This is a genomic window from Roseomonas aerilata DSM 19363 (genome assembly GCF_000711725.1).
Classification (GTDB): domain Bacteria; phylum Pseudomonadota; class Alphaproteobacteria; order Acetobacterales; family Acetobacteraceae; genus Roseomonas; species Roseomonas aerilata.
In genome coordinates, this window is sequence record NZ_JONP01000004.1 from 1 (window position 1) to 113,020 (window position 113,020).

Genomic DNA, 113,020 nt, shown 5'->3' on the forward strand with positions numbered 1-113,020 from the left:
CTGTGCGCCGCGCTCCCCCAGTTCCCCTGAAGGGTGACAATGTCCGACTGGCCGAGCGCGTGGCTCGCATGAGCGGTCATGGTGCCGCCGACCTGCACGCCGTCCACCTTGACCGTGTACTGCGCGTCACCCTGGTAGGCATCCTGGCTGATCTTCAGCACCAGCGTGTCCGTGCCCGTGCCGATCGTCGTGTTCACGGCGGCGGCCATGGCAGCCGGCACAACCAGCACCTCCGAAGCAACGGCATCGTCGTTCCCGATGACGCCGCTTGCTGCCGCACCCTCAATTACCGTGCCGTAACTCGTTTCGTGCCAGCCGAGGGTGAAGCCCTCATCTACCTCGACGAGGGTATCGCCAGCGACCTTGATGGCGATCGTCTTGGTTGTCTCGCCGGGGCTGAAGATCACGGTGCCATGGGGCATCAAACCAGTGGCGAAGTCGGAGGCCGACGCCGGGTTGGCTCCGCTGCCCTCAATAAACCAGTCTGCAGTGCTAGTGCCGAATGTATGTCCCGTCCGTGTCACCAGGAAGGTGAACGTGGTCGTTCCAGCCTGTCCCTCGGCCACGTTCGCATCCAGGGCAACTGTCTGGAGGCCTGCACTGCGGAACACCCCCGTCGTGAGATCCAGCACACCGTTGGTGAACTGCACGTACTCCACGCTCTTCAGGACGCCCACGCCTGCCACCGTCCAGCTTCCATCGGGCTCCCGCCGCCAGGCTGGTGACAGGGCGGCAAACGCAGAGACGGCGGTGTCGGTCCCCGCGCCGCCATCGAGCGTATCATTCCCCGGTCCGTCGTACAGGGTGTCATCCCCCGCACCGCCACTCAGGTAGTCGTCGCCGTCGCCGCCCAGCAGCGTATCGTCCCCGAACTCGCCATAGAGGAAGTCCCCCTCGGCGGCGCCGTCGATCACATCGTTGCCCGAGCCGCCGTACAGCGTGTCGGACCCGCCGAGACCGGAAATGGTGTCGTTCGCCATGGTGGCGGGGCCACCCTGGACCTCCGCAGACGTACCAATCGCCGTCACCATGTCGCCGAAGGGCGTGCCTGTGATGGTCGACATGCATCACTCCATAAGGACGGAATGATACGTAATTGGAGTGAACGGCCACGTCTGCTCAACTTCTCGTTAAGTCTTTTCTTCGAGTTTCTCGTCTGGGTTGTGAGCGGGCGGGCCTCTTCTGCCTCTTACACGGGTTGCTTCAGCCGGCGAGGAGGCGTCTGCCCGCGGCAACCACACCTTTCGGCCTATTTTGGGCACGATAACATCTGTACAGCGTGCTTACCGCACCTGCTTCAGCGCTAACCTATTGTTCCCCCTATTCCTTCTTGCCCGACCTACGGTCCCGTACCGTTTGCTCGCGCTGGCGACTCCATTCCGTCCGCTAATCCCCCTTTTAGGACGGAAGGGCTTGCAGCCGTGCGCGAAGGATATACATTCCTGATCGTATATCTACAGGAGACCGGCATGCAGGTCAGCCGTTGGGGCAACAGCCTGGCCGTCCGTCTCCCCGCCGCCTTGGTGGAGACGCTCGGTCTGCGCGAGGGCGACGAGGTCGCCGTGGAAGTGGCGGATCCTCGCACCTTCCGCATCAACCGCGATCCTCGCCGTGACGAGGCGCTGGAGGTGCTGCGCGGCCTCGGCTGGCACCTGCCTGAGGCCTTCCGCTTCTCGCGGGACGAGGCCAACGCGCGCGGCAAATGACTCCGCCCTTCCTCGACACCGACATCCTGCTCTACGCCGCCCTGCAGCCCGACGCCCGCTCCGAGACGGCGAGAGCCCTGCTGGCCCGCGGCGGCCTCATCAGCGTGCAGGTACTCAACGAGTTCACTGCCGTCGCCCGTCGCAAACTGCACCGGCCCTGGCCCGAGGTGACACAGGCCCTCGGCGCCCTTCGTACCCTCCTCCCTGCGCCGCGTCCCCTCACCCTCGCCGTGCACGAAGCCGCCCTCCGCCTCGCGGAAGCGCTGGGTTACACCATCTATGACGCGCTCATCCTGGCCTCGGCGTTGGAGGCCGGCTGTGACACGCTCCTCTCGGAGGACCTGCAGCACGGACGGGTGGTTGACGGGCGCTTGACGATCCGGAACCCCTTCCTGGCCCCGTGAGCGACGTCAGCCCCGCTCCCCTCCCCGCCGGCGCGCTCCGCCTCTCCACCACCCTCTTCAGCGACCTCGTGCTGCCGGACGGAGCCGCCCGCGGCCAGGGCACCCGTCATGCCTATCGCTCGGCCTGGAGTGCCTACGAGACCTGCTGCGCCTCGCTCGGCCGCGAGCCGCTGGCGGGCGGCCCCGAGACGCTCGCCCTATACGCAGTCCGCTGCGCCGACCGCGGCCTCGCCGTGTCCAGCCCGCGCGTTCACCTCACCGCCATCGGGGCCGCTCATCGCCTCGCCGGCGTGGCGCTGGACCTCCGCCACCCGCGCCTCGTCATGGTTCTCGAGGGCATCGCCCGCGACAAGGGAACCCGCCCGCGCGGGAAGGCCGCCGCCGCCGGACCGGACGTGCTCCGGCTGATGCTCGCCACCTGCCCCTCCCCCACCACCCCGCTCGGTGCGCGCAACCGGGCGCTCTTGTTGGTCGGCTTTGGCGCGGCGCTGCGCCGGGGTGAGCTCACCGGCCTCGCGTTAGGCGACGTCGCGCCTTTTGGTTTGCACTGAAAGCTGACCCGGGAAGGGTCGGAGTCCTCGCTGAGGAATGACCCGTGTCTGTTCACCTCCGCGGCCGGATGGTCGGGGTTACCGGAGTGATCGATCTGGAGTTGTTGAGCGTGATCCGCCGGTGGCATCACCAGGATCGCGTCCCGATCCGCGAGATCGAGCGACGGACGAGCCTTTCGCGGAACACGATCCGGAAGTACCTGCGGTCGGACACCGTGGGGGTCGAGAAAAACGTCCAGGACGTCCGGCGGCAGATCTGGCAGGTCATTGCTGCCCTTCGGCGACCTGCCCGCTCCCAACGCCTGGCTGGAGACCCGCTGCATTGAGCACTGGAGCGAACTGCCCCACGGGGTCCTGCCCGGCAGCGTTGCCGAGGTCTACGCATGGGAGAGGGCGAGCCTGATGCCGGGGCGAGCGTTCGACGGTTTCGTCGAGCATGCCAAGCGGAGATGAGCCTCACCTGAGTGCCCAGGCGAGATCGTGGGTGATCCATGTCCGGCAGCAGCGACGCGGCGGCGGCAATGATGCCTAGCGGGCTGAACGTGGCTCCGGTCAGCGAGGCGGCGGCGATGTAGAAGGCTGCGCCGTATGGAACGTGGGATCAATGGATCAAGGCCCCTCCTGTCGCGAGGTCGCGATGTCGAGGCAGGTGCGACCGGCATGCGGAAATTAAGAGACAGGGCTGTCGATTATGATGCGACCTGCGCGGTGATGGGTGAGCGTGTCGGTCTTGCCGAGCGCTTAGGAGGTTAGTGGCCTATGCCACTCGACATCTAGCCCAGTTGCAGCAGAGGGGCGGAGCGGACAAGGTGGCTATTCACCAAGGAGGCTAGGGTCAGGACCCGTTAATTGGGGCTGGCGGTTGATCTGGATGGCTGATTCCACAGCAGCCGGAGGTGCTGCCATGGCTGACCTTTTCTGGCTGACGAGGGCGCAGGTCCGACGGATCGTGCCCTATTTCCCACTCCCGCACGGGGTGCCTCGCGTCGACGATCAGCGGGTGGTCAGCGGCATTCTCCATGTCATCCACAATGGGCTGCGCTGGCGCGACGCCCCGGCGGCCTACGGTCCCCACAAGACCCTGTACAATCGCTTCGTGCGATGGAGCCGCCTCGGGAGGTTCAACCGCATCTTCGCCGGGCTTGCGTGCCGAGCAGGTGAGCCGGAGCGCCTGATGATCGATGCCACCCACCTCAAGGCGCACCGCACAGCCGCAAGCCTGCTCAAAAAGGGGCCCTTCCCGCCGTATCGGGCGGACCAAAGGCGGCCTGAACTCCAAGCTGCACGCCGTCTGCGACGGCAAGGGCCGCCCTGTGGTCCTGCTCCTGTCCGAAGGCCAGATGAGCGACCACACAGGTGCAGCCCTGATGCTGCTCAGCCTGCCGCGCGCCAAGGAACCTCTCGGCGACAAGGGCTACGACAGCAACCGCTTCCGTGAGGCGCTCGTCGAGCGCGGCATCACACCCTGCATACCCTCACGCAAGATTCGGAAGGTGCCAATCCCCTACGACAGACCGCTCTATCGGCAGCGCCACCGCATCGAGGACCCGTTCGGTCGCCTCAAGGACTGGCGCCGCATCGCCATGCGCTACGACCGCTGCGCCCACACCTTCATGTCCGCCATCCTCCTCGCCGCCACCGTCCTCTTCTGGATCAATGAGTCCTGACCCTAGTATGCTGAACCAGAAGTTCGCTCTTGTATTCAGCTGTTGGAAGGTAGGAGAGTTTCCGGCCGGTTCAGGAGGTCGGGATGGGACGGCGCGCAGTTGCTCTGGAGCTGAGTGAGGGGGAGCGAGCTGAGCTTTCGGCACTGGCGAGCCGTGGCCGCCCGGCTCAGGCGCTGGCTGCGCGCGCCCGCATCGTGCTGGCCTGCGCCGAGGGCGAGCAGAACAAGCTGGTGGCAACCCGGCTGGGCGTGGATGCAGTAACCGTTGCCAAATGGCGCCGCCGCTTTGCCGAGCAGCGCCTGGACGGTCTGCGGGACGAGCCCCGGTCGGGTGCGCCGCGGACGGTGGAGGTTGAGCGGATTGAGGCGGTGATCGTGCGCACGCTGGAGAGCCAACCGCCGGACGCGACACACTGGAGCTCACGCGGCATGGCACGTGCCTCCGGCCTGTCCGTCTCCACCGTCCAGCGCATCTGGCGCGCCTTCGGCCTGCAGCCGCACCGGCTGGAGACCTTCAAGCTCTCGACTGATCCGGACTTCGTGGCCAAGGTGCGCGACGTTGTCGGCCTCTACGTCTCGCCGCCCGCGCATGCCCTGGTGCTGTGCGTCGAACCAAGAGGTTCGCCGGACGTGGATGAGAAGAGCCAGATCCAGGCGCTCGACCGCAGCCAGCCGATGCTGCCGCTGCGTCCTGGACAGCCCGCACGACGCAGCCACGACTACACCCGCCATGGCACGACGTCGCTGTTCGCCGCCCTCGACATCGCCACCGGCCACGTGATCGGCAAGTGCTACCCGCGCCATCGCGCGAGCGAGTTCCGCCGCTTCCTCGACGAGATCGAGGCCGCCGTGCCCTCCGATCTCGACGTGCACCTCGTCATGGACAACTACGCCACCCACAAGACACCACTCGTCCGGAACTGGCTGGCCAAGCGGCCGCGCTGGCACGTCCACCTGACGCCCACCAGCTCATCCTGGTTGAACCAGGTTGAGCGCTTCCTCGGGCTCCTCACCGAGCGTCAGATCAGGCGTGGCATCCACCGCAGCGTCGCCGCCCTGCAGGACGCCATCACTCGCTTCATCGATCACCACAACGCCGACCCGAAGCCCTTCCGCTGGACCAAGTCCGCCGACCACATCCTTGCCAGCATCGACCGCTTCTGCGTCCGAAACACCCCACTAATCGCAGAAACACCGCGAACTTCAGTTTCGGGACACTAGCGGGAGAGGGACATGGAGGGCCTTGTCTCCGCGGGGCGACGCGCGCTGGCTTCGGGGGTGTCAAACGGCTTCCAGCGCGAGCGCGATGCCCTGCCCGCCGCCGATGCAGAGCGTGACGAGGCCGCGCCGCAGGCCGTCGCGCCGAATCGAGTGGATGAGGCGCGTGGCCAGCACCGCGCCCGTCGCGCCGATGGGATGGCCGTGGGCGATAGCCCCACCCTCCACGTTCACGATGTCCGCGGGCAGGCCGAGTTCCGCCATCACGGCAAGCGGCACCGCCGCGAAGGCCTCGTTGATCTCGACGCGATCGAGGTCCGCGAGCTTCCATCCGGCCCGCTCCAGCGCCTGGCGGACCGCCGGCACGGGGCCGAGGCCAAACATCCCCGGCTCCACGGCGGCGATGCCGTAGGCGACCAGCCTCGCCATCGGGGCAATGCCCTGCTCCTCCGCGAAGCGGCTGCTCGCCACGATCATCGCCGCGGCGCCGCTGTTGAGCCCTGGCGCATTACCGGCGGTGATGCTGCCCTCCGGGCGAAAGGCGGGCTTGAGCTTCGCCAGGATCTCGGGCGTCGTCTCCGGCCGCGGGGCCTCGTCCGCCGCGAAGCTCGCCGTGCCCTTCCCCCCCTTGAGGGGCACCGCCACGATCTCCTCCGCAAAGAGGCCCGCGCTCTGGGCCGCCGCGAAGCGCCTCTGCGAGCGCGCGGCCCAGTCGTCCTGCGCCTCGCGGGTCAGTTGCACCCTGCTCACGAGGTCCTCGGTGTGCCAGCCGGAATGCTTGCCGGAGAAGGCGTCCTCGAGGCCGTCGCGCAGCATGCTGTCGTGGATCTCGGCGGGTCCCATGCGATAGCCCCAGCGGCCGCCATCCATCAGGTAGGGCGCGCGATCCATGTTCTCCATCCCGCCGGCGACCGCCACCTGCTGGTGGCCGAGCCAGATGTCGAGCGCCGCCGTCACGACCGCCTGGGCGCCGGAGCCGCAGACGCGGTTCACCGTCATCGCCGGCACGGATACCGGAAGGCCGCCGTTGATCGAGGCCTGGCGGGCCGGGTTCATGCGGTTCCCGGCCTGGATGACGTTTCCCATCACGACGCTGCCCACCCGGTCGGGCGGCAGGCCCGCGCGCCTGACCGTCTCGGCCACGACCGCGGCGCCGAGATCCGTTGCCGGGGTTCCCTTCAGCGCGCCGTTATAGGCGCCGATGGCGGTGCGGACGGGATGGCAGAGAAGAACCGAGGTTTGTGGCATGGAACGGGTTCCCGATGGCTCAGGCGTTGCTGCTTCGCCAGGTGTCGCGCTGGACGAGGACGATCGAGCTGATGACGGCGTAGGCGAGCAGCGAGGCGGCGAGGATCCAGGACAGCGCGGGCATCCCCGCACCCCAGCTGCCCACAAACAGCGCGCCGAGCCCGGCCCCGATCACCAGCCGCGCCGCGACGCCGGTGACGGGCCAGAAGACCCTGCCCGCGCCCTGCCCGGCGAAGGACAGCACGAAGCCGAAGCCGAAGACGCCGTAGGCCGGACCGATGTGCTGCAGATAGGTCGCGCCCGTCGCCAGCACCGCCGGATCCTCCGTGAAGAGCCGTAGCCAGAGTTCGGGATGAAGGGCGACCACCAGGCCGATCAGCTGCGTCACGCCGAAGCCCACCAGCCCGCCCGCGCCGGCCGCGTGCCTGGCCCGTAGCCCCTGCCCGGCCGCGAGGTTGATGCCCACCATGGTGAGCACGGCCGAAGCCAGCCCGAAGAGGAGCGGCACGAGCACGTAGGCGAGCCGCGACGCGGCGCCATAGCCGGCCAGCGCGTCGGTGCCGAAATGCCCGAAGGCGCCGGTGACGAGGATCACCGTCAGGTTGGTCATGACGGTGCTGAAGGCGGTGGGCAGGCCGACCTTCAGGATGTCGCGGAACAGCCCGGCCCGCAGCCGGCTCAGGCGCAGCATCAGCCCGGCGCGGCCGCTGGTCATGGTCCACAGCAGGACGGCGGCCGCGCCGAGATAGTAGAGCGCGAAGGCAATGCCGGCCCCCGCGATGCCCAGACCGGGCACGGGACCGAAGCCGAAGATGAGCAGCGGCGAGAACGGGATCAGGATCACCGCGCCCGACAGTGTCACCAGCGCTGGCAGCCGGACGTTTCCGGAGCCGCGAAGCGCCGCCGCGAGGAGGTTGACGACCCAGACCGGGATGGCGCCGGCAAAGAGCCAGTTGGAGTACAGCAAGGCCGCGTCGAGTGCTCCACTCTCGCCACCCAGCGCACCGTAGAGGGCGGGGCCAAAGGCGACCGTGCCGAGAGTGAACAGGGCTCCCACGACGACGGCGAGGACCACCGCGTGCAGCACCAGCGCGTCGGCGTCGTGCTGGCGCCCCGCGCCGATCGCGCGCGCGACGGCCGAGGCGACGCCGCTGCCGAGGCCGCCGCCCGACATCATCATCAGCATGAAGACCGGGAACACCAGCGCGACACCGGCCAGCGCGTCGGTGCCGAGCAGACCGACATAGTAGGCCTCGGCGATGTTCACGCCGGTCTGCGCCACCAGCACCGTGACGGTCGGCAGGACTAAGCGCAGCAGGGTGGGCAGGACCGGCCCGCCCAGCATGGCGGCGCGCGCCAAGGCCTTGCGGCGATCGGCCTCCTGCTCCACCGCGGTGAGCGGCCGGGCAGGCCCGGTCAGGGGTGGCGCCCCCGTTTCCGTCGACGCGTGGGTGTCGGGCATGATCAGAAGCGCTCGACCCAGGGGCGCAGTTCGACTTCCAGCGACCAGGCGCTGCGAGGCTGGCGCAGCAGGTCGAGATAGGTCTGCGCAATTCCATCAGGGCTGAGCAGGCTGTCGGGCCGGTCCAGCGGCTCCGGCCGTCGCTCGCTCCGCACGCCGCCGTCGATCACGACATGCGCCACGTGGATGCCCTGGGGCCCGAGTTCCCGCGCCGCGCTCTGGGCCAAGCCGCGCAGGGCGAACTTGCCCATGGCGAAGGCCGCAGAACCGGTGAAGCCCTTAACGCTGGCGGTCGCGCCGGTGAGCAGGATGGCCCCGTGGCCCTTCGGCACCATCCGCCGCGCCGCCTGCTGCACCGCCAGGAAGCCGCCGAAGGCAGTGGTCTCGACCGCCCGGCGCACCGCCTCCGGGTCCAGTTCCGCCAGTGGCCCCTGCGCGCGGGCGCTCGCGTTGTAGATGACGACGTCCGGCTCCCCGATGCGGGCGTCCACCGCCCGGAACAGGGCGTCGACCGCCGCGGGGTCGGCGGCATCGGCGGCGAAGGGCACGGCGCCCGTTTCGGCGGCCAGCGGTGCCAGCTTGCCGGCATCACGCGCCGCAAGGGCGACGGCCAACCCCGCCCCGGTCAGGCGGCGCGCGAGCGAGGCACTGATGCCGGCGCCGGCGCCGATGATCAGAGCCGTGTGGAAGGGGATGGCAGGCATGCGCTGTCCTCAGTCGGTGCCGCCGAAGGCCTTGCGCCCGGCGGCCAGGATCTCCTCGGAGAAGGCGGGGTCGTCGGCGGCGCGGGCCAGCACCAGCGTGCCGACGAGGCCGGCAAAGGTGGCGATCGCCTTCTCCCGCCGCGCCGCCGCGCCCCGCCCGGGCACGACACGCGTCAAGCGCTCGATGGCGGCCTTCAGTCCCTGGCTGAAAGTCTTGCGAACGGGCCCGTCGCGCCGGCCCGCCTCCACGGCGAGGGCGGCAAAGGCGCATCCCTCGCCCGGCGCGTCGCGATGGCGGGGTGAAAGGTAGCGCTGGGCAATCGCCGCGAGCGCGTCGGGCCCGGCATCCTCGATGAGGCGTGACCAGTGCTCGGCCGACGCCTGCAGCGTCCCGGCGCAGGCCTCCGCCGCCAGCGCCTCCTTGGATCCGAAGGCGCGGTAGAAGCCGCCATGCGTGAGGCCCGCCTCCTGCATGAGGGAATCGACGCCGACGCCATCGAAGCCGCGCTCGCGGAAGAGGCGGCTCGCTACCTCAACCACGCGCGCCCGGTTCTCGGCGGCCTGAGCCCTTGTGACCCTCATTGACGACGTCCCACGCTCATGGCGGTCCTTATTAGATGACGTTCGTCATGATAATCAATAGTGAAGACCGTCATATATCGAGAGGCGAGATCCGGCGAGCGGGCCGAACGCAGAGGGTTGTGGGTTGTGATGCTCCTATAATGGTCAAGGCGCCGCTGGCGGTGGGAGTTGAGGGCTAAGCGGGCGGGAGAGATAGCCAAGGATCTCACGGGCCACGCAGCGCTTGAGGCAGCGGATGATCTCGGACTTGCTCTTCCCCTCGGCGGATCGTCGCTTGACCTAGGCAAGGGTCGGCGGGTGAGCCCGCATGCGGACGAGGACCACGCGGTTGAGGGCAGCGTTGGCCTGACGGTTGGCGCCTCGGCTGAGCCGATGCCGGTTGGTCTTGCCGCTGGACGCCAGGACCGGGCAGGCGCCGCATAGCTTGGCCAGGGCCGCTTCGGAGCGGATGCGCTCGGGGTTGTCGCCGACAAGAATGAGCATCGCTGCCGCGGTCCCTGTACCCATGCCACGTGCCTGGGCCGGCTCGGGCGCGAGCTGCTGGGTCAGCTGCCCGAGACTGACGTCATGATCTTTCACCTCCGCGTCGAGGTCCAGCCAGCGCCGGGCGATCGCCCGCAGGCTGCATTTGGCTGAGGCCGCCGTCGAGGTGAGTGGGCCCGGACGCAGAGCAGCAAGGTGCCGAAGCAGCGTCATCTTGCCGGCCAGGCGGTCGAGCTGCTCGCGAAGAGTGGTGGGGGCGATGACGATGATGGCTCTGAGCGCCAGCATAGCCTGACTCCGCGCCTTGACGCCGGTGTCGCGGCCGACCTTGAGATGGCGGGTCTGACCTTCCCCTGTTTGAGTGGACACGGGTTACGGCCCAGGCGGCCCCGGCGAGTTGTTCCATTTCAGTTGGCGCCTTGTAGCCGATCGCTGAGCGGAGGCGCTGTCGGTTGTAGAAGCCTTCGATGAAGGCGAAGAGGGGCAACCAGAGCCCGACCGGCATCAGATCCGAGCCGACCTCGCCAGTTGCGCAGCACCGAAGGCTGGATCCCCAGCTCCTTTGCCACCCGCATCAGCAGGCGGCCGCTGCTCTCCAGCAGCCCTACCGCCTCCCGCTTGAACTCCTCCGTGAACTCACGCCGCGCCGTCATGATCAGGGCACCTCGCTCCCTCAGGAGCTTATCCGAGGTGGCCACCATCACAGGGCAGGGTCATGCTGTCGCGGCTCACCGCGATGGACGGGTCATCGAGCAGCCGAAGAGCTGGCAGGACGCCGTGGACGGCTATCTCGTCCACCAGGAGGCTCGGGTCCGGGCGGGCGAACTCTCCACTGGGGCAGCTAAGCGCTACTCGTGCAGCCTCGTGCAGGTCACTCTCGCACTCGGATGGGAGCCGAGCGACAGCGCGGACGCCGGCATCTCGACGACTATACCCATCGCTGACGTGGGCAAGGCGACTATAACCGAGTTTATCGAGGCGCGCCGAGATGAAGAGCGGGCGACCAGTACGATCCTAAACGACCTGACGGCCTGGAGCCTTGTGATGGGCTATGCCGCATCGAAGGACTGGATCGACTCGAACCCGGTCAAGCTCATCGAGCGCCGGGTGCTTGTCGGGAACCGTCGCCAGCAGCTCCGGCCCCCGACGGACCCTGAGGTTGCTACACTCATAGAAGAGGTGGCGAACTGGTCGATCGAGATGTCACGTCTGTTCCGCTGGCTGCGGGAAACTGGCATGCGCCTCGCGGAGGCGCTGAACATCAGGGCTGATGACACGCACTATCGGCCTCGGTGCCGCGGCCAATATGCTCGCCGACTTGCCAAAGCGGGGCCGTCTGTTCGCCGCGCTGCCGTTGGACAGCGCCGTGGTGTCCATCCGCTACGGCCAATGGCGACGCCAGCGCCAAGCCCGGGAGAACCGGGCTGCCGACGCCCACGGACGGCCGCCCATCGCCCTTCCGGAATTCAGGCTTCACGATCTCCGTCACGCCTTCGCCTGCGCCTCGGTCGTCGACGACGACACCTGCATCTTCCGGCTGTCCGAGCATCTCGGCCACACCTTGGTGACGACGACTGAGATCTATGTCGAGCACCTCCGGAAAAACGGTGCCATGTGGCGCTACAGCCGCGACCCGACCCTGTTTGGGTCCATGCCTCGTGCAGAAGGCAGCGCGCCCAAGCAGGCCGCATAGGAGGACATAACGAAGAGGGGGTGTCCCACAAGGTGTCCCAGTCGCCTCAAAAACCGTTGTGAGGCACGCGGGACAGCAGACGCTAAGTGATTGAAATGGCGGAGGGGATGGGATTCGAACCCACGATAGGACTTGACATCCTATAACGGTTTAGCAAACCGCCGCCTTCGGCCACTCGGCCACCCCTCCGCAGGAGTGGAAGTCACACGGCGTTGCAGAAGGCGCTTCTAGCGACCCCCTCGCGCCGCGTCAAATCCTCCCCGCAGGCTTTCCGGGCGTCCGCCTCAGGAAAGCGCTACCTCGAAGCCGCGCTGCACGGCGGGCCGCGCCATCATCCGCTCGTACCAGGCGCCAACATTCGGCAGGTCGTCGAAGGGCACCATGTGCCGCTCGTGCCGCCACGCCCAGCCGAGGATGGCGAAATCGGCGATGCTGGGCTCCCCCTCGGTCGCGACGTAGTCGCGGCCGGCCATGCGCTTGTCCAGCACGCCGTAGAGGCGCCGCGTCTCCTTGCCGTAGCGGGCCAGCCCGTAGTCCCGCGCGGGCCCCTCGGGCTGCATGAGGAAGTGGTGCACCTGGCCCGGCATCGGCCCGAAGCCGCCCATCTGCCACATCAGCCACTCCAACACGGGCACCCTCGCGCGGAGGTCACGGGGCATGAAGCGCCCTGTCTTCTCCGCGAGGTAGAGAAGGATCGCCCCGGATTCAAAGATGCTGATCGGCTGCCCGCCCGGTCCCTCGTCGTCCACGATGGCCGGGATGCGGTTGTTCGGGCTGATCGCCAGGAACTCGGGCCGGAACTGCTCGTCCTGGCCGATGTTCACGGTCTTCACCGTATAGGGCAGCCCCATCTCCTCCAGCGCCACGCTGATCTTGCGGCCATTGGGCGTGTTCCAGCTGTGCAGGGTGATCATCGGTCTCTCCTCTGCCGGGAGCATCGCCTCCCCTGGCCCGCCTGGAAAGGGACCCCACCCAGGCCTGGAAGCACCGCGGCCGGAGGACGATATCCGGATCCCATGCCCGCCGCCCCCGAGCCACCCGCCGGCCTCGCACGCCCCCGCCCGCCCGAGGCACCGCTGGTCGGCCTTGCCTATCTGCGGGCCATCATCCGCAACCCGCTGGACGCCATCCCGCAGGCCGCTTTCGAGCAGCCCATGCTCCGCCGCCGCGTGCTCGGGCGGGAACGCCTCCTCGTGATGACGCCGGATCTGATCGAGAGGGTCCTCCTCACCGAGGCGGCTGCCTTCACGAAGTCGGACACCATGCGCCGCGCGCTCAGCCCTGCGCTCGGCGAGGCAATTCTCACCGCCGACGGGGAGCGCTGGCGCCGGCAGCGCCGGGCCGTTGCGCCGATCTTCCGGCCGGACCGGGCGCGCGCCTTCCTGACCCCAATGCTGGAGGCCGCCGCCCGCACCCGCGACCGCTGGCTGGCCCTGCCCCCCGGCACCGAGCTGGAACTCGGCCACGAGATGATGCGAACGACCTTCGACATCATTGTGGAGACGATGCTCTCCGGCCAGGGCGCCATCGACGTGGCGCGGGTTGAGGCGGGCATCACCGAGTACCTGGCGAGCACCGGCTGGGCCATCGCCCTGGCCATCCTCGGCGCCCCCGCCTGGACGCCCCATCCCGGCCGCCGCCGCGCCGCCCGCGCGCGGGATCACCTCCGCGCCGAATTGCTGCGGCTGGTCGCGGAGCGCCGGCGCCTCGGCTCCGGCCGCGACGACCTCATCGCCCACCTCCTGGCCGCGCGCGATCCGGAGAGCGGGGCGGCGATGGACGACCGCGACATCGCCGACAACCTCCTCACCTTCATCACCGCCGGGCACGAGACCACGGCCCTCGCCCTCACCTGGGCCTTCCACCTCCTGGCCCACCATCCGGCGGAGGAAGCGCGCCTGCTGGACGAAATCGCGGCCGTGACGCGCGGCGCCCCGCTGCAACCGGCAGATATCCCCGCCCTCACCCGCACGCGACAGGCCATCCAGGAGGTGCTGCGCCTCTACCCGCCCGCCCCGATCATCGCCCGCACGGCGCAACGGGCGACGGAACTTGGCGGAACGGCGTTGGAGGCGGGCACGACCGTGCTCATCCCCGTCATAGCCACTCATCGCCACCGGGCACTTTGGGAGGAACCGGATCGCTTCGATCCCGGCCGCTTCGCGCCCGGGGCCGTGAAGGCCCGCCACCGCCACGCCTGGATCCCCTTCGGCGCGGGGCCGCGTACCTGCATCGGCGCCGGCTTCGCCCTGGACGAGGCGACCGCCATCCTCGCCACGCTCCTGCCCGCCGTCACGCTACGGCCGGAGCCGGGCTTTGATCCCGGCCTTTCCATGCGCATCACCCTGCGCCCCACGCGCGGCATGCCGATGCGCGTCCATCCCCGTCAGATGGCGGCTCTCGGCGAAGCCCTGGCCGCATCCAGCGTCACGCCTCATCATGCCGATGACCGCCGAGGATTCGCCTGACGCCATGCCAGTCCCCATCACCGGGCCCGGGCCGAGCCGCCCCGCCGGGCTCGACGACGCGACCGCCCTCATGCGCTACGACGCCAACAAGCGATCGGCGCTGGTGGCCTATCTTCTCTGGTTCTTCCTCGGCTCCTTCGGCGCCCACCGCTTCTACGCGGGCCGCACGGGCAGCGGCATCGCACAGCTCGTCATCACGCTGCTCTCGATGCTCATGACCTTCGTGCTGATCGGCTATGCGGGCCTCTTCGTGGTTGCCCTCTGGGTCCTCGTGGATGCCTTCCTCATCCCCGGGATGATCCGGGGCTACAACAACCAGCTCATCGCCTCCCTGGGGCGCTAGGGCGGCGGGCATTCTATCTGCCCGAATGAAACGGCGACGATCCTCGTGCGTCCTCCTCTCAGACAGAGGGGTAGCAGCAACATGGCCGATGACGGCGTCGTCGATTGCCTGATCATCGGGGGCGGCCCCGCCGGGCTGACCGCGGCCCTCTACCTCGCCCGCTTCAACCGCCGCATTGCCCTGGTGGACGGCGGCGCCAGCCGTGCGGCATGGATCCCCAACACCCACAACTTCCCCCTCTTCGCGGAGGGGATCGCGGGCCCTGCCCTGCTCGACCGCCAGCGTCGGAACCTCGCGCAGTACGGCGTCGAGCCCCAACCCGCCCGGGTTGCGGCGCTGGAGAAGCGGGAGGGCCACTTTGTCGCCGCGCTCGAGGACGGCGGCCCCCCGATCCTCGCCCGCCGCGTGCTGCTCGCCACCGGTGCCGTGGACGTCGAACCCGCCCTGCCCGACCACCCCGATGCCCTGCAGCGCGGCCTCATCCGCTACTGCCCGATCTGCGACGGCTACGAGGCGCGCGACCGCCGCGTCGCCGTGCTCGGCCACGGCGCCCGCGGCCTGGGCGAGGCCGTCTTCGTCGCGCGCAGCTACACCAAGGATGTGACGCTGCTCACCCTCGGCCAACCTCTCTCGGCCGAGGACGAGGGCCGCGCCCGCGAGCACGACATTGCCGTCATCACCGCATCCATCGAGGCCCTGGACGTAGAGGGTGACCGCATCGCCGCGCTTCGCGCCGGCGGCGACGAGTACCGCTTCGATACCCTCTACTCCGCGCTCGGCCTGAAGGTCCGCTCCGACCTTGCCCTGGCGCTGGGCGCCGAGCACGACGAGGCCGGCGCGCTGATCGTGGACGAGCACAACCGCACCAGCATCCCCGGCCTCTACGCCGCCGGGGACGTGGTGCGGGGCCTCAACCAGATCGTCGTGGCCATGGGCCACGCCGCGGTCGCCGCAACCGACATCCACAACCGCTGCGAGTTGCCGACGGAGGACGAGCCCGGCGGCAGCTAACGCCATGGCCCCGCCCGAAGGCTGTTCTTCGAACCTGCGCACGGAGGGCTCCCGGGAGCCGGGCCGGCCGATGACGCATCCGGCATCAACGGATCGCCGCCCCTTCAACCTATGTGGGAGAGCGCGCACCTGCGCCCCGGTAGTTCCCGCAGCACGAACAGCCCCTTCGGGTGAGCGTCAGGCGCCAGGCGGACGAGGCCCATCGCGCCGCGTGCTCGGCAAATCCCCTTCCCAGGCTTCGCGCCAGGAGCATCAATGCTTCATATCCATTTTGGCGCAGGCCGTCTCGGCCTGGGCCTGATCGTTCCGTTCTTCCAGACGGCGGCCGCGGCATCCTTCATCCTCAATCGGGCCGTATCCGGCACGAACCCCACGGGCACAACAGCCCTCCCGCCGCGCCGGCGCAACGACCTTCTCCGCGACAACCCAGATAAGCTCTACGTCGTCCAGCAGCCCGCCAACCAGGGCGGCCGCCGCGAGGTCGTCCATTACGATGGCTTCCTCGAGTACGGTGAAGCCGGCCGGGACATTGCCTCGATCGTCCGCTCCATCCTGTCCGGAAGCGCGCGCGCCGAGGACGGTGTCGTGGTCACGGCCTCCCTGATCAGCGCCGCGAATTACCAGCCCGTGCTGGAGGCGCTGGAGATCCTGTCGGAGGTGCGGGAGCGCGGCGGCCTCGGCGCCATCTTCCTCGTTACCTGCGAGAACACCCTCAACGCCCCCGAGATCTTCGAGGATCCCGATCTGGCACGCTTCATCTCCGACAGGATGCGCCGCCACGTCGTCCCCGTGCCCGCACTGGTGGACCGCGTCTGCATCGGGCTGGAGGAAGGCCAGGAAGGAGGGCACCCCTCCGTCGTGGTCAGCACCGAGGAATACGGCTCCCTCAAGCTCGAGCTCTCGCCGGCGACCGAGGATCTCGGACGGCGCCTTCAAGGCGGCCGGGTGGAGTTCACGCGCTACGTCGCGATCGAGAAGCGGATCAAGAACTGGCTCCTGAACGGCAGCCACTGGCTGTTGGCTCTGGCAGCCTTCGAGAGCAGCCACGGCGACTCCGAGCTGCGCCTGAACGAGTTCCTCAAGCGCAACACCGAGAACCGCGCCTTCGCCGACGAGATCATGCGAGAGATGCACGAGGGCATCGCGGTGATCCTGCGCCGCGAGCCTGAATTCGCCGGTTTCGTGCGCGATGTCGATCCCGACGACTATCTCACCGGCGCATCGGTCGCGATCCTCTCGCGCTTCCTGAGCAACGACGACCCAATGAGCCGGATCCTCGCCCGCTTCCAGGCCCCGACGCCTGAGAAGCCGAGCACGGTGGAAGCGTTCAAGAAGCGCTTCTTCGATCGCGTGGACGCTCCTATCGCGGCCTATACGGAGAAGACGGGTTGCCCGCCCCCCGCCGCCACGCATTCACTCCGCAGCCTGGACCACCTGATCGCCTCCGGAACCTATATCAATGCCGCATGACGCCCTGCCATCCACCCTCCAGCGCCCGCAGCAGGCCGACCTCCGCGGGGACCGGCCCTGGCCGGCCCTCGTCATCTTCGACTGCGACGGCGTCCTGATCGACAGCGAGATCGTGGTCTGCCGCCTGACTGGCGAGATCCTTACCGACCTCGGCTACCCCATCAGCACCGAGGAGGTGATCCGCCGCTTCGCCGGCCGTCCCGAGCGCGGGATGATCGACGACATCGAGGCCGACTGGGGCCAGCCCGTCCCGCCCGAATTCTTCACGCGCGTCCGCCAGGGGATCGAGCACGCCTACGCGACCGAGCTGAGGATCATGCCCGGGATCACCGACCTCCTGGACCGCCTCCGGGCCAGGACATGCGTCGCCTCCAGCGCCTATCCCGCCAAGCTCAAGCTCGGCCTGGAAGCGGTCGGGCTCCATGACCGCTTCGCCCCCAACATCATCAGCGCGTCCTGGGTCGCTAAGGGCAAGCCAGCGCCGGACGTCTTCATCTATGCCGCCGGCTGGATGAAGACGCCGCCCGCGGATTGCCTGGTGATCGAGGACAGCACCGCCGGCGTGCGCGCCGCCATCGCTGCGGGCATGCGCGTCTTCGGCTTTGTCGGCGGGCGCCACTGCGACGCAGGCCACAGGGAGCATCTCCTGGCAGCCGGCGCGGAGCAGGTGATCGGGTCCTTCGAGGAACTAGAAGCCCTGCTTCCCGCCGCCTTCTGAGCGCCGGCCAGAACAGCGTCCAGTGAGGAAAGCGTGGCGCCGGAGGGGGTTCCCTCCTGCCCACCGCCTCACCCTTCCAGCTTCGCCTTCAGCACCTCGTTCACAAGGGCCGGGTTCCCCTGACCCTTCATCGCCTTCATCACCTGGCCGACGAACCAGCCGAACAGCGTCGGCTTCTCCCGGTATTGCGCGATCTTGTCCGGGTTGGCGGCCAGGATCGCGTCCACCGCGGCCTCAATGGCGCCGGTATCCGTCACCTGCCGCAGCCCGCGCTCCTCCACGATGGTGCCGGGCGGCTTGCCCGTCTCGCCCATCGCCTCCAGCACCTCCTTGGCCATCTTGCCCGAGAGGGTGCGGTCCGCGATCAGGTCCAGCAGCGCCCCGAGGTGCTTGGCTGAAACCGGGCTATCCTCGATCCCCTTGCCCATGCGGTTCAGCATGGCGAAGAAGTCGCCCATCACCCAGTTCGCCGCCACCTTCGGGTCACGCCCCGCGGCCACTTCCTCGTAGAAGGCCGCCGTCTCCCGCTCGGCCACCAGAACCGAGGCGTCGTAAGCCGAGAGGCCGAACTCGTTCACGTAGCGCGCCCGCCGCGCGTCCGGCAGCTCCGGCAGGCCCTCGCGCAGCTGCTCGATCCAGGCAGGATCGATCACCAGCGGCGGCAGGTCCGGGTCGGGGAAGTAGCGGTAGTCGTGCGCGTCCTCCTTGCTCCGCATGGAGCGCGTCTCGCCGCGGGTGGTGTCGAAGAGCCGCGTCTCCTGCTCGACGGTGCCGCCGGATTCCCACACCTCGATCTGCCGCCGCGCCTCGGCCTCTACCGCCTGCATGACGAAGCGGATGGAGTTGACGTTCTTCACCTCGCAGCGCGTGCGGAACTCCTCGCCCGCCTTGCGGACGGAGACGTTCACGTCCGCCCGCAGCGAGCCCTCCTCCATGTTTCCATCGCAGGTGCCGAGATAGCGCAGGATCTGCCGCAGCTTCGTGACATAGGCCCCCGCCTCCTCCGGCGAGCGCATGTCGGGCTCCGACACGATCTCCATCAGCGCGACGCCGGAGCGGTTGAGGTCGATATAGGACTTCGTCGGGTGCTGGTCGTGCAGCGACTTGCCCGCGTCCTGCTCCAGGTGCAGGCGCGTGATGCCGATCTCCTTCACGCTGCCATCCGACAGCTCCACCGTGATCACGCCCTTGCCCACGATCGGATGGGCGAACTGGCTGATCTGGTAGCCCTGCGGCAGGTCCGCGTAGAAGTAGTTCTTCCGGTCGAAGCGCGACCAGGGATGCACCTCGGCGTTCAGCCCGAGCCCCGTGCGCACGGCCTGGGCCACGCACTCGCGGTTGATCACCGGCAGCATGCCCGGGAAGCCCGCGTCCACGAAGCTCACCTGGCTGTTCGGCGCGGCGCCGAAGGCCGTAGCGGCCCCGCTGAACAGCTTCGCGTTGCTGGTCACCTGGGCATGCACCTCAAGCCCGATCACCAGCTCCCAGGGGCCGGTCTCGCCCTCGATCGTATAGGTCATCCGCATCTCTCCGAAGGCGCGCCAGCAAGCCTAAGACCCAGCCGGCGTCAAGCCACCGGCGGGGATCAACCTTCCTGATCAATAGGGAGGAGGTAAGCCGGTACGCTGATCCAGGTCCAGCGATTGCGCTCACGCCCCAGCAGCGAGACGCTTACAACGCGCGAGGTGTCGCGGTGCAACTCGTAGCTCAGCGGGCGAGACGGCTGCCAGAAGGCTGCTTCCGAGCCTTGTGCGGACGTAGCGAGAAGGAGTGAAACACCCGAAGTTGAGAGACGACGGAGCGGCATCCGCTCCAGTTCGACCGGCTGCGTCGAGAAAACCGCGAGACGGATCACCGAGGCGAGTTCCACAGCCAGCGGTCGGGCCTGCTCTCCCATCAGCCGGCCTCCATCAGCGGCCCAGCGGGCAATCGCTTCCTCCTCAGACGCCGCATCGACCGGGTCCGAAAAGACGGCAATATGGCGCACAACGTTGCGCTGGTTCGCGCCATCGATGACCGTGTGGATGGTCGTCGCCCGGGCGACGAGAAACCGCCCATCTGTGGTCAGCACAACGTCCCTATAGACCCGCAGACCGGTCCCGCTTCCCGACTGTACCTGCGCCCCGCGCGGCGCCTGATCGAACCGCTCCACATGAAGCGTCGGCACTCCGGCCAGCTGCTGTTGAAGCTCGGCGTTGAACTGCCGGGCAAAATCAGAAGAGACTGAGCCAGTTTGCCCCAGGCGTGCCGCCAACTCGTCGCGGCGGGCGGTCCGATTGCTTTCGGTGATGCTGTTCACCACTGCATCACCAGCCGTCACGGCTGCCGCAATGATGAGCCCTGCGGGCGAGAGCGGGATTGCGGCAACGCGGCTCAGGTCCAAGTTGACATCTACAGGCACATTAGCCCGGGGTTCATCGACGAGGACACGGTGAGGGGCCGCGAGTTGCGCTGCCGTCGGCGGTTCTGGCGGCTTGGCTGCACACCCCACGAGAAAGGTAAAAGCCACAAAGGGGAGGAGATTTTTGAACACTGACACCACCTGAACCATGGTCAGAATAATCACGGTTCCGTGATGTCAGGTCAGTGCAGTCCCTTGGTGAGGTCAGGACGAAGCCCGCAACTGTGGCAGATTCGTCAGGCTTGCGGCATGCTCGATCGCCGTCCCCACCGCAAAGACGGTCTCCTCGTCGAAGTTCCGCCCCAGAACCTGCAGGCCCAGCGGCAGGCCCTGGCGGTCGAAGCCCGCCGGCACCGCCAGGCCCGGGTTGCCCGCCAGGTTCGCCGTCACGGTGAAGACGTCGTTCAGGTACATCGCCACCGGATCGTCCTGCTTCTCGCCGGCCGCGAAGGCGGCGGACGGCGTGGCGGGCGTCACGATGGCGTCCACCTTCGTAAAGGCCTCATCGAAGTCGCGCTTGATCAGCGCCCGCACCCGCTGTGCGCGGACGTAATAGGCATCGTAGTAGCCGGCGCTCAGCACATAGGTGCCAATCATGATCCGCCGCTTCACCTCGTCCCCGAAGCCTGCCGCGCGCGTGCGCTCGTAGAGGTCCTTCAGGTCCGCACCCTCCTGACGCATCCCGTACCGCACGCCGTCATAGCGCGCGAGGTTGGACGAGGCCTCGGCCGGCGCCACGATGTAGTAGGTGGGCAGCGCGTATTTCGTGTGCGGCAGGGAGATGTCCACGATCTCCGCCCCCTCCGCACGCAGCCAGTCCAGGCCCTGCTGCCAGAGCGCCTCGATCTCGTCCGGCATCCCCTCCAGCCGGTACTCCCGCGGCACGCCGATCCGGAGGCCCTTCACGCCCCGCGCGCAGGCGGCGGCGAAGTCCGGCACGGGCACGTTCGCGCTCGTCGCGTCGCGCGGATCATGGCCCGCCATGCTCTCGAGTAGGAGGGCGCAGTCCTCCACCGTGCGGGCGACCGGGCCGGGCGTGTCCAGGGAGGAGGCGAAGGCCACCACGCCCCAGCGCGAGCAGCGCCCATAGGTCGGCTTGATCCCCGCGATGCCGCAGAAGGCTGCCGGCTGGCGGATGGAACCGCCCGTGTCTGTCGCCGTCGCCCCCATGGCCAGCCGCGCCGCCACCGCCGCCGCCGAGCCGCCGGAGGAGCCGCCGGGCACCAGCGTCGTGCCGTCGTCGTTGCCGCGCTTCCACGGGTTCTCCACGCCCCCGAAGGCCGAGGTCGCGTTGGAAGATCCCATCGCGAACTCGTCGAGATTCGCCTTGCCGAGGAACACCGCCCCGTCCCGCAGCAGGTGGGAGGTCACGGTGCTCTCATAGGGCGGCACGAATTCGCCGAGGATCCGGCTCGCGGCCGTGGTCCGTACGCCCTGCGTGCAGAAGAGATCCTTGATGGCCAACGGGATGCCCTCCAGCTTCCCCGCCACCCCATTGGCCCGCCGCGCATCGGAAGCACGGGCGGCCTCCATCGCGCGCTCGGCCGTCACGGTGATGAAGGCGTTCAGGCGCGGGTTCAGCGCCCCGATCGCCTCGAGATGCGCCGCCGTCAGCGCCTCCGAGGTGACGATCCCCTCCGCCAGGGCTTCGAGGGCGCCGCGGATCGTGAAATCGGTGGGGTGCATCACTCGACAACCTTCGGAACGGAGAAGAATTCGCCGGCACGGTCCGGCGCATTGGCGAGCACCGCCTCCGCCTGGCCGCCATCGGTCACCACGTCGTCGCGCATCGGCATGGCCGTGCCGCCACCGCCCGAGAGCGGCTCCACGCCCGTGACATCCACCGCCTGCAGCTGCTCGATCCAGCCAAGGATGCCGTTCAGCTCCGTCTGCAGGCGCTGGTCCTCCCCCTCCTCCAGGTGCAGGCGGGCGAGCGAGGCCACGCGCCTCACGGTCTTCAGGTCGAGCGACATGGTCGGGCAGGTTTCCCAGGTTTGGCCGAATTGGGGTGAGGAAGCCGCCGCGCCCTCGCAAGTCAAGGGCCACGATCCCGCCAGGGGGCAGCGCGCCGCCGCCCGCGCTACAATCAGCCCATGCCCATCACCCCCCTTCCCGCCCTGCGCGCCGCCCTCCCCCGCCACGCGCGCCTCATCGGCCTCGACCCCGGCAGCAAGACCATCGGCATCGCGCTCTCGGATGTTCTCCTGATGCTCGCCTCCCCCTATGCCGGGCTGGCCCGCGGCAAGCTCGCCGCCAATGCCGCCGAGATCCGCCGCATCGCGGAGAAGGAGGGGGCTGCCGGGCTCGTCTGCGGCCTGCCGCTGGGCATGGACGGCTCCTTCGGTCCGGCCGCCCAGGCCGCGAAGGACTGGGCCATGGCCGTCTCGGACGCGTCGGGCCTGCCCGTCGCGCTCTGGGACGAGCGCCTTTCCTCCTCGGCGGTGAACCGGATGATGATCGAGGCGGACCTCACCCGCGCGAAGCGGGCCCGGGCGGTGGACGCCGCGGCCGCCGCCTACATGCTCCAGGCGGCGCTGGACGCGACGCGCCCATGACGCGCCGTTCCCGGCTGGGTTCGGCGCTGCTGGCGTAAGTACCGGTGCCGCCTGGCAGGGGACGGCGATCGAACCTCTTTGCGCCATCCGGCGGAGGGTGAAGAAGGGCGGCCTCGGCGGTTCAACACCGAAGGATTTCCACGCCCGGCTTCTCGACAGAGGGCCGCGGCCGGGCGCCCCCGTCAGGCGGAGCTGTTCCACTGGCCAGAGCGGCCCACCGCTTCCCCGGCCGGCTGGAGCGCGCCAAGCTCGCCCTGCTCACCGCGGACACGCCAGAGGCCTCCGCGGCCCTGGACCGGCTCGCCGATGCCGCGGAGGCCCACCGGCCCGCAGCCCGATCCGTTCGCCCCCACCCAAGCCGCCGTTCGGCGGCATCTTCCCCACCATCCCGCCCTCCCCTAAACAGCCACGGACGTCCCGCCCGCCGAGGCACCAGCTCCGCAGCCCAGAGGTTCCATGCCCCTCTACCCGCACCGGCACCTCCTCGCGCTGCAGGGCCTCGAACCTCCCTACATCGCCGAGCTTCTCGACCTCGCCGAATCCTACGCCCTGCTGAACCGCGGCGGGAAAGCCCAACGGGACCTGCTGCGCGGCCGCACCCTCATCAACCTCTTCTTCGAGGACAGCACGCGCACCCGCACGAGCTTCGAGCTGGCGGGCAAGCGCCTGGGCGCCGACGTCATCAACATGTCCGTCAGCACGAGCAGCGTGAACAAGGGCGAGACGCTTCTCGACACCGCCGCAACGCTGAACGCCATGCAGACCGACCTGCTGGTAATCCGCCACTCCCAGTCCGGCGCGCCCGCCCTCCTCTCCCAGAAGGTGGATGCCGGCGTCATCAACGCGGGCGACGGCACGCACGAGCACCCGACCCAGGCCCTGCTGGACGCGCTGACCATCCGCCGCCGCAAGGGAAGGCTGGAGAACCTCACCGTCGCCATCTGCGGCGACGTGCTGCACAGCCGCGTCGCGCGCAGCAACATCCACCTCCTGCTAGCCATGAACTGCCGCGTCCGCATCGTCGGCCCACCCACCCTCATCCCGGCGGAGGCGGAGGCGCTGGGCGTTGAGGTCTTCCACGACATGCGTGCCGGCCTGAAGGATGCGGACGTTGTCATGATGCTGCGGCTCCAGAAGGAACGGATGCAGGGCGGCCTCGTCCCCTCCGCGCGCGAATTCTTCCGCTTCTACGGGCTCGATGCCGCGAAGCTCCGCCTCGCGAAGCCGGACGCCATCGTCATGCATCCCGGCCCCATGAACCGCGGCGTCGAGATCGACAGCGCCATCGCCGACGACCCCGCCCGCAGCGTGATCGGGGAGCAGGTGGAGATGGGCGTCGCCGTCCGCATGGCCGTGCTCGACATCCTCTCCCAGAACCAGCGGCGGAACGCCCGATGAGCTCCCGCCCCAGGACGGTCCTCCGCAACGCCCGCCTGCTCTGCCCCGCCACCGGCCGCGACGCCCCCGGCAGCCTGCTGATCGAGGGCGGACGCATCGCCTCCCTCGACGGCAGCGGCGCTCCAGAGGGCGCCGAGGTCATGGACTGCGGCGGTGCCATCCTCGCCCCCGGCCTCATCGATCTCCGCGCCTCCCTCGGCGAGCCCGGCCACGAGCACCGCGAGACGATCGAGAGCGCGGCGGGAGCGGCGGCGGCCGGCGGCATCACCACCCTCTGCGCCCTGCCCGACAGCACCCCCGCGCTCGACGACCCCGCCCTCGTCGGCTTCATCCTCCGCCGCGGGGAGTCCACCGGCAGCCTCACCATCCTTCCCTACGGCGCCGCCACGCGCGGCTGCCTGGGCGCGGAGCTGACGGAGTTCGGCCTGCTGCGCGAGGCCGGCGCCATCGCCTTCACCGACGGCGCGCGCGCCATCGAGAGCGCCCGCACCATGCGCCTCGCCCTCTCCTACGCCCGCGCCTTCGGCGCCTTCATCGTCCAGCACCCGGAGGAGCCCTCCCTCTCCCGCAACGCCGCCGCCACCGAGGGCGAGATGGCGACGCGGATGGGCCTTCCCTCCGCCCCCGCCGCCGCCGAGGCCATGATGGTCGCGCGCGACATCGCTCTCGCCCGCCTCACCCGCGGCCATGTCCACTTCGCCCATGTCTCCACCGCCGCCGCGCTGGACCTCATCCGCGCCGCGAAGGGCGATGGCCTGCGCGTCACTTGCGATACGGCGCCCCCCTATTTCGACCTCAACGAGACCGCGATCGGCGACTTCCGCACCTACGCGAAGCTCTCCCCGCCGCTCCGCCGCGAGGAGGACCGCCGCGCCGTCGTGACGGCCCTGGCCGACGGCACGATCGACACCATCGCCTCCGACCACCAGCCGCGCGACGCTGACGACAAGCGCGTGCCCTTCGCCCAGGCCGAGCCCGGTGGCGCGGGGCTGGCCACCCTTCTCGGCGTCACCCTCGCCCGCCACCACGCCGGCGACCTGCCGCTGATGCGCGCCCTCGAACTTCTGACCGCCGCCCCCGCGAAGCTCCTCGGCCTCGAATCCGGCCGCCTCGCCCCCGGCGCTCCGGCGGACCTCGTCCTCATCGACCTCGAGCGCGCCTGGAAGGTCGAGGCCGGCCGCCTGCCGGGCAAGGCGCAGAACTCCCCCTTCGACGGCCGCGCGCTGGAAGGCCGGGTGTTGGGCACTTGGAAGGCCGGAAAGCGGGTTTTCGGATGAACCAGCTCCTCGCCGCCCTCCTCGGCCTCCTTCTCGGCTCCATCCCCTTCGGCCTCATCCTCACCCGCGCCGCGGGGTTGGGCGATATCCGCGCGATCGGCTCCGGCAATATCGGCGCCACCAACGTCCTCCGCACTGGCAACAAGAAACTAGCCGCCGGCACCCTCGCCCTCGACTTCCTGAAGGGTGCGGCCGCCGTCTTGCTCGCGGCCGCCCTGCTCGGACCGGAGACAGCCGGGATCGCCGCAGTCGCCGCCGTGCTGGGCCACTGCCATCCGCCCTGGCTTGCCTTCCGCGGCGGCAAGGGCGTCGCTACGGCCCTCGGCGTCTTTCTCGCGCTCGCCTGGCCGGTCTTCCTGGCAGCCGCCCTCACTTGGCTCGCCATGGCGAAGCTCGTGAAGATTTCCTCGGCCAGTGCCCTGACGGGCCTTGCGGTCGCGGTGGTCGTCGCGGCCCTCTGGGGCGGCTGGCCCCTCTTCTGGCCGGTGGCCCTCATCACCGCCTATGTCTACGCGCGTCACCACGCGAATATTCGCCGGCTTATCGCCGGCACGGAGCCCCGGATCGGCCAGGGGAAGTGACCTTCGGACGTGACGCCCCTTCCATGACCCCGGCCGAGTCCCTCGCCCGCCTGGGTCTCGCCCGCACCGAGGGAATCGGCCCGCAGAACTTCCGGCGCCTCCTCGCCCAGCACGGCGGCGCGGCGGCCGCCCTGCGCGCCCTCGCCGCCGATCCCGCCCGCCGCTTTGCGCCGCCCAGCCCCGGCGCGGTCGAGCGCGAGCACGACGCCGTCCTCGAGATTGGCGGCGCCTGGCTGCACCTGGGCACCCCGCCCTACCCGCCCCTCCTCGCACAGTTGGAGGACGCACCGCCGGTCCTCGCGGCCCTCGGCAACCTCGCCCTCCTCCCTACCCGGCAGGTGGCGCTCGTCGGCGCCCGCAACGCCTCCGCCGCCGGGCGGCGCATCGCGGAGGACATGGCCGAGGCCCTGGCGGAGGCCGGCGTGACCGTTACCTCCGGCCTCGCCCGCGGCATCGACGCCGCCGCGCACGAGGGCGCGCTGCGCTATGGCCGCACCATCGCCGCCGTCGCCGGCGGGCTCGACATCGCCTACCCGCCCGAGAATCGCGACCTGCAGGACCGCATCGCCGAGGGCGGCCTCCTTCTCGCCGAGGCCCCGCTCGGCACCGCCCCGCTGGCCCGCCACTTTCCCCGGCGCAACCGAATCGTCGCGGGCCTCTCGCTCGGCGTGGTGGTGGTGGAGGCGGCGCCGCGCTCGGGCACGCTGATCACCGCCCGGATGGGCTCGGAGGCAGGGCGGGAGATCTACGCGGTCCCCGGCTCCCCGCTCGATCCCCGCTGCAGGGGCTCGAACGACCTCCTCCGCCACGGCGCCCATTTCTGCGAGACGGCTGCCGACATCCTGGAGACCCTGCCCGCGACCGCCGAGGCAGTGCCGGTCTTCACCCCGCCCCGCGACCGGGAAGCTCCGCGCGCCCCCTCGCGCGCGCGCGCGCCACGCGAGGATGGCGCTCCCTCCGACCTCCTCTCGCTGATCGGCCAAACACCCGTCACGGTTGACGAGGTGCTTCGCCGCTGCCACCTAACCGCGTCAACCGCCCGCGCCGCGCTTCTCGAACTGGAGCTGGAGGGCCTGATCGAAGCGCTTCCCGGAAACCGCGTCGTGCGTTCCGGCATTCAGCGCGCAGATGAACCGGAGGCCTGAGCGCCCCAAATGACTGACGCCCAATGACCGATGTCGTCGTCGTCGAATCGCCCGCCAAGGCGAAGACCATCAACAAGTACCTGGGCGACGGCTACACCGTCCTGGCCTCCTTCGGCCATGTCCGCGACCTCCCCCCCAAGGACGGATCCGTCCGTCCGGAGGAGGACTTCGCGATGGACTGGTCCTCGGAGGAGCGGGGCGAGAAGCAGGTCCGCGAGATCGCCCAGGCCCTGAAGGCCGGCCAGTCCAAGCGCCTCTACCTCGCCACCGACCCCGACCGGGAGGGCGAGGCCATCTCCTGGCACGTGCGCCAGATGCTCGAGGGCCGCCGCGCCCTCAAGGGCATCGAGGTCCACCGCATCACCTTCAACGAGATCACCAAGCGCGCCATCCAGCACGCCATCGAGCACCCGCGCGACCTCGACGTCCCGCTCATCGACGCCTACCTGGCCCGCCGCGCGCTCGACTACCTCGTCGGCTTCACCCTCTCGCCCGTGCTCTGGCGCAAGCTGCCGGGCAGCCGCTCCGCCGGCCGCGTCCAGTCGGTCGCGCTCCGCCTCATCACCGACCGCGAGGCGGAGATCGAGGTCTTCAAGCCGCGCGAGTACTGGTCGATCGAGGCCGCCTTCCGCACCCCGACCGGCGCGCCCTTCACCGCCCGCCTGACACATCTCGACGGCAAGCGCCTCGACCAGTTCGACCTTCCGGACGAAGCGACGGCCACCCGCGCGAAGGAGGCTGTCGAGGCGGGCAGCTTCACCGTCTCGGCGGTCGAGAAGAAGCGCACCCGCCGCAACCCGCCACCGCCCTTCACCACCTCCACCCTGCAGCAGGAAAGCAGCCGCAAGCTCGGCTTCGGCGCCCAGGCCACGATGCGCCTGGCCCAGCAGCTCTACGAGGGCGTGGATATCGGCGGCGAGACCGTCGGCCTCATTACTTATATGCGAACCGACGGCGTGCAGATGTCGCGCGAGGCCATCGGCGAGATCCGCGAGCACGTGAAGTCCGCCTTCGGTGACCCGTACCTTCCCTCCGCCGCCCGGGAATACGCGACGAAGGCGAAGAACGCGCAGGAGGCCCACGAGGCCATCCGCCCCACGGACGTGCGGCGCACGCCCCAGGACGTCGCGCGCTACCTCAACCCCGAGCAGCGCCGCCTCTACGACCTCGTCTGGAAGCGCGCCGTCGCCTCTCAGATGCAGTCGGCCGAGATGGACCAGACGGCAGTGGACATCGACGACAAGGCCGGCAAGGCACGCCTGCGCGCCACCGGCCAGGTCATTGCCTTCGACGGCTACCTCAAGCTCTACCGCGAGGACATCGACGACCCCAAGCAGGCCGCCGACGACGAGAACCGCACCCTTCCGCCCATCGCCCAGGGCGAGGAGCCGAAGCGCGACACCGTCGCCGCCTCCCAGCACTTCACCCAGCCCCCGCCCCGGTACTCCGAGGCCTCGCTCGTGAAGAAGATGGAGGAGCTTGGCATCGGCCGTCCCTCCACCTACGCCTCCATCCTGCAGACCCTGCAGGACCGCGAATACGTCCGCCTCGACGCCCGTCGTTTCATCCCCGAGGACCGCGGCCGCCTCGTCACCGCCTTCCTCGTCTCCTTTTTCGAGCGCTACGTCGACACGAACTTCACCGCCGCGCTCGAGGAGAAGCTCGACGACATCTCCGGTGGCCGCGCGGACTGGCGCCAAGTAATGCACGACTTCTGGGACCAGTTCCGCGCCGCCGTAGACGCCACGAAGGATCTCAAGATCAGCGACGTCATCGACGCGCTGGACGAGGATCTCGGCCCCCACTTCTTCCCGGCGAAGGAGGGCGGCACCGACCCCCGCGCCTGCCCGAACTGCATCAACGAGCACCGCATGGGCGGCCGCCTGGGCCTGCGCCTCGGCCGCACCGGCGCCTTCATCGGCTGCTCGAACTACCCGGAATGCCGCTACACCCGTCCCCTGGTCGTCCCCAACGGCGACGGCGAGGACAGCGGCAACGAGGGCCCGCGCGCCATCGGCACCGACCCCGATTCGGGCCAGGAGATCTCGCTGCGCCGCGGCCCCTATGGCCTCTACGTCCAGCTCGGCGAGCCCGGCACGGACGCCAAGGGCAAGCCGACGAAACCAAGGCGCGCCTCACTCCCTCGCGGCATGGACCCGGAGACGCTGACGCTCGACCGCGCCATCACCCTCCTGAACATGCCCCGCATCATCGGCCTGCACCCGGAGACGGGCGAGGAGATCACCGCCAATCTCGGCCGCTTCGGCCCCTACCTGAAGATGGGCGCCCTCTCGCAGAGCGTGCAGGCGGACGACGACATCCTCTCGCTCGGCATGAACCGCGCGATGGAGCTGCTGGCCAACGCCAAGCCCCGCGGCATCCTCCTCGGCAATCACCCGAAGGACGGCGCGCCCGTGGAGGTGAAGCGCGGCCGCTTCGGCCCCTATGCCCAGCATGGCACCACCGTCGCCTCCCTGCCGCGCGGCGTGCAGATGGAGGACTTCACCCTCGATCAGGCCGTCGCCCTGCTTGCGGAGAAGGGCAAGCCCCTTCCCCCGAAGAAGGGCGCGGGCGGCCGCAAGGCTCCGGCGAAGAAGGCCGCCAAGCCCAAGGAGGCGACGGCCGAGGTAGCCCCCACCGTGAAGGCTCCGGCCAAGACCGCGCCGAAGCCCGCCGCGAAGAAGGCGCCCACGAAGGCGGCGGCCAAGAATCCGGTGGCCGGCAAGGCCGCGCCCGCGCCGAAGAAGGCCGCGGCCAAGGGCGGCGCCTGACATGGCGGCGCCCCCCGACAAACCGGAGCCGGAGGGCGCCCCGAACCCCCTCCCGAGCCGCGAGGCCCTTCTCGCCTACCTCCGCGCCGCCCCCGGGCGCGTGGGCAAGACCGAGATCAGCCGCCATTTCGGCCTCACCAGCGACCAGCGCCCGGCGCTGCGGGACCTGATGGCGAGCCTGAAGGACGAGGGCCGCGTCGCCCCCGTCGGCCGCCGCACCGTCCGCCACAGCGCCACCCTGCCCGACATGGCCGCGCTGGAGGTCATCGGCACCGACCCCGACGGCGACCCCATCGCCCGTCCCATCACCTGGGAGGGCTCGGAGAAGCCGGTCGTCTACATGCGGCCCGAGCGCGCCGGCCAGCCCGCCCTGGCGCCCGGGGACCGGGTGCTGGCCCGCATCACCCGCATCGGCGGCAACAAATACGAGGGCCGGACCTTCAAGCGCATCGGCACCGGCACGCCCTCGCGCGTGCTGGGCATCTACACGAACGGCATGGTCGAGCCGGTGGACCGCCGCTCCCGGGCCAACTGGATCATCCCCGCCGGCGAGGCCAATGGCGCGCAGGAGGGGGAGCTGGTGCAGGCCGAGCCCATCCCCGGCGCCGGGCGCGAGCGCCTGATGGGCCCGCGCCCTGCCCGCATCGTCGAGCGCCTGGGCTCCATGGACGACCCGCGCGGCGTCTCCCGCCTCTGCATCGCCGCCCACGGCATCCCCGACGAGTTCCCGGACGAGGTCATCCAGGCTGCCGCCCGCGCGGAGGCGATCCCGCTCGGCCGCCGCGACGACCTCCGCGACACCCCCCTCGTCACCATCGATGGCGAGGACGCCCGCGACTTCGACGACGCTGTCTTCGCGGAGCCCCACGAAGGCGGCTGGCGCATCCTCGTCGCCATCGCCGATGTTGCCCATTACGTCCGCCCCAACGCCCCCCTCGACCGGGAGGCGAAGCACCGCGGCAACTCCGTCTACTTCCCCGACCACGTCGTGCCGATGCTGCCCGAGGCCCTCTCCAACGGCTGGTGCAGCCTCAAGCCAGATGAGGACCGCGGCTGCCTCTACGTCGAGATGCTCTTCGACTCCGGCGGCACGAAAACGTCGCACCGCTTCGGCCGCGCCCTCATGCGCTCCGCCGCGCGCCTCACCTACGAGAAGGTGCAGGCCGCCCGTGACGCCGGCGAGGATGCCGGCCTGGCCGAGGGCCACATCGCCCGGCTCTACGGCGCCTACCAGGCCCTGCTATCCGCCCGCTTGCGCCGCGGCACGCTCGATCTCGACTTGCCGGAGCGCCGCGTCATCCTCGACGCCAACGGCAAGGTCCTCTCCATCGCCCCACGCGCCCGCCTCGACAGCCACCGGCTGATCGAGGAGTTCATGATCGCCGCTAACGTCTGCGCGGCGGAGGAGCTGGAGCGCCTCCACCTCCCGCCCATGTACCGCATCCACGACCGCCCCTCGGACGAGAAGATGGAGACGCTGCGCTCCTTCCTCTCCGGCCTCGGCATCTCGCTGCCGGCCTCGAACGCGGTGAAGCCCCGCGACTTCGCCCATATCCTGGAGACGGTGCAGGACCGCCCCGAATCCCGCCTGGTGAGCGAGACGATCCTCCGCGGCCAGTCGCAGGCCGAGTACAACCCGGAGAACATCGGCCATTTCGGCCTCGCCCTGCCGCGCTACGCCCATTTCACCAGCCCGATCCGCCGCTACGCCGACCTGCTGGTCCACCGCGCCCTCATCCGCGGCCTGCACCTCGGGGAGGACGGCCTGACCGACGCCGAGATCGGCACCATGGCCGAGACCGGCGAGCACATCACCAAGACCGAGCGCCGCGCGGCCCTGGCCGAGCGCGACGCCGTGGACCGCTACCTCGCGGCCTACATGGCCGATCGCGTCGGCGCGGACTTCGCCGCGCGAGTTTCAGGGGTGACACGCTTCGGCCTCTTCGTGACACTGGAGGAGAACGGCGCCAGCGGAATCGTCCCGATGGCGGCCCTGCCGGACGACCAATGGTTCCACGAGGAAGCGGCGATGCGCCTGATCGGCCGCCGCACGGGTCTGACCTTCACCCTGGGCCAGGAGGTCGAGGTGCGGCTGTCCGAGGCCGTGCCCCGCACCGGCAGCCTCACCTTCCAGCTTCTCCAGGGCACGCCCCAGGCGGCGCCGCGCAAGGCGGGCGGCACCCCACCGCGCGGGCGCCAGAAGATCACCGCCCGCAAGGGGAAGCAGGGCCGCGGCGCCGTCCCGCGGGCGCGCTGACCCGCCGGCTCTTCCTCGCCGCGCTCCTTGCCTGCGGCCTGTTCCGCCCCGCGCCGGCTCTCGCTCAGGACTACGCCCCGGTCCTGCGCGCCGCCTTCGCCGCCATCGCCGAGCGCCACCTCGAGGCCACCGACCCGCCGCTCCTTGGCCTCTGGGCGCTGCGCGGGCTGGAGGCGATCGACGCCACGCTTTCCTCCGCCCGCCGCGGCCCCGCGCTCGTCCTCGGCTTCTCCGAATCCCTGGCCGCTGACCGGCTCGCCGGCACCACGCCCACCTCCGTGGCGGATGCCGTCGCGGCCCTGCTGAACGAGGCGGAACGGCAGTCCCCTGCGCTCCGCCGCGCCGGACGGCAGGCGGTCCTGCAAGCGGTGTTCGAGGAGATCTTCAACCACCTCGATCCCTACAGCCGCTACACGACGCCCGACGAGACCCGCCAGGGCCGGGAACGGCGGCTCGGCATCACCGATCTCGGCCTCGTCCTCTCCCCCGGGGCACGGCGCAGCGTGGCGGTTGCCCAGGTCGTCCCGGACACCGCCGCCGCGCGCGCCGGCCTCCGCCCGGGCGACCGCATACTGGAGGCCGACGGCATCGCCCTTTCCGGCGCCGACCTGCCGGAGGCGCTGGACGTGCTGGAGGGACCTGCCGGTAGCAGCATTGTCCTCAAGGTTCAGCGGGGCCGGCAGCACCTCACACTTGTGATGACCCGCAGCCCCGCCCCCTCGATCTCCGTCTCCTCGGAGGTGCGGGACGGTATCCTCTGGCTGCGAGTGCCCTTCTTCGCGGCCGCGACCCCTTCCCAGCTCGACACCGCCCTCGCCCGCGTTCCGGCCACCGCCGCCCCGCTCGGCGTCGTGCTCGACCTCCGCGGCAACCGCGGCGGCCTGCTGCAACAGGCGTTGCAGGTGACGGATTCCTTCCTGCCGCCCGGCATGGTCATCGCCACCACTGAGGGCCGGCACATCGATGCCCGCCGCCGCCTCGTCGCGAGCGGACCAGACCTGGCCACCGGCCGCCGCGTGATCGTGCTTGTGGACGGCCGCACCGCCTCAGCCGCCGAGGTGGTCGCCGCCGCCATCGGCGATCTCGGCCGCGGCCTCGTCATCGGCAGCACGACCCTTGGAAAGGGCCTCATTCAGATCCTCGTGCCGCTACCCGGCGGCGGGGAGCTGGCGCTCTCCTGGTCGCGCATCCTCGCGCCGCGCGGCTGGCCGCTGCAGATGCTGGGCGTCCTGCCCGCCCTTTGCACCAGCCTCGGCGCGGAGGAGACGGCGCGGGGCCTCGCTACGCTCGGGACCGCAGAGAACCCCATGCTCATCCCGCTCGCCCGCGCCCGCGCCGCCCGCGCGCCCGTCCCGGCGAGCGAGATCGCGGCCCTGCGCAACGCCTGCCCGCCCGCCGAGGGCCGCGACGCCGATCTCGCCGCCGCCCGCGCCGTGCTGGAACGTCCCGAGCTCTATGAGGCCGCACTGGGCGGCTGAACCGCGCGAACACCCACAGAAAGCTTGACGTGGGCGCTCCGGGCGCTAGGTTCCGGCCCCTTCGCGACCCGGCCCTAGCCGGCACCCGCCCACCTGGAATCGAGTCCCGAGCCCGAACATGGCCAAGTCCAACACCATCCAGATCCGCCTCGTCAGCTCCGCCGAGACCGGCTACTTCTACGTGACGAAGAAGAACACGCGGAATGCCACCGGCAAGATGGAGAAGAAGAAGTACGACCCCGTCGCCCGCAAGCACGTCGTCTTCCGCGAGGCCAAGATCAAGTAATTATCCCCGGGCGCGAAGCCCGGCAGGATTGATCGGCAGGCGCCCGGGAACCATCGGTTCCGCGGGCGTTTTGCCGTGGGCGGTGCCTCTCAGGCCGCCTCCGCCCGCAGCACCACCCGGCCCGTCACCTTGCCGTCCCGCAGGCGTTCCAGCACGGCCCCGGCCTGCTCCATCGGCGCGGTCGAGACCGGCAGCGGCGCCAGCTTCCCCGCCTTGGCCAGCGCCATGACATCCCGCAGGTCCGCCGGCGAGCCGACATAGGACCCCTGCACGGTCAGCGCGCGGATCGCCATGATCGGCAGGGGCACGGTCATCTCCCCGCCGAACAGCCCCACCTGCACGAGCACGCCGCCCTTGCCGAGCGCGTCGAAGGCGAAGCGCGCCGTCGCGCTGCCGTTCACGAGATCGATCACCGCCAGCGCCGGCCCGCCGCAGGCCGCCACGATCGCGGCGGTCACGTCGCCCTCCGCGAGCACCGTCTCCGTCGCGCCCGCCTCCCGCGCCGCTGCCAGCTTCTCGGCGGAGACATCGACCGAGACGATCCGCCGGTGCCCGATGGCCTTCAGCATCTGGATGGCATTGAGGCCAAGCCCCCCCGCGCCCACCAGCACCACCGGCCGCTCGGGCGGCAGGCTGCCGAGCTTGCGAATGGCGGAATAGACGGTAATCCCCGAGCAGGCGTAGGTCGCCGCCACCGCCGGGTTCACGTCATCGACCGGCACGAGGTACTTCGCGTCCGGCACCAGCACATGCGTCGCGTAGCCGCCGTTGCGATAGATGCCGAGGGTGCGCGCCTGGTTCGGGCACATGTTATCCTCGCCCGCCGCGCAGCGCTCGCATTTCCCGCAGCCGATCCAGGGGAAGACCACCTTCGCCTCGCCGACCGACACGCCCTTTGCCTCCGGCCCCATGGCCGCCACGCGCCCGGCGATCTCATGGCCCATGGCCAGTGGCAGCACCACGCCGCGATCCTTCAGCGAGAGCCGCCCGCGGCTGCCGAGGTCGTAGCCGCCTTCCCAGATGTGGAGGTCCGAGTGGCAGACGCCGCAATGCGTCACCTCGATGAGAACCTCCGCGCCCTTCGGCTCCGGCGTCGGCCAGTCCATCGCCTGCAAGGGCTCGCCCGTCTCCACTACCGCCCAGGCGCGCATAGCATCCTCCCGCTCGTTCTGCGCCGATGGCACACCGCTCCCGTCGCGCGGTCAAGCAGGCCCCCTGGAAAGAGGGGGCGGATCGCAGTAGTCCGTGAGGCAACACGGAGGAAACCGCCATGGATCGCCGCGCCCTTCTCGGCCGCGCCAGCACCGCCGCCACGCTGGCCGCGACAGCCACCGCACCCGCCCTTGCCCAGCCCGCCGTCACGCAATCGGCGCAGCCAACGCTCCGCTGGCGCCTGACGTCGTCCTACCCGCGCTCGCTCGATTGCATCTACGGCGCGGGCGAGGTCTTCGCCCGCGTGGTCTCCGAACTGACGGACGACCGCTTCCAGATCCGCGTCTTCTCCGCCGGGGAGATCACGCCTCCGCTCCAGGCGCTAGACGCCGTGCAGTCCGGCAGCATCGAGTGCTGCCACACCACCAGCTTCCTCTACACCGGCAAGAACGAGGCTTTCGCCTTCGCCACCGGCCTGCCCTTCGGCCTCAACACGCGCCAGCAGAACGCCTGGATGTACGAGGGCGGCGGCATCGACCTGATGAACGAGGTCCACCGCAAGTTCAACGTGCTCGGCATGCCGCTCGGCGCCACCGGTGCGCAGATGGGCGGCTGGTTCCGCAAGGCCCTCGGCCCGGCGACCGACCTCAACGGCCTGAAGATGCGCATCGGCGGCCTCGCCGGCCAGGTGCTCTCAAAGCTCGGCGGCGTGCCCCAGCAGCTCGGGGCCGGCGACCTCTACCCCTCGCTCGAGCGCGGGACGATCGACGCCGCCGAATGGCTCGGCCCCTACGACGACGAGAAGCTCGGCTTCGTCCGCGTCGCGCCCTTCTACCACTACCCCGCCTGGTGGGAGGGCGGCGCCTCCACCTACTTCTACGTCAACCTCGACCAGTGGAACGCCCTGCCGAAGTCCTACCAGGCCGCCATTCGCGCCGGCTGCGCGGAGGCGACGCACTGGATGGTCGCGCGCTATGACATCCGCAACCCGGACAGCCTCCGCCGCCTCGTGGCCCAGGGCGCGAAGCTCACGCCCTTCTCGCGCGACATGATGGATGGCTGCCTTCGCACCTGGCTCGACATCGAGAAGGATCTGGTGGCGAAGAACCCTGACTTCGCGAAGATCCACGAAAGCTGGTCGAAGCACCGCGACGACATGCGCATCTGGCACCGCGTGTCGGAGCTCAGCTTCGACAACTACGTCGCGCAGGCTTCCGCGCGCCGGTAAGAGAAAGGCCGGGGGAGGCATCCCTCCCCCGGCCCGTCCATCCCGCGGAAGCGGCGCTCAGCCCCGCTTCGGTGGCGTCGCTCGCGCGGCGGTCAGCGCGCGTCGGATCTCCGCTTCCGCCTCGCCCAGCGCCTTCGTCGCGGCAATCCGACGCTCGCGGCCCTCCTGCGCGATGCGGAGCGAGTCCTCGATCGTCGAGACGAGGGCCACGTTCGCCTTCTGCACCGCGTCCAGGTCCACGACTCCTCGCTCGATCTCCGTCCGCACCTCGACATTGGCGCGGCGGAGCCCCTCGGCATTCGCGGTCAGCAGCTCGTTTGTCAGGTCGGTCGCGGCCTTCACCGCCGCCCCGGCCTCGCGCATCCGCTGCAACGCCAGTGCCTGGGCAAGCTGCGTGCGCCACAGCGGCACCGTATTGGCCAGCACCGAGTGGATGCGTCCAGCCAGCGCCTTGTCGTTCTCCTGGATCAGCCGGATCGAGGGCAGCGCCTGCATCGCCACCTGCCGCGTCAGCCGCAGGTCGTGCACGCGGCGGTCGAGGTCCTCCCGCGCCGCCCGCAGATCTCGCAGCCGCTGCGGCGCGATGGGATCGGCGGGATCCATCGCGGCCTTTTCCGCCGCTGGGATGGCCTCCTGATCCGTGCGCGCCAGCACGGCCTCGCCGGCCGCCACATGGTCGGCCAGGGCATGGAACCAGGTCAGCGTCGCCTCATAGAGGCGCTCAAGCCGCTCCACATCCTCCATCAGCCGGGTGCGATGGGTGTCGAGCTTGTCGCCGATCGCCTCCACCTGCCCGCGCACGCTCTCGTAGCGCTGCAGGATGGCCGTCGTCTCACTGCCGGCCCGGCCGATCAGCCGCGCGAGCAGGCCCGGCTTGGTGTCCAGCTTCGTGACGTCGAAGCCGCGCAGCGTGCCGAGCAGGCGGGAGAGCGAATCGCCGGCTTCACCGACCGCGTCGCTACGCGCGGCACCCAGCATGGCGTCCGCCGCCGCGGCCGCGCGCCCCTGCGCCTCCTGCCCGAAGCGGGTGATGCTGCCGGGGTCGTTGAGGTTGATCCGCGCCGCAAGTTCCTGGACGCCGGGCGCGGCGGGCTCCACCGAGTTGTCGCTCACGAGATGCCCTCCTGGTGCAGACGGTCCTGCAACACCTTCACCTGGATCGCCAGCGCCTCCGTCTCGGCACCGCGCAGGTCGGCGGCGGATTGCCGCGCCGCCCGCGTGAGGTCGTCCAGCAGCTTCGGAAGCGTCTCCGGCGGTGTCGCGCCCTGCTCCAGCCGCTCCCCGATCCGCTCCAGCCCGTCAAGGCCCACCACCAGCACGCGCCGCGCCTGCCCGGCCGCGTCGGGACGCTGGGCCAGCTCCTCCAACAGCCCGCCCAGCTCCTGCGCCGGCGGAAGCAGCCGCGGATCGCTTGCGCGCAGCTTGGCCAACCGCGCCCGCATGGGGTCCAGCGCGTCCGGCGGCGGGGCGGGCCTCGGCGGCGGTGGCGGCGCGACCTCGGTCACTCCGTCGAACAGCAGGCGCGCCCCGGCCCAGGCCATCAGCGCGAGCGCCACCGCGCCGATCGGCGCCGTATCGCCAGCAAAGCGCGCGGCGAGCCCGATTCCCACGGCCAGGATCACGCCCGCCCGGCGGGCATCGCCCCGCCGCGCCCGGGCGAGGCGGGACATCGCGAGCCCGACACCGGCCAGCCCCGCGATGCAGCCGCCGATAAGCCGCCCTTCCCCGCCGATCAGCGCGAGGAAGAAGGCGGGCACGAAGGGGATGGCGAAGAGGGCGATCGGAACGCCGCGCAGCCCCGTCCACCACCCGGGCAGCCGGTCATGCCCCCGATAGGGGCCGGCGGGCCTCTCGAAAGGGGGCAGGCTCAATCGAAAAGCTCCACCAGCACGTGGATGAAGGAGAGCAGCCCCGTGAAGCCGACGCCGGCCGCGAGGAGCGCGAAGCCGGCCAGGCGCCGCATCGGCGCCGGAAGGGTGGCGAGGGGGCCAGCAGGGCGTGGGGATGGGATCATGTCGGGCCGAAGATCGTCCCGCGATGCCCCTGCTTCAAGCGCCTCCCGCGCGCGCCGTTCCCGCCGCCTGCGGCCCATGGTGCCCCGCTAGAGCTTCACCCGCAGCCACTTCGCCAGCTCCCCCACGATCCCCGCCCGGAAGGCGAGGACGCAGGCGACGAAGATGATGCCCTGGCTGATGGTCACCCAGGCGCCGAAGGGGGCGAGGTAGGTCTCCATCGCCATGACCACGCCCGCGCCGACGACGGGCCCGAAGAGGGTGCCCAGGCCGCCCAGGAGGGTCATCAGCACCACCTCGCCCGACATCGGCCAGTTCACGTCGATGAGGGTGGCGATATGCACGGTCAGCGCCTTCGTCCCGCCCGCGACCCCCGCAAGCCCCGCCGAGAGCACGAAGGCGAGGAGCTTGTAGTCATCGACCCGGTAGCCGAGCGAGACGGCCCGCGGCTCGTTCTCCCGGATGGCTGTCAGCACCTGGCCAAAGGGGGAATGGATGACGCGGTGGATCAGCAGGAAGCCGATAAGGAAGACGCCGGCCACGAACCAGTACATCCGCATATCCGGGCCGAGATCGATCATCCCCAGCAGGGCGTGGCGCGGGATACCCTGGATCCCGTCCTCGCCGCGGGTGAAGGGCACCTGCACGCAGAAGAAGTAGACCATCTGCGCCAGCGCCAGGGTAATCATGGCGAAGTAGATGCCGGCGCGGCGGATCGCGATCCAGCCGAAGACCAGCCCCAGTCCGGCGCCGACCGCGCCGCCGATCAGCACGCAGAGTTCCGGCGAGAGCCCCCAGGACTGGGAGGCATAGGCCGAGACGTAGCTGCCCATCCCGAAATAGGCCGCGTGCCCGAAGGAGAGCAGCCCGACATAGCCGATCAGCAGGTTGAAGGCGCAGGCAAACAGGGCGAAGCAGAGCAGCTTCATCAGGAACTGCGGGTAGACGAAGAAGGGCAGCACCACGATCGCCGCCAGCATCACCACCAGCGCGATCCCCTGCGCCCGGGTGAAGCCGAAGAGCCCCGATCGCGGCGCGGTGGGCGGCAGGGCGTCGAGAGGGGCAGTGGTGGCGGAAGCCATGGCTCAGGCCCTTCCGAAAAGGCCGGCGGGACGTGCCAGCAGCACGATCGCCATGATGACGAAGATCACGGTGGCCGAGGCCTCGGGGTAGATCACCCGCGTCAGCCCCTCGACCAACCCGAGCGCGAAGCCGGTGATGACCGACCCGAGGATGGAGCCCATCCCGCCGATCACCACCACCGCGAAGACCGTGATGATGAAGTTCGACCCCATGGCGGGGTTCACCGAGTAGATCGGCGCCGCCAGCACGCCGGCCAGCGCCGCGAGGGCCACGCCGGCGGCATAGGTCAGCGTCACCATCCGCGGCACGTTCACGCCGAAGGCCTGCACCAGCGGCGCGTTCTCCGTCGCCGCCCGCAGATAGGCGCCCAGCCGCGTCTTCTCGATCACCAGCCAGGTGGCGATGCAGACGAAGAAGGCGGCCACCACGACCCAGAGGCGGTATTTCGGCAGCATCATGAAGCCGAGGTCCACCGGCGCCCCCGTCAGCGCCGCCGGCGGCGCATAGGGCAGGCCGGAGGAACCGAAGCTGTTGCGGAACACGCCCTCGATGATCAGAGCCAGCCCGAAGGTCAGCAGCAGCCCGTAGAGGTGGTCCATCTTGTAGAGCCGCGAGATCATCAGTCGCTCCAGCACCACGCCGAAGACGCCGACGATCAGCGGAGAGAGGATCAGCGCCCCCCAGTAGGGAATGCCCGCCCAGTTGAGCAGCATCCAGGCCACGAAGGCGCCCATCATGAACTGCGCCCCATGGGCGAAGTTGATGACGTTCAGCATGCCGAAGATCACGGCCAGGCCGAGGGAAAGCAGCGCATAGAAGGCGCCGTTCACCAGCCCGAGCACGATCTGGGGGGCGGCCATCTCAAGCTGGAAAAGAAAGTCCTCGAGCAAGGCGGGTCACCCGTTGCTGGCGGGGGGCCGAGGCCCCCCGCGCGGTGGTCAGGTACGAACGAGCGAGCAGCCGCCCTCGGACATCGGCCGGAAGGCCTCCTCAACCGGGACGGTGCGGACGAGCTTGTAGTAGTCCCAGGGCCCCTTGCTCTCGGCCGGCGTCTTGACCTCGAAGAGGTAGGAGGGATGGAGCTTGCGCCCGTCCTGGCGGATGGAGCCGGCACCGAAGGCGTCGTCCTCGGTCGGCATCGCCTTCATCCGCACCACCGTCTCGGCGCCGCTGGCCTTCGCCTTCTCCACGCCCATGTCGGCCACGGCCTTCAGGTAGTGCAGCGCGGCGCTGTAGCAGCCGGCCTGCCACATGGTCGGCATGGCGCCGCCCATGTCGCCCTTCACCTTGTTGGCCAGGCGCCGGGTGCGGTCGTTCAGGTCCCAGTAATAGGTCTCGGAGAGCGAGAGGCCCTGGGCGGTCTGCAGCCCAAGGCTGTGCACATCGCTCGCGATCATCAGCAGCACCGCCAGCTTCTGGCGCCGCGTCAGCCCGAACTCCGCCGCCTGCTTCACGCAGTTGATCGTGTCCACGCCCGCATTCGCCAGCCCCACCACCTTTGCGCGCGACTGCTGCGCCTGCAGGAGGAAGGAGGAGAAGTCGGTGGTGCCTGGGAAGGGGTGCTTCACGGAGCCGAGCACGCGCCCGCCCTGCTTGCCGATCAGCCCCGTCGTGTCGCGCTCCAGCGCGTGGCCGAAGGCGTAGTCCGCCGTGATGAAGAACCAGGTATCCCCGCCCGCCTTCACCATGGCACCGCCGGTCGAGTTCGCCAGCATCCAGGTGTCGTAGGTCCAGTGGATGGTGTTCGGGTTGCAGGCCGAGCCCGTGAGGTCCGCCGTCGCGCCCGTGGAGTTCAGCATGATGCTGTTCTTCTCCCGCACGACGCCGTGGACGGCGAGCGCGCAGGAGGAGGTGGCGACGTCGATGATGACGTTCACGCCGTCCCGGTCGATCCACTGCCGGGCGATGGTGGAGGCGAGGTCGGGCTTGTTCTGGTGGTCGCCCTGCAGCACCTCGACATTGATGCCGCGGCCGGTCACGCCGCTGTCCTGCACCGCCTGCCGCACACAGGTGACGGAACCCGGGCCGCAGCCGTCGCGATAGGTGCCGGACATGTCGGTCAGCACGCCGATCTTGACCGTGTTGTTCGCCTGGGCGCGGGCGCTGCGGAAGGGCATCGCGCCGAGGATAGGCAGGGCTGCGGCACCACCCAGGATGGCGCGGCGGTCGAGGGTCATTCTCTTCTGTCTCCCGGTCTCTGTTCTTGGTTTCTAGACGCCGAGATAGGCGTGCAGCCGGTCCAGGCTGCTCGCCATCTCGTGGTTCGCCACCGCGTCCACCACGCGCCCGTGCTCCATCACATAGTGACGGTCGGCGACGGTCTGGGCGAAGCGGAAGTTCTGCTCCACCAGCAGCACGGTGAAGCCGCGCTGCTTGATCTCGCGGATCATGGCGCCGATCTGCTGCACGATGACGGGGGCCAGACCCTCCGTGGGCTCGTCCAGCAGGAGCAGCGGCGCGCCGGTGCGGAGGATGCGGGCGATGGCCAGCATCTGCTGCTCGCCGCCCGAGAGCTTCGTGCCAGGGCTGTTCGCCCTCTCCTTCAGGTTCGGGAAGAGCTGGTGGATGGTCGGCACGTCCAGCCCGCCGTCGCGCACCTTGGGCGGCAGCATCAGGTTCTCGGTGACGTTGAGGCTCGCAAAGATCCCGCGCTCCTCCGGGCAGTAGCCGATGCCCGCGCGCCCGATCGCGTCCGGACTCATCCGGATGGTCTCGCGCCCCTCGAACATGACCGAGCCCGTGCGGCGGCCGGTCAGCCCCATGATGGCCCGCAGCGTGCTCGTCTTGCCCGCGCCGTTGCGGCCGAGCAGCGTGACGACCTCTCCGGGCCGGATGTCGATGGAGACGCCGTGCAGCACGTGGCTCTCGCCGTACCAGGCCTGCAGGTCGCGGATCGCCAGCAGCGTGTCGGTCTTGGTGGGCGGCAGCGCGTCAGGCATGGGCGGCCTCCGCGGCGCCGGAGATGCCGGGATCGGTGCCGAGATAGGCGGCGATCACCTCGGGGTTGCGCGAGACCTGCGCGTAAGGCCCCTCCGCCAGCACGCGCCCGCGCGTCAGCACGGTGATGGCGTCGCAGAGCCCCTCCACCACCTTCAGGTTGTGCTCCACCATCAGCACCGTCCGCCCCTGGGCGACGCGGCGCACCAGCGCCACGATCCGGTCCACGTCCTCATGCGTCATGCCGGCCGTCGGCTCGTCCAGCAGCATCAGCGTGGGGTCGAGTGCGAGGGTCGTCGCGATCTCCAGCGCCCGCTTGCGGCCATAGGGCAGCGTGCCCGCGGGGGCCTCGGCGTAGGTTGTCAGGCCCACATCGGCCAGCAGCTCGCGCGCGCGGTCGTCGTAGCGGCGCAGCACGGCGTCGCTCCGCCAGAAATCGAAGGAGCCGCCGCGCTGGCGCTGCAACGCCACCCGCACGTTCTCGAGAACGGTGAGATGCGGGAAGACCGCCGAGATCTGGAAGGAGCGCACGAGGCCGAGCCGCGCGACCTCCGCCGGCTTCATCCGCGTGATCTCCCGCCCGTCGTAACGGATGGTGCCGCGACTGGGCTGGAGAAACTTCGTCAGGAGATTGAAGCAGGTCGTCTTGCCGGCGCCGTTCGGGCCGATCAGCCCGTGGATGGTGCCGCGCCGGATGCGCAGGGAAACATCGGAGACCGCGACGAAACCGCGGAACTCCTTGGTCAGCCCTTCCGTCTCCAGGATGTAGTCCTGCACCCGGCCTTCCCCTCCTCGTTCGCCGTCTGTTGCGGCCTAGGAAAGCATGACCGCGCCAACGATTCGGCGCAAGCGCTTAGCGGAACGGCCCTGGCGGGCGGGTCAGCCCGGCGCTTCGCCGACCTCCTGGCGCGCCGTCCGGCCTGGAAGCCCGTTCGCCGCCATCGGCGCCTGCCTCGAACTGCGGCGCTGCGCGGAGGCCCGGCCCTGCTTAGCCGCCTGCCCCGCCCCCGGCGCACCCGCGCGGTCCTGGTCCATCCGGCGCACGGCGGCGGCGAATTCGGGCGTGTAGACGCTGTAGTCCATGTTCAGGCCCGGCACCGTGTTGGTGGCGCCGATCCCGCCCCGCAGCGCGCTGCCGAGCGCGCTCGTCTGCAAGGCCGGGCTGGGCAGCGAGCCGTAGCGCGCAGAGCCCGGCCAGATCTCCATCACCTTGCGCGCATAGGCGACGCCGATATCTCCGGTGCGGGAATGGTAGCCGGCTGCCGCCATCGGCCAGCTTCCCGTCGCGCGGCGCAGGTCCGTCAGGAAGCGCGCGGCATAGGCCGTGTTCGTCTGCGGGTCGAAGGCGCTGTCGAGCGAGGCGAAGGCCGCCGCGTGGTGCATGAGGTTGATCTGCGCGCAGCCGACATCGATCGAGCGGATGCCGCGCGCCTGGAAGCCCTGCACGGCGGTGATCGCCTGCTCCTTGCTCTCGTAGAAATAGCCGGTGCCGCCGACATTGATCGCCCAGGGCCAGGGCACCGCGCGGCCGGTCGCCGGGTCCACCCGCCCGCTCTCCACATAGGCGATGCTGCGCAGCAGGTGCTGCGGCAGGTTGTTGGCGCGCTCCGCGGCGGCGATGGCAGGCAGGCAGAGATCACCGTTCGAGGGCGGCGGACCGGCCGGCCGGTCCGCCCTGGCGAGAGCGGGCAGCAGCAGCAGCACGGTGGCGATAGCGGAGGCGGCGCGGATAGCGGGCCTGCCCTCGGCACGCGCCGCGCGAAGGTTCAGGGGGAAGCGAAGTCGATGAGGCAACGGTCGTCCCTTCGGCCAAGGCTGGCCCTGGTAACAGCCGGCGTCCTCAGGAGACCAATCAAGTTAGGGTGGGGCGCGCCCGCAAAGGGCAACGAGGGGCCGCAAAAACCGGCCCCGCAACGGATCCGGCCCCTGCCGGCACCGCGCTGGGAAGGGCGGTGAGATAGTGGTCGGAGCGGCGGGATTTGAACCCACGACCCCTTGTCCCCCAGACAAGTGCGCTACCAGGCTGCGCCACGCTCCGATGCGGCGGGGTCTAGCACCCGCCCGCCCGGCCCTCAACCCCGCCCGGACCGTTTCCTTGCGGCGCGGTCCGCGCTCAGCGGCCGCCCAGCGCCCGGAGGTCGCGCGCGATGGCCTCCAGCTCGTCGAGGCAGGCGCGCAACTCGCCGCCCTCCGGCACCTCCAGGCCCTCGGCGGCATAGCCGGCTTCCCCGGAGAGGTCCTCGGCGCCGGCCGCGGCCTCCACGCCCTCCAGCCCGCCCTCGCGCAGCAGGCGCTGGACACCCTTGATCGTATAGCCCTGGGTGTAGAGCAGGTCGCCGATGCGGCGGAGAAGGCTGATGTCCTCCGGCCGGTAGTAGCGGCGGCCGCCACCGCGCTTCAGCGGCTTCAGCTGCGGGAACTTCGTCTCCCAGAAGCGCAGGACGTGCTGCGGGATGTGCAGGTCCTCCGCCACCTCGCTGATGGTGCGGAAGGCGGTTGGCGACTTGCGCGCACGCGCCGGTGACTCCGCGCCGGACCCGTCGCCCATGCCGCCCTCGCTGACACCCCGCGGAGCGGCGGGGGTAATGCCGCCAAGCACGCTCATGCCGCTCATCGCACCTCTGCTCAATCCTCGCCCCGCGGCGGGGTTTCGCCGTTGATGCGAGCCTTCAGCACCTGGCTGGCGCGGAAGGATAGAACGCGGCGCGGGGTGATCGGCACCTCCACGCCCGTCTTCGGATTCCGTCCGATCCGCTGGGCCTTCTGCCGCACGGAGAAGGTGCCGAATGCCGAAAGCTTCACGGGCTCGCCCGATTCCAACGTCGCGGACAGCCGGTTGAGCACATCTTCCAGGAGCGCCGCACTCTCATTTCTTGAGAGTCCGACCTGCATGTAGATTGCCTCGGCCAACTGCGCGCGGGTGATGGTGTTCACGTGTCCATACCCCCTCTCGCCCCGTCTTGCCGGGCTGAGGGATTGGACCGCTGGGGCGGGGCCCCGTCAATCGAGGCGGAACAAAAGTGTGGACTCTCGCACGCAGTGTTGCCGAAATGCCGTGGTGAGTCGGAAGGCTGCCGAGGGTTGGCGCAGGCCTCAGAAGCGCGTCAGCGCAGCGCCCCAGGTGAGCCCGCCGCCAATCGCTTCCATCAGCACCAGGTCGCCCGGCCGGATCCGCCCGTCGCGCGTGGCCTCGGCCAGCGCGAGGGGAATCGAGGCGGCGGAGGTGTTCGCGTGGCGGTCCACCGTCACCACCACCCGCTCCGAGGGAAGGCCGAGCTTGCGGCCCATCGCGTCGATGATCCGCAGATTTGCCTGATGCGGCACCAGCCACTGCACGTCGGCCTTGCCGAGGCTGTTTGCGGCCAGGGCCTCGTCCACAGCGGAGGCAAGCTTCGAGACGGCGTGGCGGAAGACCTCCCGCCCGGCCATGCGGACCATCCCGCCCTCCACCTGCAGGATGTCGCCGTGCCGTCCGTCCGAGTGCAGGTGGGTGGAGAGGACGCCGCGATCGCCAGCATCCTCCGAAGCTCGCATCAGCACCGCCCCCGCCCCATCCCCGAACAGGACGCAGGTGCCGCGGTCGGTCCAGTCGAGGATTCGGGTGAAAGCCTCCGCCCCCACCACGAGGGCGCTGCGGCAGGCGCCGGTGCGCAGCATCGAGTCGGCCACGCCCACCGCGTAGATGAAGCCGGTGCAGGCCGCCGAGATATCGAAGGCGAAGCCCTGGTGGATGCCAAGCTTCTCCTGCACCCGCGCCGCGGTGGAGGGAAAGGCCGAATCGGGCGTGGCCGTCGCCAGGATGACCGCATCCACCTCGAAGGCATCGGCACCGGCCTGGGCGAGTGCCTCGCGGCAGGCGGCGGCACCCATGTCGGCCGTCGATTCGCCGGGCGCAGCAAGATGGCGGCGGCGAATGCCCGTGCGCTCGGTGATCCAGGCGTCGGAGGTGTCGAGGTTGAAGGCCGCGGCCAGCTCGTCATTCGTCAGGCTGCGCGCCGGCAGATAGCCGCCGGTGCCGACGATTACTGATCGGGTCATCAGCGCGCCACGGCCTGCGGGGCGGGGTCCAGCCCTTCGCCGCCGCCCGCCGCCCGCTGGCCGAGCAGCGCGACGCCGGTGCGGATGCGCTCGTTGAAGCCGTGCGTCACCATGTCCATCGCCACGTCCAGGGCGTGGGCGAAACCGAGCGCGTCGGTGCCGCCATGGCTCTTCACCACCACGCCGTTCAGTCCGATCAGCACGGCGCCGTTGTAGCGCCGCGGGTCCATCCATTCGCGCAGCCGGTCCAGCGCCGGACGGGCCAGCAGGTAGCCGAGCCGCGCGGGAATCGAGGAGTTAAAGACCTGGCGCAGCAGCGTGCCGACCAGCTTCAGTGCCCCCTCCCCCGTTTTAAGCGCCACGTTGCCCGTGAAGCCGTCCGTTACCACCACGTCCACCGTGCCCGCTGTGATGTCGTGCCCTTCCACGAAGCCGTGGAAGCCGGCGCCGATATGGCTCTCGCGCAGGATCTCCGCCGCCTGGCGGATGCGCTCGTCGCCCTTCAGCTCCTCCGAACCCACGTTCAACAGGCCGATGGTGGGCGCGGTCAGGCCGAGCACGGCGCGGGCGAAGGCATCGCCCATCACCGCGAACTCCACGAGGTTGCGCACCTCGTAGGTGATGTTCGCCCCGAGATCGAGCAAGACCACGTCGCCCCGCGCCGAGGGGCCGATGGCCGCCAGCGCCGGCCGGTCGATCTCGGGCATGGTACGGAGCACGATCTTGGCCAGCGCCATCAGCGCGCCGGTATTGCCGGCGGAGATAACACCCTCCGCCTCCCCCGCCGCCACGGCATCGATCGCCATGCGCATGGAGGCCCGCCGCAGGCGCAGCGCCGCGGTGGGCTTCATGTCGCCGGAAATCACGTCGGGCGCGTGCCGGACGGTGCAGATGGCCGCGGCCTTCGGACGGGTGGAAAGCCCCGCCCGCAGCCGCGCCTCATCGCCCACCAGCAGGAAGCGGACGGCGCGGTGCCGGTCCGCCGCCCGCTCGAGCCCATCGAGCACGACATCGGGCGCGTGGTCGCCCCCCATGGCATCGATGGCGAGCGAGTAGCGCTCCGCCTGGACACCGCTCGAGGAGGAGGCGCCGGACGCGACCGCCCCGGGGCCGGACGTGCCCCGAATGCGGGCGCCCGAAGCGGGTGCGCCGGCCGCGGGGGCCCCGGATGCAGCCACTTCCGGCGCTCCTTACGATCGCAGAGGGGAGGGCAAAGGCCGCTGCGCGCGCCGGATCAGGCGCGGACGGCGCCCTTCAGGGCCTTGCCGGCCGCAACGACCTCGCGGCCGTCGTAGAAGCCGCAGGAGACGCAGACGTTGTGCGGACGGCGCAGCTCACCGCAGTTCGGGCAGTCGGCATGCGCCTCCCGCGGGAGGGCCTCATGGCTGCGACGCATGCCGCGGCGGGAGGGCGACACTTTTCTCTTCGGAACGGCCATCGGTGCCGGGCCTTTCTATGATGCTACACGTCGCGCGAAGGGACGGGATTCTCGGGAGGCGCGCGCCATACCACCCGGCCCCCCCGGGAGCAAGTCCAAGGAAAGCCCAAGCAAGTCGGCCCGGCGGTCAGCCAGGCTTCGGGATGCTGCGTAAAGCACGAAGCGCGTCGAAGGGCGAGGGCTTTCGGTCCGCGGCCTCGGATGGCAGCTCTGCGCCGGGCGCCCGCGGATAGGGATCCAGCGAGAGCGAGAGGTCCTGCACGAGGGCCTCGCCGAGGTCGTAGGAGCCATCGGCCTCCACCTCGATCTCGTCGGGCCCGTCATCCAGCTCGTCGGAGGGTTCCTCGCCCGGCGGCAGCAGGCGCCAGTCGAGGGGCGCCTCCACCGTCTGCGGCACGGGCTCCAGCGTGACGACGCATTCCTGCACCACCGCGGCACGCAGCGTGCCCCGGCCGCGGATCGCGCCGCCCGGCGCGGGTTGGAGATCGATCTCGGCGGTCAGCGAATCCAGCCCGAGCAGCCCGAGCCGCCCGACCAGCGCCGCGCGCTCCTCCGGCGTCGCCTCCAGCCGCTCGTGACGGCCCTCGGGGCCGACGGCGGCGGCGCGGAGAGGGCGGAACATCTCGCGGGTCATGCCGGCACCCCCCACTCCACGCGACCCTGCACGAATCCCTCGAAGGGCTGCGCGGCCAGGGCGCCATCCAGTGCCGCGGCACGCGCCGCCAGCCGCCCGGCCGCCCCCTCGGGCGCGCCATCGGGCCAAACGTTCCGGCTCAGCGCCGCTTCCAGCGCGGGAAGATCGCTTGCGGCCAGCGCGCTCTCATAGGCCAGGGCCCGGCCGTGGAAGGCCTCCCACATGCGCCGCACGCGCTTGCCGATGGACATGTCGCCCACCCCCATCTCCCGGAGGTTGAGGTCCATGTCCGCGAACATCGCGTCGAACACCGCCTGGGCGAGCGCGGGGCCGCGCGGGTCGGGGTCGCGGTGCAGGCGGCGCACCAGGAGGGCGGCATGGAGCGCGACGAGGTCGAAGCGTCCTTCCAGGGTGTCGGGCACGGCGTCCTCCCCGAAGAGGGCCGGGTCGCGCGCGGCCTCGACGGCTGCCGTGTAGAGGGTGAAGCCGGCCCGCTCATGCGGGCGGCGCCGGAAGAGGCCGAACAGGGCCATGGGGTTTCTCGCGGTTCCATCCGTCGGCCCTCTCGGGCGCGCCGGCAAAGCCGCTCTGTTGACCGGGCGGCAGGGCGGTGGCAATCGAACCGGCGAGATGGCCCTCCCTCCCCGCCCCGTCAATCCGCCCTGCCCATTCCGCGCGACCCCGCCGCAGCGATCCGGGTCGGCTGGCTGGCGCACGGCGCTTGCCCTCTCCGCCGCGCTGGCCGCCGCGCCGCTCGCCGGCTGCGGCGTCTTCTCCGCGCCGGAGCAGCTTCGCGGCAACCGCGCGGACGCGGAGCTTCTGCAGCAGCTCACCCCCGGCGTTTCCAGCAAGGCGGACGTGACGGCCGTGCTCGGCTCGCCCAGCGCCACCTCCACCTTCGACGACCGCGAGTGGTACTACATCAGCGCGATGAGCCACACGCGCCCGGCCCGGGTGCCCGCGATCGAGAACCAGCGCGTCGTGGTCGTCCGCTTCAACGACCAGGGCATCGTCGAAGGTATCGTCCAGAAGGGCGAGGACCAGATGCGGAACGTCTCCGTGGTCGAGCGCACCACGCCGGTCCCGGGCAACGACCGCTCGCTGCTCCAGGCGCTCTTCGGCAATATCGGCCGCTTCGGGCCGACGACGACGCAGGAAACAGTCCCCGGCGCCAACGCCGGCTCCGGCGCGCCGCCGCGCTAGTCCTGCGGGCGCGGCCCGCAGGTCGTCCAGCGGCCCGCGCCAAGCCCCCTCCGCCTCAGGCTGCGAACCGCACCGGCCGCCGCATGATCCGGATCAGCGCCAGCCCAAGCGCCGGCAGGATGAGGATGTTCAGCAGGTTCCACCCGCTGGCGGCGTGAAGCAGGCCGGAGCCGAAGGCGGTGCAGGCCACGGTGCCGAAGACGATGAAGTCATTGGCCGTCTGCGCCCGCACGCGCTCGGCGGGGGTATGGGCCTCGGCCAGCAGGGTCGTCGCTCCCGTGAACATGAAGTTCCAGCCCACCCCGAGCGCCGCGAGCGCGAGGGTGAAGTGCATGAAGTCCTTCCCCAGCAGCGCCAGGCACACGCAGATCGCGTTCAGCACCACGCCCGCCACGATCACCGGGCGCGTGCCGAAGCGCGCGATCAGCCGCCCCGTGACAAAGCCCGGCGCGTACATCGAGATCGCGTGCGCCTGGATCACGGTGGCGCTGGCCGAGATGCCGAAGCCGCAGAGCATCATCTCGAGCGGCGTCGAGGTCATCAGCAGGTTCATCGTGCCGTAGGCCACCGCCCCCGTCAGCGCCGCCGTCAGGAACGCCGGCCGAGCGACGATCTCCATCACCGGCGTGGCGACCGTCGCCCGCGGCGGTGCCGGCGGCAGGGCGATCTGCGTCAGCAGCGCCATGCAGGCGAGCGGCATGAGCGCGAGGATGAGGTAGGTGCCGAGGAAGAGCGCGGGAGCGAAGAGGTCTCGCGTGTGCTTCACCAGCTCCGGCCCGAGAGCCGCCGCGATCACGCCGCCGGCCATGACGAGGGAGATCGCGCGCGGCCGGTAGTCCGGGGAGGCCACCTCGGCCGCCGCGAAGCGGTAGTGCTGGGCGATGCCGAAGCCCATGCCCGCCGGGATGGCGCCGAGGCAGTAGAGCGGGAAGCTCGCCTGCCAGACCCCGAAGGCGAAGACGAGGCTGCCGAGAAGGCTGCCCGCCGCCCCCAGGATGAAGCCGGGCCGCCGCCCGAGCCGGGCGAAGACCATGCCGGCGGGGATGGAGGCCGTCATGGTCGCCAGCATTTGCAGGGCCATGGGCAGGGTCGCGAGCGCCTTGTTCTCGGCCAGGCTGTAGCCGATCAGCGCGCCCATGGTGGCCTGGCCGACGACCGCGGAGTTCATCAGCGCCTGGCAGATGAAAAGGAGCCGGACGTTGCGGCGCATGGCCGTCTGGGCGGGAAGGTCCATGGTGGTCGCTGACATCAGAAGTGGCTCCATCCCCCCTGCGCGGGGGTAAGGGTCCCTCCGTCGCGGCCAAGCAGCGTGACCTCCGCCGCTCCGTCCGTGAAGCGTCCGATCCGCGTAACGGACGTGCCGGCGGCGCGGGACGCCTCGCGGACGCGCGCCGCATCCTCGGGGGCGGCAGCGAAAAGCAGCTCGTAGTCGTCACCCCCGGTGGCCAGGCGGGGGAGCCAGGAGGGATCCCCCTCCACCACCGCCGCGGCCGAGGGCGAGAGCGGCAGGGCCGCCAGCTCCAGCACGGCCCCGACCTTGCCAGCCCGGCAGAGATGCCCGAGGTCCTGCACCAGCCCGTCCGACACGTCCATCGCTGCCCGCGCCACACCGCGCAGCGCGGTGCCCAGGGCGAGGCGCGGTTCCGGCAGCCGGTAGCGGCGGGCGAGGTGCGGATCGGCCGGGAGCCGCCCCTGGAGCACCGCGAGGCCGAGAGCGCCGTCGCCGATCGTGCCGGAAACCCAGAGGTCATCCGCCGGCCGTGCCCCAGCCCGGCGCAGCGCCTCCCCGGGCGGAACGGTGCCGATAATGGTGAGCGACAGGCAGGCAGGCCCGGGAATGGAAACGGTATCCCCGCCGAGCACCTGAAGGCCGAAATCCCGCTGGTCCTGCGCCAGCCCGGCGGCAAACCCCTCCAGCCACTCGGCGGAGGTGCCGCGCGGCAGGGCCGTGGTCATGAGATAGGCGAGCGGCTCCGCCCCCATGGCCGCGAGATCGGAGAGGTTCACCCGCAGCAGCTTCCGACCGATCGTCTCCGGCGGGTCATCGGGCAGGTAGTGCACGCCCTCCACCATCGCGTCGGCCGCGAGAACGAGCTGCCGGCCGGGCGGAGGCGAGAGGAGGGCGGCGTCGTCCGACAGGTCCAGCGCCCCCTCCCCCGCGAGCGGCCGGAAGTGCCGCGCGATGAGCGCGAACTCGGGAGGAAGGGCCACGGGAGGCGTCAGGCGCGCGGCTGGAACTCGCCCCCGCGCATCTGACGGGCGAGCGCGTCGAGCACGCCATTGGCGAAGCGCGGCTCCTCGGCGTCGAAGAAGCCGTGGGCGATATCCATGTACTCGTTGATCACGACCTTGGCCGGCGTGTCGTTGGCGCCGGCCCAAAGCTCGGAGGCGGCCGCGCGGAGAAGGGCGCGCAGCACCGGGTCCAGCCGCTCCAGCGTCCAGTTGCCCGAGAGATGGGCGGAGATCGCGGCGTCGATCGTCTCGGAATCCTTGGCCGCGCCGCGGACGATGCGGCTGAACAGCGGCACGTCCGCCTGCGGCACGCGCCCGTCCTCGAAGCCGTCCTCGCTCCCGAGGGTGCCGATGCGGTGCCGCACGAACTGGTCGATCACCGTCTCCGCGCTTTCCCCGCCGGCCTCGGACTGGAACAGGGCCTGCACGGCGGCCACGCGAGCGCCGGTGCGGGGCCGGCCGGGGTTGGGGCGCGGGCGGCGGGGGGCAGTGGTCTTCGGGGCCTGGGTCATTCGGCCACCTCCGTGAACTTTCGGGCGAGGGCGATCTGGCCGATCACGGCATTCGCCGCCTCCACCCCCTTGTTGTGCCGATCCGGCGAGGAGCGGGCGATGGCCTGCTGGATGCTGTGCACCGTGAGCAGACCGAAGCCGATCGGCGCCCGCGTGGCGACGGAGATGTCCATCACGCCCCGGCAGGCCTCCCGGCAGATATGGTCGTAGTGGTCCGTCTCGCCCTTCACCACGCAGCCGAAGACGAGATAACCGTCATGCCCGCCCGCCTGGATCGCCATGGCGAGCGCCGCCGGAAGCTCGAAGGCCCCGGCCACGTCCACCACCTCGGCCTCGGCGCCGATGCCCGCGAGGACCGCCATCGCCCCGTCCACCATGCCGCCGACGACATCGGCGTAGTAGGGCGCCTGGATCACGAGCACGCGCGGCGGCGGCCCCGCCAGCTCGGGGGGGGCGCGGAGCGGGGCGTCGATGGTGCTCAAGGGGCGTCTCCGATCGGGCGGGTGTCGTGCAGGGTGATGCCGTAGCCCTCGAGGCCGACGATCGGGCGGGGGTGGTTGGAGAGAAGGATCATCTCGCGCACCCCGAGGTCGGCGAGGATCTGGGCGCCGATGCCGTAGTCGCGCAGCTCGGGCGAGACCTTCTCCCGCCCCGCGCGCACGCGCTCGGACAGCGCGGTCGGCTTCACGTCCCGGATGAGGACGACGACGCCCCTGCCCTCCCGCGCGATCTCGTCCATCGCGTGGTGCAGGTCCTTGGGACCGTGCCGGCCGGTGATGTCGGAGAGAAGGTTCACCGCGTGCATGCGCACCGGCACCGGGCCCGGGCGGGAGATATCGCCCTTCACCAGCGCCACGTGCTCCCCGTATTCGAGGTTGTTGGCGTAGATGACGATCCGCCAGGGCCCGCCCGGCGCATCCTCCAGCGTGCCCTCCTCGACCCGCCGGATCAGGCGCTCGGTGCGGCGGCGGTGGCCGATCAGGTCGGCGATGGTGCCGAGCTTCAGCCCGTGGTGCTGGGCAAAGGCGACGAGGTCCGGCATCCGGGCCATCGTGCCGTCCTCGTTCATGATCTCGCAGATCACGCCGGCGGGGTTGAGGCCGGCGAGCCGCGCGAAATCCACCGCGGCCTCGGTATGGCCGGCGCGGACCAGCACGCCGCCTTCCCGCGCGACGAGCGGGAAAACGTGGCCGGGGGTGACGATGTGCTCGCGGTTCAGCTCGGGGTTGATCGCCACCGCCACCGTGCGCGCCCGGTCGGCCGCCGAGATGCCCGTGGTCACGCCGTCCCGCGCCTCGATGGAGACGGTGAAGTTCGTCTGGTGGCGCGTGCCGTTGCTCTGCGCCATCAGCGGCAAGCCGAGCTGCTCCACCCGCTGGCGGGTCATCGCGAGGCAGATCAGGCCGCGGGCGAAGCGGGCCATGAAGTTGATGGCGTCGGGCGTCGCGAACTGGGCGGGGATCACGAGGTCGCCCTCGTTCTCCCGGTCCTCGTCATCCACCAGGATGAACATGCGGCCGCGCCGCGCCTCCTCCAGCAGCTCCTCGGAGGGGGAGATGAAGTCGGCGAAGCTGGTGGTGGTGGTCCGGACGGTCATGCGGGCGCGCCCTCGAATTGCCTGAGCCGGGCGACGTAGCGCGCCAGCATGTCGATCTCGATGTTCACGCGCCCGCCCGGCCGCAGCGCGCCCAGCGCCGTGACCTCGGTGGTGTGGGGGATGAGGTTCACCCCGAAGGTGTCGCCCTCGGCCGAGTTCACGGTCAGCGACACGCCGTCCACGGTGATGCTGCCCTTCTCCGCGACGAAGCGCGCCAGGCCGGGCGGCAGGCGGAAGAGCCAGCGGTGGGAGCCGTTCTCCGGCGTGACCGAGAGGATATCGGCAACGCCATCCACATGGCCGGAGACGACGTGCCCGCCCATCTCGTCGCCCATGCGGAGGGAGCGCTCGAGGTTGATCCGCGTGCCCTCCGCCCAGGCGCCGAGCGTCGTGCGGGAAAGGCTCTCGGCGGAGATCTCCACCTCGAAAACGTCCTCGGCCAGCGTCACGACGGTCAGGCAGCAGCCGGAGCAGCAGATGGAGGCGCCGATGGCCACCCCCTCCAGCCAGCCCGGGGGCGTGGCGATGGCGACGCGCATGTCCTGGCCCGCCCCGATCGGGGTCAGGCGTCGGATCGTGCCGATGGCGGTGACGATGCCGGTGAACACGGGAGCGGTTCCGTCCTATCGGGAGGGGGCCTGGGGCCCGCCAGGGAGGGCTCTGGTCGGGACCAGGGGATGGCGTGGGGGGCGCCCGATGGCAAGGGGCAAGCGGCGCGGGTCAGTCCGGCGCGGGCGTCGCTGGAATAACGTCGGCCTCGACCAGCCAGCAGTCACCGGCAGGGCGACGGGCCGTCACGGACAGGCGCGGCATCTGCGCAAGGCGCTCCACGCCGAGGGAATCGAGCCCTGACCAGCCATCCCCGCCCATCAGCGCGGGCGCCGTGAACCAGGCCAGGCGGTCCACCAGCCCGGCCCGCAGCAGGGAGGCGCCGAGCCGGGCGCCGCCCTCCACCATCAGCCGGGTGATGCCCTTGGCGGCCAGGGCGCGCAGCAGGGCGGCCGGGTCCAGCCCGCCGCCGGGCGCGGGGGGCACGTCGATCAACTCGGCGCCCCGCTGCTCCAGCGCGGCCATGGCGGCGCGGTCGCCGCCGGGCGCGGTCGCGATCCAGGCGGGGGCCTCGCTGTTGAACAGCCGGGCGGCGAGCGGGGTGCGCAGGCGTGCATCGGCTACCACGCGCACGGTGGGCAGGGCGGCGTAGCCCGGCAGGCGGCAGGTCAGCTCGGGGTCGTCGGCCAGCACGGTGCCGCTACCGGCCATGACGGCGTCGTGCGCGCCGCGCAGGCCATGGGCCAGCCGCCGCGCCTCCGGCCCCGTGATCCACTGGCTCTCGCCCAAGCGGGTCGCGATGCGGCCGTCCAGCGTGGTGGCGAGCTTGAGCGTCACCATTGGCAGGCCCTGGGAGAGACGCTTGACGAAGCCCGCGTTCACGCGCCGGGCCTCTCCCTCAAGGAGTCCGACCTCGACCTCGATGCCGGCGTCCCGCAGCCGCTGCAGCCCCACCCCGTCCACCCGCGGGTCGGGATCGCGCAGCGCCACCACCACGCGGGCGATGCCGGAGGCGATCAGCGCATCCGTGCAGGGCGGCGTGCGGCCCCAATGGCAGCAGGGCTCCAGCGTGACATAGGCGGTGGCGCCCCGCGTCTGCCCGGCCGCGGCGCGGATGGCCTCGGTTTCGGCGTGGGGGCGACCGCCCGGCCGGGTATGGCCGCGCCCCACGACCCGCCCATCCCGGACGATGACGCAGCCGACGGAGGGATTGGGCCAGGTGCTCCCCAGGCCGCGCGCCGCCAGCGCGAGGGCCGCACGCATATGCTGCTCATCAGACACGGGCCGGATTTGCGCGCGCGATCAGGAGTTGTCCAGGGAGCCGAGGAAGGCGTGGAAGTCCTTCGCGTCCCGGAAATTCTCGTAGACGCTGGCAAACCGCACATAGGCGACGGGATCGAGCTCCCGCAGGACCTCCATCACGCGCTGCCCGATGGCCTTGGAGGTCAGTTCCTCCGCCCCCTCCGACTCCAGGCGGCGCTGGATGCCGGTGACGATGCGCTCCACCTGGTCCTCGTTCACCGGGCGCTTGCGGAGCGCGACGCGGATGGAACGGGCGAGCTTCTCCCGGTCGAAGGCCACTCGGCGGCCGTCGGTCTTGAGGACCGTGAGTTCCCGCAGTTGCACCCGCTCGAAGGTGGTGAAGCGGGCGCCGCAGGCGTTGCAGGAGCGGCGCCGGCGGATGCTGGCGCCGTCCTCGGCCGGACGGCTGTCCTTCACCTGCGTGTCCTCGGACTGGCAGAAAGGGCAGCGCATCCGGCGGGCGGCCTCAGCCGCGGTAGATGGGGAAGCGGGCGCAAAGGGCGTGCACCGCCTCGCCCGCGGCCGCCTCGACCGCGGCATTGCCATCGGGCGAGTTGGCGCGGGAGAGGCCGTCCAGCACATCCCCAATCAGACGCCCCACTTCGCGGAACTCCGCCTCCCCGAAGCCGCGGGAAGTGGCGGCGGGGGAGCCCAGCCGCACGCCCGAGGTGACGAAGGGCTTGGCGGGGTCGAAGGGGATGGCGTTCTTATTCACCGTCAGGTGGGCACGGCCCAGCGCGGCCTCGGCGGCCTTGCCCGTCAGGTTCTTCGGGCGAAGATCCACCAGCACGAGGTGGTTGTCCGTCCCGCCCGTGACGAGGCCGAAGCCCCCCTCGCGCAGCGTGTCCGCCAGCGCCCTGGCGTTGTCGACCACCGCGCGGGCGTAGCTGCGGAACTCGGGCCGAAGCGCCTCGGCCAGGGCAACGGCCTTGGCGGCGATCACGTGCATCAGCGGCCCGCCCTGGGTGCCCGGGAAGACCGCGGAGTTGAGCTTCTTGGCCAGCGCCTCGTCATCCGAGAGGATGAGGCCGCCGCGGGGGCCGCGGAGCGTCTTGTGGGTGGTGGTGGTCACCACATGCGCGTGGGGGAAGGGCGAGGGATGCGCGCCGCCCGCCACGAGGCCCGCGAAATGCGCCATGTCCACCATGAAGATGGCGCCGACCTCGTCCGCGATCTCGCGGAACTTCGCGAAGTCCCAGGTGCGGGCATAGGCGGAGCCGCCGGCCAGGATCAGCTTGGGGCGGCTCTCCCGCGCGATGCGGGCGACCTCCTCCATGTCGATCACCTGGTCCTCCTGCCGCACCGTATAGGGCGCGACCTTGAACCACTTGCCGGAGAGATTGACCGGCGAGCCGTGCGAGAGGTGCCCGCCCGCCGCGAGGTCCAGGCCCATGAAGGTGTCGCCGGGTTGGAGCAGGGCGAAGAACACCGCCGCATTGGCCGAGGCGCCCGAATGGGGCTGCACATTGGCGTAGCCACAGCCGAAGAGCTTCTTCGCGCGCTCGATCGCCAGCGTCTCCGCCACGTCCACGACCTCGCAGCCGCCGTAGTAGCGCTTGCCGGGCAGGCCTTCCGCGTACTTGTTCGTCAGGACCGAGCCCTGCGCCTCCAGCACGGCGCGGGAGACGATGTTCTCCGAGGCGATCAGCTCGATCCCGTCCTGCTGGCGCACCAGCTCGCGCGCGAGGACGTCGGCGATCTCGGGGTCGATCTCCGAGAGGGGGGCGTTGAAGAAGCGGTCGGTGCTGGCGGCGGGCGAGAGGTCGTTCATGGGGTACGGGTCCAGTCCGGCGAGAGCTTCAGGACCCGGCGGTCGTGGCGGCCGCCGGCATAGGGGGTGGCGAGGAAGGCGCGCAGCGCCTCGAGCGCGGGTTCGACCCCGACCATGCGGGCGCCGAAGGCGATGACATTGGCATCGTTGTGCTCCCGCGAAAGGCGGGCACCCGTCGCATCGTGCACGAGGGCGCAACGGATGCCCGGCAGGCGATTGGCGGCGATCGAGATGCCGATGCCGGTGCCGCAGACGAGGACGCCATAGCGCGCCCGACCCGCCTGCACGGCCTCGGCCACCGCCGCACCAAAGTCGGGGTAGTCCACGCTCTCGGTGCCCTGGGTGCCCATGTCGAGCACGGAGTGGCCTGCTTCCTCCAGCGCCTGGCGGAGGGTGGATTTCATGGCGACGCCGGCATGGTCGGCGCCGACCGCGATGGTGAGCGGGGCTGACATGGCCGCGCTCTACCATGGCTTGCGTCGCGGGTGGAACGGGAACGCCAGACCTGGGGGGCAGGTCCGCCATGCAGCGGTGCGGGCCCGGCACCACCTATCTTGGCGGTGGCGCCCTCCGGCGCGAAAAGGTCCCGTATGACCCACGCCCCCTTCCCTATCGCCCGCCCGCGCCGCAACCGGCTGGACGATCCGACCCGGCGCCTGGTGGCCCAGAACCGCCTCTCGGTGGATGACCTGATCTGGCCGATCTTCGTCGTGGAGGGAGAGGGGCAGTACCAGCCGGTGGCCTCCATGCCCGGGGTGTTCCGCGTCTCGCTCGACCGCCTCTCGGACCATGTGGGCCCCGCCGCGGCGCTCGGGATCCCCGCCATCGCCCTCTTCCCCGCCACGCCCGCCGAGAAGAAGGACGCCGAGGGAACGGAGGCAAAGAACCCGGACAACCTCATGTGCCGGGCCGCGCGGCAGCTCACGCGGGACTTCCCGGGCGTGGTGCTGGTGGGGGACGTGGCGCTCGACCCTTATACCGACCACGGGCATGACGGCGTGATCCGTGACGGCTACGTCCACAACGACGAGTCGATCGAGGTGCTGGTCGCCCAGGCCGTGGTCCAGGCGGAGGCTGGGATCGGCATTATTGCCCCCTCCGACATGATGGACGGACGGGTCGGTGCCATCCGCTCGGCCCTCGACGCCCGCGGGCTGATCCACACGCGGATCATGGCCTACTCGGCGAAATACGCCTCCGCCTTCTACGGCCCCTTCCGCGACGCAGTGGGCTCGGGCAGTTCGCTGAAGGGCGACAAAAAGACCTACCAGATGGACCCCGCAAATTCCGACGAGGCGATCCGCGAGGTGGCCGCCGACCTCGCGGAGGGCGCGGACATGGTGATGGTGAAGCCCGGCATGCCCTATCTCGACATCGTCCGGAGGGTGAAGGAGAGGTTCTCGGTGCCGACCTTCGCCTATCAGGTCAGCGGCGAGTACGCGATGATCGCCGCCGCCGCCGGGAACGGTTGGATCGACCGTGAACGCGCGATGATGGAGAGCCTGATGTCCTTCCGCCGCGCCGGGGCGGACGGGGTGCTCACCTATTTCGCGGTGGACGCGGCGAAGCGCCTGCGGGCGGGGTAGGCCCTTTCTGTGCGCATTGGTCGGAAAGCACCCCAAAAAGATAGAAAAATATGATGGTGAAGGGTCTGGGGAGAGGAAGAAGTCCTTCTTCCTCGCCCTGGGGCCACTAGCGCCATTGGCTAAAGCCTAGAACCCGCTGCCCTCACATTCCCGGCCGACGGCGCACGGGACGGCCCGAAGCGGCCGGGGGCGCCGCCGCGAAGGCTGCGGTCAGTTGCTCGCCCACTTGGCGCTGGGCTTGGCGAGCCTTCGTCACCACCGCGTCGGCGCCGAAGAACTCGTGGGTCACCCCGGGATAGAGGGTGCGGGTGACCTGCCCGCCGGAGGCGCGGATCTTCTCCTCCAGCCGGGCGCCGTCCGTCTGCAGCGGGTCGATCTCGGCGTTGACGATGTAGACCGGCGGCAGGCCGCGCAGGTCGGCGCGGCCGACGAGGTCGAGGCGCGGGTCCTGCAGGTTCTGCGGTCCCGTCGTGTAGTTGGACACGAACCACTGGATGCCCGCCTTGTTCAGCGGCTTGGCGTTGGCGAACTCGCGGTAGGAGGGCGTCTCGAGGTCCACGCCGCCCACGGGATAGATGGCGACCACGGCGCGGGGTGAGCCCATCTGGCGGTCGCGCGCGAAGATCGCGGTGTTGATCGCGAGGTTGCCACCCGCGCTCTCGCCGACGATGGCGATGCGGTTCGGGTCGCCGCCGATCGCGCCGGCATTCGTCACCACCCAGGCATAGGCGAGGTTGGCGTCGTCATGCGCCGTCGGGAAGCGGAACTCCGGCCCCTGGCGGTAGTGCACGGAAACGACGATCGCCTGGGCATCGGCGCAGAGGGCGCGGGCGGAGGCGTCGTAGGTATCGATCCCCGCGATCACCCAGCCACCGCCGTGAAAATAGAGGATCACCGGCAGCGGGCCGGCACTGGCCGAGATCGGGCGGTAGATGCGTGCCTGAAGCGCGTTCGGCACCGTTGTCAGCGTGGTGTCGTTGTAGCTGTTGATGGGGCGCTGCGTGTTGGTGATCTGCTTCTCGAGTGCGCGGGTGCGGACGGCATCGGCCATGCTCGGCTGGCGGCGGGCCTCGACGGGGGTCAGGCCCTCGATCGGCATCGGGTTCAGCCGGGCATAGCTCTCGAGCAGCGCCAGCATCTCCGGGTCGGCCCGGCCGGAGGGATCGGCGGTCATCGCCATCTGGCGGGCGGCAGGGGCGCAGGCGGCGGCAAGGCCGGCCAGGCCGAGGGGCAGCATCATCGCCCCGCGGCGGGACAGGTTTGTCATGTTCTTCTCCAGCAGCCCCTGTTGGGCACTGCCGGCGTGAACGTCAGCCCTCCGAACCGGTTGCCTGCCCGGAATGGGAGAGGAACTCGGCGATGACGGCCGTCTGGGCGTGGTCCATCAGCGCCGGCGCGTGGCCACAGCCCGCGACATTGACAAGCAGGGTCTTCGGCCGGGCAGCCATCCGGGCAGCCGTCGCCTCGTCCAGCAGGTCGCTCTCAGCCCCGCGCAGGACGAGGACGGGCGGGGTCAGCGCGTCCCAAACGGGCCAGAGATCGACATCCGTGATCGGGGTGTTCCGCATCGGTGCGGCGATCGCGGGATCGTAGTGCAGCACGACGCGGCCGGCCGGGGTGCGGCGCGCGCTCGTCTCCGCAAGGTGCCGCCAGGCAGCGTCGGACAGCCTGCCGAACGGGGCGTGGATAAGGCGGAGATGGGTCTCGACCTCCTCGACGCTGGCGAAGTCGTGGCTGAGGGCAAGGTAGTCCGCGATGCGCTGCAGGGCCGCTGCGGGGATGATGGGCCCGATGTCGTTCAGCACCATCCGCCGCGGCGTCGTGCCCGGCAGGGCCGCCAGCGCCATGCCGATCAGCCCGCCCATGGAGGTGCCGACCCAGTCATACGGCCGGCCGAGCGCGTCCAGGAATTGCTGGAAGGCAGCGGCGTAGGTCGGCACGGCATAGAGCGAGCCGTCGGGCAGCCAATCGCTGAAGCCGCGGCCGAAGACGTCCGGGCAGATGACGCGGCGGCCGCGCTCGGCAAGGCGGGTGGCAAGCACGTCGAAGTCCCGGCCCGTGCGGGTCAGGCCGTGGACGCAAACCACCGGCTCGCCCTCCACCGGGCCCCATTCCAGCCAGCGGAGCGTCGGCTCCAGCGGGCCAAGGCGCGTGCGGAAGGCACCCACCCGCGGCGTCATGCGGCGGTTCTCAGGCAGCGCCATCGGACCGGAGCTTCGCAATTGCCTCGGCATCCAGACCGAGTCCGGCCAGGACCTCCTCCGTGTGCTGCCCGAGCACCGGAGCAGCGCCCCGATAACTTGGCGGCGTGGCCGAGAGGCGGACGGGATTGGCGATGACCTGCACCCGCTCCCCGCTCGCGTGGTCCATCTCAACGACCACCTCGCGCGCCTGGACGTGCGGGTCCTCGAACACGTCCTTGAGGGTGTTGATCGGGCCGCAGCCGATCTTCGCCTCCTCCAGCACGCGCACCCATTCCTTCGTGCTGCGGGAGCGCATGACGGGGGTCAGCGTATCCGTCACAAGTTGCCGGTTTCCAACGCGCGCCGCGTTCGTCGCGAAGCGCGGATCGGCAAGCAGCGCCTCCTGGCCGACGAGCTTGCAGAAGCGCTCGAAGGTCGGGTCGTTGCCGACGGAGAGCACGATGTAGCCGTCGCTGCTGGGGAAAACCTGGTAGGGCACGATATTCGGGTGCTGGTTGCCCAGGCGCGGCGGGTTCTCCCCCGTGGCCAGGTAGTTCATCCCCTGGTTCGCCAGCCAAGCGACATGCGTGTCGAGCATGCCGATGTCGATCCGCTGGCCCTGCCCGGTGCTGTTGCGGTGGTTCACCGCGGCCAGCACGCCGATGCAGCCATAGAGGCCGGCGAAAAGGTCGGCCACGGGGATGCCGACCTTCTGCGGCTCCCCGTCGATCTCGCCTGTCAGGGACATGACGCCGCCCATGGCCTGGATCAGCGCGTCGTAACCGGGGCGCGGGGCGTAGGGGCCGGTCTGCCCGAAGCCGGTGATGGAGCAGTAGATGAGGCGGGGGTAGCGGTCCTTCAGGTCCTCCCAGCCGAGCCCGTACTTGGCGAGCGCGCCGACCTTGAAGTTCTCCACGAGGATGTCGCACTCGGCGAGCAGCCGGTGGACGATCTCCTGCCCCTCGGGCTTGGCGATATCGAGGGTGACCGACTTCTTGTTGCGGTTCACGCCGACGAAGTACGCGCTCTCCTTCGTGCGGGGCACGTAGGGGGGCGCGAAGCCGCGGGTATCATCGCCGGCGCCCGGGCGCTCGATCTTGATCACCTCCGCGCCGAGATCGCCCAGCATCTGCGTGCAGGTCGGGCCCGCGAGGACGCGGGTGAGGTCGAGCACCTTCAGCCCGGCCAGCGCGCCGGGGGCAAAGTTCGGCACCATGCTCAGGACGCCTTCGCCGGGCGGGGCTTGTCCTTGCGGACCGTCAGCGCGCGGGAGGGCGCGAGCAGCGCGTCCACGCCGCCCGAGCGCACGACCGTGCCGCCGCGCGCGAAGGCTTCGTGGTTCCGCTCGATCTCGTCGCGGTCATAGAGGTAGTTGACCATCAGTCCGTAGGATTCCTGCATGCCGCGGGTCGCGGTGTTGCCCAGCCAGTTGATGCGTTCGAGCCGCGCGCCGTTCCCGAGGTGGAAGCGCGCCACCGGGTCCATCCGCCCGCCCGGCTCGGTCAGGTACTCGGCGCAGAGACGCAGCAGCGGAATGCGCAGCGCCTCCGTCCGCGTGGGGTCGCGCCACCATTCGGGCTCGGAGAGCGGCAGGGCCAGCTCGGAATCCGCCCCCCCGTCCGCCATCCGCTTATCCAGCCAGCGGCGGAAGCCAGGGATGGGGGAAAGCGTGGAGAAGCGGGTGAGCTGCGGAAGCTCCGCCTTCAGGTCCTCGACGACCTGCTTGATGAGGAAGTTGCCGAAGGAGATGCCCCGCAACCCCTCCTGGCAGTTCGAGATAGAGTAGAAGATGGCCGTGTCCGCCTCGGCCGCCCGCGCCTCCGCTCCGGCCTCGTGCTCGGTGTCGAGCAGTGGCTGGATCGAGGCCGCGAGGCCCTGGACGAGCGCGACTTCGACGAAGATCAGCGGCTCGTCCGGCAGCGCCGGGTGGAAGAAGCCGTAGCAGCGGCGGTCGGCGGCCAGGCGCCGGCGCAGGTCGTGCCAGCCGGCGATCTCGTGCACGGCCTCGTAGCGGATGATCTTCTCGAGCACCGCCGCCGGGGTCTGCCAGTCGATGCGCCGAAGCTGGAGGAAGCCACGGTTGAACCAGGAGACGAAGAGGTGGTGCAGGTCCTCCTCCAGCGGCTTCAGCGCGGGCTCGGCGCGAATCTCCTGCAGGAGCTGGCGGCGCAGCTCCACCAGCGCCGCGGTGCCGCCCGGGGACATGTTCATCCGCCGCAGCAGCTCCTGCCGCGGCGGCTCGGCGCAGCGGGAGAGATGGGCAGCGTTGGCCGGGGTGGGGTCCGAAAGATAGGCCAGCGCCGCTTCGCGGAGAGCATCGGGCTTCGGGCCGAAGCTGGTGGCCATGAAGAGGTGGAAGGCGGCACGGTCGGCCGGGGCGAGGTCACGGAGTGCCGCCATCACCTCCCGTGCGACAGCGGCGCCGGAAGCCTCGCCGCGCTCGGTCAGCAGCGCCTCCACGAGGCCCGTGGCGCGCTCCAGCGGCGGGGTGGAATCGCTGGGAACGGAGGCGAAGAGGCGCCCGCGATCGGCGATGGAGGACCAGAGCCGCTCGATCCAGGACCGGGCGGCGGCGGGGGCGGCCTCGGCCCGGGCGTCCTGGTCGGACGCCTCCCGGTCCACGGTCGTCACAGCCTCGGACATGCGTCTCCTCCGGATCGGGCGACGCCGGCCAGCGGCGCCGCCATGGCTTGGGCGCCGGCCGGCGCAGGGTTATGGGTGTGGCGCGGCGCCCCGGCCGGCGCCGTACCCTCGGGCAGCCGGCCTGGCCAGGGCGCCGCGTCGCGCCGTGACCGCCAGATTGGCCGCCCGCGCCCGCCCCGGCAAGGCACGCTTCCGCCAGCGGCGCCCGAGCTTGCGGCAAGAGGCCGGCGGGGGCACCCTCCCTCCGCCTATGCCCCGATCTTCGCCAAGGCCCGACGCCGGAGGAACGCAGAATGCTCGACAGCCCCCACCCCACGCCCGAGGCCCCCAGCACGGACCCCTTCGCCCTCGCCAAGGCGCTCTCCGGGGTGCATTTCATCGGCGGCCGCTATGTGCCGGCCCGCTCGGGCAAGACCTTCGCCGTGGTGAACCCCGCGACCGGCCAGGAGGTCGCGCGCGCCGCCGACGGCGATGCGGCCGACGTTGACGCTGCGGTGGAGGACGCGGCGCGCGCCCAGAAGGAATGGGCGCGGATGCCCGCCCGCAAGCGCGGCGCCCTGGTGGCCCAGTGCGCCGCGCTGATGCGCACGCATGTGGAGGAACTCGGCCGCCTCATCGCGCTCGAAACGGGCAAGGCGCTGCGGACCGAGAGCCGGGTGGAGGCAAACACCGTCGCCGACATCCTCGAGTTCTTCGGCGGCCTCGGCGGCGAGCTGAAGGGCGAGACCGTGCCCTTCGCGCCCGATGTCCTCTCGGTCACGGTGCGCGAGCCGCTGGGCGTGGTCGGCGCGATCATCCCCTGGAACGTGCCGATGCTGCTCATGGCGCTGAAGGTCGCCCCCGCGCTGGTCGCCGGCAATTCCGTGGTGGTGAAGAGCGCGGAGGAGGCGCCGCTCGCGGTGCTGCGCATCTGCGAGCTGATGAACCGCGTGCTGCCGGCCGGCGTGTTCAACATGGTCTCGGGCTTCGGCCCCGAATGCGGCGCCCCGCTAGTGGCGCACCCGAAGGTGCGGAAGGTCACCTTCACCGGCTCTGTCGAGACGGGGAAGATCGTCTCCAAGGCGGCGGCCGAGAAGCTGATTCCCGTCACGCTGGAACTTGGCGGCAAGTCGCCGATGATCGTCTTTGCCGACTGCGACTTCGAGAAGACGCTGGCGGGCGCCATCACCTCCATGCGCTTCACCCGCCAGGGGCAGAGCTGCACGGCCGCCAGCCGCATCTATGTCGAGCGCCCGATCTTCCAGCGCTTCGTCGATGCCATGGCCGAGAAGGTCGACCAGATGGTGATGGGCGACCCGCTGGACGAGAAGACGGACATCGGCACCATCATCTCCGAGGGCCAGTTCGAGAAGGTAAAGTCCTTCATCGACGAGGGCGTGGCGACCGCCGGTGCCACCGGCCGCGCCTGCTCCGCCATGCCGTCCGACCCCGCGCTGAAGAAGGGGCTGTTCATCCGTCCCTACATCTTCACCGGCCTCGGCAAGGAGAGCCGCTTGGTGCAGGAGGAGATCTTTGGCCCCGTCACCTGCGTGATGCCCTTCGACGACCCCGAGGCGGTGCTCGCCGAGGCGAATGACAGCGAGTACGGCCTGGCCGCGAGCCTCTGGACGAACAACCTCAAGGTCGGCCTCACGCTCGCCCACCGGCTGGAGGCGGGGCTGGTGCAGATCAACCAGAACCTCGTCGTGCAGGCGAACCTCTCCTATGGCGGCGTGAAGTCCTCGGGCCTCGGCAAGGAGGCCTCGCTGGAGGCGATGCTGGAACACTTCACCCACAAGAAGACCATCATGGTGAACATGGGCTAGGGCGCGAGGGCTCGCCTCGCGGGCCCTAACCCACGCGGCGGAGCGGGCGCGCGAAGAGCAGCAGCGCGCCCCCCGCCGCCAGCAGCGGCAGCGCCGCCAGGGACCAGTCGATCCGCGCCGCCGCCGCGACCACGAGCGGCGACAGCACCGAGCCGATATTGTTGCACTGCGCCAGCAGCCCGAGCGCCGGGCTGATGAGCGAGGGCTCCGGCACCGAGCGCGGCGCCAGCACGAAGAGCGAAGCGGGAACGGCGCCGCCGATGCCGGAAGCGAGCAGCGCGGCCGCCGTCGTCAGCGGGAGCGAGGCCGGCAGCGCGAAGGCCCCGGCCGAGAGCAGCGCCATGGTCCCGCCCGCCGCCATGACCAGCACGGCCGGCCGCCGCCCGCGCCGCATCAACCATCCCGCCACGAGGTTGCCCGCGACGTTCACCAGCGCCGCTGCCGCGCCCACGATGCCGGCCAGCGAGAGCGGCAGGCCGAATCCCTCGATCAGCCGCGCCGGCAGGAAGTTCGCGATGCCATAGTAGACAATGGAGTAGGAAGCGAAGGCGAGCGCCACGCAAACCGGCAGCCGCGCCCGCCAGAGCGCGGCCAGCCGCCCGCCGAGCCCGCCGGCCGCCGGCGCGGGCATGCCAGCCGCCCCGATGGGCAGCGTCGCCGCCACCAGCACCGCCGCCGCCCAGGGCAGCAAGGCCGCGACCGTCCAGGCCACGCGCCACCCGAAAGCCTCCACCAGCGGCGCCGCGAGCAGGCCGAGCGCGATCCCCGCGGGCAGGACGGCGCTCCAGATCGTCATGGCGAGCGGGCGGTCCCGTTCCCCGGCGCTGGCCGCGACGAGGGTCGGGGCGGAGACGACGATCGCGAGGAAGGCCGCCCCCTCCAGCGCGCGCAGGGCGTAGAGGGCGCTGATCTCCGGCGCGATGCTCGCACCCAGCCCTGCCGCGCCGAGCACCCAGAGCCCACCCAGCAATGCCCGGCGGACGCCGAGCCGCGCGGCCAGCAGCCCCGCCGGCAGGCCGATGGCCGCGGCGACGAGCGCGAAGACGGAGATGAGGCCGGCAGCGCCCGGCAGCCCGATGCCGAAGCCCTGCCCGATCGCCAGCAGCGAGGGCGCGACCTTCCCGAACTGCACCGCCGCGGCCACGCCGGCGGCAGCCAGCGCGCCGACCGCCGCCCAGCGCGTGGTCGTCTCAGCCATCCCGGCCGGTCGCGAAGTACCAGGCGATCGAGCGCCGCTCCACCCATAGGAAGCCGCGGTTCAACGCGTAGCCGAGCAGCGCGAGCACGAGGACGGCGGCGTACATCTCCTCCGCCCGCCCCGCGAACTGCATCAGCACGAGGTAGTGGCCCACCCCCTGCTCCCCCGCGATCATCTCGGCCACCACGGTGGTGACGAGCGCGAGCGCGAGGGCAACGCGCAGCCCCGCCATGACATAGGGCAGGATGGCCGGCAGCGTGACGCGGAACAGCCGCCGCCAGCCGGGCACGCCGAAGGTGCGGGCCATGGCGATCTGGTCCGCCTCCACCGCGCGCAGCCCCTGGGCGGTGTTGGTCAGCAGCGGGAAGAAGGCGGAGACCGCGGCCACCGTGATCTTCATCCCGTTGTCGAGCCCGAGGAAGAGCACGAGCGGCGGGATCACGGCCGGGATCGGGATGGGCCGGATCAGCTCCACCGTCGGGCCGAGGATCCGCTGGGCCATCGTGCTTGCGCCGAAAAGCAGCCCGGCCGCGATGCCGGCGACCGTGCCCGCCGCCAGCCCCGCGAACATGCGGGCGAGCGTCGATCCCACCAGCATCGGGATCTCGCCCGAGGCCGTGTCGCGCACCAGCGCGACCAGCACGCGCGACAGCGGCGGCCAGTTCGGGCTGTCCACCATGCCGGTCCTGGCAGAGACCTCCCAGAGGAGGAAAAGGCTAAGGACCAGCAGCAGGCCGGAGGTGGGGCGGAACCCTCGGGGCGCCGCGACGGTGCCGCCCGCCAAGTCAGGCCTTCGCCGTGCGGAAGATGAGGTCCGCCGGCGCGGGGTAGCGGCCGCCGAGGCCGAACTTCGTCATCGTCGCGATCATCTCGGCGATCTCGGGCTGCGACACCTCCTTTGGATAGGCGGTGAAGGCCACCTTCTGCAGGCGCTCCAGCGGCACGCGCGTGAAGTTTGCGACGAGCTGCAGCAGCTCCGGCTTGCCGGCATGGGCGTTCACCCAGTCCGTGCCCTTGTGCAGCGCGCGAACGAAGCGCTCGAACAGCTCGCCGTTCTTCTCCAGGTCCTCCTTCATGGCGACGTATTGCGCGATGGAGGAGGCGGGCGCGGTCTCCTGGATGATCCAGCCGATGCGCTCCAGCTTGTCGCCGTGCGTCTCCAGGGCGGAGGTCACGAAGGGCTCGCTGAACAGGCCGGCATCGATCTGCCCGCCGGCCAGTGCGTCGGCCATCTGCGGAAAGGGCACCTCCACCGTGGTCACGCGCTTCCAGTCGCCGCCGGTCTTGTCGATCCAGGCCATGCCGCGCAGCCAGACGATGTTGTTGCGCGTGTTGGAGGCCACGCGCTTGCCCTCCAGCCCCTTGCCGCTGGTGATACCCGATCCCTTCCGCACGAGGATCGCCATCGTGTCCGGCGGCTGCGGCAGGGAGCGCGCGGCGCCGGAGATGAAGCGAAAGTCCAGCCCCTCGCGGATGCCAAGCAGGGTGGAGACGGTGTTGGAGAAGGTGACGCGGTACTGCCCCGCGACCAGCCCTGGCAGGCCGGTCGCTCCGCCAGTGGTGGAGGAGGTATCCACCTCGATCCCCTCCCCCGCGAAGAAGCTCTGCGCGATGGCGGCGTGCACCGGGGCCGTGTCCAGCACGGGCAGGACGCTCACGCGCATCTTCGTCAGGGATTGCGCCCGCAGTGCGGGGGCCGCCAGCGGCATGGCCAGGGCCGCGCCGAGCGCGGCGCGGCGGGTGATCTCGGTCATCTCTTCTGTCTCCTCTCTTATCCGTTGCGCGTCTGCCAGTGCAGCGCCCGCGCCTCCGCCCAGGCGAAAAGGGCGTTCAGTGCGAGGCCAACCAGCGCCAGGATCACCAGCCAGGCGTACATCTGGCGGATCAGGAAGCTCCGCTGCATGTCGAGGATGAGGAAGCCCAGCCCCCCCTGCCCCGTCAGCATCTCCGACAGCACGGCGATGATGAGCGCGAGGCCGAGGCTGGTCCGCATCCCCGCGAGGATGAAGGGCAACGCCGCCGGCAGCACGACGTGCCACAGCGCGCGGGCGGTACCCCAGCCATGGGTGCGCGCGGAATCGAGCAGCACGCGGTCCACCCCGCGCACGCCCTGCAAGGTGTTCACCAGCACCGGAAAGGTCACGGCCAGCGCGACCGAGGTGATCTTCATCGTGTCGCCGATGCCGAGGAACAGCATTAACGGCGGCACGAGCGCGGATTTTGGCAGCGGACGCACCATCTCCACCAGCGGCTCCAGCAGCCGATAAACTGGCGCCCACCAGGCCATGGCGGTGCCGAGAGCGATGCCGATCACCGAGCCGATGCCAAAGCCGATGAAGACGAGGCGGAGCGTGGCGGTGAGCGGCCCCAGCACCTCGCCCGAGGTGATCAGGTCCTGCAACACCTCCCAGATCGCGGAGGGCGGCGGCATCAGCGCGCGGCGGATCAGCCCCGCATTAACCGCCCATTCCAGCGCAACGAGAAGCAGCGCGAGGAAGAGCAGGCCTGGGACGAGGCGGAGCAGGCGCTCAGGCCGCATGGCCGCCCCGTGAGAGTAGGGCATCCAACAATTCATGCCGCAGTTCGAGGAAGCGCGGCGTTTCGCGCACTTCCACGGCGTCGCGCGGGCGGGGCAGGCCGGTCTCCACGATGCGCGCGATGGTGGAGGGCCGCTTGGTCAGCAGCGCGACGCGGTCCGACAGCGCCACCGCCTCCTCGACGTCATGCGTCACCAGCACGACCGTCAGCCCCCGCTTCTCCCACAATTCCAGCATCAGCCGGTGCAGGTCGAGGCGAGTGAGCGCGTCCACGGCGCTGAAGGGCTCGTCCAGCAGCATGATCTTCGGCTCGGCCGCGAGTGCGCGGGCGAGCGCAACCCGTTGCTGCATGCCGCCCGAGAGTTGCCAGGGGAAATGGTCACCGAAGCCCGTGAGGTTCACGGCGGCAAGCTGGACATCCGCTGCCTCTCGCGCCTGTCCCTTCGAAACGCCGGGCCGGTGCTCCACCGCGAAGGCCACGTTGTCGCGCACGCTTCGCCAGGGCAGCAGGGAACGGCCGTATTGCTGGAAGACATAGACGGCCTCGGGCGGCGGCGCCGTGACGGGGCGCCCGGCCACGCGCACGGTGCCGGCGGTCGGCGGCATCAGCCCGGCGGCGATCTGCAACAGGGTGGACTTGCCGCAGCCCGAGGGGCCGAGGATCGAGAGGAACTCCCCGTCCCGAACGGCGAGGCTGATCCTGTCCATGGCAAGGGTGGGCGGCCCCCCCCGGCCGGGGAAGGACTTCTCGACCGCCTCCAGCTCCAGGATCGCCATGGACCGCCCCCTAGAAGAGTTCGAAGTACTCGCGCTGCTCCCATTCCGAGACCTCGGCCTCAAAACGGGCGATTTCCGTGCGCTTGAGGCGCAGGAACCAGTCGATCACCCCCGTACCGAAAGCCTCGCGCGCCGTTTCGCTCCTGTCCAGGGCATCGAGGGCCTCGGACAGGTTTCGGGGCAGTAACGGCGCCTCCGTGTCGTAGGGGGCGTCGGCCGGGGGGCCGGGCTCACGGCCGCGCTCGATGCCGTCGAGGCCGAAATGCAGCTGGGAAGCCATGTAGAGATACGGATTCGCCGCCGGCTCGCCCACGCGGTTCTCCAGCCGCGTCGCACGGTCGCCGGGGCGGCCCAGGGCGCGCACCATCACCCCCCGGTTGTCGATCCCCCAGACCGCACGGTCCGGCGCCAGCGAGAGCGGCCGGTAGCGCCGGTAGCCGTTGATCGTCGGCGTGGAGAAGGCCGCCGCCGCCCGCGCGTGGTGCAGCAGCCCGCCGAGATAGTGCCGCGCCGTGTCCGAGAGCAGCGCGCCCCCCTCCCCCACGAAGGCGTTGCGGCCGCTCGTCACCTCGGTGAGCGACTGGTGCAGGTGCCAGCCGGAGGACATGACGTTGGGGATGCGCGGACGGCACATGAAGCTTGCGTGGTAACCGTGCCGCCGTGCCACCTGCTTCACCGCGGAGCGGAACAGGATCGCCGTATCGGCGGAGGCCATGGCGTCCTGGGCGTCGAAGGTGAACTCCACCTGGCTCGGCCCATACTCCACCTCCATGGAGCGCAGCGGCAGTTCCAGCGCCTCGATCGCGTGGCGCAGCACTTCCAGCACGGGGTCGAGCGCGTCGTAGCGGCTCTCGGTGAGGTAGTTGTAGCCCTGGGTCAGCAGCGCCACCTCCGGCGGCGTGCCGGGCTGCCCGGCATCCCCGGGCGCCAGCTTCGGATCGAGCAGGCGGAAGAGGTGAAATTCCATCTCCACGCCGGTCGTGAAGCCGAAGCCCATGTCGGCGGCGCGAAGGATGGCGCGGCGGAGCTGGTGGCGGGAGGAGAGCGCGACGGGCCGTCCATCCGCGAAATAGGCGTCGCAGAGCATCCAGCCCGTGTGCGGCGCCCAGGGCAGCACATGAAAGCTGGTTGAATCGGGCAGCAGCAGGAAGTCCGCCGCCCCCTCCATCTCCTTCATCCCCAGCGCTCCGCCGGCGTCAAAGACGGGCCAGGCGGTACGGTGGGCGCTGTCCTTCAGCAGCATCGTTGTGGTCATGGCGATGCCGTCGCGCAGCGCCCGCGCCGCATCGGCCGCCACCACGGTCTTGCCGCGCAGAATCCCGTGCTGGTCGGCCCAGGAGAGGCGCAGCACGCCGATCCCCTCGGCCTCGAAGCGGCGCAGCACGTCCTGCGCCTGGCGGCGGGCATCGTCGCTGTGCAGCCCGTGCTGCTCGGCGAAGCTCATGCGAGGATGGGCGTTCACTCGGCGGCCCTGGCCGGGGCGAGGGAAAGTTCGGGCGGGGCCCAGGGAGCGGCGGCACGGCGGCGGGCGACGGCGGCGCGCCAATGGGCTTCCCACCCCTCTGTCGGCGCCATGCCGTCGATGGTGGCGGGGCCGGTCAGCCGCGCCGCCTCCTCCTCGCCGATCGCGAGCAGAGGCGCGCGACCCTCCTCCACCGCCTCCATGGCGCGCAGCAGCAGCCGGCGGTTGGCCGCGATCGCCTTGTCGGTCGAGGCCAGGTGCTCCCGCGTGCGGTCTTGGATGGCGCCCTGGCTCTCCACCGCCCACTGGTCGTGCGTGTTGATGTCGTGGCCCATGCCCGTATAGGTCTGGCCCGCCTGTTCCTGCGGGTCGAAGCCGTACTCGTTCGTGCGGTTGCGGCGCGCCACGTAGTCCGGCAGCGCGTAGGTCTCCAGCCGCTGGGCGCGCATCCGGGCACGGTCCACCGGGGCCGCGAAGCTCGTGAAGATCGCCACCCAGTAGCAGCGCGTGTCGTCCACCGGCACGTGCCACTGGGTGATCGTCATCTCCGCGCTCATCGGGATGACGAAGGCCTGGGGGAAGTAGAGATTGGTGACGCGCACATGGGTGATGGCGTCGCTGATGCGGCGCAGGGCCGTCAGCCTCAGGCCGTAATCCGTGCCCTCAACCTCGATCCGCGGGCGCGGGAACTCGCGCAGCACATAGGTCATCGGCATGTCCGAGCCATCGGAGGCGCCGCGGAACTGCTTGCCGTAGCCAGCGCTCGCGTCCTCGTCCTCGAAGAAGCGGTGCAGGAAGGAGGCGTGGGCGGGGTCGATCCCGACCTCCAGCGCCTGCAGCCAGTTGCACTCGATCAGGCCCTTGAAGGCGAAGGTGTGCGTGTCCGGCGCCACGAAGCAGTCGAAGGCGGGCAGCGCCGGCGTCTCCCCCTCGCCGAGAAAGGCGAAGACGATGCCGGCACGAACCTGAAGCGGATAGGAGCGCGTGCGGATGCGCTGGCAGAGGGTGCTGCCCTCGGGCTCCGCCGGCGTTTCCAGGCACCGCCCGTCGGTTGCGAAGAGCCAGCCGTGGAAGGGGCAGCGCAGCCCACCATCCTCCAGACGGCCGTAGGCGAGGTCCACGCCACGGTGCGGGCAGTCCCGGTCGATCAGGCCGAGCCGCCCGGCCTCGTCGCGGAAGAGGACGAAATCCTGACCCAGCGCGCGGACGGCGCGGACGGGCCGCGGCCCGTCCAGCTCCTCGATCAGCGCCACCGGCTGCCAGTAGCGCCGCAGCAGCGCCCCGCCCGGCGTCCCCGGACCCACCCGCGTGAGGCGTTGGTTCATCTCCGCGCTCATCATGGCCGGGCCCTCCGTGAAACGTCCGCTGACCGAACGGCTGTTCGCTCGGTGCGATGAGCGTAGAATGCTCCCCGCGACCAGCGCAACGACCGTTGCCGCGCGCCAGAGAAGGGATCGAGCATGCCACGACTGGGCGCCGAGGCGGCGCTCCGCCGGGAGGCGGAGGCCCATGGGCCCGAGCACTCCGAGGCGCTGGCGCGGGGAATCGCCGTTCTCTCGGCCTTCGGCGCGGCCCGGCGGGCAATGACGCTCGCCGAGGCGGCCCACGCCACAGGCCTACCCCGCGCCACCGCTCGCCGGGCGCTGGCCACCCTCCTGAACCTCGGCCTGGTGGAGAGCGAGGGGCGGCAGTTCCGGCTCACCCCGCGGGTGCTGCGGCTGGCCACGGGCTATCTTGCCTCCAACGGCGTCTCCTCCCTCCTGCAGCCCCGCTGCGAGCGGATCGCGGCGGAGCGCGGCACCACCTGCTCGGTGGCCATGCTGGAGGGGGCGGAGATCGTCTTCGTCGCCCATGCCCAGGCGGCGCGGCTCTCGCCCTTCAGTGCCATGGTCGGCACGCGCCTGCCCGCCCACTGCACCGCGCTCGGCCGCGTGCTGCTCGCGGCCCTGCCCGACCCGGCGCTGGAAAGGGTGCTTGCCACCCTGCGGCCCGCGCCGGTGACGCCGCGGACGGAGACGGACCCGGCGCGGATCCGGGCCGCCATCCTGGCCGCCCGTGCCGCCGGCCACGCTCTGGTGGAGAACGAGGCGGAGCTGGGCTTCCGCTCCCTCGCCGTGCCGCTGCGCCGCTACGACGGCCGGGTGGTGGCGGCCCTGAACCTGGGCGCCCCCCTGGCCCTCCACCCGGCCGGGGAAATGGTGGCGCACCTGCTGCCGGTGCTGTTGGGTGAGGCCGAGGACGTGGGGGCGCAGCTCGTCTGAGCGCCCTCCGGACGACCGCGTATTTCACCCAACGCCGCCCCCCTCGTTGCGAGTTAGTGTCTTGGCAGGCGAACTCGCGGCCTGCTCGGCCGTTCTTCCCAGCCAGCATCCTGGCGGTGGAGGACCGGTGCAGCAGCACGTGCCGACAAGGAACGGGCCGCCGGTGGCCAGGGCCGGGGCGAGACCCGCCGAGGCGGGTACGGACCCTGCCGCCCTGCGCGCCGCCCTGGCGGAGGCGCGGGCCGAGGCCGCACGCCTGGCGGCAAGGCTGCGCACGGCCGAGCGGCAGGTCTCCGCTGGCCGCGCCCTCGCTTCCGCCCGCCGCGCGGCCGCGGAGGAGGACGACCCCGCCCTCGGCGCCGCGCTGGAGGAACTCTCCGCCTTCGCGGCCGAGCTGGAGGACGCCAACGCGGCCCTGGCGCGCGAGGTGGCCGAGCGCCGGGCGGAGCTGGTCGCGATCGACGCCGCCCTGCGCGAGAGCGAGGAGCGGGTCCGGCTCGCCCATCGCTACGCCGGCGCCGGCGCCTGGGATTGGCACATCCCTCACGGCACCATGACCTGGTCCGACGAGTACCGCGAGCTGCTCGGCCTGCCCGCGGAGGCTGCCGCCTCCTATGACGCCTGGGTCGAGGGGGTTCACGCCGACGACCGCGCGGCGGTCGAGCGCGAGTTGCGCGGCTTTCTCGGCACCACGGCCTCCGAATGCGAGATCGAGTACCGGGTGCGCCACCCTGCACGCGGCATCCTCTGGCTCTCCGCCCGCGGCCGGCTGCACCGCGATGACTGGGGCACGCCGCTGCGGCTGGTCGGGCTTTGCATCGACATCACGGCTCGCAAGCGCGCCGAGATCGCGCTGCGCGACGCGAACGAGAACCTGCGGCGCGAGGTGGAGCGCGAGGTGGCGGCGCGCGAGGCCGCGCAGGCACGGCTGACGCAGACCCTGAAGCTGGAGGCGCTCGGGCGTCTCACCGGCGGCGTCGCGCACGACTTCAACAACCTTCTCGCGGTGGTCACGGCTGGCGCCTCGCTGCTCGCACGTGCGGAGGACCCGGCGAGGCGGGCGAAGCTGACCGCCAGTATCTCGGCGGCGGCGGCGCGCGGGGCGGACCTCACGCGGCGCCTGCTCACCTTCGCCCGGCGCCAGGCCCTGCGGCCCGAGCGCGTCGCCCTCGCACCGTGGCTGCGGGAGATCGGCGCCCTGCTCTCGCGCTCGCTCCGCGCCGACATCGCGGTGGAGGTTGATGCGCCGGACACGCTCTGGCCGGTGCTGGCCGACCCCTCGGAGATGGAGCTCGCCGTCACCAACCTCGCCCTCAACGCGCAGGACGCCATGCCGCGCGCGGGGGTGCTGCGGATCTCCGCCCGCAACGTGACCCTCGCCGGCACCGAGGAGCCGGAGGGGCTGCGCGGCGACTTCCTGCGCCTCGAGGTCTCGGACACGGGCACGGGCATGTCGCCGGAAGCGCTCGCCCGTGCCTTCGAACCCTTCTTCACCACCAAGTCCGGCGGTGGCGGCGGGCTAGGGCTGCCGCAGGTCTACGGCTTCGCACGGCAGAGCGGCGGCGCGGCGCGGGTGGGCAGCCGCCTCGGCCAGGGCACCTGCGTCACCCTGCTGCTTCCCCGCGCCGAGGCGGTGCCGGACGCGGCCGACAACGTGGGCGCCGCGCGGCAGCGCGCGAGGGAGAGAGCGCTCCGCGTGCTGGTGGTGGAGGACGACGAGGCCGTGGCCTCGCTCGTGCTCGACATGATGCAGCATCTCGGCCACGTGGCCTTGCGCGCGAGCAGCGCGGCGGATGCCCTCCGCCAGATCGCCGCCGGCATCGAGGTGGACCTCGTCTTCACGGACGTGCTGATGCCCGGCGAGATGGACGGGCTGGACCTCGCCCGCACGGTGGCGAAAGCCCGGCCTGGCCTGCCGGTGCTGCTCACCAGCGGCTACGGCGGCGCCCCGGCGCGGGTGGCCGAGGCCGGGCTGCCGCTGCTGCGCAAGCCCTACGACATCGGCGCCCTTCGCCGTGCCCTCGCGGAGGCCGCCGCGGACTGACGCCTCCCTTGGCCAAGGCCGGGGGCGGGGGCCATATGGCGGCCATGGCGCCGATGACCCCTCCGAGCCCACAAGGAACGCGCCCGCGGCGCCGCTGGCGCTGGCTCCGGCGGGCGCTGCTCCTCCTCGTCGCCATTCCCCTCCTCGCCCTGGCGGGGGCGGCCGCGCTCATCTGGGCGACCCTGCCGGGCGAGGCGGAGGCGCTGCGCGTCGCGGGCCTCTCGGCCCCCGTGGAGATCGAGTTCGATCCGCGCGGCGTGCCCCGCCTTCGCGCGCGCACCGAGCGCGATGCGGCGGTGGCCATGGGCGTGCTCCACGCGCGCGACCGGCTCTTCCAGATGGAGCTGATGCGACGCAACGGTGCCGGGCGGCTCAGCGAGGTCGCCGGCCCCGCGACGCTGCGCCTCGACCGCTACATGCGCACACTCGGGCTCCGCGCACGGGCGGAGGCGGACCTCGCCGCCCTGCCGCCGGACGCGCGGGACCTGCTGGAGGCCTATGCGGCCGGGGTGAACGCCTGGATCGCGACCCGTGGCCGCTTCGCCGCGCCCGAGTTCATCGCCCTCGGCCAGCCCGAGCCCTGGCGCGCCTCGGAAAGCCTTCTCTGGGGCAAGATCATGGGGCTCTGGCTCTCCGGCAACTGGCGGACGGAGACGGAGCGGGCGCGACTGGCTTCGGTGCTGCCGCCGGAGCGACTGGCCCAGCTCTGGCCGGCGGATGAAAGCCCCGGCCGGCCGGACCTCGCGGCCCTTCCCGCCCCCTCTCGCCTCGCCGCCCTGCTTGGCGCCGTGCCGCGCTGGGGGGAGGACGCGCCGCTGCCGGAATCGGCCTCCAACGCCTGGGCCCTGGCGCCCTCGCGCTCGGCGACCGGCGGGGCGCTCCTCGCCTCGGACCCGCATCTCGCGCTCCAGGCACCGGCCCTCTGGTATCTCGCGCGGATCGAGCTGCCGAACGGCCGCTTCCTCGCGGGGGCGACGGCGCCGGGCGTGCCGATGATGGTGATCGGCCGCAACGAGCGCCTCGCTTGGGGCTTCACCACCACTCATTCCGACACGCAGGACGTCTTCATCGAGCGCCTCGCGGGTCCCGATGCCTACGACACCCCGGCCGGTCCTCGCCCCTTCACCGTGCGGGAGGAGCGGATCGCGGTGCGCGGCGCGCCAGACATGGTAATGCGGGTGCGGGAGACGCGGCACGGGCCGGTGATCTCCGACCTCGACGACCAGCCGCCGGCGGACCAAGTGCTCGCGGTCTCGATGGCGAGCCTCGCGCCCTCGGACACGCAGGCGGCGGGCCTTCTCGCGCTCAACCGCGCAGGCTCGGTCGCGGAGGCGCGGGCAGCCGCGGCGATGATCGCCTCCCCCGCGCAGAACCTGATGGTGGCGGACGCCGCCGGCGGCATCGCCATGTTCCTGACCGGCCGCACCCCGGTGCGCGCCGCGGGCGACGGCGCCCTGCCCGTGCCCGGCTGGGACGGGGCGCATGACTGGACAGGCTGGGTGCCGTTCGACGCCATGCCGCACGTCTTGGCCCCTGCCAGCGGCGTGGTGGTCAACGCGAACAACCGCGTGCAGCCGCCGGGCGCGCAGCCCTATCTCGGGCGCGACTGGTACGGGGACTGGCGCTTCCGCCGCATCGGGGAGCTGCTGCGCGCCCGGCCGCGCCACGCCCCCGCGGATCTCGGTGCGATCCAGGCCGATGCCGTGAGCCTCCACGCGCTGGAAATGCTGCCGCTGCTGATGGCTCCGCCGCGCCCTCCCGGCGCGCCCGGTGTGGCGCACGACCTGATGCAGGGCTGGGACGGCGCCATGTTGCCCGGCCAGGCCCAGCCGCTGATCTTCAATGCCTGGGCGCGGGAGCTCGGCCGGCTCGCCCTCGCCGAGGGCGGCGTGCCCGAGGGCGCCTTCTCCGCCGGCCCGGAATTTCTGCGCCTGCTCCTCAGCCCGGCCGGCGCCGATTGGTGCGGAGCGGCGGGCTGTGAGGCGCTCTCCGCCCGCGCGATGGAGAAGGCGGTCGCGGAGATCGCGCCCCGCTTCGGGCCCGATCCCACCGCCTGGCGATGGGGCACCGCCCACCGGGTGCGGCTGGAGCACCCGCTGCTGCGCTTCGTGCCGATCCTCTCGGACTGGCTGCGGATCGAGGCGCCGACGCCCGGCGACGGGGAGACGGTGAACCGCGGCGGCATGGCGAGGGACTTTTCCCATATCCACGGGCCGGGGCTGCGGATCGTCATGGACCTCGCCTCGCCGGACGGCGTGCAGGCGGCGATCGCGACGGGCCAATCGGGCAACCCCTTCTCCCGTCACTGGGGCGACATGAACGCGGGCTGGGTGGCCGGGCAGTTGGAGCCGCTGCCGACGCGCGCGCCGGTCTCCGCTCGCCTGAGGCTCGCGCCGTGACAGGACGTGACCGAAACCCAGCCGCGGAAGGTGCGCTAGCCATGGACGGCGGCATCGGTTCCGCCGAAACTGGGCCCCGGATGCTTCACCGCGCGCAACGCCGACCGCAGTTCTTCTACACCACGGCCCCCCTGCCCTGCCCCTACCTGGCCGGCAGGACCGAAAGGAAGGTCGTGACCGAACTCTCCGGTCCGGAGGGGGAGGCGCTGCACGACCGGCTCTCCCGCGCGGGGTTCAGGCGGAGCCACAACATCGCCTATGCCCCGGTCTGCCCGGGCTGCCAGTCCTGCATCCCCATCCGCATCGTCGTGGACGACTTCAAGCCGTCCCGCACGCATCGGCGGGTGCTGCGCGGCAATGCGGAGGTGGTGGCGCAGGAGGTGCCGGCGCGGGCAACGGCGGAGCAGTTCGCCCTTTTCCAGCGCTACCAGCGGGCGCGGCACCGGGACGGCGACATGGCCGCCATGGGCTTCTACGACTACCGCGCGATGGTCGAGGACACGCCGATCACGACGATGCTGATCGAGTTCCGCGAGGCTCCGGACCGACTGATCGGCGCCTGCCTGACGGACTGGCTGAAGGACGGGCTCTCGGCCGTCTACTCCTATTTCGAGCCCGACCATGCCGGGCGCTCGCTCGGCACGCTGGCCATCCTGCACCTCGTGGAGCGGGCGCGGGCGCTGGGGCTTCCTTACGTCTATCTCGGCTACTGGGTGCCGCAGAGCGCCAAGATGGCCTACAAGGCCGGCTTCCGGCCGAGCGAGATCCTTACCCAGGGCGCCTGGCACCCGCTGCGCGACGGGGTGCCGCCGACGGCGGCCCTGGTGCCGGAGAGCGTGGGCTAGATCCCTACCCGTCGAAGCGGTTGGACTTCGGGAAGCCGTTCGGCGGCATCTTCCCCGCCCCGCCCCGGTTGCCGCGCCAGGGGGCGAGCGCGGTTTCCGTGCGCGTGCGGTCGCCGAGCCGCCAGGTGAGGCCATCCGCCTTGGCGAAGACCTTCACGTCCGACAGCTTGCCGTCCCGGTAGCCCTGGAGCGCGACGCCGCGCCCGCGCGTCATCTCCGGCACCTGCTCCAGCGGGAAGACGAGCAGCTTCCGGTTCTCGCCGATCACCGCGACCGTGTCGCCCTCGACCGGCGCACAGGCGACGAGCGTGTCGGGCGCGTCCACCACCAGGATCTGCTTGCCCGTGCGCTTCTCGGACAGCAGGTCCTCCGCCTTGCAGACGAAGCCGCGGCCGGTGGCGGAGGCCAGCAGGAAACGCTGGCCCTCCTTGAAGACGAAGGCCGAGAGGATGTTGTCCTCGTTGCCCAACTCCACCATCAGCCGCACCGGCTGCCCGTCACCCCGCCCACGCGGCACGGCATCGGCCTTGATGGTATAGGCGCGGCCGTTGGAGGCGAGCAGGCCGATCCGGTCCGTCGTCTCGGCATGGAGGTGCATGGCGAGGCTGTCGCCCTCCTTGAACTTCAGGCCCGCCGTGTCCTCGATGTGGCCCTTCACCGCCCGCAGCCAGCCCTTCTCGGAGAGGATGACGGTGATGGGCTCCCGCTCGACGAACTGCGCCTCGTCGAAGGCGATGGCGACGGCCTCGGTCTGCGTCGTGCGGCGGTCGCCCAGCGCGCCGGAGCCGAACTTCTGCCGCGCCTCCTCGATCTCCTCGGCGATGCGGCCCCACTGCGCCTTCTCGCTGCCGAGCAGGCGCTGCAGGCCCTTCAGCTCCTTCGTGAGCTTCGTGTGCTCGCGGCGGATCTCCATCTCCTCGAGCTTGCGCAGCGCGCGAAGCCGCATGTTCAGCACGGCCTCGGCCTGCGTGTCCGTCAGGCCGAAGGTGCGGATCAGCGCCTCCTTGGGATGGTCCTCCTCGCGGACGATGCGGATCACCTCGTCGAGGTTGAGGTAGACGATGAGATAGCCGTCGAGGATCTCCAGCCGCCGCTCGATGGCAGCCAGCCGGTGCGAGGAGCGGCGCACCAGCACGACCTGCCGATGATCCAGCCAGGCGCGCAGCACCTCGCGCAGGCCCATGACGCGCGGCGTGCGCGTCGCGTCCAGCACGTTCATGTTCAGCGGAATGCGGGATTCGAGCGGCGTCGCGCGGAAAAGGCTCTCCATCAGCATCGCGGGCTCGATGGTGCGCGTCTTCGGCTCCAGCACCATGCGGACCTTGTCCGTGCTCTCGTCGCGCACGTCGGCCAGAAGCGGGAGCTTCTTCGCCTCCAGCAGCTCCGCGATGCCCTCGATCAGGCGGGACTTGCCGACCTGGTAGGGGATCTCGGTAACGACGACCTGCCAGATGCCGTTCTTGAGCTTCTCGACCTCCCAGCGGGCGCGCAGCCGGAAGCCGCCGCGGCCGGTTTCGTAAGCCTGGAGGATGCTGTCGGCGGGCTCCACCATGATGCCGCCCGTGGGGAAGTCGGGGCCGGGCATATGGGCCAGCAGCTCGGCGGTCGTCGCCTCCGGGTTGCGGATCAGTTCGAGCGCCGCGGCGCAGGCCTCGCCCGCGTTGTGCGGCGGGATGGAGGTCGCCATGCCCACCGCGATGCCGTTGGAGCCGTTGGCGAGCAGGTTCGGGAAGGCCGCCGGCAGCACCACCGGCTCCTGCTCCTCCCCGTCATAGGTAGGGCGGAAATCGACGGCGTCCTCGTCGATGCCGTCGAGCAGCGCCTTGGCGACCTCGGTGAGCTTCGCCTCGGTGTAGCGCATGGCCGCGGCGTTATCGCCGTCGATGTTGCCGAAGTTCCCCTGCCCCTCGACCAGCGGGTAGCGGGCGGCGAATTCCTGGGCCAGCCGCACCAGCGCCTCGTAGACGGAGGCGTCGCCGTGCGGGTGGTACTTACCGATGACGTCACCCACCACGCGCGCGCATTTCTTGAAGCCGCCCGCCGGGTCCAGCTTCAACTGCTGCATGGCCCAGAGCAGCCGGCGATGCACCGGCTTCAGCCCGTCCCGCACGTCCGGGAGCGACCGGGACATGATGGTGGACATGGCATAGGCGAGGTAGCGCTCGGACAGGGCGCCCGCGAGCGGCGTCTCGTTGATCCGGCCGCCTTCGGGGATGGTCTTCACGTCGTCGGGCATGGTGGGCGGGCCCTGTTCTCTCTTCGTTCCAGCGAGGACTATTTAGCAGGCCGCGGGTCCCAATGCCAGGGCAAGCGCACCCGGGCACGGAGGTGTTGGTTGCCGCGCGGAATGGGGGCCGTATAGCAGGGGCGCAACAAAGCGGGGGAGCCCCATGGCACATCGTCGATCGAGCCGGCCGCGCGCGGCTGCCCGTGCCGGGGGCACCGCCCTCCTGATGGCGGCGGCGGCGCTGTTGCCCCTTGGCGCTTCCGCCCAGCCCACCGACCTGCTGCGTCCGGTGCAGGGCGGGCCGCTGAAGAATCCCGCCCCCTCCTCTCCCGCCCCCTCATCTCCCGCACCGGCCGCGCCCGCGCAGCCCGCCCGCCCGACAGCACCGACCCCGCCCGCCTATGCCCTGAGCGCGGCCGATGCCGCGCGCACCCCGCCGCTGGCGCCCGAACGACCGGTGCGGGTCAGCCTCTCCCGTGGGCAGAGGGCCTTCTTCCGCATCGCGCCCGAGGCGGGCGAGGCTTGGGCCGTGGCCACCCGCCGCCTCTCGCGCAACACCGACACGGTGGTGGCGGCGCTGGACGATGCCGGCGAGGTCGTGGCCGAGGACGACGATGGCGGGGAGGAAAGCCTCGCCTCTCGCCTGGAGGTGCAGCCCGGCGACGGCGCGCGGCTGCTTCGCGTTGGCACGCTGGAGAATACGGGCGGCCGCTTCGAGGTGGTGCTTACCCGCATTGCCGTCCAGCCGCCGGGCGATTTCGCCACGAGCCAGGCGGATGCCGCCAGCCGCCCGGCGCTGGCGGTCGACCAGCCCGTCCGCATCCGCCTCCGCCGCAACCAGCAGGCCTTCTTCGCCCTTCCGGCCGATCGCTCGAACCTCACGGCCCGCACGCGCGGCCTCTCCTCCGGCACGGACACCGCCCTCGCCCTGCTCGATGCCGATGGCCGCGTGCTGGCCGAGGACGACGACGGCGGCAACGGCCTCGCCTCCCTCCTGCCCATCGGCCGGGTCGCCCCCGGACCGCTCACGCTGCGCGCCTCCCTGGTAAGCGGGACCGGCAGCTTCGAGCTGGTGCTGGAGCGCGAGGATCCGCTGCCGGCCGCCGACTTCCCGACGAGCCTGGAAGCTGCCCGCGCCCGCCCGCCGCTCAACCCCGGAGAGGTCGTCCATGTGGAGCTGGACCGCGGGGTAGAGGCCTTCTTCGCCCTGCCGGAGGGGCAGCCGGTCACGATCGTCACGCGCAACCTCGGCGATGAGGTGGACACCTCGCTCGCGCTGCTCGACGCGAACGGCAGCGTGCTGACGGAGGACGATGACGGCGGTGGCGGCCTCGCCTCCCGCGTGACCACGGGCAGCACGGGCGGCCGCGCCGCCTTTGTCCGGGCGAGCCTCCTCAACAACGCCCGCGGCGGTTTCGACATCGCGGTGCAGGGCGCTCAGGAGGCTGGCGGCGCGGGCGACGTGGACGGGGCCTCCCGGCGCCCGGCGCTCATCCTCGGCGAGGCCGTCCGGCTGTCGGTGGAGGCTGGCGGGCAGGCCGTCGTCGCCCTTCCCTTCGATGGCCGCCCGGCCATGGCCATGACCTTCGGCCTTGCGGAAGGGCTGGATACGGTGCTGGAGCTGCTGGACGCGAGCGGCGCGGTAATCGCCGAGAACGACGACGCCGAAGGGCTCGCCTCGCGCCTGGAAATCCCGGCCGAGCCGCGCCCGGCCTATCTCCGGGTGCGGCTGCTGGAGGACAAGGGCGGCGAGGTCAACCTCGTGCTGGTGCGGCCCGCGCCCTGAGTCAGCCGGCCGCCTCCGCCCGGGTCGCGATCCGGTCGGCCAGCGCCTCGCGCGCCGCGGGCACGGGGCGGTGGCGCGTGCCGAAGGCGTCCCGGGAGAGGAAATGGCCGGTCACGCGGAGCGCGGCCGCCCAGTCGGCGGGGCCGCTCGGCAGGCTGGCATCCCGCAGAAAGGGCGGCAGGGGCAGCATCCGGTCAGCATAGGGCGCGGCGATATCCGCCCGCGCGGCCCGACCGGATTTCGGGGAAACATGGGTAAGCCCCTCCGTGTCCCCCGTCATGGCGCAGCGCGCGAGATCGAGGCCGTAGCCCAGCTCCGAGAGGAGCAGGACCTCCCAGTGGAGGTAGTCCGGGATCACGTCCTCCGCCCCGCGCTGGAGATGGGCGAGAATCGGCACGAGGGCGCGGAAGACGGCGGGGTGCGGCTCCCGTTCCGGCAGGGCCTCGGCCGCGACGGTACAGGCGGAGGAGAGCAGCGCGAGGGCCAGCGGGTCCTCCATGGCCAGCGCGGCCGTGGGATGGACCAGCTCTCCGCTGAGCGCCCCCAGCTGGTCGGCCAGGCGGCCGATCCAGCGGGCGTCGACGAGGTTCCCCGGCAGCCAGAGTGCGGCCTGCGCGCGCGAGGCGCCGCCCTTTGCCAGGCCACCGTGGCGGCCGTGGTCCTCGGTGAGAAGTGTCACGATCGCGCCGCCCTCACCGAGCGGGCGGGCCTCCAGCACGATGCCCGGGGCAGTCCATTCCATGAGGGGAAGATGGGGCGCCGCGGCCGGCGGCGCCAGCCAGGCCTAGTCCAGGTCTTCCAGGCCGAGAGCCCGCAGCCGTCCCCGCTCCTCGTCCCAGCCCGGCCGGTCCTTTACGTTCAGGAACAGGTGCACCGGCCGCTCGAGCAGCTTGGTCAGCTCGGCCCGCGCCCTCTGGCCGATCTCCCGGATGCGGGAGCCGCGGTCGCCGATCAGAATCGCCTTCTGCGAGGCGCGGCCGACATAGATCGTGCAGTCAATGCGGACAGAGCCGTCCTTGCGCTCCTGCCAGGATTCCGTCTCCACCGTGGCGTGGTGGGGAACCTCCTCGTGGGTCTGGCGCAGGATCTGCTCGCGCACGATCTCGGCCGCCAGCATGCGGTCGGTCACGTCGGACAGCTCGTCCTCGGGGAACAGCCAGGGACCAAGGGGCATGGCCTCGCACAGCCGGGCACGCAGCCGGTCCACGCCGTCGCCGGTTTCGGCGGAAACCATGAAGGTCTCGGCGAAGGTGAGCAGGCCGGTCAGCTCGGCCGTCAGCGGCAGCAGGCGCTTGGTGTCGAAAAGGTCGGTCTTGTTCAGCACGAGCCAGAGCGGCGGCGTGCCTTTGGCGAGCTTCCTGATGATGGCGCGCAACGGGTCCGTCACCCCGGCGCGCGCATCGACCACCAGCATCGCCACATCGGCGTCCTGCGCCCCACCCCAGGCAGCCGCGACCATCGCGCGGTCCAGCCGGCGGCGCGGGGCGAAGATGCCAGGGGTGTCCGTCAGCACCACCTGCGCCGGCCCCTCGCTGAAGATGGCGCGGATGCGGAAGCGCGTGGTCTGCGGCTTGTTCGAGACGATCGATACCTTCGCCCCCGCCAGCCGGTTCACCAGGGTGGACTTGCCCGCATTGGGGGCGCCGAGCACGGCAGCTAGGCCCGCACGGGTGGGGCCTTCCGGCGGAGGCGTCGCGGCGAACGCGCCGTCTTCGTCAGCCACGGCCGAGTTCCTTCAGCAGCGCCTCGGCCGCCAGTTGCTCCGCACCGCGCTTGCTCTCGCCCGAGGCTTCGGCGGTCTTGCCGCAGGCGCGGACGGAAACGGTGAAAACAGGAGCGTGGGAGGGGCCTTCGGCGCTCTTCGTCACGTATTCGGGCAGACCCATGCCTCGGCCGAGCGACCACTCCTGCAGACGGCTCTTGGCGGACATGGGCGGGGTGGCGTCTGCCTCCATATACCCGGTCCACTCCCGCCGGACAAAGCCGCGTGCCTTCTCCAGCCCGCCATCGAGATATAGGGCGCCGATCAGCGCCTCGGTCGCGTCGGCGAGGACATTGGCGCGCTGGCGCAGCCCGGTGCGCCCTTCGGCGGGCGGAATGCGCAGCGCGGCGGAAAGGCCGATCACGTCGCCCACCTTCGCCAGCGTCTCGGCCGCCACCAGCACCGCCAGGCGCTTGCCGAGTTCCCCCTCCCGCTCCTGCGGGAAGCGCTCAGACAGCCACTCGGCCATCAGCAGCGCAAGGACGCGGTCGCCCAGGAACTCCAGCCGCTCGTTCGAATCGAGCTGGTTGCGCTTGGGGTCGGCGGCGGAGCGGTGGGTGAGCGCCTGTTCGAGCAGGGCCGGGTCGTTGAAGTCGTGACCCAGCCGCAGGGCCAGGGCTGCGACGGGAGCTTTCACGGGGAGGGGTTCATCAGCGGACGCCCGAGAAGATGCGGCTCCAGCGAACGGAGAAGGGCCAAGCCCAGACTTCCCACCAATTCGCCGTTCCGTCCCAGGAGAAGAAGATGAACTCCGCGCGGCCGACGAGGTTTTCGACCGGAACGAAGCCGACATAATTCGTGGCGCGACTGTCGAGGGAGTTGTCGCGGTTGTCGCCCATGGCGAAGACGTGGTCCGCTGGAACGACGAATTCCTGCGTGTTGTCGTAGGGGCCGTCATCGGAGGCCTCCAGGATTTCGTGGGTGCGGCCGGGGCCGTTGGCGCTGGGCGGCAGGGTCTCACGGTAGAGGTTGACTGTGATGCGGGGACCGTCGCCCTCGACCGTGTAAGGACCGACACGCACGCGGTTCACGGGGGTGCCGTTCACCCGCAGCACGCCGCCCCGCACCTGGATGCGGTCGCCGGGCAGGCCGACGATGCGCTTGATGTAGTCGGTCACTCCGTCGCGCGGCAGCTTGAAGACCGCGACGTCGCCGCGCGCCGGCAGGCTGCCGAAGACGCGGCCGCGGAAGAGGTTCGGGCTGAAGGGCAGCGAGGCCCGGGAGTAGCCGTAGGAATACTTCGAGACGAAGAGGTAGTCGCCGACCAGCAGCGTCGGGATCATGCTGCCGGAGGGAATGTTGAACGGCTCGAAGGCGACGGTGCGGATCCCGACGGCGATGAGGCCCGCGTAGAGGATCGTCTTCAGGCTCTCCAGCCAGCCGCCGGAGGACTTCTTGGTCATGGTGGTAATGCTCGCGGCCCCAGCCGGCCGGCCGAACGCCCCCAAAAACCTATGAATGGGGGTCGGGTCGGGCCGCCGCAGGGCGGGTGGGTGCGCCAGAAGGGCGCGCCTGTCAAGGAAGGGGCTGGAGCGGCACGGCCGAGATGATCACCACCGCCTCGGCATAGGGGTACTCGTCGGTCATCGTAAGCGACACCTGCGGCGCATGGCCGGGCGGCACCAGCCGCTCCAGCCGCGCCAGCGCGCCGCCGGTCATGCGCAGCGTGGGCTGGCCGGAGGGCAGGTTCACCACGCCGAGGTCCCGCCAGAAGACCCCCGCCCGGAAACCGGTGCCGAGCGCCTTGGACGCCGCCTCCTTCGCCGCGAATCGCTTTGCGTAGGTCGCGACCCGCGTGCGCTCGCCCCGCCGCTCGGCCTTGGCGCGTTCGGCCTCCGTGAAGATGCGGGCGAGGAAGCGGTCGCCGTGGCGCGCGATGGTCCGCTCGATCCGGCGGATGTCCACCATGTCGTTGCCGAGACCCAAAATCACGACTTGGCCCGCTCCACCTGCTCGATCCCCGGCAGGGAACGGAGCGCCGCGATGACGCTGGAGAGGTGGCGGAGGTCCTTCACCTCCAGGTCCACGTTCAGTTCGGCGAAATCGGCGGCGCGGTGGAGGAAGCGAAGCGACTGGATCCGCGCCTCCTGCTTGGCGATGGCCGTGGTCATGCCGGCGATAGCCGGCCCCTCGTTGGAGGTCACGACCGAGAGGCGGGCGACGTGCTCGCCGGCGGCGCCCGGCTGTGTGTCCCAGTCCACGTCGATGAAGCGCTCGGGCGTGGCGGCGAAGGCTTCCAGCGTGTGGCATTCCTGCTTGTGGATGGTCACGCCGCGCCCGGTGGAGACGATGCCGACGATCCGGTCCCCAGGCACCGGGTGGCAGCAGCCGGCGAAGCTGACGGCCATGCCGGAAACGAGGCCAGTGATGCCATGCGCCACCTCCCTCTCCCGCGGGCCGCGGGCGACGGTGGCGCCGGGCTTGCCGCGGGCGCGGGTGAGGGCCAGGGCCTCCAGGCCCGTAACGGCCGGGCGCGGTGGGCCGCGAAGCTCCGGCACCGCGGCGTGGAGCACGTCCCGCGCCGTGATGTTGCCGTTGCCGACGGCGATGCAGAGCTCCTCGAAGCCCGGCTGCTTGAGGGCCTTCACCGCGGGCTCGGCGATGCGCTCGGAGAAGTCGAGGCCCTCCTGGCGGAAGGCGCGGGCGATGGCCTGGCGGCCGTTCTCGCGGCTCTCCTCCCGTTGGCGGGCGAGCACGGTGCGGCGGATGCGGGCGCGGGCCTTGCCGGTGACGACGAAGCGTTCCCAGGCCGGGTTGGGCGTGCCGCCGCGGGCGGTGATGATCTCGACCTGGTCGCCGTTCTCGAGCTGGTGGCGCAGCGGCACGATGCGGCCGTTGATCTTCGCGCCGACGCAGCTATCCCCAATCTGGGAATGGACGTGATAGGCGAAGTCCACCGGCGTCGCCCCGCGCGGCATGGCGATGAGGTCGCCCTTCGGCGTGAAGCAGAAGACCTGGTCCTGGTGGAGGGCGAGCTTCGTGTTCTCGAGAAAGTCCTGCGCCTCGCCGGCGTTCTCCAGGATTTCCAGCAGGTCCTTTACCCAGGGGAAGCGCTTGCGGTTCCGCGCCGCGTTCACGACGCCGTCCGGGCCCTGCTTGTAGATCCAGTGCGCGGCGACGCCGAACTCCGCGACCTCGTGCATCTCCGGCGTGCGGATCTGCACCTCGATCTTGGCGTTCCGCCGCTCCGGGACCGTTACCCCCGTATGGAGGGACTGGTAGCCGTTGGGCTTGGGGGTGGAGATGTAGTCCTTGAAGCGGCCGGGAACGACGCGATAGGCGGAGTGAACGGCGCCGAGCGCCGCATAGCAGTTCGCCTTGTCGTCGGTGATGACGCGGAAGGCCATGATGTCCGAGAGCTGCTCGAACTCGACCTTTTTCGAGTGCATCTTCAGCCAGATGCCGTAGGCCGACTTCTCGCGGCCCTGGATGTCGATCACCGGCACGTCGGCGTCGCGCAGGCGGTGGCGCAGGTCCTCGGCAATCTCGGCGATCAGGTCGGCGCCCTGGCCGCGCAGGAAGGCCAAGCGTGCGGTGATGGTCTGGGAGGCGTCCGGCTGCAATTCCCGGAAAGCGCGGTCCTCCAGCTCGTCCTTCACGGCCTGCATGCCGATGCGCTCGGCCAGCGGCGCGTAGATCTCCATCGTCTCCCGCGCCGTGCGCTCGCGCCGGTGCTGCTGGGGGACGAAGTGCAGCGTCCGCATGTTGTGGGTGCGGTCGGCGAGCTTCACGAGGAGGACGCGGATGTCCTCGCTCATTGCCAGCACGAGCTTGCGAAAGTTCTCGGCCTGCTTCGTGCGCTCGGACTGGAGTTCGAGCCGCGTCAGCTTCGTCACACCGTCCACCAGCCGCGCGACCTCTGAGCCGAAGTCCCGGCTGAGCTGGGCGAGGGTGACGCCCGTGTCCTCCACCGTGTCGTGGAGAAGGGCGGTGGCGATGGTGGCGGCGTCGAGCCGGTAACCGGCGAGGATGTTCGCGACAGCCACCGGATGGCCGATATAGGGGTCGCCGTTATCGCGCTTCTGCTCGCGATGGGCAGCCTCGGCGACGCGATAGGCTTTCTCGATCAACGCGCCGTCCGCGCGGGGATCGTAGCCGGTGACGAGGGTCGCGAGGGCCTTGCCCGGATCCGTTTCCGGGCTGCCGGTTTCCAGCTTCGCAGGGCCGCGGCTGACCACGCCCTCGGGCGCCCAGAGGGGGCCCGTGACGGCACCGGGGAGAATGGGTTTCCCGGCGCCGTCGCTCATCGGGTGCTGCGGCTGCGCGCGGTCAGCGGCGGCCGCCCAGCTCGGCCGCGATGGCGGCCTCGAGGTCGTCGCCGGACATATCCTCGACCTGCATGCCCGCCTCGCCGGCGCTCTCCTCGGTCACGTCCATGACGCCGAAGATGTTCTCGTCGGTGGCGATGAGGTCGATCACCTCCTCCTCCACGGGCTCCGGCTCCGGGGCGCGCAGGAGGGACTTAATGATGTCCTGCTCGAGGCCACCGAGCTCGACCGTCTGGTCCGCGATCTCGCGCAGCGCGATAACGGGGTTCTTGTCGTTGTCGCGATCGACCGTCAGCTCGTCGCCGCGCGAGATGGCGCGGGCGCGCTGCGCGGCGAGAAGAACGAGATCGAAGCGGTTGGGAACCTGAAGGATGCAGTCCTCGACCGTGACGCGGGCCATGGCGGACTCCCTAAGCTGTGTACGGGGCGAAGGGATGACATAGAGAGCCGCCGTTCCAAAGGCAAGGCCAGCCCTATCCGGCCGGGCGCATGGGAGCGTCCGGCAGGGAGCGGAGCATTTCGGATACGCTACGGCCGCTCGCCGGCTCCGTCCAGTCCGGCCAGACCTCCGCCAGGGGCACCAGGACGAAGCGGCGCAGGTGGGCGCGCGGATGGGGCAGCACCGGGTCCGGCGCCGCCCGGACCAGCCCGCCCATGGCCACGATGTCGAGGTCGAGCGTGCGCGGCGCGTTGGGATAGGGCCGCACCCGCCCAGCGGCGTCCTCAATGGATTGCAGCGCCCGCAGCAGCGCCGCCGGCTCCGCCGCGCCCCGAAGCCGGGCGACGCCGTTCACGTACCAGGGGCTGCCGGGGTCCGGCGGCTCGGGCGCCGTTTCCCACCAGCGGGAGACCGCGACGAGGGAGAGGCCGAGCAGCCCGTCCAGGGCCGCCGCGGCGCGCCGGCAGGTGGCAAGCGGCGCCGCACCATCGCTTCCCGGCAGGTTGGCGCCGATGGCGACGAGCGTATCCCCCTGCCCCGCGGGCTCAGGAATAGCGCTCTTCCCGCCAGGGATCGCCACGGTCGTGATAGCCGCGGACCTCCCAGAAGCCAGGCTTGTCCTCGGCGATCAGGGTGATCCGCCGGATCCACTTCGGGCTCTTCCAGAGATAGAGGTGCGGCACCACGAGGCGCAGCGGACCGCCGTGCTGGCGGCTCAGCGGCTTGCCCTCCCAGTGCGTGGCCAGGAGGTTCTCCGGGCGGGCGAGGTCGTCCAGCGGCAGGTTCGTCGTGTAGCCGTCATGCGACTCCATCGTGACGAAGCGGGCCTCGGGGCGCGGCTCGGCCTGCGCGAGGAGGTCGATGATCGCGATGCCCCGCCAGTCGTTGTCGTAGCGCGACCACTGGGTGACACAGTGGATGTCGTTCCGCCGCTCCTCCTGCGGCAACGCCATCAGCTCGGCCCAGGAGAGGGAGAGCGGGTTGCCCACCAGCCCGTCGATGTCGAGCCGCGCCGCCGCCTCGGCCACGGCCGGCTGGATGCCGAGGTCGAGCACGGGCCAGTCCGTCACCAGGCGCTGGCCGGGCGGCAGGCGGTCCTGGTCGGGGTCGCCGGCGGTGCCGGTCAGCAGCCGGCCCTCCTCGGCCCAGCGCTGCTTCGTGCGGATGAGCTTTTCCTTGATGCCCTCAAGGAGGCCCTCGGGCTTGCCGGCGGGCGTGTTGCTGTCGGTCATGGCGTCATGAGGTGCCCTTGCTGGCGCGCGGATGCAACGGGAAGTCGGGGTCATGGATGCGAATCGAGCCAGGCGTCGACCGGGGGGCCCCAGACCGGCTCTCCGGCCCTCGCATAGAACATGTCATGCCCGTCCGTGCCGAAGGCGGGAAGCTGCAGGAGGGTGGAACGGCCGCCGGCGCGGGCATGGGCGGCCTGCATCTCGGCCACCAGCTCCGGCCCGAAGAAGGTGTCGTTGGGCGTATGGATCCAGAGCAGCGGCAGGGCGCCCGGCCGGGCCTGCGCCGCCAGCCGCCCGGCATCGGCCACGAGGCGCTCCGGCGCGCAATTGTTGTTCGGCAGGTCGTCTCGCCGCCCTCCCCGTCCCGGCGCGACGGCGACGATGGCGGAGACGCCGGGCGGTGGGTCGGCCGCGAGGGCCAGCACGCCCCAGCCCCCGGCCGACTGGCCAATGACCGCGATGCCGTCGGGGGCAACCCCCGGCATTCCTCGGGCCGCGGCGATGGCGGCGCGGATGTCGCGCGCCGTCTCGCGCGCCCCGGCCGCGTAGTTGGGGGCATTGCAAGGGCCGTAGCCCTCCATGAAGCCGGTATCGGCGCCATAGCCGCGGCGGAGCGGCGCGAGCACCGCCTGCCCGCGGGCGAGGAAGTGCCGCGCAACGGAGGAGTCGCAGCTCAGCAGCCCGTAGCGCCGGCGCGCAGCCGCCTGTCCGGGCGAACCGTGGTTGACGACGACGAGTCGTGCGGGGCCGCTGCCGCCGGGCAGGCAGATCCGGGCGGGGATCGGCCGCGGGCTGCCGTCCGCACCGGGGACCTGGACGATGATCGTGTCGGGCTCCGCAACGGGCGCCCCGGCGCAGGCTGCGAGGACCAGTGACGAGGCCAAGGCCATCAAGAGAGATGAAAGCCGGCCCATGATACGGCGCGGCGGGGCGGCCTGTGGCAGGCCTGCCGCGCCGGGGCGGCATTCCCGCCGCATCAGTGGCGAAGGGTAACGAGGCATGGGGTCCGACCCGGTTCCCGCCTACTATACGGGCGTGCAAGACGAGATGTCAGTGACCCTGCCCCCCCGCGCGACGCGCCGGGGCACCAGCCAGATCATGCTCGGGACCATCCTGGGCCTGCTTCCCGGCGGCTGCGCGCTGCTACCCGACGCGATCCCCGGCATCGCCAGCGGCCCGGACCGCTTTCGCGAGGCCCCGCCGGACGCCAGGGCCACTTGGCCCGACCCCGACTGGTGGCGCGGCTTCCGCTCCGTGGAGCTGGACCGGCTGATGGGCCGCATCGCCTCCCAGAACCTCGACCTCGCCCAGGCGGAAGCGCGCGTGCGCCAGGCCGATGCCTCCGCGCAGATCGCGGGCTCGGCGCTGCTTCCCCAGGTGACGGCGGGCGGCAGCACGCAGCGGAGCCGCACCGGCCAGGGCGGTGCCGCCATCCGCCGCTACTCGGCCGACCTCGCCGCTTCCTACGAGCTGGACCTCTGGGGGCAGAACCGGAACAACTTGCAGGCGGCGCTCCTCGCCGCCCAGGCACAGCGCTTCGACCTCGGCACCGTGCTGCTGACCACCGAGGCCTCGGTCGCGAACACCTATTTCACCATTCTCGAGGCGCGGAACTCGCTCCGCATCCAGGAGGCGAACCTCGCCGCCGCGCGCCGGGTGCTGAACGTGATCCGCCAGCAGGTGGCCGCCGGCACCGCGACCGGCCTGGACCTCGCCCAGCAGGAGACGGTGGTGGCCCAACAGGAGGCGGCGGTTCCGCCGCTGCGGCAGGCGGTGTCGCAGAACACCGCCTCGCTGGCCGTGCTGATCGGCCTCGCGCCGACCGAGCTTGACGTGATCGGGGAGGGTTTCAAGGGGCTCGACATCCCCTCCCCCGCCCCCGGCCTGCCCTCCGCCCTGCTGGCGCGGCGGCCGGACGTGCTGGCGGCGGAGGCGGCGCTGGCGGCGGCGAATGCGGACGTGGCGGTAGCGCGGGCGGCCCTCTATCCCAATATCACCCTCTCGGCCCAGGGCGGGTTCCAGTCGGCGCTGCTGGGCACGCTGCTGCGGCCGGAGGCGCAGTTCTACAGCATCGCGGCCAACCTCGTGCAGACCGTCTTCGACGCGGGCGCCACGCGCGGCCGCATCGCCCTCTCCCGCGCCCAGGCGGAGGAGCTTCTGGCAGCCTATCGCCAGGCGATCCTCTCCGCCCTCTCGGACGTGGAGAGCGCGCTGGCGGCGCTGCGCGAGACGACCGAGCAGGAGCGCCTGCTGGCTGAGGCGGAGCGGCGGGCGGCGCGGGCCTATTCGGTGGCGGAGGAGCAGCTTCGGGGCGGGATCATCAACCTGATCACGCTGCTGAACACCCAGCTCACGCTGTTCACGGCCCGCCGGAATCTCTCCCGCGGGCGGCTGCAGCGCTTCCAGGCGGCGGTCGGGCTTTTCCGGGCGCTCGGCGGCGGCTGGGGTCCGGGCGTCTCCGGGGGCGGCGCGATCAGGATTTCATCGGCCACTCCCCCGGCGGGAGTGGGCGTGTCGGGGGGGAGCCGATGAGGCGTATTTCGGGATGGCTCCTGGCCCTCGTGCTGCTGGCAGGGGCCGGCGGCGCGGGTTGGTGGTGGTGGGAGCACCGGGGCGCCAACGATCCCTCCGCGGCGCAAGACCAGGCCGGGGCCCAGGGGCAGCAGGGCGGTGCCGTCGGGCCGGGCCCGGGGCGGCAGCGCGCCGGCGCCGGGGGAGGACCAGGCGGCCGCCGTCCGGGTGGCGGTGTCCCCGTTCCGGTGACGGTCGCCGAGGCGGCGCAGCGCGACGTGGCGCTGACCGTGGACGCGCTCGGCAGCGTCGTGCCGCTCGAGAGCGTGGTGGTCCGCACCCAGCTCGACGGCCAGCTCATGGAGGTAAACTTCCGCGAGGGCCAGGAGGTCGCCAAGGGTGACGTGCTGGCCCGCGTCGACGACCGGGCCGCCCAGGCCGCGCTACAGCAGGCCGAGGGCAAGCGCGCCTACGACCAGGCGCAGCTCGCCAACGCGCGGGTGGACCTGCAGCGCTACCAGGGCCTCGCCCAGGGCGCCGGCGTCACGCGCCAGCAGCTCGACACGCAGCGCGCGCAGGTCGCCATGCTGGAGGCCCAGGTGCGCCAGGACGATGCCGCGATCGAGCAGGCCCGCACGCAGCTCGGCTTCGCGACCATCCAGGCGCCGCTGGCCGGCCGGGTCGGTATCCGCCAGGTCGATCCCGGCAACATCGTGCGGGGCTCGGACACCAACGGCATCGTCACGGTGACGCAGATGGCACCCATCGGCGTCACCTTCACCCTGCCGCAGCAGGAGTTGCCGCGGCTGCTGCGGACCATGGCCGCCGGCCCCGTGCCGGTCGAGACCCTGCCCGGCCCCGGCAACGCGCCCACCGCCCGCGGCACGCTGCTGACGGTGGATAACGCCGTCGACCCCACCACCGGCACGATCAAGGCGAAGGCCACCTTCCCGAACGAGGACCGCGTGCTCTGGCCCGGCGCCTTCGTGAACCTGCGCCTTCGGATCGAGGTGGTGCCGCAGGCGACCGTCGTGCCGCTCGTCTCCATCCAGCGCGGCCCGGACGGCACCTACGCCTTTGTGGTGAAGGAGGACCGCACGGTGGAGCAGCGGCCGGTCACGGTCGGGCAGATGACGCTGTCCGACGCCGTGGTGCAGTCCGGCCTGCGCCCCGGAGAGCGGGTGGTGACCTCCGGTGGCCTGCGCCTGAGCGCGGGGACCACCGTCGCGCTTTCCGATGACACGGCGCCCACGCGGCCCGCCGGACCGCGCCCGCGGCGGACGGCCGATGCCCAGCCGACCGCGGGATCACCGAATTGAACATCTCGGCCCCCTTCATCTCCCGGCCGGTCGCGACGACGCTGCTGTCGATCGCGGTGCTGCTGGTCGGGCTCTGGGGCTACCTGCGCCTGCCGGTCTCCTCCTTGCCGGAGGTGGATTTCCCCACGATCGAGGTGTCCACCCAGCTTCCCGGCGCCTCCCCCGATACCGTGGCCCTGCTGGTCACAGCGCCGCTGGAGCGGCAGCTCGGGCAGATTGCGGGGGTCTCGGTGATGACCTCCACCTCCGGCCCGGGGACGAGCCGGATCGCGCTGCAGTTCGCGCTGGACAAGGATCTCGACGAGGCCGCGCAGGACGTGCAGTCCGCGCTGGATGCCGCGCGGGGCACGCTGCCGAACACCCTTCCCTACCCGCCGCTCTACGCGAAGGTGAACCCGGCGGACCCGCCCATCATCACCCTCGCCCTGACTTCCGACACCCTGCCGATCGCGCGGCTCTCGGACACGGCGGACACGCTGCTCGCGCAGAAGCTGGCGCAGTCGGCGGGCGTCGGGCGCGTGACCGTGCAGGGAAACATGCGCCCGGCCGTGCGCCTCAGGATCGACCCCGCGCGCCTGGCCGGCTACGGCCTCTCCATGGCCGACGTGCGGACGGCCGTGACCTCGTCCAACGCGAACACGCCGAAGGGCTCGCTCGACGGGTCGCGCCAGGCTTCGACCATCATGTCGAACGATCAGATCACGACGCCCGCGGCCTTCGCCGACGTGATCGTGACCTATCGCAACGAGGCCCCCATTCGCCTGCGCGACCTCGGTGAGGCGGTGGAGGGGCTGGAGAACGACCGCAACGCCGCCTGGTTCAACGGGGAGCCCGCGGTCATCCTCGACGTGCAGCGCCAGCCGGGTGCCAACATCGTCGATACCGTCACCCGCATCCGCGCCCAGCTTCCGGACCTCGAGCGCGGCTTGCCCGCGGGGATCCGCATGTCCATCGTCTCCGACCGCACGGAGACGATCCGCGCCTCCGTGCGGGAGGTGGAGCTGACGCTCGTGCTCTCCACCGTGCTGGTGGTGGCGGTGATCTGGCTGTTCCTGCACTCCGGCCGCGCGACCATCGTCCCGGCGGTCTCGCTGCCGTTGTCGCTTATCGGCACCTTTGCCGTCATGTCCTGGCTGGGCTTTTCGCTCGACAACCTCTCCCTCATGGCGCTGGTGATTGCGACGGGCTTCGTCGTGGACGACGCCATCGTCATGATCGAGAACATCGTCCGCCACATCGAGGAGGGGATGGCTCCTCTCCCCGCCGCCTATGCCGGCGCGAAGGGCATCGCCTTCACCATCGTTTCGCTCACCGTCTCCCTCATCGCCGTCTTCATCCCGCTGCTCTTCATGGAGGGGGTGGTCGGCCGCCTGTTCCGGGAATTCGCGGAGACGCTGACGGCCGCCGTGCTCGTCTCCATGGTGATTTCCCTCACGCTCACGCCCATGATGTGCGCGCTGCTGCTGCGCCCGGCTGCCGAGGAGAAGGGCCGGGTCGCGCGGGCGGCGGACCGGGTCTTCGACGCCCTGCTCGGCGCCTATCGCCGGGCGCTGGCGGTCACGCTGCGCTTCGAGGCCCTGACCCTGCTCGTGGCGCTCGGCACGGTGGTGCTGACGGGCTGGCTCTACGTCGTCATCGACAAGGGCTTCCTGCCGGCACAGGACACGGGGCTGATCCAGATCGCCACCGAGGCGCCGGGCGATGTCTCCTTCTCCCGCATGTCCGCCCTCCAGCGGCAGGTCGCGGATGCCGTGCGGGCGGACCCGGCGGTTCTCTCGGTCACCTCCGTGGTTGGTGCCGGCACGGTGAACGCGACGCTGAACGGCGGCCGCGTGACTGCGGTGCTGCGCCCGCGCGACGAGCGCGACGAGACCGCGCAGGAGATCATCGCCCGCCTCTCGCCGCGGCTCGCCGACATCGTGGGGATCGTGAGCTATCCCTCCGCCGTGCAGGACATCCAGATCGGCGCGCGGGCGAGCACGACGCAGTACCAGTTCACCATCGTGGATGCCGATGCGGCGACCCTCAACGCCTGGTCGCCGCGCATCCTCGCCGCCCTGCGCCAGCGGCCGGAGCTGCGCGACCTTTCGAGCGACCAGCAGCAGCAGGGGCTGCGCCTGACCGTGGACGTGGACCGCGCCCGCGCCGGGCGGCTGGGCGTGACCATGCAGGTGATCGACGACGCGCTCTACGACGCCTTCGGCCAGCGCCAGATCTCGACCATCTACGCCGCGAACAACCAGTACCGCGTCATTCTCGAAGCCTCGGCCGACTTCCTCGCCGATCCCACCCGCCTCGGCCTGCTGCGGGTGGCTGGCAGCACCAACGGCACGGCGACCGTCGTGCCCCTCTCCGAGGTCGCGCGCATCGGCCGCGCCTCGGGGCCACTGCAGGTGACGCGGGAGAACCAGTTTTCCGCCGTGACCTATTCCTTCAACCTCGCGGAGGGCGTTTCCCTCGGCGGCGCGGTCGCGGCGGTGGAGGGGACGCTCCGGCAGCTCAACGTGCCCTCCACCATCACCGGCCGCTTCGCAGGCGACGCCGCGGAGTTCAGCTCCTCGCTCCGCAGCCAGCCCTGGCTGATCCTGGCGGCTGTGGTGGTGATCTACATCACTCTAGGCGTCCTCTACGAAAGCCTCGTCCACCCGCTGACGATCCTCTCCACCCTGCCCTCCGCCGGCATCGGGGCGCTGCTGGCCCTTCAGCTATTCGACCTCGACCTTTCGGTGGTCGGGATCATCGGCATCCTGCTGCTGATGGGCATCGTGAAGAAGAACGCGATCATGATGATCGACTTCGCCCTCGACGCGCAGCGGGAACACGGGATGGCGCCGAGGGAGGCCATTACCCAGGCGGCGCTGCTCCGCTTCCGCCCGATCACCATGACGACGCTCGCCGCCCTCCTGGGCGCTCTGCCGCTCGTGCTCGGGCACGGCGCGGGGTCGGAGCTTCGCCTACCGCTCGGCGTCTCCATCGTCGGCGGGCTGTTGCTGAGCCAGCTCGTGACGCTTTTCACCACCCCTTCCGTCTATCTCGCGCTTGAATGGGTCCGCGCGCGGCTGCAACGGCGCCCGGCCGCCGTGCCGGCGGAGTGAGGGCCCCGCAATGAGCATCTCGGGCCCCTTCATCGCGCGGCCCATCGCGACCTCGCTGCTCGCGGTCGGCATCGCGCTCATCGGGCTGGTGGCCCTCTTCCGCCTGCCGATCGCCGCCATGCCGCGCGTGGACATCCCGACCATCGTCGTCACCGGCAGCCAGCCGGGCGCGAGCCCGGAGACGATGGCCGCGACCGTCGCCGCGCCGCTGGAGCGGCGGATCGGCACGATACCGGGGGTGACGGAGATGACCTCCTACTCCTCCCTCGGCAGCACGGTCGTCATCATCCAGTTCGACCTCTCCCGCACCCAGCGCAGCGCGGCGCGGGACGTGCAGGCGGCCGTGAACGGTGCGCGGCAGGATCTGCCCTCGGGGCTGCCCACGCCGCCTACCATCCGCAAGATCAACCCGGCCGATGCGCCGGTCATGATCCTCGCCATGTCCTCCGAGACCATCACCGGCCCCGCCGTCTACGACGCCGCGGACTCGCTCGTCGCGCAGCGCCTGGCCCAGGTGCCGGGGGTCGCGCAGGTCTCGGTAAACGGTGGCGACCAGCCGGCGGTGCGCGTGGCGGTGAACCCGGCCGCGGCGGCAGCGGCCGGCGTCTCGCTGGATGCGATCCGCACCGCCATCACCGGCGCCAACGTGACGCAGGCCACCGGCTTCATCGAGGGGCCGGAGCAGAACGCCGCCATCCAGACGAACGACCGCATCGGCAATGCCGCTTCCTACAGCGGCGTCGTCGTGAAATCCGCGAACGGCACGATCGTGCGGCTCGATCAGCTCGCCCGCGTCGAGGACGGCGTGCGCAGCCGCCGCCAGGCCGGCTGGTTCAATAACCGCCCGGCCATCCTTCTCGTGGTGATGAAGCAGGCCGAGGCCAACGTGATCGAGGTGGTGGACGGCATCCGCGCCATGCTGCCGGAGGTGCAGTCCTGGGTGCCCGCCGGCACGCGGATCGAGGTGGTGAGCGACCGTTCCGTGACCATCCGCGCCTCGGTGGAGGAGGTGCGGACGACGCTCGCCCTGACCATCGGCCTCGTCGTGGGCGTCGTCGCCGTCTTCCTCCGCCGCTGGGCACCGGTGCTGGCGGCCAGCGCCGCCGTGCCGCTCTCGCTGCTCGGCACCGTCGCCGTGATGTGGTGGATCGGCTACTCGCTGAACAACCTCTCCCTCATGGCTCTGACCATCTGCGTCGGCTTCGTGGTGGACGACGCCATCGTCATGATCGAGAACATGGCGCGCCACCGCGAGCGCGGCCTCGCTCCCCTGGAGGCGGCGCTCGCGGGCGCGAAGGAGATCGGCTTCACCGTCCTCTCCATCACCGTCTCGCTCATCGCGGTCTTCATCCCCTTGCTCGCCATGGGCGGGATCATCGGCCGCATCTTCCGTGAGTTCTCGGTGACGCTCGCCGTTGCGGTCGGCATCTCCGGCGTCGTTTCCCTCACGCTGACGCCGATGATGGCGGCCTGGATGGAGCGGGGCGGGCCGGAGAAGCCGCCCGGCCGCCTCGCCCGCGCCTTCGAGGGCGGGCTGTCGGCCCTGGTGGATGGCTATATCCGCAGCCTCGGTTGGCTGTTGCGCTTCCGGTGGAGCATGCTGCTGGCCACCATCGCGCTGATGGCGCTGACGGTCTGGCTCTACGTCATCGTGCCCAAGGGCTTCCTGCCCAGCCAGGACACGGGGCTGATGACGGGCAGCACCCAGGCCGCTCCCGACACCTCCTTCGCCACGATGGAATCACTTCAGCGGCGGGTCGTAGCCATCATCGCCGCCGATCCGGCGGTGGAGAGCGTCGGCGCGACGGTTGGCTCGAATGGCGGCCAGGGCGCGGCGAACCGGGGGCAAATCTACATTACCCTCAAGCCGCTCGCCGAGCGCGGCATCAACGTCGAAGGGGTGATCGCACGTCTCCGCGCACCGCTGGGCCGCATCCCCGGCGCGGCCGTCTTCCTTCGCGGCCAGGAGGACGTGCGGATCGGCGGGCGCCAGGACTCCGGCAGCTTCTCCTACGTGCTGCTCGGCAACGACGTGGAGGAGCTGCGCCAGTGGTCCCAGACGATGGTGCAGGCGCTCCGCGCCGTACCCGGGATCAACGACGTGACCAGCGACCAGGATCGCGCGGGGCTGGTGACGCGCGTGGAGGTGGACCGCGCCGCCGCCGCGCGCCTCGGCGTGACGCAGACTGAGATCGACGCGGCACTGAACAACGCCTTCTCCCAGCGCCAGGTCTCGACCATCTATCGCGCGCGGAACCAGTACCGGGTGGTGCTGGAGGTTGATCCCTCGCTCCAGCAGGGACCGAACGACATCTCCCGCATCTTCGTGCCGGGCCAGGGGACCACGCAGGTGCCTCTCTCGGCCCTCGCGCGGGTCGTGCCGGCTTCGGCGCCGCTCGCCGTCACGCACCAGGGCGGGTTCCCTGCGGCGGCCATCTCCTTCAACCCCGATCCTGGCCTGAGCGTGGAGGAGGTGCGGCAGAAGATCGAGGAGGTGCAGGCCCAGATCCACATGCCCAGCAGCATCCGGCCGCAGTTCGGCGGGAACGCGGCGGCGGCGCAGGCCTTCTCGCGCGACATGCCGCTGCTGATCGCTGGAGCCTTCTTCGCGATCTATATCGTGCTCGGGGTGCTCTACGAGAGCTACGTGCACCCGCTGACCATCATCTCCACCCTGCCGACAGCCGGGCTCGGGGCGCTGCTGGCCCTGCTGGTCACGGACACGCCGATGACGGTGATCGCGCTGATCGGCGTCATCCTGCTGCTGGGCATCGTCAAAAAGAACGCCATCATGATGGTGGACTTCGCGCTGGAACATGAGCGGCAGCTCGGGGGAACGAGCGAGGAGTCGATCCTCGCCGCCTGCCGCGAGCGCTTCAGGCCGATCCTGATGACGACGCTCGCGGCCCTCTTCGGCGCGGTGCCGCTGGCGCTCGGCACGGGCACAGGGTCGGAGCTTCGCGCGCCGCTGGGCATCGCAATCATCGGCGGGCTCATCGTCTCGCAGGTGCTGACGCTCTACACCACGCCGGCCGTCTACATCGCCCTCGATCGGCTGCGCTCGAGGCGGGGGGCGGGCGGCGAGGTGGCGAACCCGGTTCCCGCGGAGTAGCGGGGCAACGCCACGGGCGCGCAGCCCATGTCCTGCGCGTGAAGAAACAGTCATCCACTCGTGCAACGATCCCGTGGAATCGCGCGCGCCCTTGCCCCTGGCGCGGATCCGGCCACGGCGCAGGAAACGCGCCCACCCCCTCGACGTTGCCGACCTGACCGGAGGATCCATCCTCCGGCGGCAAGCGGCACGGCCGCTGGTGGAACGGGTGGGGCAGCCGGATGAGCGACCAGGACGAGACGGTTCACTACGACGGCTCCTCGGGCGGCTGGGGCTCGCTCCGGGGCATCGCCCGCATCTTCGGCGAGGAGTGGAACACCCCCGCGGTGATGGAAACGCTCGCGCGGCAGAACAAGCCGCGCGGCTTCATGTGCGTCTCCTGCTCCTGGGCCAAGCCCGCCGACTACCACGCCTTCGAGTTCTGCGAGAACGGCGCGAAGGCGACGCTCTGGGATCTGACGACGCGCCGCTGCACGCCCGAGTTCTTCGCGGAGCACACCGTCACGGAGCTGCGCGGCTGGTCGGACTACGACCTGGAGCAGACCGGCCGCCTGACACACCCCATGCGCTACGACCGCGCGACCGACCGCTACGTCCCCTGCGCCTGGGAGGAAGCCTTCGAGGCGATCGGGCGCGAGCTGCGGGGCATCGACCCGAAGTCGGCCGTCTTCTACTCCTCCGGCCGCGCGAGCCTTGAGACCTCCTATCTCTACGCCCTCTTCGCCCGGCTCTACGGCCACAACAACCTGCCCGACAGCTCGAATATGTGCCACGAGACGACCTCGGTGGCGCTGAAGAAGGTGATCGGCGCGAGCGTCGGCACGGTGGTCTTCCAGGACCTCTCCAACTGCGACGCGATGTTCTTCTTCGGCCAGAACACCGGCTCGAACAGCCCGCGCTTCCTCCACCCGCTGCAGGAAGCCGCCAAGCGCGGCGTGCCGATCGTTACCTTCAACCCCGTGCGGGAGAAAGGGCTGGAGCTGTTCACCAACCCGCAGAGCCCGGTGGAGATGCTCACGGGCAAGGCGACGAAGATCAGCAGCCAGTACCACCAGGTTCGTCCCGGCGGGGACATCGCGGTGCTGATGGGCATGTGCAAGCACGTCTTCGCCGCCGACGACGAGGCGAAGAAGACCGGCCGCCGCGTGCTGGACGCGGATTTCATCAAGCAGCACACGACAGGGCTGGAAGAGTTTGAGGCTCAGGTGCGCGCCACGCCCTGGGAGCGGATCGAGGCGGAGTCCGGCCTCACCCGCGAGGCCATCGAGGGCGCGGCGCAGGTCTATGTCGAGGCGGACCGCGTGATCGGCATCTACGGCATGGGCCTGACCCAGCACGTGCACGGCTTCGAGAACGTGACGATGTTCGTCAACCTGCTGCTGCTGAAGGGCAACATCGGGCGGGACGGCACCGGCATCTCGCCCGTGCGCGGGCATTCCAACGTGCAGGGCCAGCGCACCGTCGGCATCTCCGAGAAGCCCGAGCTGGTGCCGCTCGATCGGCTGGCCAAGCAGTTCGGCTTCGAGCCGCCGCGCGAGGAGGGCAGGAACACGGTCGCCACCTGCAAGGGCGTCCTCGCCGGCGAGCTGAAGGCCTTCATCGGCCTGGGTGGCAACTTCCTGCGCGCCATCCCCGAGCGCGACCGGATGGAGGAGGCCTGGACGCGGTTGCGGCTGACCGTGCAGGTCGCCACCAAGCTCAACCGCAGCCACCTCGTGAACGGCGAGGTCGCCTACCTCCTCCCCTGCCTCAGCCGGACGGAGAAGGACGTGCAGGCGAGCGGGCCGCAGACCGTGACGATGGAGGATACCTTCAGCTGTATTCATGGCTCCATCGCCCAGCGCGTGCCGGCGAGCGAACACCTGCTTTCCGAAGTGGCCATCGTCGCCGGCCTGGCGAAGGCGACCCTCGCCCCGAACCCGCATGTGAAATGGGACGAGTGGGTGGCCGACTACGCCCGGATCCGCGAGCAGATCGCCGAGACCTACCCGGACGAGTTCCACGATTTCGAGGAGCGCAAGTTCACGCCCGGCGGCTTCTACCGCGGCAATTCCGCGCGCGAGCGGATCTGGAAGACCGAAGCCGGCAAGGCGATGTTCACCCCGCCGAAGGTGATGTCCTCCACCGGCTTCGAGGACGCGCCCGGCCGCTACCGCCTCATCACCATGCGCAGCAACGACCAGTTCAACACGACCATCTACGGCTACAGCGACCGGCTACGCGGCATCGAGGGCACGCGCAACGTGATGCTGATCAACCCCGAGGAGATGCGCCGCGCCGGGCTGCACGAGGGGCAGGTCGTCTCGCTCGTCAGCGATGCGGGGGACGGGATCGAACGCGAGGTGCACGGTCTGGTGGTCATGCCCTTCTCGCTGCCCGACGGTTGCCTCGGCGCCTACTACCCCGAGATGAACCCGCTGATGCCCGTCACGCACCACGACGAGCATTCCAAGACGCCCGCAGCCAAGTCGGTGCCGGTGAGGATCCGCCCGACAGACGAGACCCGCAAGCCGGGGCTGGAGCCGGTGAGCCACACCACGCGCGTCGAGGGCCGCCCCGTCGGGATCGACGCCGCCTGAGGGGTGCGCGCTAGCCCTTGTCGCGCATGACACGGGCCTTGTCGCGCTTCCACTCGCGGTCGGCGATGGCGGCGCGCTTGTCCGCCTTGTTCTTGCCCTCGGCCAGGCCGAGGGTGAGCTTGGCGAGGCCGCGGTCGTTGAAGTGGATATCGAGCGGCACCAGCGTGGCGCCCTCGCGCGAGATGGCGCCGGCCAGCGTCTCGGCCTGCTTCCTGTGCAGCAGCAGCTTGCGCGGCCGCCGCGGCTCAAACTTGGCAACGACACTGCCGGCCTGCCACTCGGGGATGTAGAGGTTGAAGATCCACATCTCCCCGTCGCGCTCGCCGGCCCAGGCCTCGGTCAGCGTCGCGCGGCCGGCGCGCAGGCTCTTCACCTCCGGCCCGACGAGCGCGATGCCGGCTTCGTAGGTGTCGAGGATCTTGTAGTCGAAGCGCGCCTTGCGATTCTGCGCGGCGACGCCGTGACTGATCAGGGTCTTCTTTTTCTTCGGTTCTGCCATGGGTTCAGTTCAGCAGCCCGGCACCGCTGAGGGCGGTGCGGACGCGCGTGCGGGAGGCCTCGGCGATGGGCGCCAGGGGCGGGCGGCAGTAATCCGTGCCCTTGCCGAGAAGGCTCGCCGCGAACTTCACGGGGCCGGGCGAGCTCTCGCAGAACATGGCATCGTGTACGGGAACCAGCCGGTCCTGGATCGCCATCGCATCGGCCAGCCGGCCCTCGGCCCAGGCGTCGTGCATTTCGCGGCACAGGCGCGGCGCGATGTTGGCAGTGACGCTGATGCAGCCGACGCCGCCGGCTGCGAGGAACGACAGCACCGTGTGATCCTCCCCCGAGAGCTGGCAGAACTCGGGGCCGCAGGCAGCGCGGGTATGCAGCGGGCGCGTCAGGTTCGCCGTCGCGTCCTTCACGCCGACGATGTTCGGGTGCTTCGCCAGCCGCGCCATCGTCTCCACGCTCATGTCCACCACGCTGCGGGGCGGGATGTTGTAGATGATGATGGGCAGGTCCACGGCGTCCGCGATCGTCTTGAAGTGGAGGTAAAGTCCCTCTTGCGTCGGCTTGTTGTAGTAGGGCGTGACCACCAGCACGGCGTCAGCCCCTGCCCGCTTCGCGTGCTGCGCCAGCGCCACCGCCTCGGCCGTGCTGTTCGAGCCGGCGCCGGCGATCACCGGAACCTTCCGGCCCGCGGCCTCGATGCACATCTCCACCACGCGCTGGTGCTCCTCGTGGGAGAGGGTCGGGCTTTCGCCCGTGGTGCCCACGGGGATGAGCCCCTGCGTGCCCTCGGCCACCTGCCAGGCGACGAGGTCCTGGAAGGCGCGCTCGTCGAGTTTGCCGTCCTGCGTCATGGTCGTGATGAGGGCGACGAGCGAACCCTTGAACATCTGGCGTTTCCTGGCGGCGGGGAGTGGGGTGATGTGGGGTGCCGGCGCCCCCCGCGCCAGCCTCCCCCGGCTTACGCGGAGCCCCACGGCAGAACAAGGGCCAAGGCGGCACGGGACAGCGCGCTTCGGGACGCGCTAGAAACGTTGGCCATGCCTCTCCGCCCCAGGCCGCTCGCGGCCCTGCTCCTCCTCTCCCTCGCGATGCCCGTCTCGGCCCAGCCCTGGGCGGGGGAGGTGCAGCGCAACGCCGGGCGGACGGCGCTCGCCCTGGCCAATTCGGGGCGTTACGCCGCCGCCGAGGCCGCGGCGGCCCAGGCCGACCCGCTTGTGGCGAAGATCGCCCTCTGGCTGCGCCTCCAGCAGCGCGGACAGGGGACGGGGGCGGAACTGGCGGCATGGATAGCCGCCAACCCCGACTGGCCCCTGCCCCAGACGATGAACCGCCGGGCGGAGGAGGCGCTGGCCGCCGATCCCGACGATGCCCGCGCCCTCGCCCATTTCGCCCGCAACGCTGCGATGACGCTCGACGGCGCGCAGCGCCACGCCGATGCCCTGACGCGCTCGGGGGACGCGGGGAAGGCCGCCACCATCCTCCGCGCCGCCTGGGCCGGGGGCTTCGGCGATGCCGCGGCCGAGGCCGGCTTTGCCGAGCGCAATGCCGCCATCCTCACCGCGGAGGACCGCTGGCGCCGCTTCGACCGCCTCTTCCTCTCGCGTGACCTCTCGGATGCCGGGCGGGCAGCGGTCTGGGTCGATCCCTCCCGCCGCGGCCTGGCCGATGCGCGCCTCGCCATGGCCGGTGAAGCGGCGGTGCCGCTCACCCAGTCCGACGACCTCGGCCTGCTCACCGCCAGCGCGCGAATGCTCCGCCGGGCTGATCGGGACGCCGAGGCCGCCGCCGCCTGGGCCGCCGCCACGCCCCTCCAGCGCGACCTGTCACCGGAGGGCGCGAAGACGATCTGGGCAGAGCGCCAGATCCTCGCCCGCAAGCTCCTCCGCCAGGGCGGGGACCGGCTGGCCTATCAGGTGGCCTCCGAGCACGGGCAGGTCTCCGGCGAGCCGCGGCAGGAGGCGGAGTTCCTCGCCGGCTGGATCGCGCTCCGGCGCCTGAACAACGCCTCCGCCGCCCTCCGCCACTTCACCGCCCTGGCCGAGGGCAGCGCGAGCATCATCACCCGCGCCCGCGCCGCCTACTGGCAGGGACGCGCGCTGGAGGCGAGCGACGCAGCCCGCGCCAGGACGCGCTACGCCGAGGCCGCGCAGCTCGGCACCGCCTTCTACGGCCAACTCGGCGCCCTGGCGCTGGGGGAGGACGAGGCACGTCTTGCAGCGCGCATCGGGGCCACCACGCCGCCCCAGCCCACAGCCGAGGCCGCGTCGATCTTCCCCGAGCGGGAACTGGCGGCGGCGGCCGCCGCACTCGCCGATCTCGGCGATGCCCGCCGCGCCCGCATCTTCCTCCTGCGGATGGAGGAACTCTCGCCGGACGCCGCGGACCGCCTGCTCATCGCCCGTCTCGGCGCCTCGTTCGGCCGCCCGGACTTCGCGGTCTGGATCGCCCGTCGCGCCGGCGCGGACGGGGTGATGCTGCTGCCGGACGGCTGGCCCGCCCCCTACCCTGCCCCGCCCGGCGCGCTGGAGCCCGCGATCGTCAACGCCATCGCCCGCCAGGAGAGCAATTTCGACCCGGAGGCGGTCTCCTCCGCCAACGCGCGCGGCCTGATGCAACTCCTGCCGGCCACCGCCGCCGGGGTGGCCCGCCGCCTGGGCATCCCGCACCAGCCGGGATGGCTGACTACCGATCCCGCGCACAACATGCGGCTCGGCTCGCAGTACCTGGCGGACCAGATGGAGCGCTTCGGCGGCAACCTTGCCCTGGCCGCCGCCGCTTACAACGCCGGCCCCGCGCGGGTTGGGGAATGGCTGGCCACCTATGGCACGCCGGGCGAAGGGGGGCTGGACGTGATCGACTGGATCGAGCTGATCCCCTTCTCGGAGACGCGGAACTACGTGCAGCGGGTGGTGGAGAACACGGTGGTCTACCGCGCGCGCGATCCCTCGACGGCCGCCCTGCCGCACCCGCTCCGCCGCTGGATGGCCGCTCCTTGACGCCGATCCAGCATCGCGTCCGCGCGCGGGACGGGCTGCGGCTGAGCGCACTTGAATGGAAGGGGGACGCGCGGCGCACGCCGCTCCTCCTCCTCACCGGCATCTGCCGCACGGCCTGGGACTACGAAGGCCTCGCCGCCCGCCACGCCGGCAGGCGGAGGATCATCGCCCTCGAATACATGGGCCATGGCGACAGCGACCGCGCGCCCGAGCTCTCCCGCTACCGGCCCGAAAAGGCCGTCGGCGACGTGCTGGACGCCTGCGCCGCCCTCGGCGTCTCGCGCGCGGCGGTGGTCGGCACCTCCTTCGGCGGCATCATGACCATGGTGCTCTCGGTGCTGCGCCCGACGCTGCTGCGCGCGGTGGTGCTGAACGACATCGGGCCGAAGATCGACCCGCGCGGGCTTGGCCTCGTCGGCGGCTTCGCCGGTTACGACCCTGGCTTCGAGCGGATCGAAGAGGCCGTCGCCTACTTGCGGAGCGTCATGCCGCTGATCCCCCTCCCCGACGAGGACGCCTGGCGGCACTTCGCGGCGCTCACCTACAAGCCCGGCCCGGACGGCCGCCTGCACCCGCGCTGGGACACGCGCATCCAGCAGGCGATGGAGGCAGGCGGCGGCGAGTTGAACCTCGGCCCCGTCTTCCGGGGCCTGCGCCCCATCCCCGGCATGCTCGTCTGGGGCGAAAGCAGCGAGTTCCTGGCCGCCGACACCGTGCGCGCCATGGTGCGGGACAAGCCGGACCTTGAGTTGGTGAGCCTGCCCGGCGCCGGCCACGCCCCCACGTTGAACGAGCCCGAGGTGGCGGAACCGCTGGATCGCTTTCTGGAAGCCATCCGCTGATGTCGCCAGCCATCGCGGTGGCGAGCCTGCTCGGCATCGGGCGGCTACGTCCGGCGCCGGGCACCTGGGGATCGCTCGTCGTGCTGCCGGCGGCGCTGCTCGGGCCCTGGTGGTGCCTCGCCCTGGGCATCGGCTTCGCGGTCGCCGGCCACTGGGCCATCTCCACCCTGCCCGAGGCCCGAACCGACCCTGGCTGGGTGGTGGCGGACGAAGCGGCCGGACAGTGCCTCGCGCTCGCCGCCCTCGCGGACGGCGCCTCCTTCTGGTGGGTGCTGGCCGCCTTCGCGCTCTTCCGCGCCCTCGATATCGTCAAGCCCGGCCCCGTCGGCTGGGCCGACCGGATGGAAGGGAGCCTGGGTGTGATGCTCGACGACGTACTGGCGGGGCTGATCGCAGCGGCGGTGCTGCTGGCCGCGCGTTTCCTGCTGGGAGAGGTCTGATGCCAGAAGCGGGCTACGAGGCAGCGGCCGGACTGCTGGAACTCCTCCGCGCGCACGGCCTGACCATCGCCACGGCCGAATCCTGCACCGGCGGCCTCGTCGCCGGCGCGCTGACGGCCGTGCCAGGATCGTCCGATGCCGTGGTCGGCGGCTTCGTCACCTATTCCAACGGCATGAAGACGCGGATGCTCGGCGTGCCCGAGGAGGTCCTCGCCAGCGTCGGCGCCGTCTCCGAAGCCTGCGCCCGCCGGATGGCCGAGGGCGCGGCGCGGGAGAGCGGGGCCGATATCGGCGTCTCCACGACGGGCATCGCGGGGCCCGGCGGCGGCAGTGCGGAGAAACCGGTGGGCCTCGTCTACATCGGCGCCGCCCGCCGCGACGGCCGCTCCGAGGTGCAGCGCCACGTCTTCCCCGGCGACCGCGCCGCGGTTCGCGCGGCCACCGTGGAAGCCGCGCTGCGCCTCGCCGCGGAGATGGCGCGCGCCTAGTGCCGCAGGATGCGGCGCACGGCCTCCAGCGCCTCGTCGATCATCGGCGCCTGAACGTCGAGATGCGTGCAGGCCCGTAGGCGCCCACCGAGGGCGCTGACCGAAATACCCTCCGCCAGCAACGCCGACTGTAGCGCTGCCGGCGCCATCCCCGCCGCGGTCGGGTCGAAATAGACGAGGTTCGTGTCGGGTTCCTCGACCGACATGCCCTCGATCTGGCGAAGGCCCGCGGCGAAGCTCCGGGCATTGGCGTGGTCATCCGCCAGCCGGCCGACATTGTGGTCCAGAGCGTAAAGGCAGGCGGCGGCGCAGATACCGGCCTGCCGCATGGAACCGCCGAGCCGCTGCTTCCAGCGCCAGGCACGGCCGATGAACTCTTCCGACCCAACCAGCACGGCGCCGAGCGGCGCGCCGAGGCCCTTGGTGAAGTCCAGCCAGGCCGTGTCGAAGCCCGCGCACATCTCGTCGGCCGGCACGCCACTGGCCACGCAGGCATTCATCAGCCGGGCGCCGTCCATGTGGGTGGACCAGCCCTGGCCGTGCGCGATCTCCGTCAGCTCATTCAGCACCGCCACCGGCCAGACCGCGCCACCGCCGGTATTCGCAGTCTGCTCGATCTCGAGCAGCGTCTGCGGCGGGGCGTAGCGGCTGCGAGAGCGGATGGCGCCGCGCAGGGCATCGGCGTCGAACATCCCGCGCGAGCCGCGCAGCGGGTTGATCTGCACGCCCGCGATGGCCGCGTGGCTGCCGCCCTCGCTCGTCAGGATATGCGCGCTCTCGTGCGCCACCACCTCGTCGCCGTTGCGGCAATGCGTGTTGAGGGCGACGACGTTGCACATGGTCCCGGAGGGCAGGAACATCGCCGCCTCCTTGCCCAACAGCTTCGCCATGCGGTCACAAAGGGCGTGCACCGTCGGGTCGTCGCCGTGCTGCTCGTCGCCGACCTCCGCCTCCATCATCGCGGCCTTCATCGCGGGCGTCGGGCGCGTCTGCGTGTCGGAGTAGAGGTTGATGCGGACCGGGGGCGCACCGGGGGCGGGGCGCTCGGGGGCATGGACCATGGGACGGACCTCTCGCGACGTGTCGCGGGGGTTCTGCCAGCCGCGCGCCGCCCCGGCCAGGGGGCGGCTAGCCCTCGCTGGCTTTCGGGGCAGGGTTGGGGCGCGCCGTCAGCCCCGCGCTCGGCCTCTCGCGGCCGTAGAGCGCCATCGCCCGCCGCTCGAAGGCGCGGACCATCAGACGCACGGCCTCGTTGAAGACCGTGCCGATCACCGCCTGCAGCAGGCGCGACTTGAACTCGAAATCAACGAAGAACTGCACCTCGCAGCCGCCCTCCACCGGTGCGAAGTGCCAGTGGTTGTTAAGGTAGCGGAAGGGGCCGGTGAGGTATTCCACGTGCACGTGCCCCGGCCGCTCCAGTCCCACGCGGCTGCGGAAGGTCTCGCGGAACATCTTGAAGCCGATCGTCAGGTCCGCGATCAGCTCCCCCTCCTCCCGCGAGATCACGCGGGCGCCGACGCACCAGGGCAGGAACTCCGGGTAGCGGCGCACATCCGCTACCAGGTCGAACATCTGCTCGGGGGAGTAGGGGAGGCGCTTGCGCTCCGCGTGGGTGGGCATCAGGCCGCGTTCACGGAACGGCCGAGAGCGGCGTCGCGGGAGGCGCGGAGCGCAGCGTCGCGCGCAGCGCGCAGATCCGCAAAGTCGCGGTCGGCATGGTAGGAGGAACGAGTGAGCGGCGTTGCCGAAACCAGCAGGAAGCCCTTCGCACGAGCCATGCGGGCGTAATCCTCGAATTCCGAGGGTTCCACGAAGCGGTCCACCGCCGCGTGCTTCACGGTCGGCTGCAGGTACTGCCCGATGGTCAGGAAGTCGATCTCGGCGGAGCGCATGTCGTCCATCACCTGCAGCACCTCGGAACGGGATTCGCCCAGGCCCACCATGACGCCCGACTTGGTGAAGATGCCGGGATCCAGCCGCTTCACCTCATCGAGCAGGCGGAGGGAATGGAAGTAACGCGCGCCGGGCCGGATGGTCGGGTAAAGGCGCGGAACGGTCTCAAGGTTGTGGTTGAACACGTCCGGCCGGGCCTCGACCACCACCTCCAGCGCGCCGTCCTTGCGGAGGAAGTCGGGGGTGAGGATCTCGACCGTGGTCTCCGGCGCCGCCGCCCGGATGGCGGCGATCGTGCGGGCGAAGTGCAGCGCGCCGCCATCCTTCAGGTCGTCCCTGTCCACGGAGGTGATGACCACGTGGCGCAGCCCGAGGGCCGCCACCGCATCCCCCACCCGGCGCGGCTCGTCCTCGTCCAGCGCGTGGGGCATGCCGGTGGTGATGTTGCAGAAGGAGCAAGCGCGGGTGCAGATCCCACCCATGATCATCATGGTTGCGTGGCGCTGCGACCAGCACTCCCCGATATTCGGGCAGGCCGCCTCCTCGCAGACGGTGACGAGCTTGTTCTCCCGCATGAGGTTGCGGGTCTCGTGATAAACCGGGTGGGTCGGCGCCTTCACCCGGATCCAGTCCGGCTTGCGCTTGATCGGGTTGTCCGGCCGGTTCGCCTTCTCGGGGTGGCGCAACGCGGCCGGGGCCGCGCTCGGCACGATGCGCGCGATCGCGGGCGCCTCCGGAGCGGCCAGGACGGCCGGGGCCTCGGCGGCGGTGGCGCCACCGGCGCGGTGATCCACCAGGATACGGGTGGCCATGGGGTGTCATCCTAGGCCCCGCCCCCGGGTTCCGGGCGCGGGGCGATGGGGTTGGAGGCGGGTTCCGGCCGCTAGATGTGGATCACCCGCCCATAGGCATCAAGCACGGCCTCGTGCATGGCCTCGCTGACGGTCGGGTGGGGGAAGACGGTGTGCATCAGCTCCGCCTCGGTCGATTCCAGGGTGCGGGCGATGCCGTAGCCCTGGATCAGCTCCGTCACCTCCGGCCCGACCATGTGGGCGCCCAGCAGCTCGCCGGTCTTGGCATCGAAGACCGTCTTCACCAGCCCCTCGGGCTCGCCGAGCGCGATGGCCTTGCCGTTGCCGATGAAGGGGAAGCGCCCGACCCGCACCTCGTGCCCGGCCTCCTTCGCCCGCGCCTCGGTCATGCCGACGCTGGCCACCTGCGGGCGGCAATAGGTGCAGCCCGGGATGTTGCCGACGTCCATGGCGTGCGGGTGGAGCCCCGCGATTCCCTCCACGCAGATGATCGCCTCGTGCGAGGCCTTGTGGGCCAGCCAGGGCGGGCCCGCCACGTCGCCGATGGCGTAGAGGCCGGGCTCGCCGGTGCGGCAGAGCTCGTCGATGACGATGTGGGAGCGCTCGACCTTCGCCTTGGTGTTCTCGAGGCCAAGATCCTCGACATTGCCGACGATTCCCACGGCCGAGATCAGCCGGTCCGCCGTGATCTCCTGCACCTTGCCGCCGACCTCGACACTGACGGTCACGGAATCGGCCGACTTGGTGACCTTCCCGACCTTGGCGCCGGTCAGGACGTTCATCTTCTGCTTCGTGAAGGCCTTGTGGACGAAGGCGCTGATCTCTGCGTCCTCCACCGGCAGGATGCGGTCCAGCGCTTCGATGAGCGTCACCTGCGCGCCCATGTTGAGGAAGAAGCTCGCGAACTCGCTGCCGATGGCGCCCGAGCCGACGACGATGAGGGACTTCGGCATCATGTCCGGCACGAGCGCCTCGCGGTAGGACCAGATGAGCTTCCCGTCCGGCTCCAGCCCCGGCAGAACGCGCGCGCGGGCGCCGGTCGCGAGGATGATGTTCTTCGCGGCCAGTTCCGCAACCGGCTTGCCGTCCTTGGTCACGGAGAGTTTGCCGGGGCCGGCGAGCTTCGCGGTGCCGTCATAGACGGTCACCTTGTTCTTCTTCATCAGCCCCTTCACGCCCGACGAGAGCTGCCCCGACACGGCACGGGAGCGCTTCACGACCTTCTGGAAGTCGTAGCGGATGTTGTCCGCCGAGAAGCCATAGGCATCCAGCGTGTGCAGGAGGTGGTTGATCTCGCTCGCGCGCAGCAGCGCCTTGGTCGGGATGCAGCCCCAGTTGAGGCAGATGCCCCCGAGATTCTCGCGCTCGACGACCGCCACCTTCATCTTCAGCTGAGAGGCGCGGATCGCCGCGACGTAGC

Annotated in this window: 104 protein-coding genes, 2 tRNA genes and 3 pseudogenes (1 of these 109 cut by a window edge); 39 read left to right on the top strand and 70 right to left on the bottom strand. The window is 70.9% G+C overall.

Annotated elements, in window-relative coordinates; all coding sequences use genetic code 11:
• Nucleotides 1-1,064: pseudogene (locus BO39_RS33920) on the bottom strand (hypothetical protein); the annotation flags it as partial.
• Nucleotides 1,065-1,469: 405 nt separating this feature from the next.
• On the opposite strand from BO39_RS33920, the gene BO39_RS05755 reads away from it, so the two are divergent.
• Genes BO39_RS05755 through BO39_RS35195 form a run of 4 tightly spaced genes read left to right on the top strand, consistent with a single transcriptional unit; the run spans nt 1,470 to nt 2,987 of the window.
• Nucleotides 1,470-1,706, top strand: coding sequence for an AbrB/MazE/SpoVT family DNA-binding domain-containing protein (locus tag BO39_RS05755; protein ID WP_043831026.1), 237 nt, complete (start codon nt 1,470-1,472; stop codon nt 1,704-1,706).
• On the top strand, nt 1,703-2,110 hold the full coding sequence (locus tag BO39_RS05760; protein WP_043831029.1) for a PIN domain-containing protein: 408 nt from the start codon (nt 1,703-1,705) through the stop codon (nt 2,108-2,110). The genes BO39_RS05755 and BO39_RS05760 overlap by 4 nt, the downstream gene beginning before the upstream one ends.
• On the top strand, nt 2,107-2,661 hold the full coding sequence (locus BO39_RS29680; RefSeq protein WP_052401634.1) for a site-specific integrase: 555 nt from the start codon (nt 2,107-2,109) through the stop codon (nt 2,659-2,661). The genes BO39_RS05760 and BO39_RS29680 overlap by 4 nt, the downstream gene beginning before the upstream one ends.
• Before the next feature lie 44 nt (nt 2,662-2,705).
• Nucleotides 2,706-2,987 (top strand): hypothetical protein, encoded by a 282-nt coding sequence (locus BO39_RS35195; protein WP_408735163.1) that lies wholly within the window; start codon nt 2,706-2,708, stop codon nt 2,985-2,987.
• 173 nt (nt 2,988-3,160) lie between these two features.
• Here the strand turns inward: BO39_RS35195 and BO39_RS35200 are convergent.
• A pseudogene (locus BO39_RS35200) lies at nt 3,161-3,232 on the bottom strand (hypothetical protein); the annotation flags it as partial.
• A 333-nt stretch (nt 3,233-3,565) separates the two neighbouring features.
• Here BO39_RS35200 and BO39_RS30900 point away from each other — a divergent pair.
• Both BO39_RS30900 and BO39_RS05780 read left to right on the top strand, forming a co-directional pair.
• Nucleotides 3,566-4,328 (top strand): IS5 family transposase gene (locus BO39_RS30900; protein WP_156963553.1). Its coding sequence is split into 2 segments (ribosomal slippage): nt 3,566-3,897 and nt 3,896-4,328, totalling 765 coding nucleotides; the frame shifts between segments, so codons are not numbered across the junction.
• An 83-nt stretch (nt 4,329-4,411) separates the two neighbouring features.
• Nucleotides 4,412-5,548, top strand: a complete 1,137-nt coding sequence (locus BO39_RS05780; protein WP_043831031.1) for an IS630 family transposase — start codon at nt 4,412-4,414, stop codon at nt 5,546-5,548.
• A gap of 60 nt (nt 5,549-5,608) precedes the next feature.
• On the opposite strand, the gene BO39_RS05785 is transcribed toward BO39_RS05780, so the two are convergent.
• The 6 genes and pseudogenes from BO39_RS05785 to BO39_RS30905 form a co-directional block, all read right to left on the bottom strand.
• Nucleotides 5,609-6,793 carry a thiolase family protein gene (locus BO39_RS05785; protein ID WP_043831033.1) on the bottom strand — a complete coding sequence of 395 codons (1,185 nt, stop codon included), beginning with the start codon at nt 6,791-6,793 and terminating at the stop codon, nt 5,609-5,611.
• A gap of 19 nt (nt 6,794-6,812) precedes the next feature.
• The gene (locus BO39_RS05790) at nt 6,813-8,255 is read right to left on the bottom strand and encodes an MATE family efflux transporter (RefSeq protein ID WP_052401636.1); all 1,443 of its coding nucleotides are present in this window, start codon (nt 8,253-8,255) and stop codon (nt 6,813-6,815) included.
• Between the two features lie 2 nt (nt 8,256-8,257).
• A complete protein-coding gene (locus BO39_RS05795; RefSeq protein ID WP_043831034.1) occupies nt 8,258-8,959 on the bottom strand; it encodes an SDR family NAD(P)-dependent oxidoreductase in 702 nt (233 codons plus the stop codon).
• 9 nt (nt 8,960-8,968) lie between these two features.
• Nucleotides 8,969-9,541 carry a TetR/AcrR family transcriptional regulator gene (locus BO39_RS05800; RefSeq protein WP_043831035.1) on the bottom strand — a complete coding sequence of 191 codons (573 nt, stop codon included), beginning with the start codon at nt 9,539-9,541 and terminating at the stop codon, nt 8,969-8,971.
• A gap of 279 nt (nt 9,542-9,820) precedes the next feature.
• Nucleotides 9,821-10,312, bottom strand: coding sequence for a transposase (locus BO39_RS05805; RefSeq protein WP_052401638.1), 492 nt, complete (start codon nt 10,310-10,312; stop codon nt 9,821-9,823).
• 120 nt (nt 10,313-10,432) lie between these two features.
• Nucleotides 10,433-10,677: pseudogene (locus tag BO39_RS30905) on the bottom strand (transposase); the annotation flags it as partial.
• A gap of 617 nt (nt 10,678-11,294) precedes the next feature.
• Between BO39_RS30905 and BO39_RS05810 the strand changes: the two are divergent.
• Nucleotides 11,295-11,717: a site-specific integrase gene (locus BO39_RS05810; protein WP_043831037.1), complete on the top strand. Its 423-nt coding sequence runs from the start codon at nt 11,295-11,297 to the stop codon at nt 11,715-11,717.
• A 96-nt stretch (nt 11,718-11,813) separates the two neighbouring features.
• Here BO39_RS05810 and BO39_RS05815 read toward each other — a convergent pair.
• Nucleotides 11,814-11,906, bottom strand: a tRNA-Ser gene (locus tag BO39_RS05815).
• A gap of 95 nt (nt 11,907-12,001) precedes the next feature.
• Nucleotides 12,002-12,631, bottom strand: a complete 630-nt coding sequence (locus tag BO39_RS05820; protein ID WP_043831039.1) for a glutathione S-transferase family protein — start codon at nt 12,629-12,631, stop codon at nt 12,002-12,004.
• 102 nt (nt 12,632-12,733) lie between these two features.
• Between BO39_RS05820 and BO39_RS05825 the strand changes: the two genes are divergently transcribed.
• The 5 genes from BO39_RS05825 to BO39_RS05845 all read left to right on the top strand — a co-directional run bounded on the left by BO39_RS05825 (nt 12,734) and on the right by BO39_RS05845 (nt 17,727).
• Nucleotides 12,734-14,185 (top strand): cytochrome P450, encoded by a 1,452-nt coding sequence (locus BO39_RS05825; protein WP_084697884.1) that lies wholly within the window; start codon nt 12,734-12,736, stop codon nt 14,183-14,185.
• 4 nt (nt 14,186-14,189) lie between these two features.
• On the top strand, nt 14,190-14,528 hold the full coding sequence (locus tag BO39_RS05830) for a TM2 domain-containing protein (protein ID WP_084697885.1): 339 nt from the start codon (nt 14,190-14,192) through the stop codon (nt 14,526-14,528).
• A gap of 81 nt (nt 14,529-14,609) precedes the next feature.
• Nucleotides 14,610-15,539: an NAD(P)/FAD-dependent oxidoreductase gene (locus tag BO39_RS05835; protein ID WP_043831041.1), complete on the top strand. Its 930-nt coding sequence runs from the start codon at nt 14,610-14,612 to the stop codon at nt 15,537-15,539.
• A gap of 255 nt (nt 15,540-15,794) precedes the next feature.
• Nucleotides 15,795-17,009: a hypothetical protein gene (locus BO39_RS05840; RefSeq protein WP_043831043.1), complete on the top strand. Its 1,215-nt coding sequence runs from the start codon at nt 15,795-15,797 to the stop codon at nt 17,007-17,009.
• On the top strand, nt 16,999-17,727 hold the full coding sequence (locus tag BO39_RS05845) for an HAD family hydrolase (protein ID WP_084697886.1): 729 nt from the start codon (nt 16,999-17,001) through the stop codon (nt 17,725-17,727). Before BO39_RS05840 ends, BO39_RS05845 begins: the two co-directional genes overlap by 11 nt.
• Nucleotides 17,728-17,795: 68 nt before the next feature.
• Here BO39_RS05845 and gatB read toward each other — a convergent pair whose 3' ends face one another.
• The 4 genes from gatB to gatC form a co-directional block, all read right to left on the bottom strand.
• Complete coding sequence (gene gatB / locus BO39_RS05850; RefSeq protein WP_043831046.1) at nt 17,796-19,247, bottom strand: Asp-tRNA(Asn)/Glu-tRNA(Gln) amidotransferase subunit GatB; 1,452 nt, start codon at nt 19,245-19,247, stop codon at nt 17,796-17,798.
• 65 nt (nt 19,248-19,312) lie between these two features.
• The gene (locus tag BO39_RS05855) at nt 19,313-20,293 is read right to left on the bottom strand and encodes a hypothetical protein (RefSeq protein WP_156963521.1); all 981 of its coding nucleotides are present in this window, start codon (nt 20,291-20,293) and stop codon (nt 19,313-19,315) included.
• 39 nt (nt 20,294-20,332) lie between these two features.
• The gene (gatA, locus tag BO39_RS05860) at nt 20,333-21,814 is read right to left on the bottom strand and encodes an Asp-tRNA(Asn)/Glu-tRNA(Gln) amidotransferase subunit GatA (protein WP_043831050.1); all 1,482 of its coding nucleotides are present in this window, start codon (nt 21,812-21,814) and stop codon (nt 20,333-20,335) included.
• Nucleotides 21,814-22,101, bottom strand: coding sequence for an Asp-tRNA(Asn)/Glu-tRNA(Gln) amidotransferase subunit GatC (gene gatC, locus BO39_RS05865; RefSeq protein WP_043831051.1), 288 nt, complete (start codon nt 22,099-22,101; stop codon nt 21,814-21,816). Before gatC ends, gatA begins: the two co-directional genes overlap by 1 nt.
• A 120-nt stretch (nt 22,102-22,221) precedes the next feature.
• On the opposite strand from gatC, the gene ruvX reads away from it, so the two are divergent.
• From ruvX to rpmG, 9 genes are all read left to right on the top strand, one after another.
• Nucleotides 22,222-22,683 carry a Holliday junction resolvase RuvX gene (gene ruvX, locus BO39_RS05870; protein ID WP_043831053.1) on the top strand — a complete coding sequence of 154 codons (462 nt, stop codon included), beginning with the start codon at nt 22,222-22,224 and terminating at the stop codon, nt 22,681-22,683.
• A gap of 456 nt (nt 22,684-23,139) precedes the next feature.
• Nucleotides 23,140-24,081 carry an aspartate carbamoyltransferase catalytic subunit gene (locus BO39_RS05875; RefSeq protein WP_043831055.1) on the top strand — a complete coding sequence of 314 codons (942 nt, stop codon included), beginning with the start codon at nt 23,140-23,142 and terminating at the stop codon, nt 24,079-24,081.
• Nucleotides 24,078-25,358 (top strand): dihydroorotase, encoded by a 1,281-nt coding sequence (locus BO39_RS05880; RefSeq protein WP_043831057.1) that lies wholly within the window; start codon nt 24,078-24,080, stop codon nt 25,356-25,358. Before BO39_RS05875 ends, BO39_RS05880 begins: the two co-directional genes overlap by 4 nt.
• Nucleotides 25,355-25,939, top strand: coding sequence for a glycerol-3-phosphate 1-O-acyltransferase PlsY (gene plsY, locus BO39_RS05885; protein WP_043831058.1), 585 nt, complete (start codon nt 25,355-25,357; stop codon nt 25,937-25,939). The genes BO39_RS05880 and plsY overlap by 4 nt, the downstream gene beginning before the upstream one ends.
• Before the next feature lie 23 nt (nt 25,940-25,962).
• Nucleotides 25,963-27,084: a DNA-processing protein DprA gene (gene dprA, locus BO39_RS05890; protein WP_043831060.1), complete on the top strand. Its 1,122-nt coding sequence runs from the start codon at nt 25,963-25,965 to the stop codon at nt 27,082-27,084.
• Nucleotides 27,085-27,107: 23 nt separating this feature from the next.
• Complete coding sequence (gene topA / locus BO39_RS05895) at nt 27,108-29,855, top strand: type I DNA topoisomerase (RefSeq protein ID WP_043831062.1); 2,748 nt, start codon at nt 27,108-27,110, stop codon at nt 29,853-29,855.
• A 1-nt stretch (nt 29,856) separates the two neighbouring features.
• Complete coding sequence (gene rnr, locus BO39_RS05900; protein WP_052401642.1) at nt 29,857-32,112, top strand: ribonuclease R; 2,256 nt, start codon at nt 29,857-29,859, stop codon at nt 32,110-32,112.
• Nucleotides 32,113-32,390: 278 nt separating this feature from the next.
• Complete coding sequence (locus BO39_RS30910) at nt 32,391-33,590, top strand: S41 family peptidase (RefSeq protein WP_169742731.1); 1,200 nt, start codon at nt 32,391-32,393, stop codon at nt 33,588-33,590.
• A 118-nt stretch (nt 33,591-33,708) separates the two neighbouring features.
• On the top strand, nt 33,709-33,876 hold the full coding sequence (gene rpmG / locus BO39_RS05910; RefSeq protein ID WP_043831064.1) for a 50S ribosomal protein L33: 168 nt from the start codon (nt 33,709-33,711) through the stop codon (nt 33,874-33,876).
• Nucleotides 33,877-33,965: 89 nt separating this feature from the next.
• On the opposite strand, the gene BO39_RS05915 is transcribed toward rpmG, so the two are convergent.
• Nucleotides 33,966-35,027, bottom strand: coding sequence for an alcohol dehydrogenase (locus BO39_RS05915; RefSeq protein ID WP_043831066.1), 1,062 nt, complete (start codon nt 35,025-35,027; stop codon nt 33,966-33,968).
• A gap of 119 nt (nt 35,028-35,146) precedes the next feature.
• Between BO39_RS05915 and BO39_RS05920 the strand changes: the two genes are divergently transcribed.
• Nucleotides 35,147-36,256 (top strand): TRAP transporter substrate-binding protein, encoded by a 1,110-nt coding sequence (locus BO39_RS05920; RefSeq protein ID WP_043831068.1) that lies wholly within the window; start codon nt 35,147-35,149, stop codon nt 36,254-36,256.
• A 57-nt stretch (nt 36,257-36,313) separates the two neighbouring features.
• On the opposite strand, the gene BO39_RS05925 is transcribed toward BO39_RS05920, so the two are convergent.
• From BO39_RS05925 to BO39_RS06000, 17 genes are all read right to left on the bottom strand, one after another.
• The gene (locus tag BO39_RS05925; RefSeq protein ID WP_052401644.1) at nt 36,314-37,369 is read right to left on the bottom strand and encodes a toxic anion resistance protein; all 1,056 of its coding nucleotides are present in this window, start codon (nt 37,367-37,369) and stop codon (nt 36,314-36,316) included.
• Nucleotides 37,366-38,127, bottom strand: a complete 762-nt coding sequence (locus tag BO39_RS05930) for a hypothetical protein (RefSeq protein ID WP_043831070.1) — start codon at nt 38,125-38,127, stop codon at nt 37,366-37,368. The genes BO39_RS05925 and BO39_RS05930 overlap by 4 nt, the downstream gene beginning before the upstream one ends.
• On the bottom strand, nt 38,124-38,270 hold the full coding sequence (locus BO39_RS32455) for a hypothetical protein (protein WP_156963523.1): 147 nt from the start codon (nt 38,268-38,270) through the stop codon (nt 38,124-38,126). Before BO39_RS32455 ends, BO39_RS05930 begins: the two co-directional genes overlap by 4 nt.
• An 87-nt stretch (nt 38,271-38,357) precedes the next feature.
• Nucleotides 38,358-39,350 carry an ABC transporter permease subunit gene (locus BO39_RS05935; RefSeq protein WP_084697888.1) on the bottom strand — a complete coding sequence of 331 codons (993 nt, stop codon included), beginning with the start codon at nt 39,348-39,350 and terminating at the stop codon, nt 38,358-38,360.
• 3 nt (nt 39,351-39,353) lie between these two features.
• Nucleotides 39,354-40,241: a branched-chain amino acid ABC transporter permease gene (locus tag BO39_RS05940; RefSeq protein WP_478212674.1), complete on the bottom strand. Its 888-nt coding sequence runs from the start codon at nt 40,239-40,241 to the stop codon at nt 39,354-39,356.
• 48 nt (nt 40,242-40,289) lie between these two features.
• The gene (locus BO39_RS05945; RefSeq protein WP_043831072.1) at nt 40,290-41,528 is read right to left on the bottom strand and encodes an ABC transporter substrate-binding protein; all 1,239 of its coding nucleotides are present in this window, start codon (nt 41,526-41,528) and stop codon (nt 40,290-40,292) included.
• 33 nt (nt 41,529-41,561) lie between these two features.
• Nucleotides 41,562-42,290, bottom strand: a complete 729-nt coding sequence (locus BO39_RS05950; protein WP_043831074.1) for an ABC transporter ATP-binding protein — start codon at nt 42,288-42,290, stop codon at nt 41,562-41,564.
• Nucleotides 42,283-43,065, bottom strand: a complete 783-nt coding sequence (locus BO39_RS05955) for an ABC transporter ATP-binding protein (RefSeq protein WP_043831077.1) — start codon at nt 43,063-43,065, stop codon at nt 42,283-42,285. Before BO39_RS05955 ends, BO39_RS05950 begins: the two co-directional genes overlap by 8 nt.
• 102 nt (nt 43,066-43,167) lie before the next feature.
• Nucleotides 43,168-44,082: a transglycosylase SLT domain-containing protein gene (locus BO39_RS29685; protein ID WP_052401645.1), complete on the bottom strand. Its 915-nt coding sequence runs from the start codon at nt 44,080-44,082 to the stop codon at nt 43,168-43,170.
• Between the two features lie 167 nt (nt 44,083-44,249).
• Nucleotides 44,250-44,326, bottom strand: a tRNA-Pro gene (locus BO39_RS05965).
• A gap of 75 nt (nt 44,327-44,401) precedes the next feature.
• A complete protein-coding gene (locus BO39_RS05970; RefSeq protein WP_084697889.1) occupies nt 44,402-44,902 on the bottom strand; it encodes a MerR family transcriptional regulator in 501 nt (166 codons plus the stop codon).
• Between the two features lie 11 nt (nt 44,903-44,913).
• Nucleotides 44,914-45,222, bottom strand: coding sequence for an integration host factor subunit alpha (locus BO39_RS05975; RefSeq protein WP_043831079.1), 309 nt, complete (start codon nt 45,220-45,222; stop codon nt 44,914-44,916).
• 159 nt (nt 45,223-45,381) lie between these two features.
• Complete coding sequence (locus BO39_RS05980; RefSeq protein WP_043831081.1) at nt 45,382-46,326, bottom strand: beta-ketoacyl-ACP synthase III; 945 nt, start codon at nt 46,324-46,326, stop codon at nt 45,382-45,384.
• Nucleotides 46,326-47,360, bottom strand: a complete 1,035-nt coding sequence (gene plsX, locus BO39_RS05985; RefSeq protein ID WP_052401716.1) for a phosphate acyltransferase PlsX — start codon at nt 47,358-47,360, stop codon at nt 46,326-46,328. The genes BO39_RS05980 and plsX overlap by 1 nt, the downstream gene beginning before the upstream one ends.
• A gap of 200 nt (nt 47,361-47,560) precedes the next feature.
• Nucleotides 47,561-47,764 carry a 50S ribosomal protein L32 gene (gene rpmF, locus BO39_RS05990; protein WP_043831083.1) on the bottom strand — a complete coding sequence of 68 codons (204 nt, stop codon included), beginning with the start codon at nt 47,762-47,764 and terminating at the stop codon, nt 47,561-47,563.
• Nucleotides 47,765-47,891: 127 nt separating this feature from the next.
• Nucleotides 47,892-48,398, bottom strand: coding sequence for a YceD family protein (locus BO39_RS05995; protein WP_052401717.1), 507 nt, complete (start codon nt 48,396-48,398; stop codon nt 47,892-47,894).
• A complete protein-coding gene (locus BO39_RS06000) occupies nt 48,395-48,931 on the bottom strand; it encodes a ubiquinol-cytochrome C chaperone family protein (protein WP_043831085.1) in 537 nt (178 codons plus the stop codon). The genes BO39_RS05995 and BO39_RS06000 overlap by 4 nt, the downstream gene beginning before the upstream one ends.
• Nucleotides 48,932-49,028: 97 nt before the next feature.
• Here BO39_RS06000 and BO39_RS06005 point away from each other — a divergent pair, with 97 nt between their 5' ends.
• The gene (locus BO39_RS06005) at nt 49,029-49,601 is read left to right on the top strand and encodes an outer membrane protein assembly factor BamE (protein WP_084697910.1); all 573 of its coding nucleotides are present in this window, start codon (nt 49,029-49,031) and stop codon (nt 49,599-49,601) included.
• Between the two features lie 55 nt (nt 49,602-49,656).
• Here the strand turns inward: BO39_RS06005 and BO39_RS06010 are convergent, their stop codons facing one another.
• The 10 genes from BO39_RS06010 to rpiB all read right to left on the bottom strand — a co-directional run bounded on the left by BO39_RS06010 (nt 49,657) and on the right by rpiB (nt 58,019).
• The gene (locus BO39_RS06010) at nt 49,657-50,850 is read right to left on the bottom strand and encodes an MFS transporter (protein WP_043831087.1); all 1,194 of its coding nucleotides are present in this window, start codon (nt 50,848-50,850) and stop codon (nt 49,657-49,659) included.
• Nucleotides 50,850-51,812: a thiamine-phosphate kinase gene (gene thiL, locus BO39_RS06015; RefSeq protein ID WP_084697890.1), complete on the bottom strand. Its 963-nt coding sequence runs from the start codon at nt 51,810-51,812 to the stop codon at nt 50,850-50,852. Before thiL ends, BO39_RS06010 begins: the two co-directional genes overlap by 1 nt.
• A gap of 8 nt (nt 51,813-51,820) precedes the next feature.
• A complete protein-coding gene (nusB, locus tag BO39_RS06020) occupies nt 51,821-52,345 on the bottom strand; it encodes a transcription antitermination factor NusB (protein ID WP_043831089.1) in 525 nt (174 codons plus the stop codon).
• Entirely contained in the window at nt 52,342-52,827 is a 486-nt protein-coding gene (gene ribH / locus BO39_RS06025; RefSeq protein WP_043831091.1) for a 6,7-dimethyl-8-ribityllumazine synthase, read from the bottom strand. Before ribH ends, nusB begins: the two co-directional genes overlap by 4 nt.
• Entirely contained in the window at nt 52,824-53,942 is a 1,119-nt protein-coding gene (gene ribB, locus BO39_RS06030; protein ID WP_043831093.1) for a 3,4-dihydroxy-2-butanone-4-phosphate synthase, read from the bottom strand. The genes ribH and ribB overlap by 4 nt, the downstream gene beginning before the upstream one ends.
• On the bottom strand, nt 53,939-54,550 hold the full coding sequence (locus BO39_RS06035) for a riboflavin synthase (protein WP_043831096.1): 612 nt from the start codon (nt 54,548-54,550) through the stop codon (nt 53,939-53,941). The genes ribB and BO39_RS06035 overlap by 4 nt, the downstream gene beginning before the upstream one ends.
• A 112-nt stretch (nt 54,551-54,662) precedes the next feature.
• A complete protein-coding gene (gene ribD / locus BO39_RS06040) occupies nt 54,663-55,772 on the bottom strand; it encodes a bifunctional diaminohydroxyphosphoribosylaminopyrimidine deaminase/5-amino-6-(5-phosphoribosylamino)uracil reductase RibD (protein ID WP_052401647.1) in 1,110 nt (369 codons plus the stop codon).
• 21 nt (nt 55,773-55,793) lie between these two features.
• A complete protein-coding gene (gene nrdR / locus BO39_RS06045; protein ID WP_043831098.1) occupies nt 55,794-56,246 on the bottom strand; it encodes a transcriptional regulator NrdR in 453 nt (150 codons plus the stop codon).
• A 13-nt stretch (nt 56,247-56,259) separates the two neighbouring features.
• The gene (gene glyA, locus BO39_RS06050) at nt 56,260-57,564 is read right to left on the bottom strand and encodes a serine hydroxymethyltransferase (RefSeq protein ID WP_043831100.1); all 1,305 of its coding nucleotides are present in this window, start codon (nt 57,562-57,564) and stop codon (nt 56,260-56,262) included.
• The gene (gene rpiB / locus BO39_RS06055; RefSeq protein ID WP_043831101.1) at nt 57,561-58,019 is read right to left on the bottom strand and encodes a ribose 5-phosphate isomerase B; all 459 of its coding nucleotides are present in this window, start codon (nt 58,017-58,019) and stop codon (nt 57,561-57,563) included. Before rpiB ends, glyA begins: the two co-directional genes overlap by 4 nt.
• 135 nt (nt 58,020-58,154) lie before the next feature.
• Here rpiB and hemB point away from each other — a divergent pair, with 135 nt between their 5' ends.
• Nucleotides 58,155-59,150: a porphobilinogen synthase gene (gene hemB, locus BO39_RS06060; RefSeq protein WP_043831103.1), complete on the top strand. Its 996-nt coding sequence runs from the start codon at nt 58,155-58,157 to the stop codon at nt 59,148-59,150.
• 142 nt (nt 59,151-59,292) lie between these two features.
• On the opposite strand, the gene BO39_RS06065 is transcribed toward hemB, so the two are convergent.
• The 4 genes from BO39_RS06065 to BO39_RS06080 are packed head-to-tail and all read right to left on the bottom strand — an operon-like array spanning nt 59,293 to nt 63,976.
• Nucleotides 59,293-60,417, bottom strand: a complete 1,125-nt coding sequence (locus BO39_RS06065; protein ID WP_043831104.1) for an alpha/beta hydrolase — start codon at nt 60,415-60,417, stop codon at nt 59,293-59,295.
• Between the two features lie 43 nt (nt 60,418-60,460).
• Nucleotides 60,461-61,354, bottom strand: a complete 894-nt coding sequence (locus BO39_RS06070) for an alpha/beta fold hydrolase (protein ID WP_084697891.1) — start codon at nt 61,352-61,354, stop codon at nt 60,461-60,463.
• Nucleotides 61,341-62,549 (bottom strand): CaiB/BaiF CoA transferase family protein, encoded by a 1,209-nt coding sequence (locus BO39_RS06075; RefSeq protein ID WP_043831105.1) that lies wholly within the window; start codon nt 62,547-62,549, stop codon nt 61,341-61,343. The genes BO39_RS06070 and BO39_RS06075 overlap by 14 nt, the downstream gene beginning before the upstream one ends.
• 2 nt (nt 62,550-62,551) lie before the next feature.
• Entirely contained in the window at nt 62,552-63,976 is a 1,425-nt protein-coding gene (locus BO39_RS06080; protein WP_084697892.1) for a malonyl-CoA decarboxylase, read from the bottom strand.
• A gap of 293 nt (nt 63,977-64,269) precedes the next feature.
• Between BO39_RS06080 and BO39_RS06085 the strand changes: the two genes are divergently transcribed.
• Nucleotides 64,270-65,781: an aldehyde dehydrogenase family protein gene (locus BO39_RS06085; protein WP_043831106.1), complete on the top strand. Its 1,512-nt coding sequence runs from the start codon at nt 64,270-64,272 to the stop codon at nt 65,779-65,781.
• Between the two features lie 25 nt (nt 65,782-65,806).
• Here the strand turns inward: BO39_RS06085 and BO39_RS06090 are convergent, their stop codons facing one another.
• Genes BO39_RS06090 through BO39_RS06120 form a run of 7 tightly spaced genes read right to left on the bottom strand, consistent with a single transcriptional unit; the run spans nt 65,807 to nt 73,080 of the window.
• Complete coding sequence (locus BO39_RS06090; RefSeq protein ID WP_043831107.1) at nt 65,807-66,979, bottom strand: MFS transporter; 1,173 nt, start codon at nt 66,977-66,979, stop codon at nt 65,807-65,809.
• Nucleotides 66,972-67,763, bottom strand: a complete 792-nt coding sequence (locus tag BO39_RS06095) for an ABC transporter permease (RefSeq protein ID WP_052401649.1) — start codon at nt 67,761-67,763, stop codon at nt 66,972-66,974. The genes BO39_RS06090 and BO39_RS06095 overlap by 8 nt, the downstream gene beginning before the upstream one ends.
• Before the next feature lies 1 nt (nt 67,764).
• Nucleotides 67,765-68,733, bottom strand: coding sequence for an ABC transporter substrate-binding protein (locus BO39_RS06100; RefSeq protein WP_043831108.1), 969 nt, complete (start codon nt 68,731-68,733; stop codon nt 67,765-67,767).
• 17 nt (nt 68,734-68,750) lie between these two features.
• Nucleotides 68,751-69,542, bottom strand: coding sequence for an ABC transporter permease (locus tag BO39_RS06105; RefSeq protein WP_169742732.1), 792 nt, complete (start codon nt 69,540-69,542; stop codon nt 68,751-68,753).
• Nucleotides 69,508-70,293 carry an ABC transporter ATP-binding protein gene (locus BO39_RS06110; protein ID WP_198381722.1) on the bottom strand — a complete coding sequence of 262 codons (786 nt, stop codon included), beginning with the start codon at nt 70,291-70,293 and terminating at the stop codon, nt 69,508-69,510. Before BO39_RS06110 ends, BO39_RS06105 begins: the two co-directional genes overlap by 35 nt.
• A gap of 10 nt (nt 70,294-70,303) precedes the next feature.
• Entirely contained in the window at nt 70,304-71,737 is a 1,434-nt protein-coding gene (locus BO39_RS06115; RefSeq protein WP_043831110.1) for a glutamine synthetase family protein, read from the bottom strand.
• 14 nt (nt 71,738-71,751) lie between these two features.
• A complete protein-coding gene (locus tag BO39_RS06120) occupies nt 71,752-73,080 on the bottom strand; it encodes an aromatic ring-hydroxylating dioxygenase subunit alpha (protein ID WP_245614997.1) in 1,329 nt (442 codons plus the stop codon).
• A gap of 135 nt (nt 73,081-73,215) precedes the next feature.
• Between BO39_RS06120 and BO39_RS06125 the strand changes: the two genes are divergently transcribed.
• The 4 genes from BO39_RS06125 (at nt 73,216) to BO39_RS06140 (ending at nt 79,304) form a co-directional block, all read left to right on the top strand.
• Nucleotides 73,216-74,016, top strand: a complete 801-nt coding sequence (locus BO39_RS06125; RefSeq protein WP_043831113.1) for an IclR family transcriptional regulator domain-containing protein — start codon at nt 73,216-73,218, stop codon at nt 74,014-74,016.
• Between the two features lie 163 nt (nt 74,017-74,179).
• Nucleotides 74,180-76,060: an ATP-binding protein gene (locus BO39_RS29690; protein WP_052401653.1), complete on the top strand. Its 1,881-nt coding sequence runs from the start codon at nt 74,180-74,182 to the stop codon at nt 76,058-76,060.
• A 53-nt stretch (nt 76,061-76,113) separates the two neighbouring features.
• Nucleotides 76,114-78,459, top strand: a complete 2,346-nt coding sequence (locus BO39_RS06135; RefSeq protein ID WP_043831447.1) for a penicillin acylase family protein — start codon at nt 76,114-76,116, stop codon at nt 78,457-78,459.
• Between the two features lie 80 nt (nt 78,460-78,539).
• Nucleotides 78,540-79,304, top strand: a complete 765-nt coding sequence (locus tag BO39_RS06140; RefSeq protein ID WP_043831449.1) for an arginyltransferase — start codon at nt 78,540-78,542, stop codon at nt 79,302-79,304.
• Nucleotides 79,305-79,308: 4 nt separating this feature from the next.
• Here BO39_RS06140 and parC read toward each other — a convergent pair whose 3' ends face one another.
• Nucleotides 79,309-81,540, bottom strand: a complete 2,232-nt coding sequence (gene parC / locus BO39_RS06145) for a DNA topoisomerase IV subunit A (protein WP_043831115.1) — start codon at nt 81,538-81,540, stop codon at nt 79,309-79,311.
• A gap of 154 nt (nt 81,541-81,694) precedes the next feature.
• On the opposite strand from parC, the gene BO39_RS06150 reads away from it, so the two are divergent.
• Entirely contained in the window at nt 81,695-83,317 is a 1,623-nt protein-coding gene (locus tag BO39_RS06150) for a hypothetical protein (RefSeq protein ID WP_156963525.1), read from the top strand.
• A gap of 1 nt (nt 83,318) precedes the next feature.
• Here the strand turns inward: BO39_RS06150 and recO are convergent, their stop codons facing one another.
• From recO to BO39_RS06200, 10 genes are all read right to left on the bottom strand, one after another.
• A complete protein-coding gene (gene recO / locus BO39_RS06155) occupies nt 83,319-84,059 on the bottom strand; it encodes a DNA repair protein RecO (RefSeq protein WP_043831119.1) in 741 nt (246 codons plus the stop codon).
• Nucleotides 84,060-84,101: 42 nt separating this feature from the next.
• Complete coding sequence (gene era / locus BO39_RS06160) at nt 84,102-85,040, bottom strand: GTPase Era (RefSeq protein WP_052401655.1); 939 nt, start codon at nt 85,038-85,040, stop codon at nt 84,102-84,104.
• Nucleotides 85,033-85,716 carry a ribonuclease III gene (rnc, locus tag BO39_RS06165; RefSeq protein ID WP_043831121.1) on the bottom strand — a complete coding sequence of 228 codons (684 nt, stop codon included), beginning with the start codon at nt 85,714-85,716 and terminating at the stop codon, nt 85,033-85,035. Before rnc ends, era begins: the two co-directional genes overlap by 8 nt.
• A 13-nt stretch (nt 85,717-85,729) precedes the next feature.
• Nucleotides 85,730-86,482, bottom strand: a complete 753-nt coding sequence (gene lepB, locus BO39_RS06170) for a signal peptidase I (RefSeq protein ID WP_043831122.1) — start codon at nt 86,480-86,482, stop codon at nt 85,730-85,732.
• Between the two features lie 112 nt (nt 86,483-86,594).
• The gene (acpS, locus tag BO39_RS06175) at nt 86,595-87,011 is read right to left on the bottom strand and encodes a holo-ACP synthase (protein WP_043831124.1); all 417 of its coding nucleotides are present in this window, start codon (nt 87,009-87,011) and stop codon (nt 86,595-86,597) included.
• On the bottom strand, nt 87,008-89,326 hold the full coding sequence (locus BO39_RS06180; RefSeq protein ID WP_084697894.1) for a RelA/SpoT family protein: 2,319 nt from the start codon (nt 89,324-89,326) through the stop codon (nt 87,008-87,010). Before BO39_RS06180 ends, acpS begins: the two co-directional genes overlap by 4 nt.
• Before the next feature lie 22 nt (nt 89,327-89,348).
• Nucleotides 89,349-89,747: a DNA-directed RNA polymerase subunit omega gene (rpoZ, locus tag BO39_RS06185; RefSeq protein ID WP_043831126.1), complete on the bottom strand. Its 399-nt coding sequence runs from the start codon at nt 89,745-89,747 to the stop codon at nt 89,349-89,351.
• 73 nt (nt 89,748-89,820) lie between these two features.
• Nucleotides 89,821-90,366: a 2-amino-4-hydroxy-6-hydroxymethyldihydropteridine diphosphokinase gene (folK, locus tag BO39_RS06190; protein ID WP_245614998.1), complete on the bottom strand. Its 546-nt coding sequence runs from the start codon at nt 90,364-90,366 to the stop codon at nt 89,821-89,823.
• Nucleotides 90,332-91,018 (bottom strand): sulfite oxidase-like oxidoreductase, encoded by a 687-nt coding sequence (locus BO39_RS06195; protein ID WP_043831128.1) that lies wholly within the window; start codon nt 91,016-91,018, stop codon nt 90,332-90,334. Before BO39_RS06195 ends, folK begins: the two co-directional genes overlap by 35 nt.
• 50 nt (nt 91,019-91,068) lie before the next feature.
• Complete coding sequence (locus BO39_RS06200; RefSeq protein WP_169742733.1) at nt 91,069-91,902, bottom strand: alpha/beta hydrolase family protein; 834 nt, start codon at nt 91,900-91,902, stop codon at nt 91,069-91,071.
• A gap of 169 nt (nt 91,903-92,071) precedes the next feature.
• On the opposite strand from BO39_RS06200, the gene BO39_RS06205 reads away from it, so the two are divergent.
• From BO39_RS06205 to BO39_RS06225, 5 genes are all read left to right on the top strand, one after another.
• Nucleotides 92,072-93,550, top strand: a complete 1,479-nt coding sequence (locus BO39_RS06205) for an efflux transporter outer membrane subunit (protein ID WP_245614999.1) — start codon at nt 92,072-92,074, stop codon at nt 93,548-93,550.
• The gene (locus BO39_RS06210; protein ID WP_156963529.1) at nt 93,547-94,848 is read left to right on the top strand and encodes an efflux RND transporter periplasmic adaptor subunit; all 1,302 of its coding nucleotides are present in this window, start codon (nt 93,547-93,549) and stop codon (nt 94,846-94,848) included. Before BO39_RS06205 ends, BO39_RS06210 begins: the two co-directional genes overlap by 4 nt.
• On the top strand, nt 94,845-97,943 hold the full coding sequence (locus BO39_RS06215; RefSeq protein WP_043831129.1) for an efflux RND transporter permease subunit: 3,099 nt from the start codon (nt 94,845-94,847) through the stop codon (nt 97,941-97,943). Before BO39_RS06210 ends, BO39_RS06215 begins: the two co-directional genes overlap by 4 nt.
• Before the next feature lie 10 nt (nt 97,944-97,953).
• Nucleotides 97,954-101,055 (top strand): efflux RND transporter permease subunit, encoded by a 3,102-nt coding sequence (locus BO39_RS06220; protein ID WP_043831131.1) that lies wholly within the window; start codon nt 97,954-97,956, stop codon nt 101,053-101,055.
• 221 nt (nt 101,056-101,276) lie between these two features.
• On the top strand, nt 101,277-103,634 hold the full coding sequence (locus tag BO39_RS06225; protein WP_043831133.1) for an FdhF/YdeP family oxidoreductase: 2,358 nt from the start codon (nt 101,277-101,279) through the stop codon (nt 103,632-103,634).
• Nucleotides 103,635-103,644: 10 nt separating this feature from the next.
• On the opposite strand, the gene smpB is transcribed toward BO39_RS06225, so the two are convergent.
• Together smpB and dapA are read right to left on the bottom strand one after the other, a co-directional pair.
• Complete coding sequence (gene smpB / locus BO39_RS06230; RefSeq protein WP_043831135.1) at nt 103,645-104,133, bottom strand: SsrA-binding protein SmpB; 489 nt, start codon at nt 104,131-104,133, stop codon at nt 103,645-103,647.
• 4 nt (nt 104,134-104,137) lie between these two features.
• Complete coding sequence (dapA, locus tag BO39_RS06235) at nt 104,138-105,016, bottom strand: 4-hydroxy-tetrahydrodipicolinate synthase (RefSeq protein ID WP_043831137.1); 879 nt, start codon at nt 105,014-105,016, stop codon at nt 104,138-104,140.
• Between the two features lie 150 nt (nt 105,017-105,166).
• Here dapA and BO39_RS06240 point away from each other — a divergent pair, with 150 nt between their 5' ends.
• The 4 genes from BO39_RS06240 to BO39_RS06255 are packed head-to-tail and all read left to right on the top strand — an operon-like array spanning nt 105,167 to nt 108,895.
• Nucleotides 105,167-107,125 (top strand): lytic transglycosylase domain-containing protein, encoded by a 1,959-nt coding sequence (locus BO39_RS06240; RefSeq protein ID WP_043831139.1) that lies wholly within the window; start codon nt 105,167-105,169, stop codon nt 107,123-107,125.
• Nucleotides 107,122-107,967, top strand: a complete 846-nt coding sequence (locus tag BO39_RS06245; RefSeq protein WP_043831140.1) for an alpha/beta fold hydrolase — start codon at nt 107,122-107,124, stop codon at nt 107,965-107,967. The genes BO39_RS06240 and BO39_RS06245 overlap by 4 nt, the downstream gene beginning before the upstream one ends.
• Nucleotides 107,967-108,407 (top strand): phosphatidylglycerophosphatase A family protein, encoded by a 441-nt coding sequence (locus BO39_RS06250; RefSeq protein WP_043831141.1) that lies wholly within the window; start codon nt 107,967-107,969, stop codon nt 108,405-108,407. The genes BO39_RS06245 and BO39_RS06250 overlap by 1 nt, the downstream gene beginning before the upstream one ends.
• Nucleotides 108,407-108,895, top strand: coding sequence for a CinA family protein (locus tag BO39_RS06255; RefSeq protein ID WP_043831143.1), 489 nt, complete (start codon nt 108,407-108,409; stop codon nt 108,893-108,895). Before BO39_RS06250 ends, BO39_RS06255 begins: the two co-directional genes overlap by 1 nt.
• On the opposite strand, the gene BO39_RS06260 is transcribed toward BO39_RS06255, so the two are convergent.
• The 4 genes from BO39_RS06260 to lpdA form a co-directional block, all read right to left on the bottom strand.
• Complete coding sequence (locus tag BO39_RS06260) at nt 108,892-109,956, bottom strand: threonine aldolase family protein (RefSeq protein ID WP_043831145.1); 1,065 nt, start codon at nt 109,954-109,956, stop codon at nt 108,892-108,894. The genes BO39_RS06255 and BO39_RS06260 overlap by 4 nt on opposite strands.
• Before the next feature lie 67 nt (nt 109,957-110,023).
• On the bottom strand, nt 110,024-110,515 hold the full coding sequence (locus tag BO39_RS06265; RefSeq protein WP_043831147.1) for a type II toxin-antitoxin system RatA family toxin: 492 nt from the start codon (nt 110,513-110,515) through the stop codon (nt 110,024-110,026).
• Nucleotides 110,515-111,600, bottom strand: a complete 1,086-nt coding sequence (gene lipA, locus BO39_RS06270) for a lipoyl synthase (protein ID WP_084697896.1) — start codon at nt 111,598-111,600, stop codon at nt 110,515-110,517. Before lipA ends, BO39_RS06265 begins: the two co-directional genes overlap by 1 nt.
• Nucleotides 111,601-111,671: 71 nt before the next feature.
• Nucleotides 111,672-113,020, bottom strand: partial view of a dihydrolipoyl dehydrogenase gene (gene lpdA, locus BO39_RS06275; protein WP_043831149.1) — the 3' portion only. 46 nt of this gene lie beyond the right edge of the window; only the last 1,349 of its 1,395 coding nucleotides appear in the window; its start codon lies off the right edge, out of view; the stop codon is at nt 111,672-111,674.

Coding starts and splice junctions, on each gene's coding strand:
- BO39_RS05980 (WP_043831081.1), bottom strand. CDS start 46,326: ATGACCCGATCAGTAATCGTCGGCACCGGCGGCTATCTGCCGGCGCGC.
- BO39_RS06135 (WP_043831447.1), top strand. CDS start 76,114: ATGACCCCTCCGAGCCCACAAGGAACGCGCCCGCGGCGCCGCTGGCGC.
- BO39_RS05800 (WP_043831035.1), bottom strand. CDS start 9,541: ATGAGGGTCACAAGGGCTCAGGCCGCCGAGAACCGGGCGCGCGTGGTT.
- rpiB (WP_043831101.1), bottom strand. CDS start 58,019: ATGTCAGCCCCGCTCACCATCGCGGTCGGCGCCGACCATGCCGGCGTC.
- rpmF (WP_043831083.1), bottom strand. CDS start 47,764: ATGGCCGTTCCGAAGAGAAAAGTGTCGCCCTCCCGCCGCGGCATGCGT.
- BO39_RS05755 (WP_043831026.1), top strand. CDS start 1,470: ATGCAGGTCAGCCGTTGGGGCAACAGCCTGGCCGTCCGTCTCCCCGCC.
- lepB (WP_043831122.1), bottom strand. CDS start 86,482: ATGACCAAGAAGTCCTCCGGCGGCTGGCTGGAGAGCCTGAAGACGATC.
- BO39_RS06080 (WP_084697892.1), bottom strand. CDS start 63,976: ATGTCCGAGGCTGTGACGACCGTGGACCGGGAGGCGTCCGACCAGGAC.
- BO39_RS06070 (WP_084697891.1), bottom strand. CDS start 61,354: ATGGCGCTGCCTGAGAACCGCCGCATGACGCCGCGGGTGGGTGCCTTC.
- nusB (WP_043831089.1), bottom strand. CDS start 52,345: ATGACCCAGGCCCCGAAGACCACTGCCCCCCGCCGCCCGCGCCCCAAC.
- BO39_RS06000 (WP_043831085.1), bottom strand. CDS start 48,931: ATGGCCCTGTTCGGCCTCTTCCGGCGCCGCCCGCATGAGCGGGCCGGC.
- nrdR (WP_043831098.1), bottom strand. CDS start 56,246: ATGCGCTGCCCTTTCTGCCAGTCCGAGGACACGCAGGTGAAGGACAGC.
- ruvX (WP_043831053.1), top strand. CDS start 22,222: ATGCCCATCACCCCCCTTCCCGCCCTGCGCGCCGCCCTCCCCCGCCAC.
- BO39_RS05875 (WP_043831055.1), top strand. CDS start 23,140: ATGCCCCTCTACCCGCACCGGCACCTCCTCGCGCTGCAGGGCCTCGAA.
- BO39_RS05790 (WP_052401636.1), bottom strand. CDS start 8,255: ATGCCCGACACCCACGCGTCGACGGAAACGGGGGCGCCACCCCTGACC.
- BO39_RS06180 (WP_084697894.1), bottom strand. CDS start 89,326: ATGAGCGACGGCGCCGGGAAACCCATTCTCCCCGGTGCCGTCACGGGC.
- parC (WP_043831115.1), bottom strand. CDS start 81,540: ATGCCCGACGACGTGAAGACCATCCCCGAAGGCGGCCGGATCAACGAG.
- BO39_RS05935 (WP_084697888.1), bottom strand. CDS start 39,350: ATGGCTTCCGCCACCACTGCCCCTCTCGACGCCCTGCCGCCCACCGCG.
- BO39_RS05820 (WP_043831039.1), bottom strand. CDS start 12,631: ATGATCACCCTGCACAGCTGGAACACGCCCAATGGCCGCAAGATCAGC.
- rpmG (WP_043831064.1), top strand. CDS start 33,709: ATGGCCAAGTCCAACACCATCCAGATCCGCCTCGTCAGCTCCGCCGAG.
- smpB (WP_043831135.1), bottom strand. CDS start 104,133: ATGGCAGAACCGAAGAAAAAGAAGACCCTGATCAGTCACGGCGTCGCC.
- BO39_RS06240 (WP_043831139.1), top strand. CDS start 105,167: ATGCCTCTCCGCCCCAGGCCGCTCGCGGCCCTGCTCCTCCTCTCCCTC.
- gatB (WP_043831046.1), bottom strand. CDS start 19,247: ATGACCTATACGATCGAGGGCGAGACCGGCCCCTGGGAGCTGGTGATC.
- BO39_RS05945 (WP_043831072.1), bottom strand. CDS start 41,528: ATGACCCTCGACCGCCGCGCCATCCTGGGTGGTGCCGCAGCCCTGCCT.
- hemB (WP_043831103.1), top strand. CDS start 58,155: ATGACCCACGCCCCCTTCCCTATCGCCCGCCCGCGCCGCAACCGGCTG.
- BO39_RS06210 (WP_156963529.1), top strand. CDS start 93,547: ATGAGGCGTATTTCGGGATGGCTCCTGGCCCTCGTGCTGCTGGCAGGG.
- BO39_RS06085 (WP_043831106.1), top strand. CDS start 64,270: ATGCTCGACAGCCCCCACCCCACGCCCGAGGCCCCCAGCACGGACCCC.
- BO39_RS05825 (WP_084697884.1), top strand. CDS start 12,734: ATGCCCGCCGCCCCCGAGCCACCCGCCGGCCTCGCACGCCCCCGCCCG.
- BO39_RS06100 (WP_043831108.1), bottom strand. CDS start 68,733: ATGACCGAGATCACCCGCCGCGCCGCGCTCGGCGCGGCCCTGGCCATG.
- BO39_RS06255 (WP_043831143.1), top strand. CDS start 108,407: ATGCCAGAAGCGGGCTACGAGGCAGCGGCCGGACTGCTGGAACTCCTC.
- BO39_RS05780 (WP_043831031.1), top strand. CDS start 4,412: ATGGGACGGCGCGCAGTTGCTCTGGAGCTGAGTGAGGGGGAGCGAGCT.
- BO39_RS05795 (WP_043831034.1), bottom strand. CDS start 8,959: ATGCCTGCCATCCCCTTCCACACGGCTCTGATCATCGGCGCCGGCGCC.
- BO39_RS05840 (WP_043831043.1), top strand. CDS start 15,795: ATGCTTCATATCCATTTTGGCGCAGGCCGTCTCGGCCTGGGCCTGATC.
- BO39_RS05950 (WP_043831074.1), bottom strand. CDS start 42,290: ATGCCTGACGCGCTGCCGCCCACCAAGACCGACACGCTGCTGGCGATC.
- BO39_RS05915 (WP_043831066.1), bottom strand. CDS start 35,027: ATGCGCGCCTGGGCGGTAGTGGAGACGGGCGAGCCCTTGCAGGCGATG.
- BO39_RS05830 (WP_084697885.1), top strand. CDS start 14,190: ATGCCAGTCCCCATCACCGGGCCCGGGCCGAGCCGCCCCGCCGGGCTC.
- BO39_RS05920 (WP_043831068.1), top strand. CDS start 35,147: ATGGATCGCCGCGCCCTTCTCGGCCGCGCCAGCACCGCCGCCACGCTG.
- glyA (WP_043831100.1), bottom strand. CDS start 57,564: ATGAACGACCTCTCGCCCGCCGCCAGCACCGACCGCTTCTTCAACGCC.
- BO39_RS06065 (WP_043831104.1), bottom strand. CDS start 60,417: ATGACAAACCTGTCCCGCCGCGGGGCGATGATGCTGCCCCTCGGCCTG.
- BO39_RS05785 (WP_043831033.1), bottom strand. CDS start 6,793: ATGCCACAAACCTCGGTTCTTCTCTGCCATCCCGTCCGCACCGCCATC.
- BO39_RS06265 (WP_043831147.1), bottom strand. CDS start 110,515: ATGCCCACCCACGCGGAGCGCAAGCGCCTCCCCTACTCCCCCGAGCAG.
- gatC (WP_043831051.1), bottom strand. CDS start 22,101: ATGTCGCTCGACCTGAAGACCGTGAGGCGCGTGGCCTCGCTCGCCCGC.
- recO (WP_043831119.1), bottom strand. CDS start 84,059: ATGGAATGGACTGCCCCGGGCATCGTGCTGGAGGCCCGCCCGCTCGGT.
- BO39_RS05995 (WP_052401717.1), bottom strand. CDS start 48,398: ATGACCCGCGAGATGTTCCGCCCTCTCCGCGCCGCCGCCGTCGGCCCC.
- BO39_RS06150 (WP_156963525.1), top strand. CDS start 81,695: ATGGCACATCGTCGATCGAGCCGGCCGCGCGCGGCTGCCCGTGCCGGG.
- plsX (WP_052401716.1), bottom strand. CDS start 47,360: ATGGGGGGCGACCACGCGCCCGATGTCGTGCTCGATGGGCTCGAGCGG.
- BO39_RS06195 (WP_043831128.1), bottom strand. CDS start 91,018: ATGACCGACAGCAACACGCCCGCCGGCAAGCCCGAGGGCCTCCTTGAG.
- dprA (WP_043831060.1), top strand. CDS start 25,963: ATGACCCCGGCCGAGTCCCTCGCCCGCCTGGGTCTCGCCCGCACCGAG.
- BO39_RS06225 (WP_043831133.1), top strand. CDS start 101,277: ATGAGCGACCAGGACGAGACGGTTCACTACGACGGCTCCTCGGGCGGC.
- BO39_RS06005 (WP_084697910.1), top strand. CDS start 49,029: ATGGCCCTCCCTCCCCGCCCCGTCAATCCGCCCTGCCCATTCCGCGCG.
- BO39_RS06105 (WP_169742732.1), bottom strand. CDS start 69,542: ATGCCCTACTCTCACGGGGCGGCCATGCGGCCTGAGCGCCTGCTCCGC.
- BO39_RS05970 (WP_084697889.1), bottom strand. CDS start 44,902: ATGAGCGGCATGAGCGTGCTTGGCGGCATTACCCCCGCCGCTCCGCGG.
- BO39_RS05880 (WP_043831057.1), top strand. CDS start 24,078: ATGAGCTCCCGCCCCAGGACGGTCCTCCGCAACGCCCGCCTGCTCTGC.
- BO39_RS06075 (WP_043831105.1), bottom strand. CDS start 62,549: ATGGTGCCGAACTTTGCCCCCGGCGCGCTGGCCGGGCTGAAGGTGCTC.
- BO39_RS06220 (WP_043831131.1), top strand. CDS start 97,954: ATGAGCATCTCGGGCCCCTTCATCGCGCGGCCCATCGCGACCTCGCTG.
- BO39_RS05805 (WP_052401638.1), bottom strand. CDS start 10,312: ATGCTGGCGCTCAGAGCCATCATCGTCATCGCCCCCACCACTCTTCGC.
- BO39_RS06260 (WP_043831145.1), bottom strand. CDS start 109,956: ATGGTCCATGCCCCCGAGCGCCCCGCCCCCGGTGCGCCCCCGGTCCGC.
- ribB (WP_043831093.1), bottom strand. CDS start 53,942: ATGACCGTCCGGACCACCACCACCAGCTTCGCCGACTTCATCTCCCCC.
- gatA (WP_043831050.1), bottom strand. CDS start 21,814: ATGCACCCCACCGATTTCACGATCCGCGGCGCCCTCGAAGCCCTGGCG.
- BO39_RS32455 (WP_156963523.1), bottom strand. CDS start 38,270: ATGATCCCATCCCCACGCCCTGCTGGCCCCCTCGCCACCCTTCCGGCG.
- BO39_RS06140 (WP_043831449.1), top strand. CDS start 78,540: ATGCTTCACCGCGCGCAACGCCGACCGCAGTTCTTCTACACCACGGCC.
- dapA (WP_043831137.1), bottom strand. CDS start 105,016: ATGTTCAAGGGTTCGCTCGTCGCCCTCATCACGACCATGACGCAGGAC.
- BO39_RS06250 (WP_043831141.1), top strand. CDS start 107,967: ATGTCGCCAGCCATCGCGGTGGCGAGCCTGCTCGGCATCGGGCGGCTA.
- BO39_RS06010 (WP_043831087.1), bottom strand. CDS start 50,850: ATGTCAGCGACCACCATGGACCTTCCCGCCCAGACGGCCATGCGCCGC.
- BO39_RS06115 (WP_043831110.1), bottom strand. CDS start 71,737: ATGAGCTTCGCCGAGCAGCACGGGCTGCACAGCGACGATGCCCGCCGC.
- BO39_RS05810 (WP_043831037.1), top strand. CDS start 11,295: ATGACACGCACTATCGGCCTCGGTGCCGCGGCCAATATGCTCGCCGAC.
- rpoZ (WP_043831126.1), bottom strand. CDS start 89,747: ATGGCCCGCGTCACGGTCGAGGACTGCATCCTTCAGGTTCCCAACCGC.
- plsY (WP_043831058.1), top strand. CDS start 25,355: ATGAACCAGCTCCTCGCCGCCCTCCTCGGCCTCCTTCTCGGCTCCATC.
- BO39_RS06110 (WP_198381722.1), bottom strand. CDS start 70,293: ATGGCGATCCTGGAGCTGGAGGCGGTCGAGAAGTCCTTCCCCGGCCGG.
- BO39_RS06120 (WP_245614997.1), bottom strand. CDS start 73,080: ATGAACCAACGCCTCACGCGGGTGGGTCCGGGGACGCCGGGCGGGGCG.
- rnr (WP_052401642.1), top strand. CDS start 29,857: ATGGCGGCGCCCCCCGACAAACCGGAGCCGGAGGGCGCCCCGAACCCC.
- BO39_RS05835 (WP_043831041.1), top strand. CDS start 14,610: ATGGCCGATGACGGCGTCGTCGATTGCCTGATCATCGGGGGCGGCCCC.
- BO39_RS05845 (WP_084697886.1), top strand. CDS start 16,999: ATGCCGCATGACGCCCTGCCATCCACCCTCCAGCGCCCGCAGCAGGCC.
- lipA (WP_084697896.1), bottom strand. CDS start 111,600: ATGGCCACCCGTATCCTGGTGGATCACCGCGCCGGTGGCGCCACCGCC.
- BO39_RS05760 (WP_043831029.1), top strand. CDS start 1,703: ATGACTCCGCCCTTCCTCGACACCGACATCCTGCTCTACGCCGCCCTG.
- topA (WP_043831062.1), top strand. CDS start 27,108: ATGACCGATGTCGTCGTCGTCGAATCGCCCGCCAAGGCGAAGACCATC.
- BO39_RS06125 (WP_043831113.1), top strand. CDS start 73,216: ATGCCACGACTGGGCGCCGAGGCGGCGCTCCGCCGGGAGGCGGAGGCC.
- BO39_RS06090 (WP_043831107.1), bottom strand. CDS start 66,979: ATGGCTGAGACGACCACGCGCTGGGCGGCGGTCGGCGCGCTGGCTGCC.